This window comes from Pseudomonas sp. PSPC2-3 (genome assembly GCF_049898265.1).
GTDB classification, from domain to species: domain Bacteria; phylum Pseudomonadota; class Gammaproteobacteria; order Pseudomonadales; family Pseudomonadaceae; genus Aquipseudomonas; species Aquipseudomonas veronii.
Genome location: NZ_JAFCXJ010000007.1, coordinates 55,875 through 171,217, shown reverse-complemented (window position 1 = coordinate 171,217; position 115,343 = coordinate 55,875). Strand labels below are relative to the sequence as shown.

Genomic DNA, 115,343 nt, shown 5'->3' with positions numbered 1-115,343 from the left:
CGAGGATCATCTGGGCGATAGCGAGGGCGGGTGTGCGCTGCGACATGCGGGAAACCTCGGACGGGTATCTGGAAGCCCAGAGCTTAGCCAGTGAATGCAGGCAGGAGAAGCAGTCATTTAGCATGTTGGTTTGTGGACTTTCGTTCATTTCGCCGATTGATGAGCGTTGTTGGAAACACTCAGCGCTGCCCCCCGCGCAAATTGGCCAGCAGAGGCCGGTGACGCGGTTTTTCCGGTAATCAGCGATTGTGTCGAGCCGGAGGCTGGGCAACACTCGCCGTCCGATTGATGTAGGAGTTTTCCGTGAGACCTGTCGACACCCTATACCTGCTGGGGCTGGCCGCGATCTGGGGCGCGAGTTTCCTGTTCATGCGTATTATCGCCCCGGAAATCGGCACGCTGCCGACCGCGTTCTTCCGCGTGTCGATTGCCGCCGCCGGGTTGCTGGTGATGCTCACGGTGATGCGCGTGAACTGGGACTTCCAAGGCAAGTTCAAGACCATCCTGCTGCTGGGCGTGATCAACTCCGGCATACCCGCGACCCTGTACTCCGTGGCGGCCCAGGTGTTGCCGGCGGGTTACTCGGCGATCTTCAATGCCACCACGCCGTTAATGGGCGTGCTGATTGGCGGATTGTTTTTCAGCGAACGCCTGACGCCATCGAAAGTCGCCGGGGTGTGCCTGGGCCTGTTTGGCGTGGGCGTGCTGACCCGCGCCGGGCCGGTGGCGTTTGACCTGGAATTGTTGATGGGCGCGTTGGCCTGCTTGTTGGCCACCACTTGCTACGGCTTTGCCGGGTTTCTCGCGCGCCGCTGGCTGGATCAGCGCGGCGGGCTCGACAGTCGGCTCGCGGCCCTGGGCAGCATGCTCGGCGCGACCTTGTTCCTGCTGCCGCTGTTTGCCTACAGCGCCATCGTTCATCCGCCGGCAAGCTGGGGCGGCTGGCACGTGTGGTTGTCGTTGCTCGGGTTGGGGCTGATGTGTACGGCGTTTGCCTACGTCCTGTACTTTCGCCTGCTGACAGCCATTGGCCCGGTGCGATCGATGACCACCACCTTCCTGATCCCGCCGTTCGGGGTGCTGTGGGGTGCGTTGCTGCTGGATGAGCCGCTGTCGATGGCGCATCTGTATGGCGGGGTGCTGATTGCGGGGGCACTGTGGTTGGTGTTGCGGGTGGGCAAGTCAACCAGGTGAGCGTCGTGGCCGACGCATCGATTCACCTACCCTGAGCCCCGCTGAAGAGGCATAGTGCACGCCATCGGGAAATGACGCGGAATGAACCATGAATCACGCTATACATGAACGGGCCGTAAACACACTCGTTCTTTTGGCCTTGTCGGCCTCTTTCGTCATCGGCAATTTTCTTTGGCAAGGCCATGATAGTTTTAACCTCTGGGATGAAGGGTTCCTGTGGTACGGCGCGAAGCAAATCATTGCCGGGCAAATTCCGATCCGTGACTTCATGGCTTATGACCCTGGCCGATATTTTTGGTCTGCAGGCTACTTTTCCCTTGTAGGCGATACGGGAATCATGGCACTGCGCGCCTCCGTGGCGATGTTTCAAGTATTGGGCGTATATGCAGGGCTTTGGACCATCGCCATTGCGTTACGAGGAAACTCTCTCAAAAAGCTCGCTTTTCTATGTATCACCGGCCTTGCGCTCATGGCCTGGATGTACCCACGGCACAAGATTTTTGATATTTCGATTTCAATGATCATCGTTGCAGGCCTGACTTACCTCCTGCTTAACCCGACAGTAAAACGCTACTTCCTGCTTGGCGTGATCATCGGTCTCGCGGCCGTATTTGGCCGTAATCATGGCGTATACGGCGCCGTGGCCAGCGTAACGGCCATGAGTTGGCTCGCCATTAGGGCATCCGATCAGGGGCAACGATTCAAGGGCGTCCCGGCCTGGGCAGCGGGAGTGGCCGTAGGCTACCTGCCGGTCATCGCCATGTGTTTGTTCATACCCGGTTACTTCTCAGCCTTCATAGACACGATTGTGTTCATGCTCGAACAAGGCAACACCAATCTGCCGCTACCCGTCCCCTGGCCTTGGACCGTTGGCTTCGGAACCGCCGGCGTAGTCATCGAGACCAGATGGTTCCTCATCGGCCTCTGCTTCATGGCATTGCTGGCATTCGGTATTGGCGCACTGGGCTGGGTGTTTAAAGAACGGCTGCGAGGTAGACCCGTGCGCCCTGAACTGGTGGCCGTGGCTTGCGCAACGCTTCCGTATGCCCACTTTGCCTTTGCAAGGGCAGACGTCGGCCACCTCGCGCAGGGCATTTATCCGATGCTCCTCGGTATCTTCATCCTTTTGGCCACACTCAGAACGTGGGCGTCAAAACTGATACTGAGTGTGCTTACCGCCGCTGTCAGCTTGTTCATACTTGCCGCCTGGCAGCCTGGAATACTCGCTCGCACCCAAGATGGCTGGAGGCAGATCAACGTCTCGGGTTCGACCATATCCATGGACCCCGGTACCGCCGATGCGGTACAGCTCCTTAGGGACCTGACTGGCCGTTATGCCCCAGAGGGCCGAACGGTGCTGGTCCTGCCGTTCTGGCCCGGCGCCTACCCCTTGCTGGAACGGGAAGCGCCCCTTTGGGAGATATACGCACTTTCACCGCGCACCGAGGACTTCCAGCGCGCGGAAATCGAACGGATAAAGAATGCCGACCCAGGGTTCGTGCTGGTCTTCAACATGGCGATGGACAGTCGGGAAGCGTTGAGATTTTCCAATTCCCATCGATTGATGGACGACTATATCCGCGCCCATTTTGAACCGGTTCAGCCCACGCCTGATCCGGCCTACCAGATTTATAAAGCGTTACCCAAGGCGAAAATAAACCCGACCAGTGAAAAGGTTGTAGATTGATCGACAAATAGCCAGTTGATTTGTAAACTCGCAGACCGCGAGTATTTACATCGTTACATAGCACCAATCCGAAAATTGGCGCTCGCTCTGGCAACTGAAATTAATATGGATGAGGATGGATCAGTCTTGGTCGGATTATCTGGCAGACATATAGCGATGGCCGTCGTTACTGTAACGTTGCTTACCTACTTATGGGTGGGCGTTATTCCACTCCACGAAGGTGTGGACGGAGACGAAAACTACTAAGTAGTCATATGTTAAGTTATTAGCGCCAAGCGTACCGATCATTAACGCCCCCTGTCGCCCCGCAAAAATATCAGTTCTTTCAATTGACACCTTCCACCTAGCATGGAGAAGTAAAAGAAACACTGGTTTTTATTCAGCTGTTATTCAACATCAGCTTTCTGGCCATCCGAACAGGCTGCTTGTTCAGTTGATCGCAGACGCTAGGCGTGACGCCGCTCAAGCTATCTTATCCATGATTTTTTATATTCAGCTGGGCGAGATTGGTAATACCCGTTTTTTATTCGACCCTGAGCGACCACCTAGCCATTCCCTTTTGCTGTATTGATTTGTGATGCTGGGTTAATCATAAAAAATTGCCCTGCATATTATATGCACCTGATTTGCCTAGTTATTTTCAGCTCTCTTTGTTGTCCCACCGGAGTTAACTTCCTTTCCTTACGGCACTGTCAACCACATCAGCATCAAGAATTCTAAACCCAAACAAAAATCATTATTTACATCGTTTCTAGTGATTGATCTCTTCGCTTACCATCACTTCATGAAAGATATCACCACGCTGAACACCTCCACTCACATTATCAGCGGAGGGCTAACAGCGCTCGTGGGCTTCATACCGCTCTTACCACTGATGCAATCTGTAATTATAGCGTTGCTCGCCTGGATTGCAGCGAGCATTGCGTGGTGCCCGCAACTCTATCGAGGACTTAAACTTCAACGCCTGGTGCCGGGAGTCTGTACGGTCGCCATCAGCTTTCTGGTCATGCGTTCCGTAATTGATTTTTCGACTGGTTTCCAAGGCCCGCCGTTAACCGCAAACCTTATGATGCAGAGCGCCGGAGCGCCTCTCAAGCCATGGATATCGTATTTCCTCTACTTTGGTTTCTACGTCCTGATTGTCGCCATGTACTGCCTCCGTTGGTCGTTCAACGGCGACAGTAAAGTACCGGTCGGCCTGCAGGTGATATTCATGCTGTTCTCCCCACTCCTGAGTTTTGGCTCCGAGAGCTGGCAGTGGAACGGGACCTTTCCGGTGATCATTGTGATCTACGCGCTGACGAAGATTAAATGACGGGAGCGGGTGTTTCTTGCAATAGTGGCCGTCCTTTCTCTTCACGCTGTACGGACTATGGGACGCGTCTCAAGCAACGCTCGAGTACACGATGGGGCTGCAAAGCTCCGAATCGAAGTACTACTTCGGCCGTCAAGGCCCGTAGATGTCTGTGGAGTCTTCCGAGGCTTGTGTGGTCGCATTGATTGTGGTGACCATCATTTATCTTTACCTGGGTGTAACAGGTAACAAAAAATCGGCTGCACCCGACACCTGAAACTCACGACACAGGCGTCAAAAATCCCGTCGTTGCGGGCTTTTTCATGGGCATTAAAGGTGTATCTGCACCCCGTGCGAGTCGACTTGCGAAACCCCCATCGACGGCTGGCTGCCTTGGTACCTCGAGCCGCACGCTACAGAAGCACGGGCTAACTTTCCGTGTCTGCACTTTACTTACAACCTTATACAGCGCGATCAATTAAATATTAATGGCATTCGAAAATCGAGAAAACATAACGTCATCATCAAGCCCGACCTGCTAACGAACTGAAAACCTGCACGCGGGTTGTTACAATGCCTTGTTTTAAAAGATGCAGGGCGCAGCGCGGAGTTGAAAACCAGCTCCCAACCCGCGTAGGTGATGTTCAACAGAAGCAGCCTCACTCAATACCTGCCCATCGACCGCCCAGTAAAAATGCATGACTACCGCCATCAAACCATTCCCACACTCTTGTACTGTGCTGCCAACCACTACATAATCCGACCGCTGAGGTTGATATTTTTAGCAGCAGGGGCGGAGACTGTGCCGCCGATGAATCGTCAGTTTTCGCGATACGCCGATAGCACTGCCAAGCATTTATAGAGTTAAGAAATCAACACTACATACACTGACACCCCTCAGGAAAAACCATGTATAAGATAATTGCGGCGATAAGTTTTCTCGCTATAACTGCAGCAACAATGACGGGATGCAATGACAAGGAAGGGAGCAAGGAAAATGCTGCAGCAGCCAAGACCACTTATTACCCATCAGACAAATGCGCCATTGACACAATCGGCGGAAAGACTGGCGCGCGCGTTTATGTACCGCGAAGCATTGTACAATTTAACGGCTGGGCTATCGATACCGTAAACCAAAGCTCCCCGAAGGAACTCAAACTTCGCCTGATCGGCTACAAGGGTGACCCCGCTACATTCAAGGAATATACGGCTATTGATCGACCGGACGTGGCAAAGGCATTCAACAATCAAAAACTCTTGAAAGCTGGTTTTTCCTTCAATGCCGATTTATCTTCGCTGGAACCAGGTGGCTACAGTGTATCCATTGTAATCCCTGGAGAGAACACCTCGCGTCTATGCCAATCCAAGGCGGTGCTCGTAATAGAATAACCCTGAAAGACGCTGCCATGTTCGAAGTCACCGTCAACGGTGCCTCGAGCATGAGCATCAAGGCGCGCGGCTCCGAAGCCTAAAAGGCTTCACACTGTTGAAATATGAAATTCAACACAACAAAAAAGCCCCTGGACACATCGCCACACTCGTAGCAGGATGTCCCGGAGCTTAAATCTGCGTGACGGTCAGGTAACGGCAGGCGCGTAGGCGCTGCCATGTCCGCCTTTCACCCATCAACCTCGTTTCGGGGCCGTGGAGAACACGTACCTGGAAAGAACAAACGTCATCGGTACCGTGATCGCGATCGCGATTAACGGAGCGACACGGCTATCAAGCCCAAGTTTCTCAACCCACACCCAGAGAATCAAAAGGCTGGTGAGGTATTGCGCCAGATAAACTAACGGAAATAAAGCGACCGATTTGATGCCCTGATGACTCTTGAAAACAAAGTACCGATTGAGGCTGTACGCAAGCACTATCCCGGCCACGTACGCGACCGTATAACTTGTTTTATAGGACAACACATTCAACAGCAGTAAATAGATTCCGTAGGTGACGAGAGTATTGAAACCGCCCGACACCAGGAACCGGGCAAAATCCACCTGCAGGATTTTAGCCGCTGCGCGCTTGATTCCAGGCATCATCGAGCGTTGGCAATCAGCGATTTGAATTCATCGTAGTTGCGGATGTAGTCGGCCGAATCGTAGTAATGCGACGCAAACACCATCAGCACTGCATCATGGGAATAACGATACTGGATGCCCCATGTCATCGGTGGCAGGTAAATACCCTTGTTGGGCTTATCCAGCACGAACTCTTCGCGGTTACTACCGTCGTCCGCGACCACATGCACCGAGCCTTTAACGGCAACCAGAAACTGGTGGCAGACCTTATGTGCATGTTCGCCGCGTGTTTCTGCGGTAGGCACGTCATACACTAGGAAATAACGTTCCGATTTGAACGGGATGGTACGCTCGAATTCACCCGCGGACAGGCTGCCGCGAATGTCAGCGACTTCAGTCATCGTGTGCAACGTCACGCCGCTGACCGTGGTCTGGACCACGCCCGGCTTGCTGGCAACCTTTTCAGCCCCCTCTTGGGAGGTGCTGACAGGCTTGGCATCAACGTAGCCAATAATTTTCGCAGGGTTGCCAACAACGATGGCATTGGGCGGGATAGAACGCGTGACCACCGCACCTGCGCCGATCATTGCGTTGGTGCCAATGGTCAGGCCCGGAAGGATCGTGCAGTTGGCGCCCAGCGAGGCGCCCTTGCGGATGATTGTGCGATCGAAGGCCTGCGGGTAGACCTTGCTGCGCGGAAACAGGTCATTCGTGAAGGTTGCATTCGGACCAATGAAGACGTCGCATCAATGGTGATGCCATCCCAGACCTGCACGCCGCATTTGAGCGTGACGCGGTCGCCGATGATCACATCGTTTTCAATGAACACGTTGTCGCATACGTTGCACTCACTGCCCAGGGAGGCCCCGGGCAGAATGTGCGCGAACGCCCAGACTCGCGTGTCTTTACCAATATTCTCGGATTCGCACAGTGCATGACTGTGAACGAAGTATTGCTTAGTGCTGCTCATTCTTATCTCCAAAATCTTCAACGCGCATTGGGATCGCCAAGGGTCGATTTTTTGTATTTTCGTAGGTACGCCATGCATAGGAGCCCACGATGCCCAGCCCCAGGAGATTCAAGCAGCCAAGGAAAGTGATTGTCAGCATGATCATCGCGTAGCCCGGCACTTCGATCATGCCGTGCAGCTTCGCCGCCAATGTGAAAACGCCGAACACCGCCGCCAGCACCGAGCCGAAAGCGCCGACACGGGTCAGCAACCTGATGGGCAGGTCCGTGAAGGAAAACACGCTGTCCATCAGGTAATTGACTTTCTTGCGCAGGGTCCAGGCCGAAGTACCGTGAACTCTTTCTTGACGGGTGTAGGTCACGACTTTGCGGCGATAACCCAACCAGAAAATCTGCGCGATCAGCGAGCTATGTCGCTCATCCAGCGTCAGCAGTGTGTCCCTGAATGCCCGATTGCAGGCAAACATATCGACGCCGCCCGGTGGAATCTCGGGGATGACATACCGGCGGTAAAGGCCCCAGAAGAGGTTGGACGCCATGCGACTGCCCCACGGGTCCTGCCGCCCTTCTCGAACACCGACGACAACATCGGTGTCCTGGCCCAACAGCACGCGGTTCATTTCAAGAACCAGTTCAGGCGGCTCCTGCAGGTCCGCAGCCATCACCGCAAATCGGTCGCCGCTGCCATTTTGCAGCCCTGTACGAATAGCCATGAACGAGCCAAAGTTCTTCGACAGCAAAATGAGCTTGGATCGGAAAGGCTGCGCAGGCAGCTTCTCTCGCAAAATCTCATAGCAACGGTCCGGACTGCCGTCCACAACGAACACAACCTCAAGGTCGTTATCAAGCTGCGTATTCAGGCCAGCTATGGCGACGAGCAGATCGGGAAGATTGCCCTCATTGCGATATACGGGGATGACCAACGTCAGCAAGGTTATTTCCCCTCAGAGAAGTAAGCAGTGACGGCCTCGATCACGCGATCGACTTCTTCGTCGGTCAGGCCAGGGTAGCAAGGCAGCGAGATAACCGTGTCACACGCTTGCTCGGTCACGCTCAAAGCGGCTGGCGTGGCAGCGTAAGCCGGTTGCTTGTGGTCAGCGATCGGGTAATGGATGTCGGTGCTGACGCTCTTTTCTTTCAACGCTGCAGCAAACTCCGCTCTCGCTTTCACACGCACGACGTAGAGGTGGCCTACATAATCTTCGCCGGTGGAGCACGGCAATTGCATATCCAGTGCCGCGAACGCCGCGTTGTAGCGCTTGGCGATCGAACGACGTTGCTCGTTCCAGGTATCCAGATGCGGGAGTTTCACACGAAGGATCGCGGCCTGCATTTCGTCAAGGCGGCTGTTTCGGCCGCCAGGGACGGACACTTGGTACTTTTGAGTCCAGCCGTATTGGCGCAACTGACGGATGCGAGTCGCGAGTTCGTCGTTATCGGTGACCACTGCGCCACCATCACCCAGGGCACCAAGATTTTTGGTGGGGTAAAAGCTGAAGCACCCAATCGTGCCAAAACTGCCGGCCTGTTTGCCATTGCGTCGCGCACCGTGGGATTGGGCGCAATCCTCCAACACCGGGACGCCGGCAGCCGAAGCGATACGGACGATTTCCTCGATGTTGGCAAGTTGACCGTAAAGGTGCGTCACGATCACTGCTGCGGGCTTGCTGTCAACGATTGCTGCAAGCGCCTTTGGGCAAATCGTCAGGCTGATAGCATCGAGATCGACGTAATGAGGTTCCGCACCTACTGCATGAATAGCAGTGCTGCCGTAGAAACCCGCGTTGGCAACCGCTACCACTCGATCACCACGCCCTACGCCTAACCCCTTTAGTGCCAACTCAAGCGCATCAGAGCCATTGGCAACGCTGATACAGTGGTTGACATCCACATATTTCGCGAACTCTTCTTCGAACAGTTTCACTTCGTTCCCAAGCACGTACCAGTGGCTGTCTAGCACCCTAGTGATCGCGGAAAGAAAGTCCAGTCGAGCGTTTACAACCGCTGCGGAAAAAAGTGGTATTTGATTAGAGGACATTTTATTCACCTTTCTCAATTGGCCTTGAAATACAAACGGCAACGGACTTCCAGATCTTTAATACTTATTTTTTGGTTAGCCGTGACGGGGTCAAACCTGAGTTCAGACTCGAATCCGTTAGTGCTACTAACAGTAATGCTAACGATCTGAGGCTCTTTGGACGGTGACACGGAGACTGTGGCCGACTGCCCCTCACTGTAGCCTATATGCCCAGGCGTCATATAAAACAGCTGAGCAACACTAGCCTCCTCTACTGTCATCGCCGCTACCAGATCAACCGTACGACAGCGTAACAAATCAGCACCTGGAGGAATTTTCATTATCAGGCTTGGGTCATTATCAGTCTTAAGGCTAAATGTACGACTTGCACTTACGTCACGCACCGCATTATTTATTTTTACCACGTCCAAACTATCTGAAAGTCTATAAAGCGGCGACGGGTTGTTGGTCCCGAGTGCTATAGGCAAAATCGGAAGTATTCTGGCAAAAGACGCATCAGCAGCCCGCCCATTCTTTATGCCTTCCGCTATATCGCCGAGATCTATATTTGGACATCTAACCTCTCCGGACTCTTGAATTCTGGAGAGCACACATGCTACACCCTCAGAGCGGTGCTTCATCGTAGTTTGAAAGAACGCTGCGTTACCCATAATCTCTGTAAAAACTAACGCTAAACTCCATAGTGCGACAGCCATAAGCGCCACAACCATAGCGAATGATTTCGATGGTTTGCGGCTCTGCAGACCTTTCAAGCAAAGCAATGCTAGCCAGGGCCAGAGCAAAGTGACCCAGAAAAAGTGGAACCTATAAAAGCCATATATAAAAACATCCGTTGCGCTACTTACGTTATCAGGCCGCAAATTTGTTCGCCCGGCCGATATAAGCAGTAGGTATACAAAAACAATCCCTGATAGCGACAAAAATACAATGATAGCTTTTTTGGTTGTATCACTAGCACTGGAACTAAGTTTAAAAATCCCAGCGACGACAATCGCCAGAATCATCAGCACTGCCACAGCCGTGACTATCAGGGAAAATTTAGGGTGCGACATCGGCAGCATCAATGAGCGACCAATTTTCCCCAACATGAAATACCAAAAATCAGATTCCCAAGGATATGCCATTGGCGCATCTGCGCGGTGCGTACCATGCTGAACTCCTACAATAACCCATAGTTGAGCCATCGTTGTAGCGAGTGCAGGCAGTGCGATCGCCAGTCCAGCACTCACCAAATTTTTACTGTACCTAGATTTATACATCAACCCAACAAAGACAAATATCAGGCAAAGCGCCAGTGCAGAAAACGCACCGCTTATATAAGTTAGACCAGAAATCAACGTGAGAAAAAACACAGATACGAGTACATAACCTGAATTAAGCTTTTCGCGCAGAGTGATTGCAATAATACCTAAAAGGCAAACCAAAGGCACCGCCTGATGATAAGCCAAGTTTTGCCAACCCCAATAGGTATCCGGCTGCAGCATGAGTAGCGTAAACGAGAAAGAAACCGCCAAATAGGTTTTGTTGTTTATGCAGCTACTCAGAAGTTTCCATTGAAACGCCAGCAATCCACCCAGCACAGCTAACATACTGATAAATTGATACGCAACAGTATTTCCATCGAGGAAACGAAACGCCAGCGAATCCAACAGCAATCCTATGGTGTATAACGTGTCATTGTGCGGTGTCATCAAATAACGGAGATCCAGTCGCCCCATGTCATTGGCGTTGTATTGGCGCCAATCGTCATATACAGGAACATCAACCCCGTACCTTAGCCAAGACCAAGCACTGATGATAAGGCTAATGACCGGCAGAGCAATCAAAACAAAACGAAGTAAGTTTTTGAGGTTATAGGAAGAGCGAGCGACGGGCAGCGCAACCATGCCATCACTCTTCCCAGCCAAGTTAGTGTCGACCATAGTAGTTGAATTCATCTTATAACTTAACTCTAGGTGGCCAAGCCAAACCGAAGTCTTCATGATCTAACGTCAGGTTCGGGTTATAGGTGTAGTCTTCTTGGATCTTCGGCCAGCGAGCCTGAACATACAGGACTTCATTGGAAAACCTTTCTTTTTTCTCAGGCGTATCTTCCAGGCCCCGTGTAGCCGACTCGTGGTGGTAGAGCTCGGCAAAAGGTGTCCACACGTTGATGTAACCCGCCTCCTGTACTCTCAGGCAGAAGTCAACATCATTGAACGCAATTTTGAGGTTCTCTTCGTCCAGCCCACCCACTTGCTCGAAAATAGACTTCTTGACGATCAGGCACGCCGCAGTGACTGCCGAAAACTCCTGAATCAGCGCGGCCCTGCAGAAGTAGCCGTAGTCGCCTTTTGGCAGGTACTTATGCGAGTGCCCTGCGACACCGCCAACGCCGACCACGACGCCGCCATGCTGCAGGCGATCATCCGGGTACCAAAGGCGTGCCCCGACGGCGCCGATGTTTGGCTGCAGTGCAATAGACACCATCTCATCCAGCCACTCTGGTGTGATGACCTCAATGTCGTTGTTGATCAGTCCGATCAACTCACCGCGAGCCATTCTGACGGCACCATTATTTAAAGCCGAGTAATTGAACGGCCCATCGTCACGCATCACTCGAATATTATCTTGCTGATCGAGTTGGGCGAAATATTCTAGAGAGATGGGATCATCCGATCCGTTATCGATCAAGATAATTTCATAGTTAGTGTAGGTCGTCAGTTGCTGAATACTGTCAATGCACTGTTTTACCAGCGCGCAGGCGTTACGCGTGGGAATAATCAGCGTGACTAACGGCTCCACTGCGGGGCGGGCATAGTGAACCCGGTACATGCCCATCGGCAGCAGTTCGGTACGACCGATATTACCTTTGCGCTGCAGGTGCTCATCCAAGGCCTTGACGCCAGCAAGCGCTGCGTAGGGCTTTTCGTCGCCTGCCATTGCAGTACTGCCCGCGTGAATCCGCCAGTGGTAGAGCACCCGTGGAATATGCACGATTTGACTGCGATTGAGTTTCTCGGAGCAGCGCAAGGCAAGATCGTAGTCTTGAGCGCCTTCAAAGCCCGTGCGAAAACCACCAACCTCTTTCACCAGATCGGAGCGATAAACACCCAAATGGCAAACCATGTTCTGGGAGCGAAACAGAAACTCGTTCCAATCCGACTTAAAGTAAGGCGAACTGCGCTTGCCAGCAGTATCAATCTTGTCCTCGTCAGAATAAATAACACCTACATCCGGGTTGTCATGAATAGCACGGGCAACCCAATACAGAGCGTTCTCCGGCAGAAGGTCATCATTGTCCATCAAGGCAATGTACTGGCCCGACGCTAATATCAGTGCAGAATTGCTGGCGTTGGAGATATGACCATTTTCCTCGCGGAATACTACCTTGATACGCTTGTCTTGAGCCTTGAGTGACTCGAGATAGGTAATCACCTGCGCATCGGTGGAAGCATCATCGGCTATGCACAACTCCCAGTTCTTGTAGAGCTGCGACTGAACGCTCTCGACCGCTTCACGCAACAGGTCCAAAGGCGGATTGTAAACAGGCATGATGATCGAAATCAGCGGATTGGTTTTCCACTTGCGGATCTCTTCACTGATTTTCCAACGGCCGTTATCATCCATGGTGTCGTAATACTCGACCCACCGCGAATAATCGTGGCGGTCGGGCACTTCACGGGTCTCCTGGCCAACAAAGGCAAAGTTACTTGCCCCGGCAACCCAAACTACCCGCGCCTTCAAGCCTGCAGCGCCTTGTTGGCGCCACACCGCGATCGCCTTGCGTGCTGTACTGCGTAGTCCACCACCTCGACGGATCACCGCTGGCAATAACCGCCATACCCTTTTAACTTGGCTAACGCGCCTTAAAAGATTGCGAAAGGGCGCGGTCGCCTTCCAGCTGGATGATGACTGCATGGCAATAATGTGCAAATTCAAGTTATGGATATGCGTGTCTTTCTGAATCTGCTGCAACCGCAATTGCTCTTCGAGGTTGCAGATGTGAGCATCCTTATCCTTCAAAGACCCTTGCCATTTGGCCAACGTATTTTGCAACTCTTCATCTTTAAGAGCTACCTGGTGATGCAGCGTCTCGATAATCTGTAGCCGCTCCACTTCTGAATGTGCATGTTCGAGCGCCGTAGAAGCGATGAATTCTTCGATCTGTGAGTCTTTTTCGCCCAGCGCAAGATTGTATTGCTCAGTCAGGAGCTGAAGGGCTACCTTATGCTCCTCACTGAGAAGCTGAATGGAGACTTTGGTCTCTTCACTCAATAGACGAAGTTGCTCAACGACCGCCTGAACCTCTCTGTCTTTTTCTCGAGTAGTTTGAGCGATTACCTCGGTATAATTTGAAGTAATAGATGTCTTCAACAGCCCAAGCACGTCATTGATTTGTCGATTAGAGTCGACAATCAGATCAAGCTTGCTATTTGAGTCAAGAATCTGGTCAAGTTTACTGCTTGAGTCCAGAATTAGATCGAGCTTGTTTTGCAGTTCGAAATTAGGATTTGTCAGTTCAGATTGATTCAGCACATTAATCTCTTGAGCAAGCTGCTCTTCCGTGAGTAAAGTAAGACTTACTTCCAGCTCAAGCAGGTCTATGCCACTGAGCGCTTCACCAGCTAAAGGAATCGCTAAACTCGGATCATCACTCAGCGCCAGATAAAGCGTATTGCGACCAACTTGGGGAATTCGCACGGCGGATGCAATGACAAGCGGATGACTAATGTCATCCTGCCACTCCATAACCGTTTCGCCGCTAGAGTACACCTTGATGGTATGAATGGAAAAGCTTTGACGTCGGTTGATCGGGTCAAACCGCAACTGCACACCAGGTGGCAAGCCAGGAGGGAGGGTAAACCGGATCAGTTGACGCCCATCATCGACCACTTGGAGCAACGAAGACTCTTCTGAAAAGTGACCAGCTGTATCACTCACATAGAGTTTTGCGTGCTTGGAGGGCGGGTACACAGCTCCCAGTTTGTGAATAATTGCTTCGGGTGACCAGTTGAGAAACTGATTTGCGTCGGCACCGGTAACCCGCTCTTGAAAGGCAGCTTCGGTAGCGATATAGCGTGTGATGTCCTCAGCGCTTATATCCATATCTGCGCTTGCTAACAGCTGCGTCACGAACTCCTGACGACTGATCGTAGAAGCACTGGGGTAGAAGGGATTCGCAGCGGCCATCAGCAAAAGTAGTGCCCGCATCATCAAATAGCCGAGTTCAACCCCCTCATCCATCTCCCACTCGATATCAATAAACTGCGGCTTATTGCGCTCATCGATTACGATGTTTTGCGGGACGGCATCAATATAACGGCCGGGAAGCAGAGACTTGGCTGAAGAAAGTTTTACGTCAGAGCCCTCTTCATCCAGTAGTATTTGCAGACAAGCCAGATACTTCTGTAAAAAGGGGGTAAACCCTTGCACGCTCCAGTCGCGGCGCGCAGCAACATCTAGGAACTCAAGGCTGAGCACGCTGCCTTTCGCGTAGGCGTCCACGCGGGGAAGCACATATTTGAAGCCGTCGTCGAGGTTCGCTTGCGCCTCATCGCCTATTAGATTACCCAGCTTTCTATAGTGGACCTGAATACCCTGCGGCGTTTTAACAAACAATGACTCCTTACAGTAGCGAGTCTTTCTACCCGTGCTGTAATGGTAGGCAAGCACGTCAGTGTCGAAAGGTTCGCTGTTTTCGGAAGACGCCACGACCAAGAAAGAGTTGGCTAGGTCCATGCCCAGACTATTGTCGATGACAACGGACCAAGCCTTCTCGAGGTTGAAAGTGGTCAGCTCTGGAAGCTGTGGGTCTTTCTTGACGTTCTGCCACGCCAAGGCAGAGGCATCGAAATCGTCGCATCCGAAGCCACTCTCAGTAATGATCGAGTTGGGTAGTTTATAATCCGGACTCGGCGCCAGAAAACTCGAAGCGGTAAACCCGGCTCGGGTGACAAGGTCCTTGAGCTCCTTCTTACCATAGGTTTTGGGCTGCCCATGTTCGTATCGGCCTTCGATGCCATACATTGTAATGCCGACATGGTCTTCAGGCGCACCCGCAAAATACTTGAGCCCCAACTGGTTTTCGATGGCGATGAAAAGATGCCCATCAGGCTTGAGCAATTGACGAACGCGCATCAGCATCGCCAAGGCGGGATCTTCCGCATTACTGAACATGCTTGCGTACTCGAGTACGCCAATAAGCGTGATGACATCGAATTGCTCATCGACCTTGAAATCGTCGAATCGCTCAGCCAGAACAGTTACGTTATCCAGTTCACGCGTGCGGCTCGCAGCTATTCCCGCCCGTCGAGGGCTGCCTTCCAGGCATAGAAGGTCTGCTCCGCATTCGCCGAGATAACGACTGATAGCGCCGCAGCCGGCACCGATTTCCAACACGCGAGACTTGAACAAGTGCTCAAACGGACGAAGGATATTAGCGCGTGTGGCGCTTAGGTGATAAAGCTTTGCCCAGTCGGTGCAGTACTGCGGAAGCTCATCTGACAAGACAGACACGTCTTTGGCGTTATGAATTATACCTGCGAGTTCAGCTTCGGAGCTATCACCATCACTGTAGGCAATACCCTGAAAATCAGAGCGCACCCACACATTTGTTTCACCATCCTTGGTATAACCATATTGATCGAGTTTAAACATTTGGGTCTACCGGATCGATTGTCATAGCAGCGGCAAGGTCAATCAGCCCCAACAACTTGGGAGTGGGTTCGACAACCAAATGAATGGAGTCATAACGCCTATCATGGGGAATGATGTCTTCGCCCTCTCTAGAGGCGATCCCTAAGGAAATAAAATAATCACCAGTAGCTAGTCTGTTTACGAACTTCACGCTGGCGATGGCCACGTTCCCAGACTCTCCCATGGATCGGGTTTCGGTACACTCCAACAAATAGGAGTTCGTGCCGTAGACCGTTACACCTTCCTTGGTTTTAATGGTGAATCCGAGAATTGGGTTAATCACTGGACGGTTAAACTTAAATGACACACCGAGTACAACTTCCTCACCCGACTCTATGCTCGCCGGAAACTCACGTCCGTTCGCACTCAAATGAAAATCCATTAACGTAGCAGCCCCATCCCCCCAACGATATTCATGTGGGTTATAGCCGATACGTGATGCATAAACATCGCTTTCCAGAGACAAGTGTAGAGTTTTCTCGATTAGCGCCACGGGCTCTGCGGTCACCGCCGCAGGGTTCGAAGGCTCATCAGCACTGGTATTACGACCAAACAAAATGTCGGTGTAGCGATTGATCACCGGGCGTGACTCTCCGATCATTTCAACCCGGCTTTGTTCCAATAGAATTGCGCGCGAGCAGTGCGTCACTACTTGCTCGCTGGAATGGGTCACTAGCAGGATACTAGTTCCGTTCTCTTTAAGCTGGCGCAGACGCTCGAAGCATTTGGCTTGAAATCGGGCATCACCTACCGAGAGCGCTTCATCCACAACAAGAATCTCAGGATCGACTTGTGCCTGGACTGCAAACGCAAGCCTGACCGCCATACCACTAGAATAGGCCTTCACCGGCTGATCGAGAAATTCTCCGATGTCCGCAAAACTGGCAATAGCATCAAAGCGATCGTTCACCTCATTACGCGTCAGGCCCAGAACCGCTGCGTTCAGGTAGACGTTTTCACGCCCAGTAAACTCAGGGTTGAAGCCTGAGCCCAACTCGAGCAATGCAGCGATACGCCCACGCGTTTCAATTTCGCCCATCGTCGGCGTCAACGTGCCACAAATGATCTGCAGCAGTGTGGACTTGCCTGATCCATTGCGACCTACGACACCTACCGTTTCGCCTTTTTTGACTTCAAAACTGATGTCACGCAGGGCCCAGAACTCTTTGCCATAGGTGGTGACTTGATCGCCCGCCCACCGCTGGAAACGCGGCACGATAGCTTGTTTCAGGCGATCACGAGGTTTGTCATAGGTGTAAAAACATTTGGAGACATTCCGAACGCTGATTACCGATTGATCAGATGACATCAGCGAACCCTTTACGTGTCTTTTGAAAGAACCAGAAGCCAATTGAAGCAATAAGTACCCCAATGACGATAGCCACACCTAGACTGCCCCAATGCGGGAGGTGGCCGAATAGCAGGACACTTCGACTTTCCTCAATTATGTAAGTCAGCGGATTGAGTTTTAGCCATGGCTTATAAACTTCAGGCAGCGCTGCTACCGGATAAAGCACAGGAGAAAGAAACAACAAGACGGTGGTAAGGACCGTAATCACGTGACCTACATCTCGCAGATAAACACCCAGCGAGGCCAACAACCAGCTTATTCCTAGGGTCGCTAGTATCAGTGGCACCAGGATCAAAGGAAACAGGAGTGCCGTCCAATAGAGTTGGCCGGTGATCAAGAACTGGGCGGCCAGTAATACGATCAGACTGATACAGCTATGGAACAGTGCAGAACCCAGGGTAATGACCGGCAAAATCTCCAACGGGAAGACTACTTTTTTTACATAGTTACTGTTGGTCATCACCAGAGAAGGTGCACGGTTAGCGCATTCAGCAAACAACCCATGAACGATCATGCCCACAAACAACAGGATCGCGAAACCACCTTTACCGGTATCAACACCGACCCAGCGAGATTTGAAAATCTCAGAGAACACGAAGGTATAAACCGCAAGCATCAGGATCGGGTTAAAAAATGACCATGTCAGCCCCATGACCGAACCGCGGTAGCGTCCGATCACTTCGCGCTTAGTCATTTGTGAGATCAACGAACGATTTTTCCAGAGGCTGGCCACCATGCTGACCGGCCCAGCTGAAGGTTTCAGGTGCGGGTCCACTATTCAAACACCTCAGCGTTAACAAAACGCGGGGCATTTGCATCTTTGGCGGACAGGGTGGGTGAATCGAAAAACGGCCAATCGATTGCGACGTCGGAATCGTTCCACGCCAGGCTCCGTTCGTGCTCAGGAGCCCAGTAGTCCGTGGTTTTGTAGAGAAATTCAGCACTCTCTGAAAGCACCACAAAGCCATGTGCGAACCCTTCTGGAATCCAGAGTTGAGACCTATTGCTGGCGCTAAGATGCGCCCCCACCCACTTGCCAAAGGTGGCAGAGCTTTTGCGCAGATCGACGGCTACGTCAAACACCTCGCCATGGGTGACCCGTACCAGCTTTCCCTGGGGCTGTTTGATCTGATAGTGCAAACCGCGAAGTACACCCTTTGCCGATTTGGAATGGTTGTCCTGGACGAAATTAACGGACTTTCCGACAGCCGCCTCGAACACCTTCTGATTGAAGCTTTCATAGAAAAAGCCCCGCTCATCCCCGAAAACTTTCGGCTCAAACAGAAAAACGTCCCGGATGACAAGTGGGGTAGCTCTCATCTTTAAAATATCTCCAAAGTGTAGCCAGCGCTGGTTTTTCGGCGCTGCTGGTCAAAAAGTGATTTCAAGGCAACTACAAAAAAAAGCTTGGCGAACGCCCTATAAAAAAATCTTTTCGTGCAGGAGGCGCTTCAGATATTGACCGTAACCATTCTTGGAGAGTGGCGCCGCGAGTTTTTCCAGCTCCTCAGCATCAATCCACTTCTGCCGGAACGCAATCTCTTCAGGGCAGGCCACTTTAAGCCCTTGGCGGTGCTCAAGTGTGGCAATGAAGTGACTGGCCTCAAGTAACGATTCATGGGTGCCGGTATCCAACCAGGCGTAACCGCGACCCATGATTTCCACAGAGAGCTTGCCTCGCTCCATATAAATACGGTTTAGGTCAGTAATTTCCAGCTCGCCACGAGGTGAAGGCTTGATGCCCTTGGCAATCTCGACCACATCTTGGTCATAGAAATAGAGCCCCGTTACCGCATAGTTGGACTTGGGCTGAAGCGGTTTCTCTTCCAGGCTGATTGCCTTACCCTGGTCGTCAAACTCGACGACACCGTAACGCTCCGGATCATTCACGTGATAAGCAAAAACACTGGCGCCATCTTGGCGATGCATGGCGCTGTTGAGCAGCTCATTGAAATGATGACCATGATAGATATTGTCGCCCAGCACCAGTGCTGACAGATCGTTGCCGATAAAATCCTCACCAATGATAAAAGCTTGGGCCAGACCATCCGGGGAGGCCTGCACTGCATAAGAAATACTCAACCCCCACTTGCTACCATCGCCTAACAATTGCTCAAAGCGAGGCGTGTCCTGCGGCGTCGAGATGATCAATATGTCGCGAATACCCGCCAGCATCAGCGTGGTCAGCGGGTAGTAGATCATCGGCTTGTCGTAAACCGGCAGCAATTGCTTGGAGATTGCCAAGGTTGCAGGGTGCAGGCGTGTGCCTGAACCACCGGCCAAAATGATTCCTTTACGTTTAAGCATGTTCATTTCTCTAGAATTTCTATAAGCATCCGTGCCACACCGTCCTGCCATTCAGGCAGGCGCAATGAGAAGGCATTCTGCAGTTTTTGAGTGTCGAGTCGGGAATTGCCAGGGCGTTTGGCCGGCGTCGGGTAAGCCGCGGTGGTGATCGCGCCCACGTTGGCCGGTTCGACCTTGAGCTGCACCCCCGCCGCTTGCGCCTGTTCGAGCACGAAGCGGGCATAGCGGTGCCAGGTGGTCTCGCCCGCTGCGGCGAGGTGATACACCCCGCTCAACTGCGGGTTTGAGCCCATGGTGCGGATCGCGTGAGCGGTGACGTCGGCCAGCAGGTCCGCCCCGGTGGGCGCGCCGAACTGGTCGTCAATCACGTTCAGGCTGTCTCGCTCGATGGCTAGGCGCAGCATGGTCTTGGCGAAGTTGTTACCGCGCGCTGCGTAGACCCAGCTGGTACGGAAGACCAGATGTGCACAACCACTGGCCTGAATGGCCTGCTCGCCTTGCAGCTTGGTCGTACCGTAGACGCTCAGCGGCCCTACCGGGTCGCTTTCCAGCCAAGGGGTGTCGCCGGTGCCGGCGAACACGTAGTCGGTGGAATAGTGCACCAGCAGGGCATTCAGCTTCAGCGCCTCGGCGGCCAGTACCGCCGGGGCTTCTGCGTTGACACGCAGGGCCTGGGCAGGCTCGCTTTCGGCTTTGTCGACGGCGGTGTAGGCGGCAGCGTTGACGATGACGTCAGGCGCAAACCGCTGCACGGTCGCGGCCAGCCCCTGCAGGTCGTTCAGGTCGCCGCAGTAGTCCTGGCTTTTCGAGTCGAGCGCAAGCACTTGGCCCAAAGGGGCCAAGCTGCGTTGAAGCTCCCATCCCACCTGGCCATTTTTGCCAAGTAGAAGGATCCTCATGCCGAACGCTCGGCGTAGTTTTTTTCTACCCATTCGCGGTACGAACCCGATTGGATATTGCTCACCCAATCTTGGTTGTCCAGGTACCACTCCACGGTTTTGCGAATACCGGTCTCGAAGGTCTCAGCCGGCTTCCAACCCAACTCACGCTCCAGTTTGCGCGCGTCGATGGCATAACGGCGGTCATGGCCAGGGCGGTCCGTCACGTAAGCAATCTGATCGCTGTAAGGCTTGCCATTCGCTTGAGGGCGCAACTCATCGAGCAAGGCGCAAACGGTGTGAACGATGTCCAGGTTTGGCTTTTCGTTCCAGCCGCCCACGTTATAGACCTCGCCCACAGTGCCCGCTTCCAGTACTCGGCGGATGGCGCTGCAGTGATCTTTTACGTACAGCCAGTCACGAATTTGCTGACCGTCGCCGTACACTGGTAGCGCTTTGCCTGCCAGTGCGTTGACGATCATCAACGGAATCAGTTTTTCCGGGAAATGGAACGGCCCATAGTTGTTCGAGCAATTGGTCGTCAGTACCGGCAAGCCATAGGTATGGTGATAGGCACGAACCAAGTGGTCGCTTGCAGCCTTGCTCGCCGAGTAAGGGCTGTTAGGCTCGTACTGGTGAGTTTCGGTGAACGCTGCATCATCTTTGGCCAGGGAGCCATAGACTTCGTCGGTCGAAACATGCAGGAAGCGGAAGGACTGCTGTGCATCGGCATCCAGGCCTTTCCAGTAGGCACGTACCGCCTCCAGCAAACGGAAGGTACCGACGACGTTAGTCTCGATGAAGTCTTCCGGGCCGTGAATGGAGCGGTCAACGTGCGACTCGGCAGCAAAGTTCAGGATAGCGCGCGGCTTGTGCTCAGCGAGCAAGCGCTGCACCAGCTGGCTATCGGCGATATCGCCCTGTACGAATACATGGCGCTTGTCACCCTCCAGCGAGCTGAGGTTCTCCAGGTTGCCGGCATACGTCAGCTTGTCCAGATTAATGACCGGCTCATCCGCCTGGGCTACCCAGTCCAATACAAAGTTTGCACCGATAAAGCCAGCACCGCCGGTTACTAAGATAGTCATTGAGTCAGATCTTTTTCAGTAGTGTTGCAAAAATTAGCCCGAGGTTCCCCATCAGTGTCTGCCGGTATAAACCGGCCGACCGAAACCCCAGCACTCGTCTAAATAACGTTTGACTCCGCGCACATTTAAAACGCGCAAGAGTCGTTCGATGCTCTTCGCAAAGACGATGCTGCATGGCTTCGAGTGCGCGAATATTCAGTTCGTTCCACTCGTAAAAACGTCCTTGAAAGATCATCCGTAGCCGAACCAGGCGAGCTGCCCAGCTGGAGTTGCTGCCAATCAGATTTTCATCATGCTGGCGGTACTGCATTCTAGGCTCGGGATCATAGTGAACGATGCCTCCCGCCCCCGTGACAAGCTGATACGCCCACCAATCGTGAGAAGGCACTACTACGTCCGCACCCGCCTCCACAATCAGCTTGCGAGCAGCCTGGTTAAAAACCATCGTATTGCCGCCCGCGATACTCTGAACCAACGCGTTAGAGAAATGCGGAGGCCGGGAGAAAAGCGGTGAAAAACCAAGCGCCCCCCCCGAGTCGCCTACCAACTGCGTGCGACCACAGTAGAGTGCAGGCACATCCGAAGGCTGGCTCTGCAACCAATCAACCGCCACCTGCAGCTTTTCATCATTCCAAATATCGTCTTGATCGCACCACGCAAAATAATCAGCCTGGATATCGGTCCGACAAGTCAGCGAGAGGAAATTGGCGACGAAGCCTTTTTGAGGGCCCGATACCACGCTTAGCCGGTGACTGCCCCAACGACTACAGTATTGCTGAAAAATCGCCAACGAGCTGTCTTTGGAACCATCGTCCGAAATGACTAACGTCCAGTCACGATGCATCTGCCGCTCAATAGAGTCGAGCTGTTCCGCAAGAAACGTCTCACCATTGTACGAACACATCAAAATCGCGACTTTTGCAACGCAAACGTCGTTAGGTAGAGCATTGGAAAGGCTGCGCGATACGAAAATAGACACAATATCCCTTGGGAGCGCACTACATATCCTGCTGGGAGGTAGGATATAGGCCGACAATAAGGTGGAAATTATTACAGTATTAGTTTGTAAGGGCAATCTTACTTGTGACCGGCGGTCAACCACCGGGAGCCCGTCACGCGCCCTACGATGAGGCATTGCACCTCTAGCCCGCAGCTCCTTGCCTGAGCCTCCAGATCGTATCAAGCCCCGCTTCCAAAACCGTGGCGCGCCGATGCTCCCGCGCTAGCAGCGCTTCGACCGAATGAATAGGAGCAATCTTACAAACAACCACCCGAAAAACCTCTTCCGCCCGCCCCCCCCAGAGGTCGGTAAACGCCGCGAAAGGCATGACTCATATTCAGTTATGATGCGTCGAAAACTCCAACCCCGAGTGCCGACTGATCTATATCAACGAACGCGGAATCGCCGAAGCTGCGCACTGGATGAGCAACTCGATCCACTTCATTATCAAGTTCACGACAAACCTTCGGCAAACTCTACAAAACATTTACCGACCCTCATTCAGAAAGCGCAACAAGACGACTTTGTCAAATGAAATATGAGCGGTGTTGAAACTGGAGCTGGAATGAATACCAAGACCATCGCGATTATCGGCGCAGGCTTCTGCGGCTCGACGCTGGCAGTGCAGTTGTTACGCCACCCGCCGGTCACCCCTCTAAAAATTCTGTTGATCAACCGGCCGGGCAGTATGGCCCGAGGTATCGCTTACAGCACCCAAGCGCCCGCGCATGTACTCAATGTCCCGGCAGGCAGAATGAATGCTCTGGCCGGCGAAGACGACAGCTTTTACGAGTATGTAAAACGCAACAACGCCACCGCTACCCCAGGCTCCTTTGTAGAGCGGCGCCTCTACGGTGACTATTTGGAAGCGTTGCTTCAACACGCGTCACGCAACGCAACACCGGGCTGCGAGTTGCACGAAGTGATTGGGGAAGTGGTCAAGATAATCCCCCAGCCAAATGCCGCTGGCGCACTTCTCTTGATGGATAACGGGGAACACTTTCGGGCCGACAGTATTGTTTTAAGCATTGGCAGTTGCGCACGCCAGGCGCCTTCGATTGCACCCGAATATCGGCAGTTCTACGAGAACCCGGGCTACGTGCATGACCCATGGCAACCGGGCGCACTCGACAGTATTGGCGCAAACGACCCGGTCTTCCTGATAGGCAGCGGGCTGACAATGCTCGACGTCGTACTTGATTTGCGTGACCGGGGACACACCGGCACTATCCAGGCCGTTTCGCGCCGGGGCCTGCTCCCGCAGCCTCACCGCGAATTGAACGCGCACCCCGCCTACGATGAAGGGCTGGCACAGCACATGTTGACCGATTGCACGGTGCGCCACTATGTACGTGCCGTCCGTGACGCGGTTCGCCAGCACGTGCAAACCGGCGGAGACTGGCGCGACATCATTGGTGGCCTGAGGTCCGCTACCCAGCAGCTGTGGCATGCATTGCCGCTTGATGAACGCCGGCGATTCCTGCGACATGTACGCCCTTACTGGGATGCCCATCGCCATCGTTGCGCTCCACAACCAGGCGCGCGCATGCACACCGAGCTTGCCCGCGGCACACTGAAGCTGGCGGCCGGACGCATCGTCGGCTACACGTCCAACCCTCACAATGTGAGCGTTGCTGTACGCCGACGTGGCGCCAGCACCGTGGAACAGTTGGAGGTCAAAGCGGTGATAAATTGCACGACGCCAGCACTGGACCTGCGCCAATTGGACGACCCGTTGCTCAAGTCCCTGCGCGCAGATGGCCTGTTGGTACCTGATGCACTTGGGACAGGCATGGACATCGCACCGTCGGGCGCACTGCTCAATTGCAATGCAGTGCCCTCAGACTGGTTGTATTACGTCGGCCCTTTCCTCCAGGCCCGGGACTGGGAAGCCACCGCAGTACCTGAACTGCGTGAATACGTGCAACGCTTGGCGCTCGAGCTGAACACTGCACTTACCCAGCACTGAATCACACATCGACGGACGCCCGCTTTAGAGGGCGCCCGTCAGCGCTGACTCAGTGATCATTCAACCTTTACGAAACACAAACCCCAACCCAACAACGATCAACCCCATCCCCAGCAGGCTCAACCACGCGAGCCGATTGCCGAAGATCAGGTAATCCATCACCGCCGTCACCGCCGGCACCAGGTAGAACAGGCTGGTGACATTGACCAGGTTGCCGCGGGCGATCAGGCGGTACAGCAACAGCGTCGCCAGCAGCGACACCACCAGGCCCATCCACAGCACCGGCAGGTAAAAACTGGCGGTGTGTTCGAAGTGGAACGGCTGGAACGGCACGAACACCGAGCACAACACCAACCCGGCCAGGTATTGCACGGGCAGCGTGCCCAACGGGTTATCGGTGATGCGCTTCTGCATGATCGAGCCGAAGGTCATGCTTGCCAGGGCCAGCAAACCGAACAACATCCCGGCCAGGGACATCCGCGACAACCCGATGCCCTGGTACACCACCATGATCAAGCCGGCCAACCCCAGGCCCAGGCCGAACATCCGGCGCCAGGAACGCTGGCGCTCCATCAGCACCACGGTCAGGATCGGCTGCACGCCCATGATGGTCGCCATCATCCCCGGCGTGACGTTGAGGTCCAGGGCCAGCAGATAGAAAATCTGGTACGCCCCCAACAACACCAGCCCCGTCGCCGCCGCATACCACAGCGGCTTGCCGGGTTGTGGCAGTTTCAGTTTGAGGATCGGTACCAGCATCACCAGCCCCGCCAGGGCGATGGCAAAACGGATCAGCAAAAAGGCAAAGGGCGACGCATGGGCCAGGCCCAACTTGGAGAAAATCGCCCCGCTGCTCCACAGTAATACGAACAGGCTCGTCGAGGCCGCCGCGACCACAGATTGTTTTGACATAACAGACATGGTTACCACCTGTAATCAGGCAAAAAAGCCGATTCAGCCAAGCAAGGCTGAAACTCAGTAGGTTTTTTTCAGGCGGGCATAGGGCAACAGCAATCAGCTGATCAGCCCGAAATGCCAACACCCGGCGGTGATACGACTGCGTACACCGGCGTGCTACTGACAGGTGGGGGGTAGTGGCTGATCTGCGCAGGCTGCAGGTTCCCGCACGGCACGACCACAGCGCTGGACGCTGAATCGACTACCGCTATGCACAGGAATGCAGGCATGGGCTGATCTTTTGAGGAGGTGAAGACGCGGCGACTATAACCAACCGCCGACATATTTTGCAATCGCTCCGACAGCGCCCTTTTCGCGTGACGGCATTTTCATTTTGGCGCCGGAACCCACTCGCTATACTACCGAGCAGTTTTTTCCAAGGATGTCACATGAGCGCATTGCCCTGGGTGTATCTCGTCCTCCTGTCCATCGGCTATGCACTGGCGTTGCTCTACGGCCAACTGGGTGTGCTCGCGGCCATCTCCGTGGCGCTGTTGTTGATCGCCGGGTATGCGGTACGCCAACAACGTACCCCGTGGGCGCGCTACGTCGGCCACGGGTTGTTCATCGTCTTGGCCTTGGGCCTGGCGATGCACTGGCTACCGGGGTTCTACAACGGGCGCGGTATCGCCCCCCAGCGTTTCAGCGCCGATGCCGTGCCCTTCTCGATGTACCTCAACCAAGACAAACCACTGATCGGTTTCTGGCTGCTGCTGGCCTGCCCGTGGATTGTGGCGCGGCGTTCATTGCGCCTGTCGATCTGCGTCACCGCCCTGGCGCTGGCGCTGACGGCCATCGCAGCCCTGGGCGGCGCGGCGTTGCTGGGGATCATCAGTTGGGCGCCGAAGTGGCCGGAGCAGGCGTGGCTGTGGGTGCTGAATAACCTGTTGCTGGTGACGCTGGTGGAAGAAGCGCTGTTTCGCGGCTACATTCAGGGCGGCCTGAGCCAGCGCCTCAAACACTTGCCCTACGGCGAAAACCTCGCATTGCTGCTGGCCTCGCTGCTGTTCGGCCTGGCGCACCTGAGCGCGGGCTGGCAGTGGGTGCTGCTGGCCAGCATCGCCGGGGCCGGTTATGGCCTTGCTTATCGTTTTGGCGGCCTGGGTGCGGCGATTGCCACGCATTTCGGCCTGAATTTGCTGCATTTCGGACTGTTTTCCTACCCAATGCTCGCCGGCTGATTATTACGAAAATAAGTTAAATAAATGATCGCCACCGCCGATACCCCTTGAAAGCCTTGCGGATTGAATAACCATGCGTAATAACCAGCCCGTTACCCAGCGCGAACGTACCTTCCCCGCTCAGCAACGGTTGATCTCCACCACAGATGCCAAGGGTGTCATCACTTATTGCAACGACGCTTTCGTCGAAATCAGTGGTTTCTCCCGCGACGAATTGGTGCGTGCCCCGCATAACCTGGTACGCCACCCGGACGTTCCGGCGGCTGTGTTCGCACACATGTGGTCCACGCTCAAGCAAGGCTTGCCATGGATGGGCATCGTCAAGAACCGCTGCAAGAGCGGCGATCACTACTGGGTCAACGCCTATGTGACGCCGGTGTTCGATGGCAACCAGGTGGTCGGCTATGAATCGGTGCGTATCAAGCCCACCGCCGAGCAGGTCCGCCGGGCCGAAGCGCTCTACCACCGCATCAATCAGGGCAAGTCCGCCATTCCTCGGCGGGACAAGTGGCTGCCGGTGCTGCAGGACTGGCTGCCGTTTATTCTGGTCAGCCAATTGAGCTTCATGATTGGCGCATCGCTCAATTCCCACTGGGGCTTTGCCCTCGCGGCAGGGTTGTCGGTGCCGCTGGGCCTGCTGGGCCTGAGCTGGCAACAGCGCGGCCTCAAGCGTTTGCTGCGCCTGGCCGAACAGACCACCTCCGACCCGCTGATCGCGCAGATGTATACCGACAGCCGTGGCGCCCAGGCGCGACTGGAAATGTCGATCCTCAGCCAAGAGGCACGTCTGAAGACCTGTCTCACGCGCTTGCAGGACACCGCCGAACACCTCAACGAGCAGGCCGCGCAGTCCAACACCCTGGCGCACAACAGCTCCAGCGGCCTGGAACGCCAGCGTGTGGAAACCGAACAAGTGGCTACCGCGGTCAACCAGATGGCGGCGACCACCCAGGAAGTCGCCAGCCATGTGCAGCGCACGGCCGATGCCACCCAGGAAGCCAATCGCCTGACCGGGCGCGGCCGCGATATCGCCGGGGAAACCCGCGAGGCGATTCAGCGGCTGTCGGCCGCGGTTGGCGAGACCGGCGTGACGGTCACCCAACTGGCCAAGGACAGCGATGAAATCGGCGGCGTGGTCGACGTGATCAAAGGCATCGCCGACCAGACCAACCTGCTGGCCTTGAACGCCGCGATCGAAGCGGCACGTGCCGGTGAGATGGGCCGTGGTTTTGCGGTGGTCGCCGATGAAGTCCGCCAATTGGCGCAGCGTACCGCTGAATCGACCGGGCAGATCCATACCCTGATCGCCAAGCTGCAGCAGACCGCCGCCGCTGCCGTACAAACCATGGACGCCGGGCATCGCCAGGCCGAAGAAGGCGTGGCGCGGGTGATGGAAGCGGACCAGGCACTGGTGGGCATCAGCGAAGCGGTGGCCAACATCACTGACATGACCACCCAGATCGCCGCCGCCACGGAAGAGCAAAGCTCGGTGGCCGAAGAGATCAGCCGCAATATCAGCACCATCGCGCTGTTGGCGGACCAGACCTCGGAACAGGCATTGAACTCGGCGCAGTTGAGTGAAGAGCTTACTGTTACCGCCAATACTCAGTATTCGCTGGTAGAGCGTTTTAACCGTTAAACCGCTATCGGGGGCAAGCCCCCTCCCACATTTAACCGCGTACATACCTTGGAATGCAGTCGAATGTGGGAGAGGGCTTGTTTCCTCCCACATTTAACCGCGTACACCTCATGTGGGAGGGGGCTTGCCCCCGATAGCGCTCTAACAGGCGCCGATAAACTGAGCCACTCGCACCGCCGCCGCCTCCAAATGCTGCTCATGGCTGAACCCTGAAGCCTTCAACGGTTTCAAATCATGATCCCCCGCCGCCAGCCACAGCACCTCAATGCTCGGTGACAAGTCATATCCCTGCACCGCGGCTCGATTACCCAAGGCATCGCGTTCGCCCTGCACAATCAATGTCGGCGTGTTCAACCCGGCCAAATGCGCGACTCGCGGCTTTTCCGGCTTGCCCACCGCATAGAACGGATAGCCCAGGCACACCAAGGCATCGGCCTCCAATTCATCGGCGAGCAAACTGGCCATGCGCCCGCCCATGGACTTGCCACCAATGGCCAGTTTCCCAGCGGCATGGCGTCGCACCTCGGCATACACCTCGCGCCAGCTTTCCAGCAGTTTCGGCGCCGGGTTGGGCGGGCGTTTGCCCCCGTCCAACCGGCGCTGGGCCATGTAGGGAAACTCAAAGCGCACCACATTGACGCCATGCCTGGCAAGGCGCGCAGCCATGTCGTTCATGAAAGATGAGTCCATCGGTGCGCCGGCGCCGTGGGCCAGGATCAGCGTCACAGGCGTATGCGCTGACGCACCCGAGGCGATATCCCACAGCCAGCCATGCTCCTGCACACACCGTGCCCATTGATCCCCGTCAATACTGGCCTTGTGCTCTTTGCCCATGCTTACCTCGCTTTTTAGTCTGCCTATAACTCCAGCCCAAGTGTCGCATTTGCTTGGGTTGAACCGTGGATGGGGAACCATGAACACTACTTTAAGTACCGCCTATAACTACAAGGTGGTCCGCCAATTCGCGATTATGACGGTGGTGTGGGGCATCGTCGGCATGGGGCTCGGGGTTTTTCTCGCGGCTCAATTGGTGTGGCCTGCACTCAACTTTGACTTGCCTTGGACCAGCTTCGGCCGCTTGCGCCCGCTGCACACCAACGCGGTGATCTTCGCCTTCGGGGGTTGTGCGCTGTTTGCCAGCTCCTTCTACTCGGTGCAGCGCACCTGCCAAACCCAGCTGTTCGCGCCGAAAGTCGCGCAGTTCTGCTTTTGGGGCTGGCAACTGGTCATTGTCCTGGCAGCGATCACCTTGCCACTGGGTTACACCAGTTCCAAGGAATACGCCGAGCTGGAATGGCCGATCGACATCCTGATCACTATCGTCTGGGTGGCTTATGCCATTGTGTTCTTCGGCACTGTGGCCAAGCGCAATACCAAGCACATCTATGTCGGTAACTGGTTCTTCGGTGCGTTCATCATCACCGTGGCAATCTTGCATATCGTCAACAACCTGGAAATCCCGGTCAGCCTGACCAAGTCCTACTCGCTGTACGGCGGTGCGACGGATGCCATGGTGCAGTGGTGGTATGGGCATAACGCAGTAGGTTTCTTCCTGACTGCCGGTTTCCTCGGGATGATGTACTACTTCGTACCCAAGCAAGCCGAACGTCCGGTGTATTCCTATCGCCTGTCCATCGTCCACTTCTGGGCGCTGATCACCCTGTACATCTGGGCCGGTCCGCACCACCTGCACTACACCGCGTTGCCGGACTGGGCACAGTCGTTGGGCATGGTGATGTCCCTGGTGCTGCTGGCACCAAGCTGGGGCGGCATGATCAACGGCATGATGACCCTCTCGGGCGCCTGGCATAAGCTGCGCAGCGACCCGATCCTGCGCTTCCTGGTCGTCTCGCTGGCGTTCTACGGCATGTCGACGTTCGAAGGGCCGATGATGGCCATCAAGACCGTCAACTCGCTGTCGCACTACACCGACTGGACCATCGGCCACGTACACGCCGGCGCGCTCGGCTGGGTGGCGATGATCTCCATCGGCGCGCTGTATCACATGATCCCGAAAGTCTTCGGCCGCGAGCAGATGTACAGCGTCGGCCTGATCAACGCGCACTTCTGGCTGGCCACCATCGGCACCGTGCTCTACATCGCCTCGATGTGGGTCAACGGCATCGCCCAGGGCCTGATGTGGCGTGCGATCAACGAAGACGGCACCTTGACCTACTCCTTCGTCGAAACCCTGGTGGCCAGCCACCCTGGCTTCGTCGTGCGACTGGTGGGCGGTGCGGTGTTCCTCAGCGGCATGTTGCTGATGGCTTACAACACATGGCGCACCGTGCGCTCGGCACAACCTGTCGAAGCCACCCCTGCCGCGCAGACGGCCTGAGGAGTCAGTGATGAAACACGAAACGATTGAAAAGAACGTCGGCCTGCTGATGCTGCTGATGGTGCTTGCCGTGAGCATCGGCGGCCTGACCCAGATCGTCCCGCTGTTCTTCCAGGACGTGACCAACAAACCGGTGGAAGGCATGAAGCCCTACACCGCGCTGCAACTGGAAGGCCGCGACATCTACATCCGCGAAGGTTGCGTACAGTGCCACTCGCAGATGATCCGTCCGTTCCGTGCCGAGACCGAGCGCTACGGGCACTACTCGGTTGCGGGCGAAAGCGTCTGGGATCACCCGTTCCTGTGGGGCTCCAAGCGTACCGGGCCAGACCTGGCGCGCGTCGGCGCACGCTACTCGGACGACTGGCACCGCGCGCACTTGTACAACCCGCGCAACGTAGTGCCTGAGTCGAAAATGCCGGCCTACCCATGGCTGGTGACGGCACCGCTCGACAGCAGCCACACCGAAGCCAAGCTCAAAGTGATGCGTACCCTCGGCGTGCCCTACACCGACGACGACATCAACGGCGCAGTGGCCAGCCTCAAGGGCAAGACCGAGATCGACGCGCTGGTTTCGTACCTGCAAGTCCTCGGCACCGCCATCAAGAGCAAGAGGTGAGCCATGGGATTTGAATTCGATGCGGGCACCATCCGCGGCCTCGGCACGCTAGTCGTCGCCATCGCCTTTATCGGCCTCTCGCTGTGGGTATTCAACAACCGACGCAATGCGGAATTCGAGCAGGCACGCCTGCTGCCGTTTGCCGACGAACCCACCGCCACCCCATCCGACGCTCAAGAAGCGCCTGCAACAAGGAGCAATCGGCCATGACTACCTTCTGGAGTACATGGATCTGCGTACTGACCATCGGCAGCCTGATCGGCCTGACCTGGCTGCTGTTCGGCACCCGCAAGGGCGAGACCAAGGGCAGTGTCGACCAGACCATGGGCCACGCCTTCGACGGCATTGAGGAATACGACAACCCGCTGCCTCAGTGGTGGTTCATGCTGTTCGCCGGCACCCTGCTGTTCGCCGTCGGCTACTTGATCCTCTACCCGGGCCTGGGCAACTGGAAAGGCGTCCTGCCGGGCTATGAAGGCGGCTGGACCTCGACCAAGGAATGGGACAAGGAAATGGCCAAGGCCGACGCCAAGTTCGGGCCGATCTTCGCCAAATTCTCGGCCATGCCAGTGGAAGAAGTCGCTAAAGACCCACAAGCGCTGAAAATGGGCGGGCGCCTGTTCGCCTCCAACTGCGCGGTGTGCCACGGCTCGGATGCCAAGGGCGCGTATGGCTTCCCGAACCTGGCGGACAATAACTGGCGCTGGGGCGGTTCCGCCGAGGCGATCAAGACCACCATCATGGGCGGTCGCCACGCGGCGATGCCGGCCTGGGGCGAAGTGCTGGGCGAAGACGGTGTGAAAAACGTCGCAGCCTATGTGCGTCACGACCTGGCCAAGTTGCCATTGCCCGCCGACAGCGGTGCCGACCTGGTCGCCGGCCAAGCCACGTTCAACACCACCTGCGTGGCCTGCCACGGTCCGCAAGGCCACGGCACCGAAGCCATGGGCGCGCCGAACCTGACCGAGCCAAGCGGCTTTATCTACGGCACCAGCCTGGCGCAGTTGCAGCAAACCATTCGCCACGGCCGTCAAGGCCAGATGCCGGCGCAGGAAGTGCTGCAAGGCAATGACAAGGTTCACCTGCTGGCCGCTTATGTTTACAGCCTCTCCCACAACGCTGACGGCGCAACGCCGCAACGCCAGGCAGAGTAACGCTCCACCCCTGAACTGCCGCCCCTGATCCGGGGGCGGTAGCTCAACCCTCCTACGCGACCAAGTGTCGCACCCTTCCAAAGCACTGCTTTCCCCTCCTGCCATTCGGGTCTACGCTTGTCTGCACAGCGGATCGGTACAGACCGGTCGACGGTCGACTTGCACGCGCTGGGTTGCATACTTCTGCAGGGATGACAGGCGCAAAGGCTGGCAGCGACCGGCTGTCGTGCCACTGACCGTTCATCGCTTCAGCAGCGTGTCGACACACAGCGAGTCACCCGCCGACGCGTCACGCAAAAATTCCTGTCCGATCGATCAGTTTTTGATTTCGGATTTTGTCCTTACATCAAACATGGAAAGGGCGCAGAATCTGGCGTGGCACGCATTGACACAGGTCACCCTTGCGTTGCAATGGCACCTCGGTTTCTACATACTTGCGACCGATTTTTACCTATAAAAAAACCTAAACCGTGGAACCTTAGAATGAGCACAGCAATCAGTCCGACTGCTTATAACTATAAGGTAGTCCGCCAGTTCGCCATCATGACGGTGGTCTGGGGGATCCTTGGCATGGGGCTCGGGGTCTTCATCGCCTCGCAACTGGTCTGGCCGGAATTGAATTTCGGCCTGCCATGGACGACCTTCGGCCGCCTACGCCCGCTGCACACTAACCTGGTGATTTTCGCCTTCGGCGGATGTGCATTATTTGCCACCTCCTACTATGTCGTGCAGCGAACCTGCCAGACGCGACTGATTTCCGACGGCCTCGCCGCCTTCACCTTCTGGGGATGGCAAGCCGTGATCGTCGGGGCCGGCATCTCGTTGCCGCTGGGCTACACCACCACCAAGGAATACGCCGAGCTGGAATGGCCCATCGCCATTTTGCTCGCGATTGTCTGGGTGATCTACGCGGTGGTGTTCTTCGGCACCATCGCCAAGCGCAAGACCAAGCACATCTATGTGGGTAACTGGTTCTACGGTGCCTTCATCCTGGTGACGGCGATGCTGCACATCGTCAACCATGCGTCGTTGCCGGTCACCCTGTTCAAGTCCTATTCGGCCTACGCCGGAGCGACGGATGCGATGATCCAGTGGTGGTACGGCCACAACGCCGTGGGGTTCTTCCTCACCACCGGTTTCCTGGGGATGATGTACTACTTCGTGCCGAAACAGGCCGAACGTCCCATCTACTCTTACCGTCTGTCCATCGTCCACTTCTGGGCGCTGATCACCCTGTACATCTGGGCCGGTCCGCACCACCTGCACTACACCGCGCTGCCGGATTGGGCACAGTCGTTGGGCATGGCGATGTCGATCATCCTGCTGGCGCCAAGTTGGGGCGGCATGATCAACGGCATGATGACCCTCTCGGGCGCCTGGCATAAGCTGCGCACCGACCCGATCCTGCGCTTCCTGGTGGTTTCGCTGGCGTTCTACGGCATGTCGACCTTCGAAGGGCCGATGATGGCGATCAAGACCGTCAACTCGCTGTCGCACTACACCGACTGGACCATCGGCCACGTACACGCCGGTGCGCTCGGCTGGGTAGCGATGATCTCCATCGGCGCGCTGTACCACATGATCCCGAAAATCTTCGGCCGTGCGCAGATGCACAGCGTCGGGTTGATCAACACGCACTTCTGGCTGGCCACCATCGGCACCGTGCTCTACATCGCCTCGATGTGGGTCAACGGCATTACCCAAGGCCTGATGTGGCGTGCGATCAACGATGACGGCACCCTCACCTACTCCTTCGTCGAAGCGCTGCAAGCCAGCCACCCGGGCTACATCGTCCGTGCCCTGGGCGGCGCGTTCTTTGCCTCCGGCATGCTGTTCATGGCCTACAACGTCTGGCGCACCGTGCGTGCCTCCGACCCTGCTGAAGCCGAAGCCGCCGCCAAGATCGCCGTTGTGGGAGCCCACTGATGAAGCACGAAGTAGTCGAGAAGAATATCGGCCTGCTGGCCTTCTTCATGGTCATCGCCGTGAGTATCGGCGGCCTGACCCAGATCGTTCCGCTGTTCTTCCAGGACGTGACCAACAAGCCGGTCGAAGGCATGAAACCGCGTACCGCCCTTGAACTGGAAGGCCGCGACATCTACATCGCCAACGGCTGTGTCGGCTGCCACTCGCAGATGATCCGTCCGTTCCGCGCCGAAACCGAACGTTATGGCCACTACTCCGTGGCCGGTGAAAGCGTGTGGGACCACCCGTTCCTGTGGGGTTCCAAGCGTACCGGGCCGGACCTGGCCCGTGTCGGCGGACGCTACTCCGATGACTGGCAACGCGCGCACTTGTACAACCCGCGCAACGTTGTGCCTGAGTCGAAAATGCCGGCGTACCCGTTCCTCGTGGAAAACAAGCTCGACGGCAAGGACACCGCGAAGAAGATGGAAGTCTTGCGCACCCTGGGCGTGCCCTACACCGACGAAGACATCGCCGGTGCAGCCGCAGCCGTGAAGGGCAAGACCGAAATGGACGCATTGGTGGCCTACCTGCAAGGCCTTGGCACCATCATCAAAAGCAAACGGTGATTCTTCATGGATATCGGGATGATTCGTGGCCTGGGCACCGTTGTCGTGATGGTGGCCTTTATCGGCCTGGCGCTGTGGGTGTTCAGCCCCAAGCGCAAGTCGGAGTTTGACGACGCAACCATGCTGCCCTTTGCGGATGACCCCGAAGCCATCAAGCACGTCGAGCAAGCTTCTAGGAGTAACAAAGAATGACTACGTTCTGGAGTCTGTACGTCACAGTCCTCAGTCTGGGTACCATTTTCGCCCTGACCTGGCTGCTGCTGTCGACCCGCAAGGGCCAGCGCGCCGAGCAAACGGACGAGACTGTCGGCCACTCGTTCGACGGTATCGAGGAGTACGACAACCCACTGCCGAAATGGTGGTTCATGCTGTTCGTCGGCACCATCGTCTTCGCCCTCGGCTACCTGGTGCTATACCCCGGCCTGGGCAATTGGAAAGGCCTGCTGCCGGGCTACAACTACCTCGACAACGACAAGCAGACCGCCTTCGCCAACGGCCAGACCGGCTGGACCGGCGTGCATGAGTGGGAAAAGGAAATGGCCAGGTCGGACGCCAAGTTCGGGCCGATCTTCGCCAAATTCGCCGCGATGCCGATTGAGGAGGTTGCCAAAGACCCGCAGGCCCTGAAGATGGGCGGCCGTCTGTTCGCGTCCAACTGCTCGGTATGCCACGGTTCGGACGCCAAGGGTGCCTACGGCTTCCCTAACCTGACCGACGCCGACTGGCGCTGGGGCGGCGAGCCCGCGACCATCAAGGAAACCATCATGAAAGGCCGCCACGCGGTGATGCCGGCCTGGGCCGAAGTCATCGGCGAACAGGGCGTGGCCGACGTGGCGGGCTTCGTGGTGACCAACCTCGACGGCCGCAAACTGCCGGAAGGCGCCAAGGCCGATGTGGCCAACGGCGGGAAACTCTTCGCCGCCAACTGCGTGGCCTGCCACGGCCCGGCCGGTAAAGGCACACCCGCCATGGGCGCACCCGACCTGACTCACCCGGGCGCGTTCATCTACGGTTCAAGCTTCGCCCAACTGCAGCAGACCATCCGTTACGGCCGCCAGGGCCAGATGCCTGCACAGGAATTACTGCAAGGGAACGACAAGGTGCATTTGCTGGCCGCATATGTTTACAGCTTGTCCCATGGGGATAAGAAGGCTCAAGAGCAGTAAGCTTCATCAGAAACACAAAAGCCCCGTACAGTACAAACTGGCGGGGCTTTTTTCTGGCAGCTATATGGGCCAATGAAATCGATGCGTTGATCGCCGCTACTGCTCTGGTTCATGGGTTAACCCATGGGACGAATAACCGCTCCACGCGCAAAAACCGTCCATACTTCACAAGTCAATTGATCCACGTCACCTACACCATCAATTGATTTCCCCCAACGCGACCAAAGGTCGCACCCTTTGCGCGTCATCGGGGGCGTATCATTACGCCACTGCAAGACCCTTCATTTGACCCCGACCGGCACGTACTGGCCGAGGCAAATCTCCACCGCCGTGGGATGCAATGATGAGCAACCAAATACCGGTACAAGACGTTACTCCACCTGCCAAAAACTCCAACAACGGTGTCGACCTCTACGCGTCGCGAGAGAAAATCTACACCCGCGCCTTCACGGGCCTGTTCCGCAACCTGCGCATGCTTGGCGGCGCCGGTCTGTTCCTGCTCTACTTCGGCACGGTGTGGCTGAACTGGGGTGGTCACCAGGCCGTGTGGTGGGACCTGCCGGAACGTAAGTTCTTCATTTTCGGTGCGACCTTCTGGCCCCAGGACTTCATCCTCCTCTCGGGCATCCTGATCGTCGCGGCCTTTGGCCTGTTCTTCATCACGGTGTACGCCGGGCGCATCTGGTGCGGGTATACCTGCCCGCAAAGCGTGTGGACGTGGATCTTCATGTGGTGCGAAAAAGTCACCGAAGGCGACCGTAACCAGCGCATCAAGCTGGACAAGGCGCCGATGGGCGCCAACAAGTTCCTGCGCAAGTTCAGCAAACACACGCTGTGGCTGCTGATCGGTTTTGTCACCGGCATGACCTTCGTCGGTTATTTCTCGCCGATCCGCGAACTGGTGTTCGACTTCTTCACCGGCCAGGCCGATGGCTGGTCGTATTTCTGGGTCGGTTTCTTCACCCTCGCCACCTACGGCAACGCCGGCTGGCTGCGCGAGCAGGTGTGCATCTACATGTGCCCCTATGCGCGCTTCCAAAGCGTGATGTTCGACAAAGACACCCTGATCGTCTCCTACGACCCACGTCGTGGCGAAGTGCGTGGCCCGCGTAAAAAAGGCGCCGACTACAAGGCCCAGGGCCTCGGCGATTGCATCGATTGCACAATGTGCGTGCAAGTGTGCCCGACCGGCATCGACATCCGCGATGGCCTGCAGATCGAATGCATCGGCTGCGCCGCGTGTATCGACGCCTGCGACAACATCATGGACAAGATGGATTACCCGCGCGGCCTGATCAGCTACACCACCGAGCACAACCTGTCGGGGCAGAAAACCCACAAGCTGCGTCCGCGCCTGATCGGCTATGCGCTGGTATTGCTGGCGATGATGAGCCTGTTGGCCACGGCATTTTTCATGCGTCCGCTGGTGGGTTTCGACGTCAGCAAAGACCGTGTGCTGTACCGCGAAAACGCTGAAGGACGGATCGAGAACGTCTACAGCCTGAAAATCATGAACAAAGACCAGCGCGACCACACGTATGTGCTTGATGCTGCCGGGCTGCCGGACCTCAAGCTGCAAGGCCGCCGCGAAATCAAGGTGGCTGCCGGCGACATCGTCAGCATGCCGGTCGAACTGTCGAGTGCGCCGGAGCAATTGCCGTCGAGCACCAACGAGGTGAAATTCATCCTCAAGGATGCCGATGACGCCAGCGTCCACATTGAAGCCAAGAGCCGATTCATCGGCCCACAAGTTCGTTAACGAGAGAGCTGAACAATGCCCGTAGCCACTGCCGCAAGCCCCTGGTACAAGCACCTCTGGCCCTGGATCATCATTGGTATCCTGGCCTGCTCGGTGACCTTGACCTTGTCCATGGTGACCATTGCAGTGAACAACCCGGACAATCTGGTCAACGACAACTACTACGAGGCCGGCAAAGGCATCAACCGCTCCCTGGACCGCGAACGCCTGGCCCAGACCCTGCAACTGCGCGCCAAGGTGCATCTGGATGAGCTGACCGGTGAAGTCGAACTGCACCTCACCGGCTACAGCAACCCGAGCACCCTGGAACTGAACCTGATTTCGCCGACTCAGCCCGAGAAGGACCGCAAGATCAACCTGGCCCGCAGCGACAGCGAACCCGGTCGCTACATCGGCCAGGTCACCGACAAGGTCGAAGGTCGGCGCTTCGTCGAACTGCTCGGCGTGGAAGGCGACAGGACCTGGCGCTTGTTCGAAGAAGAACAGGTCAACCACGACAAGGACTTGCTGCTCGGGGATGAACCGCTGCAGGGTGCTGAAGATCTGAAGAAGTAAACAGGCTGCGCTTCACGCATCGCGGGCAAGCCCGCTCCCACATGGACACCGCGATCCACTGTGGGAGCGGGCTTGCCCGCGATGAGGCCCTACCCGCCACCAAAGATCTAACGCCATGACCACCCCAACCCCCTGCTACCACTGCGCCCTGCCCGTTCCACCCGGTAGCCGCTTCACCGCCGTGATCCTCGGCGAGCGCCGCGAACTCTGCTGCCCGGGCTGCCAGGCCGTGGCCGAAGCGATCGTGGCGGGCGGGTTGGAAAGCTATTACCAGCACCGCAGCGAAGCCTCGGCCAACCCCGAGGCACTGCCGGTGCAATTGGTCGACGAACTGGCGCTGTACGACCGCGCCGATGTGCAAAAACCCTTCGTGCGCCACGATGGCGAACTGGCCGAAGCCACGCTGTTGATGGAAGGCATCAGTTGCGCGGCCTGTGGCTGGCTGATCGAAAAACACCTGCGCAGCCTGCCCGCCGTGGCTGAGGCGCGCCTGAACCTGTCCAACCATCGCCTGCAGGTACGCTGGGCCGACGGGCAACTGCCGCTGAGCCAACTGCTCAGTGAGCTGCGCCATATCGGTTACGCCGCCCACCCCTATCAGGCAGATCGCGCCGCCGAGCAATTGGCCGGCGAAAACCGTCTGGCCTTGCGCCAACTCGGCGTTGCCGGGTTGCTGTGGTTCCAGGCGATGATGGCGACCATGGCCACCTGGCCGGAATTCAATATCGACCTGAGCGCCGAACTGCACGTCATCCTGCGCTGGGTCGCGATGTTTCTGACCACGCCCATCGTGTTCTACAGCTGTGCGCCGTTTTTCAAGGGCGCCATGCGCGACCTGCGCACCCGCCACCTGACCATGGACGTGTCGGTATCCCTGGCCATTGGCGGGGCTTACCTGGCCGGCATCTGGACCGCGATCACCGGCGTCGGTGAACTGTATTTCGATGCGGTGGGCATGTTCGCGCTGTTCCTGCTGGCCGGCCGCTACCTGGAGCGGCGGGCCCGCGAACGCACGGCGGCCGCTACCGCGCAGTTGGTCAACCTGCTGCCTGCCTCATGCCTGCGTTTGAACGCTGAAGGCCAGAGCGAACGCATCCTGCTCCCCGAGCTGGCCCTGGGCGACCGCGTGCTGGTTCATCCCGGTGCCGTGCTGCCGGCGGACGGGGTGATTCTCGACGGCCAGTCGAGCATCGACGAATCCCTGCTCACCGGCGAATACCTGCCGCAACCGCGTCAAGTCGGCGATGCGGTAACGGCCGGCACCCTCAACGTCGAGGGCGCGCTGACCGTCGAAGTGCGCGCCCTGGGCCACGACACGCGCCTGTCCGCCATCGTGCGCCTGCTGGAGCGGGCCCAGGCCGAGAAACCGCACCTGGCGCAAATCGCCGATCGCGCCGCACAGTGGTTCCTGCTCGGCTCGCTGGTCGCCGCCGTGCTGATCGGCCTGTTGTGGTGGCAGTTGGACGCGTCGCGGGCGTTCTGGATCGTCCTGGCAATGCTGGTGGCGACCTGCCCGTGCGCGCTGTCGCTGGCCACGCCGACCGCCCTGACCGCCGCCACCGGCACCCTGCACAAACTCGGCCTGCTGCTGACCCGCGGCCATGTGCTGGAAGGCCTGAACCAGATCGACACGGTGATTTTCGACAAGACCGGCACCCTCACCGAAGGGCGCCTGGCGCTGCGTGCGATCCGCCCCCTGGGAGCGTTGAACAGCGACCAGTGCCTGGGCCTCGCCGCCGCCCTGGAAAATCGCTCAGAACACCCGATCGCCCGTGCCTTCGGGCGCGCGCCCCTGGCCGCCGACGAAGTGCTCAGTTCCCCCGGCCTCGGCCTGGAAGGCTGGGTGGGCGAACGTCAACTGCGCATCGGCCAACCGGGCTATGTGTGTGAACTCAGCGGCTGCCCGATCCCCGCCGCGCCGGATGAAGCCGGGCAATGGCTGCTGTTGGGCGACCGCGACGGCGCCCTCGCCTGGTTCGTCCTGGATGACCGCCTGCGCAGCGACGCCCCGGCCCTGCTGGCGGCCTGCAAGGCACGCGGTTGGCGCACGCTGCTGCTGTCGGGCGACAGTTCGCCGATGGTCGCCAGCGTCGCCGCTGAACTGGGCATCGACGAAGCCCACGGCGGTCTGCGCCCCGATGACAAGCTGCAAGTGCTGCAACAACTGCACAAGGAAGGGCGCAAAGTGCTGATGCTCGGCGATGGGGTGAACGATGTGCCGGTGCTGGCCGCCGCCGATATCAGCGTGGCCATGGGCTCGGCCACCGACCTGGCAAAAACCAGCGCCGACGCGGTGCTGCTGTCCAACCGCCTCGACGCCCTGGTGCAAGCGTTTACCTTGGCGCGGCGCACCCGTCGGGTGATCATGGAGAATCTGCTGTGGGCCGGGCTGTACAATGGCCTTATGCTGCCGTTTGCCGCGCTCGGCTGGATCACGCCGATCTGGGCCGCGGTCGGCATGTCCCTCAGTTCGTTGACCGTGGTGCTCAACGCCCTGCGCCTGACTCGCCTGCCGAGCGCGCCGACCGCCAGCACCCCCTCAGTAACCCGCCCGTTGCCGGCTTGAGCCGCGCGGGCATGGAGTGCAGATGCCAGCTTTATACGTGATGATTCCGGCGGCGCTGCTGATTGTGGCCATCGCCATCTACATCTTCTTCTGGGCGGTGGACAGCGGCCAGTACGACGACCTCGACGGCCCGGCCCACAGCGTGCTGTTCGACGATCAGGACCCAAACCACCTGGCCGCCGTCGACGAGGCCAACAGCCCCGAGCCCCCGACCGACCCGAAAGATCCGCCCCATGCTTGATCTGGCGCCGCTGCTGGTCTCCGCGCTGATCCTTGGCCTGCTGGGGGGCGGCCATTGCCTGGGCATGTGCGGCGGCCTGATGGGTGCGCTGACCCTGGCGATCCCCAAGGAGCAACGCAGCCGCAGGTTCCGCCTGCTGCTCGCGTACAACCTGGGGCGCATCCTCAGCTACGCCACCGCCGGCCTGCTGATCGGCCTGGCCGGCTGGGCCGTGGCCAACAGCCCGGCGGCGATGTTCATGCGCGGGCTGGCCGGCCTGCTGCTGATCAGCATGGGCCTGTACCTGGCCGGCTGGTGGAGCGGCCTCACCCGCATCGAAAGCCTCGGTCGCGGCCTGTGGCGGCACATCCAGCCGGTTGCCAACCGTTTGCTGCCGGTGTCCAGCCTGCCCCGCGCCCTGCTGTTGGGCGCGCTGTGGGGCTGGTTGCCGTGCGGGTTGGTCTACAGCACCCTGCTGTGGGCCGCCAGCCAAGGCAATGCGCTGGACAGTGCGGTGCTGATGCTGGCGTTCGGCCTGGGTACCTGGCCAGTGCTGCTGGCGACCGGGCTGGCCGCCGAACGCGTCACGGCATTATTGCGCAAACGCAGTGTGCGTACCGCCGGCGGCGTGCTGGTGATTCTGTTCGGTATCTGGACCTTGCCCGGCCCCCATCAGCACTGGCTAATGGGCCACTAAAAGGCCATGTGGCATAGCGCCGCTCCCCGTTGACGCAAATCAAGATGCCATATCCGCCACGCCCCTAGACTCGGCCGACTAGTCTATCCGGGGGAACGCCCGCATGCTCGACGCCATTCGTTGGGACAGCAACCTGATTCATCGCTACGATTTGGCGGGGCCACGCTACACGTCCTACCCCACCGCAGTGCAATTCGACAGCCAGGTCGGCTCCTTCGACCTGCTCCACGCCCTGCGCGACAGCCGCAAGGCTGCACGCCCGTTGTCGCTGTATGTGCACGTGCCGTTCTGCGCCAACATCTGCTACTACTGCGCCTGCAACAAAGTCATCACCAAGGACCGCGGCCGCGCCCAGCCCTACCTGCAGCGCCTGGAACAAGAGATCCAACTGATCGCCTGCCACCTCGATCCGAAACAGACCGTGGAGCAGCTGCATTTCGGCGGTGGCACCCCGACTTTTCTCAGCCATGACGAACTGCGCCAGGTGATGGCCTGCCTGCGCAAGCATTTCAACCTGCTCGATGACGATTCCGGCGACTACAGCATCGAGATCGACCCGCGCGAAGCCGACTGGGCAACCATGGGCCTGCTGCGCGAGCTGGGCTTCAACCGCGTCAGTATCGGTCTGCAAGACCTCGACCCGGAAGTGCAACGGGCGGTCAATCGCCTGCAAAGCCTGGAAGAAACCCGCGCCGTGATCGATGCCGCGCGCACCTTGCAGTACCGCTCGATCAATATCGACCTGATCTACGGCCTGCCCAAACAAACCCCGATCAACTTCGCGCGCACCGTGGAAGAAGTGATCAAGTTGCAACCGGATCGCCTGTCGGTGTTCAACTACGCGCACTTGCCGGAACGCTTCATGCCTCAGCGGCGGATCAACGCCGATGACCTGCCGTCCCCGGCGGCAAAACTGCAGATGCTGCAAACCACCATCGAACAGTTGACCGACGCCGGCTACCGCTACATCGGCATGGACCACTTCGCGCTACCGGACGACGAATTGGCCATTGCCCAGGAAGAAGGCACCCTGCAACGCAACTTCCAGGGCTACACCACCCACGGCCATTGCGACCTGATCGGGCTCGGGGTGTCGGCCATCAGCCAGATCGGCGATCTGTATTGCCAGAACACCAGCGACCTCAATAGCTACCAGAACGCCATGGCCGACGCGCAACTGGCGACCAACCGCGGCCTGGTCTGCACCACGGACGATCGGTTGCGGCGGGAAGTGATTCAGCAATTGATCTGTAATTTCAGCCTGACATTCGAGCAGATCGAACAGGCGTTCAATATCGATTTTCGCGGCTACTTCGACGAGATCTGGCCGCAACTCGAAACGATGGCCGACGACGGCCTGATCGAACTGGACGCACAAGGCATTCGCGTTCTACCGGCCGGGCGGCTGCTGGTGCGCTCGGTGTGCATGGTGTTCGATGCCTACCTGGAACATCAGAACCGGCAGCGCTTTTCGCGGGTGATCTGAAGGTTCTATGCCATCGCCAGGGAGGCCGCCTTCATGGCGTCTTCGCCGCTCAGGCCTTTCATGGCTTTGGCCAGCGAGGCTTGCGCGGTCACCAGGCTCGCCTGCAGTGCGCTGAGTGAGGCTTGCAGGTTGCTGGCCTTGACCCGCGCCTGGTCAGGCGTCAGGCTCGTGTCCGCCATCACTGCGGCCAGCTCGGCCTGTTTCTTGGCGATCTGCTCCTTGATCTGACGGATCATTTTCAGCGTCTGCTGAATGTTATCCGGCAGGCCACTCTCTTCGATATCGCTGTTGGCTTTCTTCGCGGTACCCGCCGCCTTCAACGCCGCTCCGGAAATAGTCACGGTCACGCCCTCGACCGCCTTGGCCGGACGCAGCGGCGCCGACGTGGCGTCCTCAAGTGCTTTGGCGGCCTTGGCTTCTTTAGCCTCCGCCACCAGGTCCTTGGGCTCGCGAACCGCCGGAACCGGCAGCTTGGCAGCAGAGTTTTCACCGATGGAAAGCATGATGTGAGCCTCCAGGCTCTAAGGGACACTGACTTGTATCGGCATCGATACAATAATCTTTATCCCGGCATCGGTTTTTCGTCCATGCTGGCCTCTTCTACCCACAGTGCGTTACCCTTATGTCTTATGTGTGTTTTCCCACAAGGATTTAAGAAATGTCCGAGCCCGTTAAGCTGCGCGCTAACAGCCAGGCCCATTGCAAGGATTGCAGCCTGGCCCCCCTCTGCTTACCACTTTCATTGAATCTGGAAGACATGGATGCGCTGGACGAAATCGTTAAACGTGGACGCCCACTGAAAAAAGGCGAGTTTCTATATCGCCAGGGCGACAAGTTCGATTCTGTCTATGCAGTACGTTCGGGTGCATTGAAGACCTTCAGCCTGAGCGACAGTGGCGAAGAGCAGATCACCGGCTTCCACCTGCCGAGCGAGCTGGTCGGGTTGTCGGGGATGGACACCGAGATTCATCCGGTGTCGGCTCAGGCACTGGAGACCACATCGGTGTGCGAAATTCCTTTCGAACGCCTGGACGAACTGGCCCTGCAACTGCCGCAGCTGCGCCGCCAACTGATGCGTGTCATGAGCCGCGAGATCCGGGACGACCAGCAAATGATGCTGCTGTTGTCGAAGAAAACCGCCGACGAGCGCATCGCCACCTTCCTGGTCAACCTGTCGGCGCGGTTCCGTGCCCGTGGTTTCTCGGCCAACCAGTTCCGCCTGAGCATGTCGCGCAATGAAATCGGCAATTACCTGGGCCTGGCGGTGGAAACCGTGTCCCGGGTATTTACCCGTTTCCAGCAGAACGAACTGCTTGCCGCCGAAGGCAAGGAAGTACACATCCTCGACCCGATCCAGCTGTGTGCGTTGGCCGGCGGCTCCCTGGAGGGCTGATCCAGACACTTGCGGCCGCGCCAATCGGCCAGGCCGCAAGGTATACTTCGAGTCCGTTTTCCGCCCCTGGACTCTGCGACGATGACCTTCGATTCGTTCGACATCAAATCCCTGATCCGCCCTGTCATCGACTTCCCCAAGCCTGGGGTGATCTTTCGTGACATCACGCCGCTGTTCCAGTCGCCCAAGGCCCTGCGCCTGGTGGCCGACACCTTCGTCCACCGCTACGTCGAAGCCGATTTCAGCCATATCGGTGCGATGGATGCCCGGGGTTTCCTGATCGGCTCGATCATCGCCTACCAATTGAACAAACCGCTGATCCTGTTCCGCAAACAGGGCAAGCTGCCGGCCGACGTGTTGGCCGAGGGTTACCAGACCGAATACGGCGAAGCCTTCCTCGAAGTGCATGCCGACAGCCTGTGTGAAGGCGACTCGGTGCTGATCTTCGATGACCTGATCGCCACCGGCGGCACGCTGATCGCCGCAGCAAACCTGGTGCGGCGCATGGGCGCGAAGGTGTTCGAAGCGGCGGCGATTATCGACCTGCCGGAACTGGGTGGCACGCAACGCCTGGAAGATATGGAGATTCCGACGTTTTGCCTGACGCAATTTGCGCTGAGCGAGCGTTGAGGATTATCACCGACACCACACAACCCATGTGGGAGCAAGCCCCCTCCCACACCTTGACCTGCCGCGTGGCTTAAAGCGCGATGGGTTTGCGACCGGCAAACGAATGCGCCAGGGTGCCGCCGTCCACCAACTCCAGTTCGCCACCCAGCGGCACACCGTGGGCGATACGCGACGTGACCAGGCCTTTGTTGCTCAGCAGTTGGGCGATGTAATGCGCGGTCGCTTCACCCTCCACGGTCGGGTTGGTGGCCAGGATCACTTCAGTAAACGTGCCCTGCGCTTCGATCCGCGCCACCAATTGCGGAATGCCGATGGCTTCCGGGCCCAGGCCGTCCAACGGCGACAGATGGCCTTTGAGCACGAAATAGCGCCCGCGATAACCGGTCTGTTCCACCGCGTACACGTCCATCGGCCCTTCCACCACGCATAACAGCGTGTCATCGCGACGCGGGTCGGCGCATTGCGGGCAGAGTTCTTCCTCGGTGAGGGTGCGGCACTGGCGACAGTGACCAACGCCCTCCATGGCCTGGCTCAAGGCCTGGGCCAACCGGGTGCCGCCGCTGCGATCACGCTCCAGCAGTTGCAGCGCCATGCGCTGGGCGGTTTTCTGGCCGACACCGGGCAAAGTGCGCAGGGCGTCGATCAGTTGGCGAATCAGGGGGCTGAAGCTCATGGGCGAAGGGTCCGACAAAACAACGAGACGCGGTTTATACCCGCGCCCCGGATTAGCGTCAAATGCTCAATCCTGCGCGACGCGCACCACCAACTTGCCGAAGTTGCGTCCTTCGAGCAAACCGATAAAGGCTTGAGGTGCATGTTCCAGGCCGTCGACCATGTCTTCGCGGAACTTGATCTTGCCGTCGCGTACCCACGGCGCCATGGCGCTGAGGAATTCCGGCTGGCGATCGCCGTAGTCATCGAACACGATAAAGCCCTGGATACGCACGCGCTTGGTCAGCAAGGTGCGTTGCAGCGCCGGCAGTCGATCAGGGCCGCTGGGCGCTTCATGGGCGTTATAGCCGGCGATCAGCCCGCATAGCGGGATCCGCGCCTTGGGGTTGAGCAGCGGCAGCACGGCATCGAACACCTTGCCGCCGACGTTTTCAAAGTAGATATCCACGCCCTTGAAACAGGCGAGGGCCAATTCATTGGCGAAGTTCTCGCTTTTGTGATCGATGCAGGCATCAAAGCCCAGCTCATCCACCACGTAACGGCACTTGTCGGCCCCGCCCGCGACACCCACCACGCGCAGGCCCTTGAGCTTGGCCACCTGGCCCACCACCGAGCCCACCGCACCGGACGCGGCCGCCACCACCAGGGTTTCGCCGGCCTTGGGCTGGCCGATGTCCATCAGGCCCATGTAGGCGGTCATGCCCGGCATGCCCAGCACGCCCAACGCCATCGACGGGCTGGCCAGACCGTTGGGCACCGGCATCAGGTTGCGACCGTCGCTAATGCTGTGGCTTTGCCAGCCGGTGGAGCCGACCACCAGGTCGCCCGCTTCGAATTTCGGGTTGCGCGACTGCTCGATACGGCTGACAGCGCCACCCGTCATCACTTCGTCGATTTCCACCGGAGCGGCGTAGGACGGTGCATCACTCATGCGCCCGCGCATGTAGGGGTCGAGGGACAGGTACAGCGTCTTCAACAGAACTTGGCCGTCTGCCAGTTCCGGCAGGGTCACACGTTCGAGGCGGAAGTTTTCCGCAGTTGGCGCGCCGTGAGGGCGCGAGACCAGGACAATGCGCTGGTTAAGCATCGGTTCTTGAGGCATCGGGGGGCTCCGTTATCGAGGGTCGAATTCAATGGCATCAAGTGCAGACACTGGCCAAGGCACCGAGGTTCGACAAAGTTACCCTTGCGTAGCCGCTACGCAGGGGAAAACAGCCAAAAAAAATGCCAGGCGCGATGCCTGGCATTCCAGTCTAGCTAAGGCTGGCCGATCAGAACGGCAGTTTCATGCCCGGTGGCAGTTGCATGCCAGCGGTCACGCCGGACATTTTGTCCTGGCTGTTGGCTTCGATCTTGCGCACAGCGTCATTGACGGCCGCAGCGAACAGATCTTCCAGCACTTCACGGTCGTCATCGCTGACGCCTTCGAGCAGGCTCGGGTCGATGCTCACGCGCTTGATGTCGTGACGACCGGTCATCACCACGCTGACCATATCGCCACCGGCTTTACCGGTGACTTCGGCGTTGGCCAGCTCTTCCTGCATCTTGGCCATCTTTTCCTGCATCTGCTGTGCCTGCTTCATCAGGCCGGCCATGCCACCTTTCATCATGGGAATCACCTCAAAAGTACGTGGATCAATAAGTAGCCCGGTGTCATGACGCCTGGGGCACCGGGGCTTCGACAGGTTCAATAGTATCGTGACGGACGACCGCGCCGAACTGTTGCATCAATTGTTGGATGAGCGGGTCACCGTGGATCGACTCCTCGGCCTCGCGCTGGCGATTGAGGCGTCGGCGGGTCGCGGCCTGGGCCGGGGTTTCCTGCTCGGGCTTGATCAACTCGATGGTGATGCTCAGCGTGCGCTCATGATACTGGTTGAGGGCATCGTTGAGCCGGCGCTGCTGGGTCGCGTTGAACAGGGCGCTGTGGGCCGGGTCCAGGTGCAGCAACCAGTGGTCGCCCTCGATGGCGATCAGGGTGCAGTTGGCGGCGATGCTGCCGGTCATGCCGGAAATCGGCAGTTTCGGGAACAGCTCCAGCCATTGCAGGGCCAGGCCGGTGGCCGGCGCGGCAGCGGGTTCCGCTTCGGGCTCGGGGGCCGGCTCGGCGGTGTGTTCGCTGGCCAGTTCGTCGAGGTAGCTGTAGGCCGAATCGATGTCCGGCTCGATGTAGTCTTCGTCCAGCGGCGGTTCGTCGTCCAGGTCGATGCCGGGCGTTGCGGCGTCCACCTGGGCGACGGTCGGCTCGGGGACGGGCGCACTGACCCATTCCGGCGCATCCGGTACCACGCTGTCCGGCATTGGCGTAGGCATCGGCGTCAGCTCGGGCTGCTCGCCGGCGGTTTCCAGCACGGGCTCCACGGCGGGCTGCAGCTCAACCTCGGGTTCAGCCTCTGCCGGGGCATTCCAGGGCAGGTCGACCACCGGGGCCGGTTCGGGCTCGACGACCAGCACCGGCGCGATCACCGGCGCGACAACCACCGGCTCAGGCACCGGCGCAACCGGCGCAGGCGCAGCAACCGCTGGCGCGACCACCGCCGCGCCAGCCACTGATTTGGCGGAATCAACTGTGGCCTGGCTGATCCCCACTGGCTTTAGCGGCTGTCTCGGCGCGTCCGTCGCGTCGGCGGGGCGGAAGGCCAGCATGCGCAGCAGGACCATTTCGAAGCCGCCACGCGGGTCTGGTGCGAGGGGCAAGTCGCGGCGACCGATCAGGCCCATCTGGTAGTAGAACTGCACGTCTTCGGCTGGCAACGCCTGGGCGAGGGCCAACACGCGGTCGCGGTCGCCGTGGCCGTTGTCGACGCCTTCGGGCAGGGCCTGGGCGATGGCGACGCGGTGCAGCACGTTGAGGATTTCCGAGAGCACACCGTTCCAGTCCGGGCCCTGTTCCGACAAGTGGCGCACGGCTTCGAGCAACGCCTTGGCGTCGCCTTCGATCAGCGCGTGCAGCACATCGAACACCTGGCCGTGGTCGAGGGTGCCGAGCATGGCACGCACATCGGCGGCCATGACCTTGCCTTCACCAAAGGCAATGGCCTGGTCGGTTAGGCTCATGGCGTCACGCATCGAACCATCGGCGGCACGGCCGAGCAGCCACAGCGCGTCGTCTTCGAACGGTACGTTTTCGACACCCAGCACGTGGGTCAAGTGCTCGACCACGCGCTCCGGGGTCATGTTTTTCAGGGAGAACTGCAAGCACCGCGACAAAATCGTCGCAGGGAGTTTCTGCGGGTCGGTGGTCGCCAGGATGAATTTGACGTAGGGCGGCGGCTCTTCCAGGGTTTTCAACAATGCGTTGAACGAATGACTGGAAAGCATGTGGACTTCGTCGATCAGGTAGACCTTGAAGCGGCCACGGCTCGGCGCGTACTGCACGTTATCGAGCAGCTCGCGGGTGTCTTCGACCTTGGTGCGGCTCGCGGCGTCGATCTCGATCAGGTCGACGAAACGCCCTTCGTCGATCTCGCGGCATACCGAGCAGGTGCCGCAGGGCGTCGAGGTGATGCCCGTCTCACAGTTCAGGCACTTGGCAATGATTCGGGCAATGGTAGTCTTGCCGACACCGCGAGTACCGGTAAACAGGTAGGCGTGGTGCAGCCGTTGGCTGTCCAAGGCATTGATCAGAGCCTTGAGCACATGGGTCTGGCCGACCATTTCGCGGAACGAGCGCGGGCGCCATTTACGTGCAAGAACCTGATAACTCATCGAAAACCGTCGCAACTGAGAAGCGGAAGCCGGTAATGCTAGCGGAGCAAGGGGGAAATTGCATCCGGCACGCTTGCCTTATCTGCCTAAGATTGCCTGAGCGGCCCCGAAAAGGCCTGAACCCGGAGAGTGTATGCGCGTAGTCCTGGGCGCCTTATGGATGCTCACCACCGCCAGCCTTGCGGCGCCCGCACCGTTGCGTTTCTCGGTTTCCGACAGTTGGGCGATGCCTATGGTGCAAGTGGAGGACGGCCAGCCCACCCAGGGTATTTTGTATGACCTGATGTCGAGCCTGGCCACCCAGGTCGGCCGCCCGGCCGAGTTCCACGTACTGGCGCGGGCACGCATTGCCGCGGCCATGGCCCATGGCGACATCGATGTGCGCTGTTATGTCGCCCAGGCCTGGCTCGACAACCTGTCTGGCGACTACCTCTGGAGCCTGCCGTTGCTGGTCCAGCGCAACGTATTGGTCAGCGTCCGCAACCAGCCGGTGCAATTGGCCCGGCTGGCGCCGCAGTCGATCGGAACGGTGCTCAATTACCGCTACCCCACGCTCGACCCATTGTTCGCCAAAGGCCAACTGAGGCGCGACGACGCCCGCAGCGAAGAACAAGTGCTGCACAAACTGGTGGCCGGGCGCTTCAAGTATGCGGTGAGCAATGAATGGATCGTCGACCGCTTCAACCAGCACCTGCCGATGGAACAGCGACTGCACAAAGTCGCCATCATCGAGGAGCAAAGCCTGGGCTGCGCCGTGCGCAACGACCCGGACCTGCCGGTGCAACAAATCCTGCGCACCCTGCTGCGGATGAAGATGTCAGGCGAAATCGACGACATCATCCAACTGTACACCGACGAAAACGCCGTGCCCCTGCACGCTCCTGACAAGAACTGACAGCGCCGCCTTTTAGACTGGGCTCAACCACCCCGTCCTCAAGGAGCCTCCATGAACGCCGTCGCCCAATACTTCCTGCTGTATGTCGACAGCCCCGCCACCAGCGCCAACTTCTACAGCCGCCTGCTGGACAAGCCACCGATTGAATTGAACCCGACCTTCGCCCTGTTCATTCTCGATAATGGCGTCAAGCTCGGCCTGTGGTCGCGCCACAGCGTAGAGCCGGCCACCCAGGTCACGGGCGGTGGCGGCGAATTGGGTTTCCCCCTGCCCGACAACGCCGCCGTGGATGCCCTGCATGCCCAATGGCTGGCGCGGGGCGCCACGATCATCCAGTCACCGACCGCCCTGGACTTTGGCTACACCTTTGTCGCCCAGGACCTCGACGGTCATCGGTTGCGCGCGTTCTGCATGAGCAACTGAGCCGCGCCGCCAACGGCCTTCGAGGCTGATGGCCGCCACACTGGCGAGCACGATCATCGCGCCGAGCATCACCTGCCCGGCGACGTGCTCGCCCAGCAATATCGCCGCCATCGCCATGGCCACCGGCGGAATCAAGTACATCGCCACCGATGCACGGCTGACCTCGACATGCTTCAACACATAAGCCCAGGCCAGGTACGCCAAGGCACTCGGGAAAATGCCCAGCACCAGCACCGCCAGGTTTTCCGGCCAGGGCGTCTGCGCCACGGCGGCGGGCAGGCCTGGCAGGTTCACGCAGAGCATCAAGGTGCCCGACCACACCATGTAGCACGCCAGGGTCAGCGGGCTGTAGCGGTGGGCACAGTGTTTCTGGATGGCGAAATACACGCTCCATGACACCGCCGCCAGCAGGATCAACAGGCCACGCGGGTCGATGTCGCCCACGCCCTGCTCACCCCAGATCACCACCAGCACGCCAAGCAACCCCAGTAACACACAGCTCCAGCGCCAGACACTGACCCGCTCCCTCAAGCCAAAAAACGCGATCAGCACACTGAACAGCGGCGCCGACTGCGCCAATACACTGGACGCCGCCGCCGTGACCCATTGCTGCCCATAGTTGAGGCAAGTGTGATGCAGGAACACCCCGAAAAAACCCAGCACCAGCAACCACGGCACATCTCGCAGGCGCGGCCGACCGATATCCAGCACCAACGCGACGCCGCCCATAAACACCGAGGCAATCAAAAACCGCAGCAACGCCAGTTGACCCGGACTGTAGCTGCGCAGCCCCATGTGTACGCCAATCGGCGAATAGGCCCAGCAGAGGATCACGCTGGCGATGACTAGCGTAAGCTTTAGGCGTGACGGGGAATTCATCAACGGCATCCAGAAACAGAGAAGGAATGCCGCCAGTCTTGGCCGGGTCACGCCGTAGGACAATTAAGCGTTTCTGACTTCTGAAATCAGTGGAACTGAGCAATGGAAATGGCCCAACTGAAGATGGTGCGAGCCGTGGCGCAAACCGGCAGCGTGGCTCAGGCCGCGGCGCAATTGCATTGCGTGCCGTCGAACATCACCACGCGCATCAAACAGCTGGAAAACGAATTGGGCACGCCACTGTTCATCCGTGCCGGACGCGGGCTGGCGATCAGCGCCGCCGGTGAAATCTTCCTCGATTACTGCGAGCGCATCCTGGCCCTGGTGGACGAATCCAAACGCGCGGTGGACGCCAACGCTATCCCGCGGGGCACCTTGCGGATCGGCGCAGTGGAGTCCAGCGCCAGCGGCCGCCTGCCACCGCTGCTGGCGGAATACCATCGACGCTACCCCGACGTCAGCCTCGAACTGGTGACCGGCGCCTGGGGCCAACTGCTCGACGACCTGCAACACCACCGCCTGGACGTGGCGCTGGTGGCCGCCGGCAACAAACGCTCCAAGCTCGAACACAGCGTGGTCTACAGCGAACGCCTGGTGCTGATCGCCAGCGCCTGCAGCGCACCGATCAAGCGTGCCGAGGACCTGGCAGGGCGTACCCTGCTCGTCTGGCCGCCTGGCTGCCCTTATCGCGCCGCCTTGGAAAACTGGGTCAAGCCCCATGACTTCAAGCCGACCATCGCCAGCTATGCCAGTTGGGGCACGATCATCGGCTGCGTCAGCGCGGGGATCGGCGTGGCGCTGGCGCCGGAGGGCATTCTGGCGCGCTATGAGCAGGCCAATCAGCTGGCGTCATACCGGTTCGAAGAACTGGCGGCCGTGGATAACCTGCTGTTCTGGCACAAGGACACCCAGCGACATCTGGCCCGGGATGCATTCGCCGGGCTGCTGCGCGAAACCTTCGGCCAACCCTGAGCGAACATCAGCTTTTCGGGGCAGCCAATCGCGCGTACTGATCCTGGCTGATCCAGCCGATGAACGACCGATCCTGAGCATTGACGAACTCGACCTGGGCCCAGCCGTCCTTGAACGCCAGCACGCCGACCACATCCCCTTTGACGATATACGCACGCTTGGCCGCCTTGGCGCCCGGGGTCGTCAGCAAGTAGGCCTTGTCGGCGGACACGGTCACCAGGCCGATCCATGGCTTGTTGGCAGTCTGGCTCAGGTCCAGGCCGGTGGCGATTTCCGGCATCAACACACTGACGCAACCGGGATGCTGACGACCCTGTTCGACGGTCAGGGTCACGCCGTCGGACGAAGGCGCCACGCTGCCGGGGTAGGCATCGTCAAGCCAGGTGGTCAACGCGTCGGGCTGGCCTTGCAGGTAGAACGCGCAACCACGGGTCACGCCCTCGCCCAGTTCTTCGGCGTAGAAACCTTCGACCTGATGCTCGGGCGTCACCGCCAGCATCAACCCTTCGTACTTGCCCGAATGCAACACAGCGGAACCGGCGAATACCGGCGCCACGGCACACCACGACAACACACCCATCGCGAGATAACGGATCATCTTATTTTTTCCTCTCAAGTGCGTCGTAGGCTTTTTTCATGAGGTCATCATAGTTGCCGTAGTCCTCGCCGTTATAGTTACGGGCCATGGCGGTAAAGTCTTTGGCTTTCATGGCTTTCATCAATGCCGGGCTGTGGCTGCACAAGGCGAGGAAAGCCTTTAGTTGATTACCGGCATTAACTTTTAATGCGGCAACGAACTCAAATACGCTTGTGTAACCGCATGCCGCGAAATTGAACCCCATGATCTGAAACATGCCCCATGACGCCGACATCAAGGCAGCTTCCTGATTCAGCGCAAATGCGGTGGCCATGGTTTCCCAGGCCTTGATCTGATCCTTGTTATTGACCTGCCACTGCGGCCCGGCCTTTCTGACGTAGGGGTACGACAGCAACGGGTGCGCCTGGTCGTAGATACGCTTGGTGTACTTGCGAAACTGGTGCCCCTCAAAGGCGATCACCGGCAACTTGGCCGGGCCGAACCCGGAACGCCCACCCGATTCCACGGTGGCAAAGGCCCTGATGATATTGACGGAAATACCATTGCCCAACTGCGTAGCGGCGTTCTGGAAGTCGCTATCGCTCAGGGTCATGCCCCCGTCGCACGTGGCCTGAAGTATCAACTGCCGATTGCGCCGCTCGGCCTCGACCATCGCGCGCATGCGGTCCAGGTACACATTGACCGTGGCCTGCACCGCATCGCCGCTGTTGCTGCCGAACACATTGAGAAAGCTCGGGATACGCATCGTCGGGAAGGCCTTTACCGGCACCTTCACCGCTTCCTCGATCAGGCTGTTGAACGTGCGGCCGGTGGGGTCGATCACGCCATCGGGATGGGCGTACTTGAGATGGCGGAACTGATACTGGCTGATGCACTGCACCAATTGGCCGTCGCACTTGCCGTTTTCAGCCAACGGAAACCCCATCTTGGGGATGATCAAATTGAATAAATACTGAATGCACTGAACATCGGCGGGCAAGTTACGGGCTTTACCGGGCGCGCCAACTGAAGCACTGATAAGACGGGGTAACCCTTGCAGGCTTTTCATCACAGACATCCTTGTTAGTTAAAGAAGTGATAGCACTTCAATATCAAATCAGCACCATTGTCATACTCTGAAACAAGTGGCCGGCGGAAACTAACAAGGTGCTTTGAGGTTGTCCAGCAGGGCTTTTTAACGGTGTGGAATAGCCGTCATACGCTGCGCAGTAAAACAACGGCAGATGACTGAAAAGAAGCTGGAAGGATGTGAAACAGAAGAGGTACGGCAAGGAGGAGCGTTATGGAGGCAACCCCACCAGCCACACCCCGGCACACAATGTTCCCGCTGTGGCTGCTGCCTTCCGGCTCTGACCAGGTTCACGGGTAATCGTTGCGGGGGGACCGATGGGGTCACCATCCTAGAGCTTCCAAGCAATGCTCTGTACGATTCTTCACCATCACGCGGATGCGAATTTGGCGTCATTGTAAGGCGTGTGAAGGGATGACGCGCAAGCCATTTGTATCACCCATTTGCCTCCCTTTTGTACCACCTGAAGGCGCCTACCAGGCCCAACTAAACGGCGTGCAGCCCGTTTCGACCAATGAGGAACAAGCTATGAATACCCCAATGCTTGAGGAGCGTGACCGAGAAGCAGAGCAGCGGGAGAACAAGGAGGCGCGTGCAAGAGCTGAGCATTTCGCGGAGTTGCTGGCGCCCTACCTGGCCGCCCAGTTCGGTTATAAGCGCAACTATGTGACGTTGGGTCTGGGGACTACGGTAAACGCAAGGACGCTCAAATATGACCTCTACCTTCGAGTTACCCCGCAGAGGGGGCAATGGACAGGACACAACTGCTTAGTCATAGCCCGGATAGGCTTCACACCTACTCGTAAAGGCCACGGACGGCGCTTCATGGCGTTCCTGGTGGAGTGCGCAGAGCGCGTCGGGTACAGCAACATCGGTATCGAGTCGACCAATGAAGATTCGGAGGCGTTTGGGGCAAAGTTTGGGTTACAAAGGCATCGTGAAGGCAACGACTTAATCGGCACCGTGGAGGAAATCAAAAGGCGCATTGCCGAATGAATCCGCTACTCCTGGGCGGTTGAATCCTTCTTGCGGTGGCTTGCTAAAAGCGATTGGTTTCCGCAGTCTTGCCCAAGGTCACAGACGGTGGCAAAACGACAGGGATAGTTAGTCATGGCGATGCGATTCAGGAAATCAATCAAGCTGGCTCCAGGTATACGAATGAATTTGAGTGGGGCTGGCGTTGGTTGGACGCTCGGCCCACGAGGCGCGTCTGTAGGGATTGGCAAACGAGGAGCCCGCTTAAACACCAGCTTCATGGGCATTTCCAGTAGCCAAAAACTCTCTGGCCCTTCGCGTAGCACCAAACCAGCCGCAACCAAGCCTGCATCCACGTTTGTTTCTGTGACATGCAGTCTACATGACGACGGGAGTCTTACTTTCCAGGACGCGGCGGGAAATGACCTACCGGAACATGTAATTGAGGCCGTCAAGAAGCAAAACAAAGACGCAATCCTTGCTGTGATTCAACGCAAATGCGACGAAATCAACGGCAACATTGACGCCCTAGGGACCATCCACCTGGACACCCCCAACTGTACTTCTCGGCCAGTGTTTGTTGAGGTACCTTTCGGAGAACCTGAGCCGGTCGCTCCCGCACCTCTCAAACCATCCCTGCTAGACAGGTTGTTCAAGAAACGGATGCTACGCCTTGAAGCGCGGAACGCTGAAATCCAGAAAAACTTCGCCGCTTACTACGACGACTGGTCAAACAACCGAGGAAATCATACCCAGCTAGAACGGGACAGAAAGCTCCTGATTAACGAGGGTATCTACACCAACACATCTGATATGGAGGCCTGGCTGGAGGACAACCTACAGGACATACAATGGCCCAGAGAGACCGCAATCTCTTTGGAACTGCTTGAGGATGGCCAGCTTGTGCTCCTGGATGTTGACCTGCCGGAAATAGAGGACATGCCATCATCTACAGCCAGCGTGCCCAGCAGAGGCTTGAAGTTGTCGGTGAAGGCGATGTCGACCACAGCCGTGCAGAAGCTTTATATGGCGCACGTCCATGCTGTTGCCTTCAGGATAATCGGCGAAACCTTTGCCGCCTTGCCCAAGGCAACCACAGTAGTCCTCTCCGGTTATTCGCAACGGCCAGGCAAGGCCACGGGGCGAATTACTGATGAATACCTTTTCTCTGTAAGAGTGAACAGAACGACTTGGGGCGACATTGATTTTGGGCGCCTGGCTGATATCGACGTCGTTGAAGCCTTGGCACGGTTCGACCTACGCCGGCAAATGTCAAAGACGGGGATATTCAAGGCCATAGATCCGTTCCATCAGTAGTAGGACTCCTTGCACTCCTGGGGCACTCAGGCGTGCAACCCGCAACGGCCCCCCCAACACTGTACGTCCGATCAATACCGAGGGGCGCGGTATGTGGAATCGGTCTTGCCCGTCGAACGCGTTGATTGCGCCCATAACCGCCTCCATTGCGTTCCAGCAATCCAGTGTAGCCAGTGATTCGCGCCGCAATGTAACCACGCACAGGCTGACGCAAAGATCGAGCAGGCCGAAGCCCTGGACGACCAAGCAACGGCCCTCCGCGACGAAGCAAAGGCGGCAACGCAAGCGGCCCTGAACATCCGTGTACTGGTCGGAGACGTCCAATGAGCCAGATGCAAACTTTCGGTTTCGGCCCGCTAGACGTCCGCGTCATCGAGCAGGAAGGCCAGCCGTGGTTTGTTGCCGGTGACGTATGCGAATGCTTGGGATTGAAGGCAGACGGCCAAAACCGCTCCTATCAGAACCACTACCGCCGCCTGGCCCTGGACGAACTGTCTTTAGGCTCGGTACGGCCTGCTAGTGGTCGGGGCACTGGCACGGTGAAGTTAACCAGCGAGTCCGGCCTTTACAAGCTGGTCATGCGGAGCAACAAGCCCGAGGCGAAAGCCTTCCAGGATTGGGTAACACGGGTAGTCCTCCCGACCATCCGCAAGGACGGCGCCTACGTCCTGGGCGAAGAAAAGGTTGCGACCGGAGAGCTGTCCGAAGACGAACTGGTCATGCGGGCAATGAACATCATGTCCAGGAAGGTCGACCGACTGACCCAGGAACGTGACCATGTCGCCGGAACAAGAGAACGGGGCAGTTGCCCACCCCGCCACTGATTAGAAATCGAACATCAACTGCGTCCAGGGTGGACTGCGGTAATGCTCACACACGCTTTCCCGCTGCCCATAACGAGTACGGCAGTAAGAGCTGACATGGACGGTCCGAAGATGCTGCGGTGTGCGACGTCGAATACGTCGGCGTTTCATATCTTTCATACTTCTCTCCATGGTGAAACGCCATGGCAAGAGAGCAGGAAATGTGCGCCAGCTATCCGCTAGAAATTATACGGTATTGTATTAGCATACCGTATAGCCCACACTTCCCCCACAGCCCTTGCCTATGGCACTGGTTGAGTCGCTGAAGGGCTAATTCTGCCAAGTCCTACCCCTTCAGCAACGCTGATACCCTGTCCCCTCAAGGGACGGGGTTTTTTGTGCCTGGCAATAAGCCAAACAGCAAAATCCTTCTGTTTTTAGATCGTAACTTGTCACTCTAGTGTTGGAGACCGGCGCCGCGAATAAGGCTGTCAGTGCATGTTGCGCATGGTAACAGCAAAGGTCAGCCAAAGTGCAGCCAGCCGGGCGCATCTTGAAAACACAACCGACAAACCGCCATGAAACAACACCCGAGTGACCTACTTCGACGGCGCCGCAATGAATTCGCGTCTGTTATGGCGAGTCAACGCCGGGAATAAACGCTCGTCCCCCTTTGCTTTTACCTTGGTCACATCATCTTCTGGCCCCGTTTCAGCTCAAACAGGGGGTGCAAGGTAATGCCGAAGTGTAAGGACATAGTGCGTTGGACCTGACGCCTGTGTAGAGCCTCGGGATGGGAATCCAAAGGTGTCGTTCTCAAAGCTGGTCACCGCCTTCCCTGCTACCATCGAACAACACGCACTGACCGGGGTTACACATCACTACATCGACTACGCGGAGCTGGAGGCCAATTTCGAGCAGTACGTCGAGCGGGCAAATAACGGAGAGGAAGTAGTCATCACCCGTGACGGAAAGTCGCTGGTGAAACTTGTCGCGTTCCAACCGGTGTTGCCACGCATTGGCGCCTTGAAAGGTCAATACACATTCGACACCAGTGCATCCAACGCGATGGATAAAGAAATCGAAGAGCTGTTTTATGCTAGTGATATATTTACTGAGGTCAGATCCGCCGCAGAATCAGGACCGGCCAAGTCAGGTGGTAGCGAAAACGACGGATAGTAGGCCGGCTTCGTGGGCAATGCTCGGCAGACTTTCCAACTATTGGCGAAGCAAGGCTGCCTCTCCGAAGTTGCGGCTGCATTGTTGAAGCAATTCGTCCAGGCAAGCCAGGAGCCGCTATCACGGTCATTTCCGACGATCAGTAAGTCGTGAAGGGGACTATAGGATGACTACCAGACTGGAGGTCTAGCGCTTGGAGTTTCCGGGTTTTCATTACGCGAACCCTCGAAGGCATCCTGAAGCGATTCACCAACGGCCATCCAGCAGATTGCGAATTCGTCATCAGCAGACCGAGGAGGCGGTAGGATGAATTCAATCAATAGCCATGTGACTCGCGGAATCCCTGATAATTGTGATACTCAATCCATTCCACCACATCGTAAGGAACGTAAAGCTGCTGCTTTGCGCGAGAGATTGCGATGTACACGGCACAAATCCTCTGATCGAACTCATAGGCATCCTTGAACTTCACGTTGGTAAGCAACTCAGGCGTCAGCAGGACCCGATTAAACTCCATACCCCCCGCCTCTTCTGCCATCATCAACATGCAGCGTTTACCAGAGCGGCCGACCATCCTGTTCAATCGGGTCAAATCAGCAACCTTAAAGCCTTTTTCCAGCTCGGCCTCCACCCATAGAAACGACTCATCGAACAGGTTGGCGTCCCGCACATGCTGCCAATCGGGCATGTCGCTGAAGTACGAGTGCGGCCCCATTTCACTGTGTTCAGGATTGTAGAAATCCGGCTTGAACAATGCGATAGCAGTGCTCATGAAATGCCTGAGATCGTCCTGTGCCTTTTTGTCCGACAAACTGAACGCGCAGTTGGAGTCGTGCAGGTGAATGGCCCACTTTGCCGTGTCCCAGGGGGACGCAGTCAGCACTACACAACCTTCAGGCGGCACGAAGCCCTCCGGATACATTTCGATACCAACATCAGCATTACGAGCACCTTCGAAGGGGACCTTACTCTTCTGAGAATGCAGGAATATCAAGGGATTGAGCAGTCGCTCGACATTGCGCCCTGAGCGCACGGAGTAGCTGACATTACTTTGCCGAACCTCACGCTTTCTTTGGACTTGCACACCGCCTGCTTGCTGATATTCGTCCCCCAGGGTTATCAACACCTGACGCCCCCGTTCGATAATCTGCAAAAGCGACTCGGGAACATCCTGACTTTCGTCAATGAGTACATGTGTATAGCGAGCAGGCACCATGCAGCCCGCGAGGCTCGCCCGCTTTATCATTAGTAATGCCTCGAACCCGGTCTGGCTGCCCCAACCTGGGTTTGCCTCAAGGTAACACCACAACCGGCTCGAATACTCAAGAAGCACCTTGGCATCTAGGCTGGACAAGGGTTGCTTAAAATGAGGCAGATGCTTGGCCGACAGACTATGTCCCCTGGAGCGACAAAAGCCTTCTATCACCTTGAGGCAAACATCAACGGTCCCCTGCGCATCGTGGCTATGAAAACCGAGGATATTCAGTTCCTCCGCCAGCGTCTGCTTGCCTGGGATCCTGCCGCGAGTAGTTGCGGGTTGAGTCCTAGGGAAATGCAGTAGCCTCTGCGCAAAGTTCCCGAACGTCCAACCTGCTTTCCTATCACGCGCTCCCCCCATGCGCTCATGAAGGGCCTCTAGTTTTCCAGGCGTATGCGCCAGTAATAACGTTTTTTCTGGCCGCAAATACTCCATCAAGGCACCGAGCATGTGGCTCTTGCCTATCCCCGCGTAACCCTGAACATGCAGGTCTTCGTCCAAATTTGCGCGAAAAATCCTGACCAACTTGTCTTGCGCAGCGCTCAGCCAACGCTCGCGGTGTATGGGTGTAACCACCTGCTCGCTGAATGGGTCGTTACTTCTACGATGGCGGACCTTGTACGCTACATCCCACTTACCATCTGGCAGCAGATAATCCTTCGCCGACACTTCATCAGCTAGAAGAAAGCGCAGATTCAAGCGTTTGACAGCGTTCAGACCGAAGTACAACTTCCGTGGATCGAACAACCGCTGCGCTTCTGATAACAACCCTGAAGCCGCTGACTGTCGTGATTCGACCGCCCACGCAATGAGTTTGGACAAAACGGTCTCAGCCGCACCAGAGCTGAGGTCTTTCTCTGCTGCCTGAGCTAGATTCTGGATGACCAACACCGCCGCCAGTTCTGGATCAGTCAAGGCGTTAAGTGCGCTTACACCCTCAATAGCCAACAAGCCAACACAGGTTTCCTCTGTGACGGGCAAGAACACAGGGCCAGATAAATCAAAATGTTCCGGGAGCATAAAACCTCATAGACAAGAAAGAACAGGACGCATCACAAGGTCAATCCCGGTCATACTCTTCGCTCATATCGGGGTCATCCTCTTCATCCTCCTCATCGGAATCAAAAGCCCACGGTGCAAGTCTTTCAACTACTCGCCTGACATCATTCTGAATGGGCAAAGCGCTACGGACGTCGTTAAGCCAGCCCAACTCAACCAACCTGGAGCGCACTAAAGAGATAGGCGCACCGAGATTGACACTTAAATCCACGAGTAACTGGTGCGCGGTGGAGATGTTGCAATGCTGATGGTCGATATAGATGATCCCGTGCCCGCGCCATTTGACATCGTGATGCTTAAGCAGCGGAACCAAATGGTCCGCCAAGGTTTCGGCCGCCATCCAATGCAATTGCGCAACTTTTTCTTCGCTCGCGTCACTCATTACTGGGCCCTCCCCTGAGGCAGGACTGGAAGCAATAGCCACCCAATGCGCCCGACACACCTACAAAGTCGATCCAATGTTCGCCCATCAACACAGCCCCCGTCACATCAACCAGTCTTTGAGACCCGATGCCTGTCATTTCAAACAGCCCATGCTTACCCCCCTCAACACTATACGCCAAGTTCAAGATCATCCTGTTCGACCGGGGGGGGTCAACAGAAAGGTGTACTCCAACGTCGTCGCTCAGGAAGCTAGTCGATGACAGCGAGGGCATCTGACAGAACACAAAAGCACATTTGAGCAGTATCCAACCAAAAGTGTTCTAGGACGGCTCAAGGGTCACCAACTCGATTACAGGCGCTAATACGTCAGGCCTGAAGTCCTTCCCATAGCGACCAAATGTGATCCCCCCGGCCTGATGCCCCAACACGCCACCCACAAGTGATTCAGCAATCCCTTTTTGTTTGAGGTGGTCAGCCAAGGTATGGCGAAAGCTGTGAAAGTCCTTCTTGGCAGCGTCATCGCGGAAGCCCAACTGTTCACGCACCCGAGTAAACCACTTCGACGGCGCGGCACTGTAACCATGCTTCTTATGGCAAGTAAGCTCTGGGAATACACGCTCGCTCCCCGCCTCTTTCACCCTTGTCACGTACTCTAAGAAGCCCAATGCCAAAAGCTTGGAATGTAACGGCACAAGTCTTTCGGATGACGCCGTTTTGAGCTTCTGGTCGGGCCTTGTAGCTCGTATGTGGATGCAGGCGATACCGTCTATGGTCACCACGTCGTCAGTGTAAAGCTGGCACAGTTCGTTGAGCCTAGCCCCCGTGTAGAGCCCTAGGAGCGGAAGCCAGTATTGATTTGGCTTAGGGCCATGGGCTGGCGCATAGGTGGACTTGTTAAACAACGCCTCCAAGTCATCAGCACTGAAAGCGCTTCGTTCCTCGCTGACCTTGCGCCGAATACGCACACGCAGACCATCGAACGGATTGCGACTGCAATAGCCCTCCCTGACCGCATACGAAAAGAAGGTCGTCAGGTTCTTCACGTAGTTGTTGAAGGTCGTAACGCTGATGGTCGTGGTCGCCTCCGCAACTGATTGCTCAAGGGGCTGGTCAGGCAGCTGATGAAGTCGCGGCGGAAGCTTAAGCGCCGTCTCCCGGAACAGGTGTGCGTCCTTCCGGGTTATCTGGTCGATGGGCATGTCGCCAATGATTCGGGTCAGCAGCACGGCGACCGCACGCTTGTCGTCCAGCGACTTCACCGCAACTCCCTCCCGGCGTTGCTGGACCAGTTGTTCATCCACCACAGCAAGGAAGCCAGGTGATTGCTGCACAGGCCCCTTTGCTATCACGGAAGGCGCGGCTGTGGGTGCATGTACGGCGACTGAGGGTGTTTCCCGTGAGACCTCAGGCGAAGGCATGGCGACGCCAAGCAACTGCTGCTGACGCAGCCACGACGCCCAACAAGCAAGGCGCTTCCCCCCAGCCTCCCAGGCACCGCGCAGAAGCTCAACACAGGGTCTATTCCCCTGGAACGCTTGCGTGAACAGACCTTGGACCTGGGCCAGAATGTCACGCCCACGAATCAGCGCCTCCCGCTTGCAACGAGTTTGCAGGGAGCGACGAATTTCTCTTTGGGGGAACAACGGGCGAATGACATCCGGCACCACGATTCGGAAGTAGTAGACCGAGTGGCGGGACAGCAAAAGGTAGGACGGGATGGTCGACACGGATGTATCACTCCTTGTACCACCGCGTGGCAAAGGGTGAAAAACCGTTAATAATCAATTACTTGAGCGTTATGGAGGCAACCCCACCAGCCACACCCCGGCACACAATGTTCCCGCTGTGGCTGCTGCCTTCCGGCTCTGACCAGGTTCACGGGTAATCGTTGCGGGGGGACCGATGGGGTCACCATAACGACGCTGGCCTCTCGGCAAGCCGCGCCATTGTACCGATCTGATCGGAAGTTACAACCGTTAGTGCGGGATTAAAAAATGAAGAGGTTCAAGCACTTGCCCTAACCGCCCGGATCTCTCCTTCATGCCTGTGCCTGCAGGGCCTCATCCGCCCTGCCGCCCTCTTCCTGGATGACCAGGTGAATGAAGTGCAGCTTGGCGATCACTGCCGGTGGCAGTACGAAGGGGTAGAAATCCGGCTGGCCCATGGCGCGGGACAGTTCGTTGAGCATGCCGGCCAGTTCGATCCAGGCGTTGACGAATGACAGGAACGCCGCGCCGCCGGGGTGTTCGGGGTCGTAGAGGGTGGTGCGGGGGAACGGCTGGTAATCCAGGTCCATTTCGCGGGCGCTCATGCCGAAGCCCAGGGCGGTGTCGACGGCGTCCATCATGTGCAGATAATGCGCCCAGGTTTCGGCCCAGTCTTCCCAGGGGTGCATGGTGGCGTAGGCGCTGACGCAGGTGTGGTGCCAATCCGCGCGCGGGCCGTTCTGGTAGTGCTGGTCGAGGGCGTCGGCGTAACTGGCGCGTTCGTCGCCGAACAGGTGGCGAAACGCTGGAAGCCAGTGGCTGTTGGCGATCAGCCGATCCCAATAGTAATGGCCGACTTCATGGCGAAAGTGGCCGAGCAAGGTGCGGTACGGCTCGCGCATCTGCACGCGGATTTTTTCGCGGTGGGCGTCGTCGGCTTCCTTGATGTCGAGGGTGATCAGGCCGTTGGCATGGCCGGTGGTCGGCGCATTGCCTTCCAGGTCGATGCCGACGAAGTCGAAGGCCAGGCCGTTGTCTTCGTCGACGCTTTTGGGCACGACCTGCAGGCCCAGGCTGATCAGTTGCGCCACCAGCCGGCGCTTGGCGGTCTCGACCTTGCCCCAGCGCTCGGGGTTTTCTGCGATCGACAGGTCGGGAATGGTGCGATTCAGGCTGCACGCCACGCACAGCGCGGCGGTGCTGTGGGCGGGAATCAGCCAGTTGCAGGCGGCCGGGCTGTCGAGGTTGGCGCAGCGGCGGAAAGCGCCGGCGTCGGGGTTGTCGTCCAGCAGCCAAGTGTCGGCGACCGGGCCCGCGTGCAATGAAGACAGGCGGCTTTGTTGCGGTGGGTAGCCGAGCAGCGCCGAGCAGGCCAGGCATTGGCTGTTGCGAAAGAACAGCGACTGGCCACACCGGCACTGCCAGACCTTGCTGTTGCGCGAGGATTCGGCCGTGAACGGTGCGGCGATGCGCGAACTGAGTTGCTCGAAGAAGCGGTACATGGCGATCTCTCCCGGGGTGACGAAGACTAGATCATTTCGCGCCCGGGATCGTTCCACTTTCTTCGAAGGGCCGCTTCGCAGCCCAGCGGGAGCAAGCGCCCGCACCACAAGAAGTTGTCAGACGGTGATGTTGTGCCGAGCCAGAAAGTCCACGAAGGCGTCTTCGTCCAGAACCTTCAGGCCCAGTTCGCTGGCCTTGGCCAACTTCGAACCGGCACCCGGCCCGGCCACCACGCAATAGGTTTTCGCCGACACCGAACCGGCCACCTTGGCACCGAGGCTTTCGAGCTTGTCCTTGGCCACGTCGCGGCTCATCCGCTCCAGCGAGCCGGTCAGCACCCAGGTGTGCCCCGCCTCCGGCAAACCTTCGATCACTTTTTTCGCGCTCTGCCAGTGCATGCCGAATTCCTCGAGTTGCTGCTCGATGGCCAGGGCACGCTGGGCGTGGTCGGGGTTATCGAAGAACTCGCGCACGGCCTTGGCCTGCTTCTCGGGCAGCGCCTGGCGCATATCGAGCCAGTCGGCCTTGATCACGCCTTCGAGGGAGCCGAACTTGTCCGCCAGTTTCTGCGCGGCGCCGGGGCCGACGCTGGGCACGTTGAGTTTGTCGAGCAAACCGCCGAGGGTGGTGCTGGCGGCGAACTCCGCGCTCAGGTCGCCTTGGTCCTGCAGTTGCAGGCCGCACTTGTCCGGCGCCAACAGCGCGCCGATCACGTCCTGGTTGTGGCGGTCTTCAAAGAAGCTGTGGATCTCGTGCGCCACTTCCAGGCCCACGTCCGGCAGGTACGTCAGCACTTCCGGCAAAGCGCGCTGCACGCGCTCCAGGGACGCCAGGGAGCGCGCCAGCACCTTGGCGGTCTCCTCGCCCACGTCGGGAATGCCCAGGGCGTAGATGAAACGTGCCAGGGTCGGCGTCTTGCTGTGTTCGATGGCGCTGATCAGCTTCTTGCTGGAGACATCGGCGAAGCCTTCCAGGTCGATGATCTGTTCGTACTTGAGCATGTACAGATCCGCCGGCGAGGCGATGAGTTTTTCGTCGACCAATTGCTCGATGGTCTTGTCGCCCAGGCCGTCGATGTCCATCGCCCGGCGCGAGACGAAATGGATAATCGCCTGCTTGAGCTGCGCCCCGCAGGCCAGGCGACCGACGCAGCGGTACACCGCGCCTTCGCTGACGGTTTCCTTGCCCTTGCTGCGCTTGACCAGTTGCGTGCGCTCGACGTGGGAGCCGCACACCGGGCAGCTTTCCGGAATATGCACCGCGCGGGCGTGTGCCGGGCGGCGCTCGGTGACCACCGAGACGACCTGCGGGATCACGTCCCCGGCGCGGCGGATGATCACAGTGTCGCCGATCATCAGGCCCAGCCGCGCCACTTCATCCATGTTGTGCAGGGTGGCGTTGGACACGGTCACACCCGCGACCTTGACCGGTTTCAGACGCGCCACCGGGGTGACGGCGCCGGTGCGGCCGACCTGGAATTCCACGTCGAGCAGCTCGGTCAACTCTTCCATGGCCGGGAATTTGTGCGCGATCGCCCACCGCGGCTCGCGAGCGCGGAAACCCAGTTCGCGCTGGGAGGCAATGCTGTTGACCTTGAACACCACGCCGTCGATTTCATAGGGCAGGTTGCTACGCCGCTCGCCGATATCGCGGTAGTAGTCCAGGCATTCCTGGATGCCCTTGGCCAGTTTCAGCTCATGACTGATCGGCATGCCCCACTTCTGCAACTGCTGCAAATTGCCGATGTGGGTGTCGCTGATATCCGCCGTCACCTGGCCAATGCCATAGCAGCAGAACTCCAGCGGGCGGCTGGCGGTGATTTTCGAATCCAGCTGGCGCAGGCTGCCGGCGGCGGCGTTGCGCGGGTTGGCGAAGGTCTTGCCGCCGACTTCCAGTTGCGAGGCGTTCAGGCGCTCGAAACCGGCCTTGGACATGAACACCTCGCCGCGCACTTCCAGGGTCGCCGGCCAACCACTGCCGTGCAGCTTCAACGGGATATTGCGCACGGTACGCACATTCACGCTGATGTCTTCGCCGGTGGTGCCGTCGCCCCGGGTGGCGCCGCGCACCAGTTCGCCGTTCAGATACAGCAGGCTGACCGCCAGGCCATCCAACTTCGGCTCGCAGCTGTATTCCACCGCAGCACCGCCGCCAAACAGGTCGCCGGCCGGCAGGTCGAGGCCTTCGGTCACCCGGCGATCGAACTCGAGCATGGTGGTTTCATCGAAGGCGTTGCCCAGGCTGAGCATCGGAATCTCATGCTTGACCTGGGTGAACGCCGACAACGCCGCACCGCCGACCCGCTGCGTCGGCGAATCACGCGTGACCAGCTCCGGATGCTCGGCCTCCAGGGCCTTGAGTTCCTGGAACAAGCGATCGTACTCGGCGTCCGGGATGCTCGGCTCGTCGAGGACGTAATAACGGTAGTCGTGCTGATCCAGTTCAGCGCGCAATTCGAGGATGCGGGTGTGGGCGGCGGTCATGGGTGTTCTCTCATAAAGCAAAAGAGCAGCCGAAGCTGCTCAAATGTTGGTGCGCTTATTCTATCGACAACGCTTGAGGCCAAACCTCAGCGTTTCTGTGTCAGGGCGCGACGCTCGAACTCGACGATGCGCTGACGGTAGTGTTCGATGGTCTGGGCGGTCAGGACGCTGCGCTGATCGTCCTTCAGTTCGCCGTTGAGCTCCTGGGACAGCTTGCGCGCTGCGGCAACCATCACGTCGAAGGCCTGTTTCGGATGACGCGGACCCGGCAGGCCGAGGAAGAAGCTCACCGCCGGGGTGCTGAACAGGTCGATGTCGTCCAGGTCGAAGGTGCCCGGCTTGACCGCGTTGGCCATCGAGAACAGCACTTCGCCATTACCGGCCATGCTTTCGTGGCGGTGGAAGATATCCATCTCGCCAAAGCGCAGGCCGCTTTCCAGGATGTTCTGCAACAGTGCCGGGCCCTTGAAGCCAGCGGCGTCGCGGCAGATCACGCTGATCACCAGGACTTCTTCGGCGGCCGGCTGATCGTTCACCGACTGGCGCGGCGCACTCTTGGCCGGGCTCTCGTCAGGGAAATCGTCATCGCGGCTGCTGAAGCTCGGGCCGTCGTCCACGCCCAGGTTCAGGTCGCCCTGATGCGGCTCGGCGGCGGCGGCACTGCCACGTTTGCCACGCTTGGAGGACGGCTCGCGGGCTTCGCGCACAGGGGCGCTCATGGACGGCAAGTCATGTTCGTCCAGTTGCGGTTCCTTGTGGGTATCCAGCACACGGGGCGGCCCCAGCAGCTCGGCGCTGCCGTCGTCGTCGGGCAAGTTGGACAGGTTGCGGTCCAGACGGAACTTGAGCTTGCCCTTGCCGCCGCGCATACGGCGCCAGCCATCAAAAAGAATACCGGCAATGACAATAATGCCGATGACGATCAGCCACTCGCGCAGACCGATTTCCATGTAATCCCGTGCCTCTAATAAAAAATGCTGAAAAATAAGGGGTTTAGCACCGTGCAAACCGCTTTAAAACGTGGCGCCAACTCTATGTTCTGACTGACGTTTTGCCCACGCATACGAAAAATTGACATTAAACTAGCACGACCAAAGATAACTTTACACCGTCTGTCAAAATGCCTTGAACAAATATGCCAATTTGCCACTTTCGTCAGACCGGTAAACCGCCCTACATCGCGCTGATAATCTTCGTTGCCGGCATGGCTCAGGAATCCACCATCGCCATCGCCTCTTCGACATCCACCGCCACCAATCGCGAACAGCCCGGCTCGTGCATCGTCACCCCCATCAACTGATCCGCCATTTCCATGGCGATCTTGTTGTGGGTGATATAGATGAACTGCACGGTCTGGGACATCTCTTTGACCAGGCGTGCGTAACGTCCAACGTTAGCGTCATCCAGTGGCGCGTCAACTTCATCGAGCATGCAGAACGGCGCCGGGTTCAACTTGAAGATGGCAAACACCAGGGCCAATGCGGTCAGGGCTTTTTCGCCGCCGGACAACAAATGGATGGTGCTGTTCTTCTTGCCCGGAGGCCGCGCCATGATCGTTACCCCTGTATCGAGTAGATCTTCGCCCGTCAGTTCCAAGTAAGCGCTGCCGCCACCGAAAACTTTTGGGAATAACGCCTGTAAACCGCCGTTAATCTGATCAAAGGTATCTTTGAAGCGGTTGCGGGTTTCCTTGTCGATCTTGCGGATCACGTTTTCCAGGGTGTCCAGGGCTTCCACCAGATCGGCGTCCTGGGCGTCCAGATAACGTTTACGCTCGGACTGTTGCTGGTATTCGTCGATGGCGGCGAGGTTGATCGCACCGAGTCGCTGGATACGCGCGGCAATCCGCTCAAGTTCTTCTTCGGCGTCTTTCTCGTTGGCCTGGGCGGTCAGGGTGTTGAGCACGCCGTGCAGGTCGTAGCCGTCTTCGAGCAGTTGGTCCTGCAGGGTTTTGCGGCGCACGGTCAGGGCCTGCCATTCCATGCGCTGTTGCTCGAGCTGGCCGCGAATCAGTTGGGATTGCTGCTCGGCCTGGGTGCGGCGTTTTTCCGCGTCGCGCAGTTCGCGGTCGGCGTCTTCCAGGGCGATTTGCGCGGTCTTGAGTTCTTCGTCGACGGTCATGCGCTTGTCGAGCAGTTCTTCGAGCTTGAGCCGCAACTCTTCCAGGGGCGCTTCACCCTCCTCCAGGTTGAGGCTCAGTTGCTCACGCTTTTCGGTCAGGCGCTCGGACTGCATCTCCAGGCGCTCCAGGGCCTGGCGCGTGGAATCGTGCTGGGCGCGCAGGGAGCCGAGGCGCACCGCCAACTGGTGGGCGTGGTCCTTGTGCTGGCGCGCTTCCTGGCGGACCCGGTCGAGGCGTTCGCGCAGGCTGTCGCGCTGGGCCAGCAGCAATTCGCGCTGCTCGGTGTCGACGGCCATGCTGTCGAGGGCTTCCTGCAATTGCAGGCGCGCCTCGCCGATCTGTTCGTGTTCGAGGGCGCGCTGCTCGCCCATCTCGGCCACTTCTTCGTCGAGGCGAGTGCGGCGCAGGGTCAGTTGCTCGACCTTGGCCTTGCTCGCCGACAACTGGGCTTTCAATTCGCCCTGCTGGCGCGCTTCGTCCTGCAACAGGCGGCGCAGGTGTTCGCGGCCGGTCTCTTGCTGGCGCTGGGTGGCGCGCAGGGTCTGCAGTTCGGTTTCCAGGCTTTCCAGGGTGGCTTCGCGCTCTTCACGCTCGGCGATCAGCTTGACGATTTCCTGGCCACGGGCCAATACGCCACTTTCCGCCTCACTGGCGCGGCGCACCCGCAGGAAGTGGCGGCCGACCCAATAACCGTCGCGGCTGATCAGGCTTTCGCCGGCGCCCAGTTGACCGCGCTGGGCCAGCGCCTGCTCCAGGGATTCCACCGGCTTGACCTGGCCCAGCCACGGCGCCAGGTCAAGTGCGGCCTCGACTTTATCCAGCAGGCTGTCCGGCACGCGCGCGCCATCGGCGGCGGGGCTGAGCAAGCGCAGATCGCCCTGGGCAAAACCGGCCAGGTCGAAGCCGGCAAAATCATCCACCAGCACCGCTTGCAGGTCGGCGCCGAGCACGGTTTCCACCGCCAACTCCCAACCGGCCTCGACCTTCAAGCCCTCCGCCAGACGCGGGCGTTCGGCCAAGTGCTGGTCACGCAGCCATTCGGCGGTGCCGGTGCCAGGGTCCAACGCGGCCTGCTGCAAGGCTTCGAGGGACGCCAGGCGCCCGTTGAGCCGCTGCAGATCGCCTTGGGCCTGTTGCTGGGCCTGGGTCGCCTGTTGCAGTTGCTGACGCAATTGCTCCAGGCGCTCCACTTGCTGTTCTTCGCTGGCTTCCAGCTCTTCGAGGGTCATTTCGCTTTCGGCGAGTTGCTCGCTCAGCTCCAGGATCGCCGCGTCTTCCGGGTCGGCGGCGAGCAGCACGCGCTCTTCCTGCAAGCGACGCTGGCGCTCGGCCAGGCGCTCCATGCTGGTTTCCAGTTGCTGGATGCGCGACTGCTGCACCTCAGCCTGGCGGCGCGGTTCGGCGGAGCGCAGGTTAAAGGTGTCCCACTGCTCCTGCCAGCCGTGCATGGTGGTCTCGGATTCTTCCAGAGTGGCGGCGGCTTCTTCGGCAGCAGCGCTGGTGATTTCCTGTTCGGGGGTGAGCATGTCCAGCTCTTCGCCGAGGGTCAGCAGCAAGGTGCGGTCGTGGCCGAGGTGGGACTCGGTCTCCAGGCGCGCGCGCTCGGCTTCCTTCAGATCGTCCTGCAACTGGCGCAGACGTTGCTGGCCGTGCTGGATGCTCTGCTCGACCCGGGCGATGTCGCCGCCCACCGAATAGAAGCGGCCCTGCACCAGATTGAAGCGCTCGGACAGGTCATGATGCCCGTCGCGCAGGCGCTCGATGCTGGCGTCGGCGTTGCGTTGTTCGGCCACCAGGGCTTCGAAGCTGATTTCCTGGGTGCCTATGATCGCTTCGCGCTGGCCGACCTGATCGTTCAGCGCCTGCCAGCGCAGGGCCGACAGTTGTGCCTTGAGCTGACGCTCTTCGCCCTTGTATTCCTGATACTTCTCGGCGGCCTGGGCCTGGCGGTGCAGGCGCTCCAACTGGCGCTCCAGCTCTTCGCGCAGGTCGGTCAGGCGGGCGAGGTTTTCATGGGTGCGGCGGATACGGTTTTCGGTCTCACGACGGCGCTCCTTGTACTTGGAGATGCCGGCAGCTTCTTCGATAAAGTTACGCAGGTCTTCGGGCTTGGCTTCGATCAGCTTGGAGATCATGCCCTGTTCGATGATCGAGTAGCTGCGCGGGCCAAGGCCGGTGCCGAGGAAGATATCGGTGATGTCCCGACGGCGACACTTGGTGCCGTTGAGGAAGTAACTGTTCTGGCTGTCGCGCGTCACTTTGCGGCGGATGGAAATTTCCGCGTAGGCCGCGTATTCGCCGACCAGGGTGCCGTCAGAGTTGTCGAACACCAGTTCGATGCTGGCCTGGCTCACCGGCTTGCGACTGGTGGAGCCGTTGAAGATGACGTCGGTCATCGACTCGCCACGCAGGTTTTTTGCCGAGCTCTCGCCCATCACCCAGCGCACGGCATCGATGATGTTCGACTTGCCGCAGCCATTGGGCCCGACCACCGCCGCCATGTTACTGGGGAAGTTCACCGTGGTCGGGTCGACGAAGGATTTGAACCCCGCCAGTTTGATGCACTTGAGCCGCACGCTTAGGCGTCCGCCAACGCAGCGATCACCAGCGAGCAACTGCGCTGGCCGTAGGCCGACAGCACCAGGCGAATCTGCGGCAAGTCACGGGCGAGCACGGCGGCGAGCAATTGCTCGAACAGCGCGAGGTATTCGCTCATGGAAGCCTTGCGTTGATCCAGGGCCAGGTAATAGGCGCGGTTCATCGCCGGCTGCAGGTTCTCGACGGTTTCCTGCAAATACGGATTGTTGGCGAAGGGGTACGCGGCACGCATCACATTGAAGCTTTCTGCGACGAAGGCGCGGATGTCCTGGCGTTCGAAATTGCTCACCAGGCGCTGCTGGATCTGCACGAACGGCGCCATGTCGGCCTGGGTCTGCCAGCCCTGCGCCACCGCATTGCCGAGCAGGATGTACAGCTCGGCCATCAACGTACACAGGCTCTGCACCTTGTGCGCGGTGAGTTCGGTGACGTGGGCGCCACGGCGCGGCAGGATCGCGATCAGGTGGCGACGTTCGAGGATCAGCAAGGCTTCACGCACGGAACCGCGGCTGACATTGAGTGCCAGCGTAACCTTCTGTTCCTGGATCCGTTCCCCAGGCTTGAGATCGCCGCGAATGATACGTTCGGCGAGGTGGTGAGCGATTTGCTCGGCGAGACTGTCCGGCGCCTTGAACGTCATGTTTTCCCTTCAAAATCTTCTATCGATACAAGCGCGCCAGTGTAGCGCAAATGCCCGCTGATGGCGCTCGGCCCACCTTCAAGAATTTGGCATGAAATAAGCAGCGATGAACCGCCAGAAGCCCCCAAAAACGCCGGTTCCAGAAGACTGGACCATAATTGATAGGGTTGTGACCGCATTTTCTTGACCCTTAGGTCAGAAAATCATTGACCGAAAAGTCAGACATGACTAGATTCGGCGCAAAGCGGTTAACAACAATAATGAGTCTGTGAGGCCTTCCGTGATCCAGTTTTTACTTAACCAGGAACTCCGTAGCGAGCACGCCCTGGACCCCAACCTGACCGTGCTCAACTACCTGCGCGAGCATGTGGGCAAACCCGGCACCAAGGAAGGCTGTGCCAGCGGCGATTGCGGCGCCTGCACCGTGGTGGTCGGCGAACTGCACAGCGACGAGCAGGGCGAGCGGATTCGCTATCGCAGCCTGAATGCGTGCCTGACGTTCGTGTCGTCGTTGCACGGCAAACAGTTGATCAGCGTCGAAGACCTCAAGCACCAGGGCCAACTGCACAGCGTGCAACAGGCGATGGTGGAGTGTCACGGTTCGCAATGCGGCTTCTGCACCCCCGGTTTTGTGATGTCGTTGTTCGCCCTGCAAAAAAACAGCGACGCGCCCGACCGCGACAAAGCCCATGAAGCCCTGGCCGGCAACCTGTGCCGCTGCACCGGCTATCGCCCGATCCTCGCCGCCGCCGAACAGGCCTGCTGCAACAAACCCCAGGATCAGTTCGACAGCCGCGAGGCCCAGACCATCGCCCGCCTCAAGGCTATCGCGCCGACGCACACCGCTGAACTCAACAGCGGCGACAAACGCTGCCTGGTGCCGCTGACCGTCGCCGACCTGGCCGACCTCTACAACGCCTACCCCCAGGCCCGCCTGCTGGCCGGTGGCACCGACCTGGCGCTGGAAGTCACGCAGTTCCACCGCACGCTGCCGGTGATGATCTACGTCGGCAATATCGACGAGATGAAGCGCATCGAGACGTTCGACGATCGCCTGGAAATCGGTGCCGCCGCCGCCCTCTCCGATTGCTACACCGCGCTGCGCCACGAATACCCGGACTTCGGCGAACTGCTGCAGCGCTTCGCCTCCCTGCAAATCCGCAACCAGGGCACCCTGGGCGGCAACATCGGCAACGCCTCGCCGATCGGCGATTCGCCGCCGCTGCTGATCGCCCTCGGCGCGCAGATCGTGCTGTGCAAGGGCAACGTCCGTCGCACCCTGGCGCTGGAAGATTACTTCATCGACTACCGCGTCACCGCACGCCAAGACAGCGAGTTCATCGAGAAGATCATCGTGCCCAAGGGCCACACGGGGTTCCGGGCGTACAAGGTATCCAAGCGCCTGGACGACGATATTTCCGCGGTGTGCGCGGCGTTCAACCTGAAGATCGACGACGGTGTGATCAGCGACGCCCGCGTCGCCTTCGGTGGTATGGCCGCCACGCCCAAACGCGCACAACACTGCGAAACCGTGCTGATCGGCGCGCCCTGGAATGCCGCCACCGTGGAGCACGCCTGCGCCGCCCTGGCCGAGGATTTCACCCCGCTGTCGGACTTTCGCGCCAGCAAGGAATACCGCCTGCTCAGCGCGCAGAACCTGCTGCGCAAATACTTCATCGAGCTGCAAACGCCGCACATCGAAACTCGGGTGACCGCCTATGTCTAACCATCACGCCGTGGCAAAAACCCAGGCCGAACTGGCCGAGCTGTTTTCTCAGGACCTGACCTCCGGCGTCGGCCGCAGCGTCAAGCACGACAGCGCCGCCAAGCACGTATCCGGCGAAGCGCAGTACATCGACGACCGCCTGGAATTCCCCAACCAGTTGCACCTGTATGCGCGCCTGTCCGACCGCGCCCACGCCAAAATCCTCAACATCGATACCGCGCCCTGCTACGCCTTCGACGGCGTGCGTATCGTCATCACCCACGAAGACGTGCCGGGGCTCAAAGACATCGGCCCGCTGCTGCCGGGTGATCCGCTGCTGGCCATCAACACCGTGCAGTTCGTCGGCCAGGTGGTGCTGGCCGTGGCCGCCCGCGACCTGGAAACCGCGCGTAAAGCGGCGCTGGCCGCAGTGATCGAATACGAAGACCTGGAGCCGGTGCTGGACGTGGTCGAGGCCTACCGCAACCAGCATTTCGTGCTGGACAGTCACACCCATCAACGCGGCGATTCGGCAACGGCGCTGGCGGCCGCGAAGCATCGCATCCAGGGCACGCTGCATATCGGCGGCCAGGAACACTTCTACCTGGAAACCCAGATTTCCTCGGTGATGCCCACCGAAGACGGCGGCATGATCGTCTACTGCTCCACGCAAAACCCCACCGAGGTGCAGAAGCTGGTGGCCGAAGTGCTCGACGTGTCGATGAACAAGATCGTCGTCGACATGCGCCGCATGGGCGGTGGTTTCGGCGGCAAGGAGACTCAGGCCGCCAGCCCGGCGTGCCTGTGTGCGGTGGTCGCGCGCCTTACCGGGCAGCCGACCAAGATGCGTCTGCCGCGCGTCGAAGACATGCTGATGACCGGCAAGCGCCACCCCTTCTATATCGAATACGACGTCGGCTTCGACGACAGCGGGCGCTTGCACGGCATCCAGTTGGAGCTGGCGGGTAACTGCGGCTGCTCGCCGGACCTGTCGAACTCGATTGTCGACCGCGCCATGTTCCACGCCGACAACGCGTATTACCTGGGCGACGCCACGGTCAACGGCCATCGCTGCAAGACCAACACCGCGTCCAACACCGCGTACCGCGGCTTCGGCGGCCCGCAAGGGATGGTCGCCATCGAAGAAGTGATGGACGCCATCGCCCGTCATCTGGCCCTCGACCCGTTGGCGGTGCGCAAGGCCAACTATTACGGCAAGACCGAGCGCAACGTCACCCACTACTATCAGACCGTCGAGCACAACCTGCTCGAAGAGATGACCGCCGAGCTTGAGGCCAGCAGCCAATACGCCGAGCGCCGCGAGGCGATCCGCCGCTACAACGCCCACAGCCCGATCCTGAAAAAAGGCCTGGCGCTGACCCCGGTGAAATTCGGCATTTCCTTCACCGCCAGCTTCCTCAACCAGGCCGGCGCGCTGATCCATATCTACACCGATGGCAGCATTCACCTGAACCACGGCGGCACCGAGATGGGCCAGGGCTTGAACACCAAGGTCGCGCAAGTGGTGGCCGAGGTGTTCCAGGTGGACATCGACCGTGTGCAGATCACCGCCACCAACACCGACAAGGTGCCCAACACCTCGCCGACCGCCGCCTCCAGCGGTGCCGACCTGAACGGCAAGGCCGCGCAGAACGCCGCCGAAACCATCAAGCAACGCCTGGTGGAATTTGCCGCGCGCCACTACGCGGTGAGCGAAGCGGACGTGGCATTCCACAATGGCCATGTGCGCGTGCGCGAGCAGATCCTGAGCTTTGAAAGCCTGATCCAGCAGGCGTATTTCGCCCAGGTGTCGTTGTCGAGCACCGGCTTCTACAAGACCCCGAAAATCTTCTACGACCGCAGCCAGGCGCGCGGTCGGCCGTTCTACTACTTCGCGTTCGGCGCGGCCTGCTGCGAAGTGATCGTCGACACCCTGACCGGCGAATACAAGATGCTGCGCACCGACATCCTCCACGACGTCGGCGCTTCGCTGAACCCGGCCATCGACACCGGCCAGGTCGAAGGCGGCTTTATCCAGGGCATGGGCTGGCTGACCATGGAAGAGCTGGTGTGGAACGACAAGGGCAAGCTGATGACGAACGGTCCGGCCAGCTACAAGATTCCGGCCGTGGCCGACATGCCCTTGGATTTGCGCGTGAAGCTGGTGGAAAACCGTAAGAACCCGGAAGACACGGTGTTCCATTCCAAGGCCGTGGGCGAACCACCGTTCATGCTCGGGATTGCCTCGTGGTGCGCGATCAAGGATGCGGTGGCGAGCCTAGGTGACTATCGCCACCAGCCGAACATCGATGCGCCGGCGACGCCTGAGCGGGTGTTGTGGGGGTGTGAGCAGATGCGGAAGTTGGGGGCTGCGAAGGCGGTTGAGGCTGAAACCGAGATGGCTTCGCTGTAAATCGAGGTGCTGCCATCGGGGGCAAGTCGAATCGTCGCACCGCCCCTCCCACATTTTTCACCTGTGAATACATTCAAGTATGGGAAGGGGCTTGCCCCTCCCACATTTTTGATCTGTGAATACATTCAAGTGTGAGAAGGGGCTTGCCCCTCCCACATTTTTGATCTGTGAATACATTCAAGTGTGGGAGGGGGCTTGCCCCCGATGACGGTAGAACTGACAACAGAAATGTTGAGGTAGACATGAACAACTGGATCAGCGCCCTCGCCAACCTGCAAAACCAGGGCGAGCCCTGCGTACTGGTCACCATCATCGAAGAGCTCGGCTCCACGCCGCGCAATGCCGGTTCGAAGATGGTCATCAGTGCCGCACACACGTTCGACACCATCGGCGGCGGGCACCTGGAATACAAAGCGATGCAGATCGCCCGCGACATGCTCGCCCGCGGCCAGCAACACACCCATCTGGAGCGCTTCAGCCTCGGCGCGAGCCTGGGCCAGTGCTGCGGCGGCGCGACCGTGCTGCTGTTCGAACCCATGGGCCAGGTGCAGGCACAGATCGCCGTATTTGGCGCCGGCCACGTCGGCCGCGCCCTGGTGCCGTTGCTGGCGAGCCTGCCGTGCCGGGTGCGCTGGATCGATTCGCGCGAGCAAGAGTTCCCGGAATACATCCCACAAGGCGTGCGCAAAATCGTCAGCGAAGAACCGGTCGACGAAATTGCCGACCTGCCCGTAGGCAGTTACTGCATCGTGATGACCCACAATCACGCGCTGGACCTGGAACTCAGCGCCGCCCTGCTCAAGCGCAATGACTTTGCCTACTTCGGCCTGATCGGTTCAAAGACCAAGCGCGTCAAGTTCGAACACCGCCTGCGGGATCGCGGCGTCGACGCCGCACAACTGCAACGCATGCGCTGTCCCATGGGCCTTAGCGAAGTGAAGGGCAAATTGCCGGTGGAAATCGCCATCTCCATCGCCGGCGAAATCATCGCCACCTATAACGCCCATTTCGGCCAGCACACCGCGAGCGCCGAACCCATTGCCCAACTGCTGCCGGCTTCGCGTCGCAGCCAAGCTATCTAAATTGAGATCACCATGCCTTCGACTCGCAAAGCCTACCGCGCCGCCATCCTGCACAGCCTCGCCGACCCCGCCGAAGTGGGGATCGAGGCGTCCTATGAGTATTTCGAAGACGGCCTGCTGGTCATCGACAACGGCCGGATCAGCGCCCTGGGCCACGCCCACGACCTGCTGCCGCACCTGCCCGCCGAGGTCGAAATCACCCACTACCAGGACGCGCTGATCACCCCCGGGCTGATCGATACGCATATCCACCTGCCGCAAACCGGCATGGTCGGCGCTTATGGCGAACAGTTGCTGGACTGGCTCAACACCTACACCTTTCCCTGCGAACGCCAGTTCGCCGACAAGGCCCATGCCGAGGACGTCGCGGAGATTTTCATCAAGGAACTGCTGCGCAACGGCACCACCACCGCGCTGGTGTTCGGCAGCGTGCATCCGCAATCGGTGCAGGCATTCTTCGAGGCCGCCGAAAAACTCGACCTGCGCATGATCGCCGGCAAGGTGATGATGGACCGCAACGCCCCCGACTACCTGACCGACACCGCCGAATCCGGCTACCAGGAGAGCAAGGCGCTGATCGAACGCTGGCACGGCAAGGGCCGCCTGCACTATGCGGTGACGCCGCGCTTCGCACCTACCAGCACGCCGCAGCAATTGGCGCTGGCCGGGCAACTGCTGGGCGAATACCCCGACCTGTACATGCAGACGCACATCAGTGAGAACAAGCAGGAAGTCGAGTGGGTCAACGAGCTGTTCCCCGAGCGCAGCGGCTACCTGGATGTGTACGACCACTACCAGCTATTGGGCGAACGCTCGGTGTTTGCCCACGGCGTGCATCTGTGCGATGACGAATGCGCGCGATTGGCGCAGACCGGCTCGGCAGTCGCATTCTGCCCGACCTCGAACCTGTTCCTCGGCAGCGGGCTGTTCAACCTGCCGATGGCCGAGAAGCACAAACTCAACGTGGGCCTGGGCACTGACGTCGGCGGCGGCACCAGCTTCTCGTTGCTGCAGACGTTGAACGAAGCCTACAAGGTCATGCAACTGCAAGGCGCGCGACTGAGCCCGTTCAAGTCGCTGTACCTGGCCACCCTGGGCGGTGCGCGGGCGCTGCGGTTGGAGGACAAGATCGGCACGTTGCAGCCGGGTACCGATGCGGACTTCCTGGTGCTGGACTACAACGCCACGCCACTGCTCAGCTATCGCATGAAGCAGGCCAAGGACATTGCCGAGAGGTTGTTTGTATTGATGACGTTGGGGGATGACCGGGCGGTGTTGCAGACCTATGCGGCCGGTAATCTGGTCCACCAACGCTAATTTCAGATATGCCACAAACCCAAATGTGGGAGGGGGCAAGCCCCCTCCCACATTTTTTGATCGGGCTTAGAGTTTGACCGACGAACGCCCCGGCTTCTTGCTCTGCAACAAATGCGAGAACACCGCATGCAAATCATCCGACGCGCTTTCCTCGTCGAGGTTGAGCTTGCTGTCGATATGATCCATGTGATGCATCATCAAATTCACTGCCAGCGCCGCGTCTCGGGCTTCGATCGCATCGATCAACTGACTGTGTTCATCGTAGGAACAGTGCGAACGGTTGCCGCTTTCGTACTGCGCGATGATCAATGAGGTCTGGGACACCAGGCTGCGCTGGAAGCTGATCAGCGGCGCGTTCTTCGCCGCTTCGGCCAGCTTCAGATGGAATTCGCCGGAAAGGCGGATACCGGCACCGCGATCGCCGCGGGAGAAGCTGTCGCGTTCGTCGTTGACCATCTGCCGCAACTCGGCCAACTGCTCCGCCGTGGCGTGCTGCACCGCCAGCTCCGTGATCGCCCGCTCGACCAGGCGCCGGGCCAGGAACACCTGGCGCGCTTCTTCGACACTCGGGCTGGCCACCACCGCGCCGCGATTGGGCCGCAGCAGTACCACGCCTTCATGGGCCAGGCGCGACAGCGCGCGGCGAATGATGGTGCGGCTCACGCCAAAGATTTCGCCGAGTGCCTCTTCGCTCAATTTGGTACCGGGTGCCAGGCGTTGTTCGAGAATCGCCTCGAAGATATGCGCGTAGACGATATCGTCCTGGGTTCCGCTGCGGCCGGTCTTGCTGGCTCGCGGTTGTTTCTTGAGAGGTTGCAACTGTTCGTTCATGGGCACTCGGATCGGGAGAACGGCGGCGAATTAACGGTAATACGGCAACAAAGAGGCGCTGGCAAGTATCAGCTAAAATCAGCGCACATTGTACACAACCCCATGCGCCAACACACTGTACGGCTGTTTGCGAGCCCGGCTGTATTGCAATGAGTCGTTACGTTTGAGTTTAGGCTTGAATCTGCGCCTTCACTGGCAAACTCCCAGGTAAAAGGAACACCTCGCCATGACCGACGCCACCCAAGCGCCCTTGCGCCCACTGGCCGACACTTCTCCCTCGGCCATCGTCGCCGGTTTCATCGCCATGATGACCGGCTATACCAGCTCCCTGGTGCTCATGTTCCAGGCCGGCCAAGCCGCCGGTTTGACCAGCGCGCAGATTTCCTCGTGGATCTGGGCGATTTCCATCGGCATGGCGGTGTGCAGCATCGGCCTGTCCCTGCGCTACCGCACACCGATCACCATTGCCTGGTCGACACCCGGCGCAGCGCTGTTGATCACCAGCCTCGGCGGCGTCAGTTACGGCGAAGCCATCGGCGCCTACATCACCTGCGCGGTGCTGGTGACGCTCTGCGGGCTGACCGGCAGCTTCGAAAAACTGGTCAGACGCATCCCTGCGTCGCTGGCGGCGGCCTTGCTGGCGGGGATTCTGTTCAAGATCGGCAGCGAGATTTTCGTCGCCGCGCAGCATCGCACCGGCCTGGTGCTGGGGATGTTTTTCACCTACCTGCTCATCAAACGCCTGTCGCCGCGGTATGCGGTACTCGCCGCGCTGGTGATCGGCAGCGTGCTGTCCGGGCTGATGGGGCTCCTGGATTTCAGCGGCTTTCACCTGGAAGTGGCAACGCCGGTCTGGACCACGCCGCACTTCTCGCTGGCGGCGACCATCAGCATCGGCATCCCGCTGTTCGTGGTGGCGATGACCTCGCAAAACATGCCGGGCGTCGCAGTGTTGCGCGCCGACGGCTATAACGTGCCAGCGTCGCCGCTGATCACCGTCACCGGCCTGGCCTCGCTGGTGCTGGCGCCGTTCGGCTCCCACGGCATCAACCTGGCGGCGATCAGTGCGGCGATCTGCACCGGACCCCACGCCCATGAAGACCGTAACAAGCGCTACACGGCGGCAGTCTGGTGTGGCGTGTTCTACGGCATTGCCGGGGTGTTCGGCGCCACATTGGCGGCCTTGTTCGCAGCATTGCCCAAGGAACTGGTGCTGTCGATTGCGGCATTGGCGTTGTTTGGCTCGATCATCAATGGCTTGAGCATCGCCATGAATGAGCCGAAGGAACGGGAAGCGGCGCTGATCACCTTTATGGTCACCGCGTCAGGCTTGACGTTGTTTTCCATCGGGTCGGCGTTCTGGGGGATCGTGGCGGGGGTGTTGACGCTGCTGATTCTGAACTGGCGCAAGGCATAAAAAAACGGCGACCCTCAGGTCGCCGTTTTGTTTAGTATCACTTAGCCGCGTTGATCGGCTTTTCCGGATACCACACGTCCATCAACGGGCTGACTTCAGCCTTGGTCAGCTCGGAACGGGTTTTCAGCCAGGCGTCAACGGCAGCACGCTGCGCTTCGGAGACCGAGCCACGCTTCTGCAGGCAAACCAGACCGTAGTCATCGCCGCCGACATAGCCCAGACCGTTGGCTTCCATGGCTTCTTTGATGAATGCTTCGAGGAAAGCGTCGATAGCTTCTTCACTCAGGCCTTCGTTGAAGTCCAGGTTCAGTTCGAAACCCAGCTCTTGAAATTCATCAACGCACAGTTTTTTGCGCAGACGCTGGGAACGGTTAGTCGCCATTGGAACAATCCTCATAAGTAATAACGGGCGGCACTTTAGCAGCTTAAGGCAGCGATTGCCCGACTCTCTGGGACAGGCGGCGAAATGCCTGGAAAAAAAACCCCGATTAGCAGCTATCGTTCAGCTACAAGTGGTTCCAGCTTGGGGCATAATGCCGACACTTTCATGACTACTGAGGGATTTTCTTACATACCCCTCGCCTTTTTCACCCTCCTCAGCAGTAGGGTTTTATTCCTTATGATCAAATCTTTGCGTCCATTGCTCCTTGCCGGCGTTCTCCTGCCGCTGGCTTTTTCCGCCACCGCCGCCCCGATCAATAACACCCTGCCACCCAACGTTGCACAGGCCCTGCAGAAGGCCAAGTTGCAGAACACCGCATTGTCCCTGGTGATGCTGCCGTTGAACGGCCCCGGCACCCCCACCGTCTTCAATGCCGACGTCTCGGTGAACCCGGCCTCCACCATGAAGCTGGTCACCACCTACGCAGCCCTGGAAATGCTCGGCCCCAACCACCAGTGGAAGACCGAGTTCTACACCGACGGCACCCTCAGCGGTGGTGTATTGCGCGGCAACCTGTACCTCAAGGGCGGCGGCGATCCCAAGCTGAACATGGAAAAACTCTGGCTGCTGATGCGCGACCTGCGGGCCAATGGCGTGCAGCAAGTCACCGGCGATCTGGTGCTGGACCGTAGCTTCTTTATCCCGCCGCAACTGCCGGAATTCAATGACGACGGCAATGACGAGAACAAACCGTTCCTGGTCAAGCCCGATGCCTTGCTGGTCAACCTCAAGGCCCTGCGCTTCGTGACCCGCAACGATTCGGGACGCGTGATCGTGTCGGTCGAGCCGCCGATCGCCAGCATTCGCATCGACAATCAGGTCAAGGCGTCCAACGCCAAGCAATGTACCGGCGACGTGCGCTACAACCCGGTGACGGCGGCGGATGGCAGCATCACCGTGACCGTCAGCGGCCAGTTGGGCGATGGCTGCAGCTCGCAGACCTACTTGTCGTTGCTCGACCACGCCACGTACACCGCCGGCGCCGTGCGGGCGATCTGGCAGGAGTTGGGCGGCACCATCCAGGGCCGTGACATCCAGGCACCGGTGCCCAAGGACGCCAAGGTACTGGCGCGGGCCTTCTCGCCGGACCTGGCGGAAATCATCCGCGACATCAACAAATACAGTAACAACACCATGGCCCAGCAGTTGTTCCTGAGCCTGGGCGCGCAGTTCCGCAACGACGCCGACGGCGACGATGCCAAGGCCGCGCAACGCGTGGTACGCCAGTGGCTGGCGAAAAAAGGCATCACCTCACCGCACCTGGTGATGGAGAACGGTTCGGGCCTGTCCCGTGCCGAACGCGTCAGCGCGCGTGAGATGGCGGCCATGTTGCAAGCCGCGTGGAGAAGCCCCTACGCCGCGGAATACATCAGCTCGATGCCAATCGCCGGCACCGACGGCACCATGCGTAAACGCCTGAAGACCACCGCCATGCGCGGTGAAGCCCACGTCAAGACCGGTACCTTGAACACCGTGCGCGCCATCGCCGGGTTCAGCCGCGACAACAACGGCAATACCTGGGTGGTGGTGGCGATCCTCAACGATCCGAAGCCGTGGGGTGCGTCGTCGGTGCTCGACCAGGTGCTGCTGGACCTGTACCGCCAGCCAAAGCTGGCGGCAGCGGCGCCAGTCCTCTAGACACCGCCACAACCTGTGGGCAAACCCGCGCCCACAGGTTGTGTACGACGTCGACATTCACACCGGCAAGCGTTCCGCTTCGACTCGATCCCTGCCCGCCTGCTTGGCCACGTACACCGCCGAATCCGCGCGCAGCAGTAACCCGTCGATCCCCTCATCGACCCGCCAACTGGCCACCCCGAAGCTGGCGGTGACGACTCCCACCGTCCCCATCGGCGCATCGCGCAGCGCCCGCCAAAGCTCCATCGCCAAACCGTAGGCCTGGGCGCCGTCGGTGTTGGGGCACAACACCATGAACTCCTCGCCACCCAGGCGACAGAACACATCGGTGCGGCGCAGACGCTGGCTGATGCGCTTGCACAGTTCCTGCAACACCCCGTCGCCGACCGCATGGCCGTACTGGTCGTTGATACGCTTGAAGTGATCGATATCCAGCATGATCACCGACAACGCCCCCGAGGTGCGATTGAGGCGGACCATCTCAGCCTTGAGACGATCCTGGAAATACCGACGGTTATGGATCCCGGTGAGGGCATCGGTGATGGACAGCGCGCGCAGTTCTTCTTCCACGCGCTTGAGATCGGAAATGTCCGACACATAGCCATGCCACAGCGTACCGCCGCCCGGCAGTTCTTCCGGCGTGGCCTCACCGCGAATCCAGCGCAGGCCCCGTTGCGGCAGTTGCACGCGGTACTCTTCGCGCCAGTGGCTCAATTGCAACGCGGATAAGCGGATCGACGCACGCACCCGCTCGACGTCCAGCGGGTGGATGCGCTCCAAGACCTGCGTTGCATCCCGTTGCAGCACCCCTGTGTCGATCTCATAGATATCGCGCATGCCATCACTGGCGTAGACAAACCGCCACTTGTCCTGGGGTTCCAGAGTGAATTGGAAGATCCCGCCCGGGACATGGGCGCTGAGCTTTTTCAGCAGACGGTCGCGCACGGCCAGGGCCTCATAGGCGCGTTTTTGCTCGGTGACATCCAGGTACATCGCCAGGTGCCCAACCCATAAGCCATGGTCATCCAACAACACGGTGCCCAACATATTCACCGTCAAACGGCTGCCATCCTCGCGCACCAAGGTCCACTCGCGCGCCTCGTGCGGGCTGCCCGGGCTCTCCACCAGCATCGCCTGGCTCGGCGGGATTCGCCGGCCCAACGCAATGCTCAGACTCGCCGCACGCACATCCAGCTCCGCCGCCACATGCAGGCTCTCCAGGGTCGAGCGGCCGAGTATGTGCTCGGCCTTGAACCCCAGCATCTGCTCGGCACCGGCGTTGAAGGTGTTGATCACGCCGTGCAAGTCGGTGGCAATGATCGCAACCTGCGTCGCGGCGTTCAGCACACTGCGTAACTGGCCATGGGCGCTGCGCAGTTCCTGCTCGCGCAGGCGTAGCTGCACGGTACGCTGCTCCACCAGTTTCAAGGCGCGCTGACGCTGGCTGACCAACATATAGAGCAAGACACTGAGCAACAGGCTGAAGAGCCCGCCCACGGCCAGGATCGGGACCAACGACGAGCCGTTGCCCTGTTCGAACACCTGGCTGGGGCGCAGGTTCAGGGCGTAGACATGATCGCCGAGGGTGAGGCGACGCGCGGCGACCAGATCGCTGTCGGCCAGGGCATTGCTGGATTCGTACAACAGGCGCCCTTGCTGGTCGGAAGTGTCGACGATCTGCGTCACCAGATTATCGCGATCCGACTTGGGCAAGCCGTCGGCCATCAACTGGCGCATGCTGATCACGGCCATCACAAAGCCGTAGGGTTCTGTTCCGCCCGGGGAGACGACCGGCGCGACCAATAACACCCCGGTGGCATAGGCCGGTTCCACCCCCACCAACTGCATGGGCTGGGACACGGCCAGCTTGCCGCTCGCTTGTGCGCGCTCCAGGGTCGAGCGCCGCAGCGGCTGGGCCAGCAGGTCAAAGCCCAGCGGCGAACCGAGCAGGCTTCGGGTCTGGCTGTACAGGACCGGCACGTATTCATCGCGCTCCACCGCCGGGGCCAACTCACCGTGTGAATTCAGTTCCCGTATGCTGAACGGCAGACCGCGCAGGCGCGATACGTCCTGTTCAAACTGAGCGCGCTGATCACGCATAACCCGCGGCGCCCAGGCATAGGCCCGGGAACGCAGCAGCAAAGGCTGGGCGAAACCGTCGAACTCGTCGCGGGACACATCATTGGAATTGACGAAGAAGCGTTGCAGGCTGGTCAGGCGTTGCTCCTGGTCCTCGAAACGCTCCTGCAGACGGGTGAATCGCTCATTGACCAACAGCTGGAAACGCTGGCGCCCCTGCTGTTGATAGAGGTCGGATGTCGCCCAGGCGACGATGATCGTCAAGGCGCTACCGCCCAGAAACACCACCAATGCCATCAACCAAGCCGATACCTGCTCATTGATAAAACCTAGGATCTTCGGGCGAACGGCTTGCAACGGCATAGGCAACACTCACAACGCCAGCGTGTGGGGGGATCACTTTGGCCGGACATTTAGTTATAGCGAGCGGCCCTCCGTTTGACCAGCGTAAAAAAGCCGCAAGACCGGATAATTCCAGGCTTGCGGCTGATGAGTGGAGCAATCAGCGAGCAGTGATTTTCCAGGCCCGATGGATCTTCGCGTTACGCGCAAAATCCGGATCGAGGGTCTTGTCGCTGATTTCCTCGACCGCGTAGCGTTCGCTGAGGTTGTCCTCAAGCACGAACTTGCGGAAGTTGTTCGAGAAGTACAGCACGCCGCCCGGTGCCAGGCGCGCCATGGCGAGGTCGAGCAGTTGCACGTGGTCGCGCTGCACGTCGAAGATCCCTTCCATGCGCTTGGAGTTGGAGAAGGTCGGCGGGTCGATGAAGATCAGGTCGAACTCATCGCGACTGGCTTCCAGCCACGCCATCACATCACCCTGCTCCAGGCGGTTCTTGTCGGAGAAACCGTTGAGGGAGAAGTTGCGGCGCGCCCAGTCCAGGTAGGTCTTGGACAGGTCGACGCTGGTCGTGGTGCGCGCGCCGCCCTTGGCCGCATGCACGCTGGCGGTGGCGGTGTAGCAATACAGGTTGAGGAAACGCTTGCCGGCCGCCTCTTTCTGGATACGCATACGCATCGGCCGGTGGTCGAGGAACAGGCCGGTGTCGAGGTAGTCGGTGAGGTTGACCAGCAGCTTCACGCCGCCTTCGCTGACCTCGGTGAACTTGCCCTGGGCGCTCTGGCGTTCGTACTGCTTGGTGCCGCTCTGACGCTCGCGGCGCTTGACCACCACGCGGCTCTTGTCGATGTTCAGCGCCTGGGGAATGGCCGCCAATGCGTCGAACATGCGCGCGGAGGCTTTTTCCGGGTCGATGGATTTCGGCGCGGCGTATTCCTGCACATGGACCCAATCGTGATACAGGTCGATGGCCATGGAATATTCCGGCATGTCGGCATCGTAGACGCGGTAGCAATCCACGCCCTCACGCTTGGCCCACTTGCCCAGTTGCTTGAGGTTCTTTTGCAGGCGGTTGGCAAACATCTGCCCGCCTTCGCTCAGGCGCGCCTGTTCGACCACAGGGGCCGGCGCCGGTGCAGGTTTGATCGGGTTGCCGTTCTTGTTGTACTGACGCTCTTGCGGCTCGGTCGGGGTCTGGTCGTAGGCGGCTTGTTCACGTTCGGCCTGGCGCTGCTCCGGGGTGCGGCGCTCGCCGGTGACGAACTGGTCCGGGTTGACCTTGATCAGCAGCAATTTGCACGGCAAAGCGCCGTTCCAGAACGAATACTGCTTGTGACTGCGGATGCCCATGCGCTTGCCCAGGTCCGGCGCGCCGGTGAACACCGCCGCCTCCCAGCCCATGCACGCCTGGCGCAGACGCTCGCCGAGGTTCTGGTAGAGGTACAACAGGCTCGCTTCGTCGCCCAGGCGCTCGCCGTAGGGCGGGTTGCAGATCACCAGGCCTTTCTGGTTCTGGTCCGGGCGCGGCTCGAACGTGCCGACTTCGCCCTGGTACACCTTGATCCAATGGCTGAGACCGGCACGCTCGATGTTGTTGCGAGCAGGCTGGATCAAGCGCGGATCGGCTTCGTAGCCACGAATCCACAACGGCGGCTTGTTCATACCGATGGCAGCGCGCTCGCTGGCCTCGGTGTGCAGTTTCTTCCACAACGCCGGGACGTGACCGAGCCAGGTGGTGAAACCCCACAGTTCGCGATTGAGGTTGGGCGCCATATCGGCGGCGATCATCGCGCCTTCCACCAGGAAGGTGCCGACGCCGCACATCGGGTCGGTCAACGCGCCGCCTTCCGCAGCGATGCGCGGCCAGCCGGCACGGATCAGGATGGCTGCAGCGAGGTTTTCCTTCAACGGTGCCGCGCCCTGCTGCAGGCGGTAACCGCGCTGGTGCAGGCTGTGGCCGGACAGGTCGAGGGAGAGAATCGCTTCGCCACGGTCCAGGCGCAGGTGGATGCGCAGGTCCGGGTTGATCTTGTCGATGGACGGACGCTCGCCGGTCGGGGTGCGCAGCTTGTCGACAATCGCATCCTTGACCTTCAGCGCGCCGAAGTGGGTGTTGTCGATGCCCGAGCCGTGACCGCTGAACTCCACCGCCAGGCTGCCGTCCGGGACCATGTGATCGGCCCAGTCGATATCCAGCACGCCATGGTAGAGGTCTTCGGCGTCCTTCATCGGGAAGCGCTTGAGGACCAGCAACACGCGGTTGGCCAGGCGCGACCAGAGGCACAGGCGGTAGGCGGTTTCCATGTCGGCCATGCCGCGCACGGCCGAGGTGTGCTCGCGGGCTTCCTCAAGGCCAAGCCCGGCGGCTTCCTCGATCAGCAGGCCTTCGAGGCCCTTGGGGCAGGTGAGGAAGAGTTCAAAACGGTCCGACATGGGCAATCCAGGCTTTTCAGCAATAAATGAACGGGCGACGCATCGCCGGCTCGGTTTTCAATCAAGCACTTTTCTTGAAGAGTGCCCGCGTGGCACGAATGTGCCGTCCCACCCCGTCTGGCGGGCCTGTGGGCCTTGATTGACGGGGCAGAGAGATAAGTTATGCAACAAAAAGAAATATTCAGACCCTTCGTCGAATAATAACCGACTGCAACGGGCGGGCTTTTTCAGCAAGGGATTAAGCCATTCTCTTCGTAAGGCACATCATAGCCGGCTTTGCCCAATAAAAGGGGCGAAAAGCCATCCCAGCTTATGGCTATAACATCGTTATTGTTACGTGCTTATGACAAAACGATCATTGAATCCATGTGACCTATTGGTTAGAACTCAACACAGGTCAGCGCCACAACGGCACTGGCACATTGGCTCGCCACGCCGGCAGCGGGCCGCACCAACGGCAGAAAAACTCTGCCCGGCCTCAGACGAGGCCGAAGGATATCAAGACAGTCAACAAGTGAGGGAAACACCCTATGAGAAGACTTAAGCGTGATCCGTTGGAAAGAGCATTTTTACGCGGATATCAATACGGCGTTCATGGCAAATCCCGTGAGCTTTGCCCATTTACTCTACCGTCGGTACGCCAAGCCTGGATCAACGGCTGGCGAGAAGGACGCGGCGACAACTGGGACGGTATGACAGGCACTGCGGGCATCCACAGACTCAACGAACTTCACGCGGTCGGCTAATCAAGGGCATTCAATTCCGACACCAGCACGAATATAGCTAACGACTTAACCACGCACGCCCTATCCAGGCGGCGGGCTTCGGCCCAGGGGCTCCTCTTGAGGAGCCCTTTTTATTGGGCGTGTGTCAGGCCTTTTTGGGCAATGCCGCGATCGCGTCCACCGCTTCGCGAATCAGCGCCGGGCCTTTGTAGATAAAGCCGGAATACAGCTGCACCAGGCTCGCACCAGCGGCGATCTTCTCGGCCGCGTGCTTGCCTTCGGTGATACCGCCGACCGCGATGATCGGCAAGCGCCCGGCCAGCTCGGCGGCCAGCACCTTGACGATGTGCGTGCTCTTGTCTCGCACTGGAGCGCCCGACAAGCCGCCCGCCTCGTCGCCATGGGCCAGGCCTTCAACACCGACACGGCTGAGGGTGGTGTTGGTGGCAATCACCGCATCCATGCCTGACTCCACCAGGGCCTGGGCGACCAGCACGGTTTCTTCATCCGTCATGTCCGGGGCGATCTTGATCGCCAACGGCACACGCTTGCCATGGCGCACGGCGAGGTCTTCCTGGCGCAGGCGCAAGGCTTCGAGCAATTGCTTGAGGGAGTCACCGAACTGCAGGCTACGCAGGCCCGGGGTATTGGGCGAGCTGACGTTCACCGTGACATAGCTGGCGTGGGCGTAGACCTTGTCCAGGCAGATCAGGTAGTCATCCACCGCGCGCTCCACCGGCGTATCGAAATTCTTGCCGATATTGATCCCGAGGACGCCCTTGTACTTCGCCGCCTGGACCCGCGACAGCAGGTGATCGACACCGAGGTTGTTGAAGCCCATGCGGTTGATGATCGCCTCAGCCTCCGGCAGGCGAAAGATGCGCGGCTTGGGGTTGCCCGGTTGAGGGCGCGGGGTCACGGTGCCGATTTCGACGAAACCGAAACCCAACTGCGCAAAGCCATCGATGGCCGTACCGTTCTTGTCCAGGCCGGCAGCCAGCCCGACCGGGTTGGGAAAGTCGAGCCCCATCACCGAAACCGGCATTTTCGCCGGTGCCTTGCATACCAGGCCATTGAGCCCCAGGCGGCCACCGGCACCGATCAGGTCCAGGGACAGATCATGGGAAGTCTCCGGGGAGAGTTTGAACAACAGCTGGCGGGCCAGGGTATACATGGGCGGGCTAGACTCGGATGGCGGCGATAAGTGGCGGCGATTATAGCCGGGCTGGCGGCCTGCGTGCGAGGCGTGCCGCCCAATCGTCAGTAGCGATGCGCGACCAACGCTTCGTAACGGGCCCAGACCTTCTGTGCGTACTGCAAGCGCAACGCCTCACGCTGTGGACCAGGCCCCGGGCCTGCGTTGTAGGCGCCGATGGCCGTCCAGTTATAGCCGAAGCGCTGAACGAACTCGGCAAGAATCGAGGCCCCGACCTCTATTGACAGGCACGGCTCACTCAACAGCCGGTCTTCGGTGATGCCTAGTTTGAGCAAGCGGGGCAAGTGAATGCTGTTGATCTGCATCAGGCCGATATCGCGGGTGCCGTTGCGATTGTTGTAATTCATCGCGCCCGCACGGTAACCCGACTCTACGGCGGCAATGGCCTGCAGCAATTCCGGCTCAAGATCGTAGCGACTGGCCACCTCGTCCCAACAATACGCCAGCGCCTTATTGCTGCCCATCAGCACCACCAGCAACAGGCCCTTGCGCCACGCATTGCGCATCCCGGGGCTACCTGCCACAGGCCGAACAAACATCGATAGGCTGCAACGAGGCGCGCTCGGCTGGCCGCACCGGGCATGTAAAGCGATAGCCCCTGCCATAGATCGTCTTGATAAACCCTTTGTCGGCGCGCAGATGTTTACGCAACGAATAAATGCAGCGTGTCAGCGATTCCTCCGACACCTCCCCCTGGCGCCAAGCCATTTCAAGCAAACAGTCTTTGGTCATCAGCGCACCACCGGACACCAACAACAAGCGCAGCACTTGCCATTCCTTGGGCGGCAACTGGATATCCGCGTCCTCGCCGGTCAAGCGTCCATCGCCATGCAGGGTCCAGCGGCCAAAGACCAGGGAAATCGTCATCCCTCCATCATTCACCACGGCCATACACACCTCTGCATCCAACCACTGACATTGAAATCCTGATTTCCAGAAATGGCGCATACGCCGACTGCACGACTATAAAAAAAGCCTCCCCGAGCCACCCTAGGAGAAAGCCCATATCAGCAGGGCTTTCCGGAATCGCCTTGTAAGAAATCTCACTGGAACTGATAACTAAGGCGATACCCACTCCTGGTAGACCTCAAGCAGCTCAACCCCCAGGCGGTCTTCCAACTGCACCAGCTCGCCCAGAGCCAGTAACTGACCGTTGACGCGCACTTCCACGCAATGGATGACCTCCGGTGCCAGCGGCAGCACTTTCCCCGGTGCAAACAACGCCAGCCGCTTGCGCGTGATCAGTTGTTCCTGCAAAAGAATTTCCAGATGCATGACGAGCGCCTACCTCATTGATCGACATCGCGAATCGACCGCGCAAACGCACGGTGCACCCGTTCGTATTGCGGCTGAGTCAGCGGTGGCGGCCCGACGGTGCCATCCAGGGTCTTGAGCTCGTTGCCCACGGCCCGGGCCTGAATCACAAACAGCCGTACTTCGGCACGCTGGCCAGGCGCAGTGGCACGCCCCTGCGCATCAACATCCCGGCGAAACCCGCCCAACCACAGGCGTTTCCCCTGCGGCATCCGAACGACACTGCTGACGCTGACCCGCCCGACCGCGGTCATTTTCTGACGTCGCCCCGCCTCGCCCATCTGGCGGTCATCCTCAAGGCTCAGCAGCATCTCGATCTCGTTCGCCTCGGCAAACCGCGGCAACGCGCTGACCTGGGTGCCATAGCGTATGGGTTTCCAGTCGGTGCGAGCGACGGCGGGCCCCGGCACGTAGAGTGTGTGGTTATCCTGGAACACCGCAGGAACGTTCTCCTGGGTGAGAATCACCGGCAGTGTCACCACCCGCGCGCGCCGTCGTCGCTCCAGCACGGCGATCTGCGCCATCAGGCGATTGTCCTCCAACGGCTCCAGCACCCGGGTCGCCGAAGTTGATGTGTGGGTTTCCTCGGCCCAGGCCTGGTCGATTTTCTTCAGTTCGTCACGGTCCACATCCACCAGCCACAGCGAAACCTCGATCGCGCGCTTGGGCACATCCAGCTCCGCCACCAATTGCTCGATAAAACGCACCTGGGCAGGCTTGCCCTTGATCAGCAGGCTGTTGGTATCCGGGTAAGGAATCACGGCCAGGCTCTTGTCGGCCAGCAAGCCGGGCGGCCGTTGCGCGGGCGCCTGTTGTTCGCGGGAAAGCACGGTCTCGATCAGCGACGCCATGCCCGGCACATTGACCTTTTCCTCGCCCATGACGTACTCGCGGTCCGCCACATGGGTATTGAGCACCTGCACCACGCCAAACGCCTGCTGGCCCACACGGAGCGCGGCCCGCTGGCGGTCCATCAATTGCGTAAGGTGCAGCACCTGGTCGACATAGTTCGCCGGCCCGGACACATAGAACATCCGGCCCCCGCTCTCCCGCAGCGGGTAGCGGGACTCATCGAGCCCCGAGCGACGCATGAACTCGCGCAGCCTTGAGACGGAAATATGCCGCAGCGTCACCGCCGAGCTCTTCGCTTCATCTGCTGCGTAGAGGTAGAGCACCTGCCCGTCGCTGTACCAGATCAGGTGATGCTGCTCGGCTACCGCCTCCAGCACCTGCTGCGCCCGGCTGAAATCGTAGGTTCCGTCAACGCGTTGCCGAGCCGCCGCCCGGCTGACAACGACCGGCAGGCCGAGAGGCAGCGACAACGCGCTGAAAAACGTGTGCAGGCTTTCGTCCCGCGCCTGGTAAGTCTCACCCCGGGCAGACGCACAGCCCAGCATCAACACCGCGTAAAACAGCCAGCGGCACAGCCGATGGGCGGCCATCGTTGTCGGAGAATCAGCGTACACCGTGGGGTTTCCTGGGCAGTCTGGCATAGGGAAGCGGCCATACTGAAAGCCTGTGGCGTTTCAATCTTGATGGAAAGTTGACGGCGTAACACGCCGTTCCGCCCGTGGCATGTGCCTTGCTATGCACTCTGTATCAGAGCGCGCGCCAACGTCGGAGCGGGCTTACGGACAAAGGCGTCGTTACCCGCAATGGCTCGCGCCGCCATCTGAGGGAGCGACGCTTTTTTTTGAACGAAAAGGTAGGTGTTGATGAACGATTCGGACGGCAACAGCCCGATAAACGACCCGCTGGCCTGGGTCAACGGCAGTGACGCCCCGGAAAAGAGCAGCCTCGACCTGGGCTTCATGGCCTTGAGCGATTGCGCCTCGCTGGTGGTCGCGGCCACCCAGGGCTTCGCGCAACCCTATGGCTTGACACTGAACCTCAAGCGTCAGTCGTCGTGGGCCAACCTGCGCGACAAACTGGTCAGCGGCGAACTGGATGCCGCCCACAGCCTGTATGGGCTGATCTACGCCGTACACCTGGGCATCGGCGGCGTGGCCGCCACCGACATGGCGGTACTGATGGGGCTGAACCAGAACGGGCAGAGCATCAACCTGTCCCACGACCTGCAACAGCAAGGGGTGGTCACTCCTGAGGCACTGGATCGCCACGTGCACCAAAGCCGAACAAAACTGACCTTCGCCCAGACGTTTCCCACAGGCACCCACGCCATGTGGCTGTATTACTGGCTGGCGAGCCAAGGTATCCATCCATTGCAGGATGTGAACAGTGTGGTGGTACCGCCGCCGCAAATGGTGGCGCACCTATTGGCCGGGCGCATCGACGGTTTTTGTGTCGGCGAACCCTGGAGCGCCAGTGCGGTGAAGCAGAACCAGGGCTTCACCCTGGCGACCAGCCAGGCGATCTGGCCGGACCACCCGGAAAAAGTGCTCGGCTGCACCCAAGCGTTCGTCGACCAATACCCCAACACCGCCCGCGTACTGGTGATGGCGATTCTGGAGGCCAGCCGCTTTATCGAGGCGAGCCACGAAAACCGCCGTTCCACCGCGCAGCTGCTCAGCGCCCGCGAGTACCTCGACGCGCCACTCGACTGCATCGAGCCGCGTCTGCTCGGGACTTACGACGATGGGCTTGGCAACCAGTGGCAAGATCCCCACGCACTGCGCTTTTTCGCCGATGGCGAGGTGAACGTGCCCTACCTCTCCGACGGCATGTGGTTCATGACCCAGTTTCGCCGCTGGGGCCTGTTGCGCGAAGACCCGGACTACCTCGGCATTGCCCGCCAAGTGCAGCAACTGGAGCTGTATCGCCAGGCAGCCGATGCCGTCGGCGTCACCGCGAACGCCCAGGACATGCGCAGCAGCCAACTGATCGACGGCAAGATCTGGGATGGCTCCGCCCCCGCCGCCTACGCCCGCAGCTTCCGCCTGCATGCCCTGGCTGACCACACCAGCCGCCACGCCTTGCGCTGACAGGAGGACCAATATGTTGCGAATCCTGTTGATCAACGACACACCGCGCAAGGTCGGGCGCCTCAAGGCGGCACTGACCGAGGCCGGGTTTGAGGTGATCGATGAGTCGGGCCTGACCATCGATCTGCCTGCGCGCGTCGAAACGGTGCGGCCGGACGTAATCCTGATCGATACCGAGTCACCCGGCCGCGATGTGATGGAGCAAGTGGTGCTGGTCAGCCGCGACCGACCGCGTCCGATCGTGATGTTTACCGACGAACACGACCCGGACGTCATGCGCCAGGCCATCAAATCCGGCGTCAGCGCCTACATTGTCGAAGGTATCCAGGCCCAACGCCTGCAGCCGATCCTCGACGTGGCCATGGCCCGCTTCGAAAGCGACCAGGCCCTGCGCGCCCAGCTGCAGGCCCGCGATCAACAGCTGGCCGAGCGCAAGCGCATCGAACTGGCCAAAGGCATGCTGATGAAAATGAAGAACTGCAACGAGGAAGAGGCCTACACCCTGATGCGCCGCCAGGCCATGAGCCGCCAGCAGAAACTGATCCAGGTGGCGGAGCAGATCATCGCCATGAGCGAGTTACTGGGCTAACCCTCCTCGACAGCGGCTACGGCAGATTGGCCCAGGACTTGCTAAGTATTCAACACAGGTAACCAACGGCGGTTGCCCCTTCACGACAAAGACGTCGCACACCCGGTTTGCCCTCGCGAACCCGGTGGCGGCGTTTTTTTGTTTTGGCCCTTTGACACGGGGCCGGTGGGGCGGCCGTAGCCGGCTGTTCCATCACCAGGCCTTCTTACAAGACTCCCAACCGTTGAGGTGCGTGATGAAATCAAGCTTCTGGAAATCCGGGCACACCCCGACCCTGTTTGCCGCGTTCCTGTATTTCGACCTGAGCTTCATGGTCTGGTACCTACTGGGCCCGCTGGCGGTGCAGATTGCCGCCGACCTGCACCTGACCACGCAACAACGCGGCCTGGTGGTGGCGACCCCCATCCTGGCAGGCGCGGTGCTGCGTTTTCTGATGGGCATGCTGGCGGACAGACTCTCGCCCAAGACCGCCGGGCTGATCGGCCAGGTGATTGTGATCGCCGCACTCTTCGGCGCCTGGAAACTCGGCATCCACAGCTATGAACAAGCCCTGTTGCTGGGGCTGTGCCTGGGGATGGCCGGAGCGTCCTTCGCGGTCGCCCTACCGTTGGCGTCCCAGTGGTATCCCGCGGAGCACCAGGGCAAAGCCATGGGCATCGCCGGCGCCGGCAACTCGGGCACTGTGTTCGCAGCCATATTGGCACCGGTGCTTGCAGCGGCGTTCGGCTGGAGCAATGTGTTCGGTTTCGCCCTGATTCCGTTGATCCTGACCCTGATCATCTTCGCCTGGCTTGCGCGCAATGCCCCCGAACGCCCGAAGGCCAAATCCATGGCCGATTACTTCAAGGCCCTCGGCGACCGTGACAGCTGGTGGTTCATGTTTTTCTACAGCGTGACCTTCGGCGGCTTTATCGGCCTGGCCAGCGCCCTGCCCGGCTACTTCAACGACCAATACGGCCTGAGCCCGGTGACCGCCGGCTACTACACCGCCGCCTGCGTGTTCGGCGGTAGCCTGATGCGCCCACTCGGCGGCGCCCTGGCCGACCGTTTCGGCGGGATTCGCACGTTGCTGGGCATGTACAGCGTGGCAGCGATCTGCATCGCTGCGGTGGGTTTCAACTTGCCCAGCTCCTACGCGGCCCTGGCACTGTTCGTCTGCACCATGCTCGGCCTTGGCGCCGGTAATGGCGCGGTGTTCCAGTTGGTGCCCCAGCGTTTCCGCCGCGAGATCGGCGTAATGACCGGCCTGATCGGCATGGCCGGCGGTATCGGCGGTTTCGCCCTGGCAGCAGGCATGGGTGCGATCAAACAAAGCACCGGCAGCTATCAACTGGCCCTGTGGTTGTTCGCCAGCCTTGGCGTACTGGCCTGGTTCGGCCTGCACGGCGTCAAGCGCCGCTGGAGAACCACCTGGGGCTCGGCTGCCGTGACCGCCGCGCGCGTCTGATGAGCCTGCACCTGAGCGTCGCCCAGGCCAGCGCCATCGGCCCGCGCGCCGAGAACCAGGACGCCCTGCGCGTGGTCACGCCCCTGGCGGAGCTGGCTGCGAGCAAGGGTTACCTGTGCGCCATCGCCGACGGTGTCAGCCAATGCGCCGACGGCGGTCTGGCCGCACGCTCGACCTTGCAGGCGTTGGCCCTGGACTATTACGCCACGCCGCAAACCTGGGGTGTGGCCCAGGCGCTCGAACGTCTGTTGCTGGCGCAGAATCGCTGGCTGCGGGCCAATGGCGGTGGCCAGCCGTTGCTGACCACCCTCAGTGCCCTGGTGTTTCGCGGGCAACGCTTCACCTTGGCCCACGTCGGCGATTGCCGGGCGTATCGCTGGCTGGACGGCGAATTGCAGCGCATCAGCGAAGATCATGTATGGGAACAGCCGGGCATGCAGCATGTGCTCAAGCGCGCGCTCGGCCTGGATCAACACCTGGTGCTGGATTTTCTCGACGGCCAATTGCGCGAGGGCGAATGCTTCCTGCTGCTCAGCGACGGTGTGTGGGCGACTTTGGGTGATCACAGCATCAGTGCGATCCTGCGCGAGCAGACCGACCTCGATCTGGCGGTACACACCCTGGTCACCGCCGCACACTTGGCCGGCAGCCAGGACAACGCCAGTGCCCTGCTGGTACGCATCGATAAACTCGGCGCCGCGACCCTGGGCGACGCGCTGGTGCAATTGCAGCAATGGCCGCTGCCACCCGCGCTGAAAGCCGGGCAACAGTTCGAAGGCTGGCAGGTGGAAAGCGTATTGGCGCAGAGCCGCCAGTCGTTGCTGTACCGGGTCCGCGATGCCCAGCAGCAACCCTGGTTGCTGAAAACCCTGCCCCTCAGCCGTGACGATGACAACGACGCCGGTCAAGCCTTGCTGTCGGAGGAATGGTTTCTGCGGCGGGTGGCCGGGCGCGCGTTTCCTGAAGTCCACGCGGCCAGCGGGCGTCAGCACTTGTACTACGTGATGCGTGAATATCCGGGGCAAACCCTGGCGCAATTATTCCTGCAACAGGGCCCATTGCCCCTGGCGCAATGGCAATTCGTGGCCGAACGTTTACTGCGGGCGGTGGGTCTGTTGCATCGTCGGCAAATACTGCACCGTGACATCAAACCGGAGAACCTGCTGCTGGGTGACGATGGTGAGTTGCGCGTACTGGATTTCGGCCTGGCCTACTGCCCGGGTCTCTCCGAGGATCGCGCGCATGTACTGCCCGGCACACCAAGCTTTATCGCGCCCGAAGCGTTCCAGGGCGACCGTCCCACAGCCCAACAAGACTTATACAGCGTAGGTGTCAGCCTGTATTACTTGCTGACTGGGCATTACCCCTACGGTGAAATTGAGGCTTTCCAACGGCCCAGATTCACCCAACCGGTCAGCGCCAGCCGCTACCGCCCCGACCTGCCGGACTGGTTACCGCTCAGCCTCGAGCGCGCGGTGGCGGCTCAACCTGCACAACGCTATGAAACCGCCGAAGAATGGCTGCTGGTGCTGGAGCAGGCAGACCGACGGGAACTGAGTGTCCGCCCCCGGCCGTTGTTGGAGCGGGAACCCTTGAAGGTCTGGCGCACCCTGGGGTTGCTCTCGATGCTGATCAATCTGACGCTTCTTTACTTACTCTTTCACCGCTGACGTCATCTCTAGACGAGGGAAAACACATGAACGCAAAAGTCTGGCTGGTGGGCGCGGGCCCTGGCGACCCGGAGCTGTTGACCCTCAAGGCGGTTCGGGCGATGAACTGCGCCGATGTGGTGCTGATCGATGATCTGGTCAACCCGCAGGTACTGGAACACTGCGCGGCAGCGCGGGTGATCACCGTCGGTAAACGTGGGGGCTGCCGCTCAACGCCGCAGGACTTCATCCACCGCCTGATGTTGCGCTACGCCCGCCAGGGCAAGTGCGTGGTGCGGCTCAAGGGCGGCGACCCGTGCATTTTCGGGCGCGGTGGCGAAGAGGCGATGTGGCTGCGCGAACGCGGCGTCGAAGTCGAGTTGGTCAACGGGATCACAGCCGGGCTGGCGGGCGCGACGAACTGCGCGATTCCACTGACCTTGCGTGGTGTCAGCCGCGGCGTGACGCTGGTCACAGCGCACACCCAGGACGACAGCAGCCTTAATTGGCGCGCGCTGGCGGAAGGCGGGACGACACTGGTGATCTATATGGGGGTGGCGAAGCTGGAAGAGCTTCGTCAGCAGTTGCTGGAAGGCGGGATGGCCGCGGATATGCCCGTGGCAATGATCGAAAATGCCTCATTGCCGCAGCAGCGGGAGTGCCGTAGCCATTTGTCGCAGATGCACGAGGATGCACAGGCGTTCGCCCTGAAGAGCCCGGCGATCCTGGTGATCGGCAGTGTCGCCGCCACCTCGCAAGCAGCGAACGTCGCAGCGGCAGCCAGCGCCTGAGGCAAACCCCAGGCGAAAAAAAACCCGGCCGAAGCCGGGTTTTTTTCTACTACTCAGTAATTACTGAGCAGCTTGAGCTTCAACAGCAGCTTCTACGCGACGGTTGATAGCGCGGCCAGCTTCAGTTGCGTTGTCAGCAACTGGGCGGGATTCGCCGTAACCTACCGAGCTAATGCGGCTAGGAGCTACGCCGTCTTTAACCAGGACTTGCTTAACAGCGTCAGCACGACGCTGGGACAGCTTCTGGTTGTAGGCGTCTGGGCCCACGGAGTCAGTGTGACCAGCCACTTCTACGTGGGTAGCTGGGTACTGCTTCATGAAGTCAGCCAGGTTTTTCACGTCGGCGTAGCTGTTAGGCTTAACCACGGACTTGTTGAAGTCGAACTTAACGTCCAGCTCAACACGAACAACGTTGGCAACCGGTGCTTCTGGCTCTGCAACTGGCTCTGGAGCTGGTGCTGGGGTAGGAGCTGGAGCAACTGCGCCAGCGTTACCGCCGAAGTTCACACCCAGGCCGACCAGTGCGGAGTAATCCCACTTGCCGTTGTCCAGTGCGTAGTCAGCTTCAACACCGGCACGAGCGTACAGGTTGTTGGTGAAGTAGTACTTCACGCCAGTACCAGCGATGAGCTGGGTAGTTTGGTCGCGACCGCTGTGGCCGTCAGCACGAACGTTGCCACGGCTCTGGTGACCGACACCGCCTTCTACGTATGGACGCAGGGAGTCGACGCCAGCTTGACCGAAGTGATACTGGGCCACGAGGCTGGTGGTATCGCCTTTGATCTTCTGGCTACCGGTACCGTCGTTCGAACGGGTGTGGTTGGTCTTGTCGTAGGACAAGTCCAACGACAGGTCGTCGGTCAGGAAATAACCAATGCGAGCGCCTGGGTTGAAGCCGTCTTCGATATGATTGACGCTATCGTTGTACTGCTTCTTGTAGAACAGCTCGCCTTCAACTGCGCCTTGGCCTTGTGCCAGAACGCCGAAAGAAGTAGCGGCAATAAGAGAACCAATGGCCAAGCCCAAGGTGTTTTTCAGTTTCATCCGTTAAATCCCCATCTGGTGATTGTAAAGCAGTCCCACAAACCGGGGGACAACTCGGCGACAAGTCTAACAGAACTTGCCTACACGTAAGAGATATTTGCCACGCACTAAGTTTCAGTCTCGCCCGCAAATTTCTCACGTAATTTATCAAGAGCACGTTTGTAACGCATTTTTGTAGCACTCAAACCCATATGCATGATGTCAGCGATTTCCTGAAATTCCAGCTCTGCGACAAAACGTAGCACCAGAATTTCGCGGTCAATCGGGTTCACATGCACCAACCAGCGATCAAGTCCGCCCTTCTCCTCGGGTGCCGGCGTCTTTTCTTCAGACGCCTCCTCAAGGGGGTCCAGACTCAAGGCGTCCATCAAGCGACGCTTTCGCCGTTCCTTACGATACTGCGTGATGCACTCGTTGTACGTGATGCTGTAGAGCCAGGTCTTGAACTTCGATTTGCCCTCGAAGTTCTTCAGGCCATACAACACCTTGAGCATCACTTCCTGACAGACATCATCCGCATCTCTATCGTTCCCTAAATACCTTGAACAAACGTTGAACAGAGTGCGTTGATATCTGCGCATCAATTCTTCATACGCGCGTGTTACGTGAAACAGCTCCGTGTGCGAGCGCGCGACCAACTCCTCATCAGAGAGCTCACGGGGGTCATAGCGCGTGGACAGCGTTTGGGCTTTATTCAAAACAAGTCGTGCCGACAGTCAGGTCAATGTCCGCCACAGCCCGGTCACCCGGGTTCGCGGCGGCGTACATTAGCAGGGTTTGCCGGGTTAGCGGCTACTGACCTGCTGCTCCAGGAGAATCCGATTGGACAGCGACACCAGGTCGCCGTCATCGGTCAGCACAGTTGTCTTGACCGTACCGATCTCCTCGATTTGCCCCTCGACCTCGCCCACACGCACGTGCTGCCCTACCTGATACAACTCACGCACATAGATTCCCGCCAGAATCTGACCGGCAATTTCCCGACTTCCCAGACCCATGGCCAGCGCAACGGCCAGACCAACGGTAATCAAAACAATCACAATCACGTGGTTGAGCAGGTCAGTCTTGACCTCCAACTGGCTGATCGCGACGGAAATACTGATGATGATCACGAGCCCCTGGGCGATTCGCCCCAGGCCTGCCGCGTAGTCCAGCCCGACCCCTTCAGCGGCCCCGCGTACCAACCCGTTGGCTAATTGTGCGAGCAAAACGCCGACGAGAAGCACCAGCGCGCCGCCGAATACCTTCGGCAAATACAGTGCCAGCATGTCCAGCGTAGCTGAAACTCGCTCAAGGCCAAGGGATTGAGCCGCAGAAACCAGAAAAATCAACAAAACGAACCAGTAAACGATCTTGCCGATCAAGGTCGAGATCGGCACTTGCAGCCCGGCGCGGCCGAGCAGCTTGGTCAGGCCGGTGCCTGCCATCAAACGGTCCAGACCGAGTTTGGCGAGCAGCTTGGACAGCAGGGTGTCGAGCAGCTTGGCCACGACAAAACCCAGCAATACCAGGACCAGCGCCCCAAACAGGTTGGGAATGAAATTCGCCACCTTGGTCCACAATGCGGTCATCGCGGTGACCAGGCTCTGGGTCCAGAGATCAAGTTCCATATTCAATCAGCCTTATCAGCAGTGCGAGCAAGAGGTTTACGACGGGAAACCGGCGAGACGTGGGCCGAACCATTGTTCAGGGCCATCATCAACGCCGGCAGCCAACGACCGAGCAGACCGAACAGATCCCCCGCCCCGACCTGACGGTTGGCGGTTTTCAACACGCGGCCCAGGCAGGCATCGTCATCCCGGTTGGATGGCGAAGCATTGAGCATGTCACGCAAAGACTGTTCGAACGGATCGTGCATAAAGACCTCTCGCAAGTGTTTTAAAAGACGAGGGTTAAATTCCTGAGGTCACATCGGCCCCTTCCTACGTTCAGGTCATATTCAGCTCAAACCCAGCGCAATCGTCGAAATAGCCACCATTGTCCGAGCGCCACCGAGACCATCAACAGGCAGGCAATCACAAATCCATAAGGGCTGGCGGAGAACGGTATGCCCCCCACATTGATACCTAACAAGCCGGTCAGAAAACTCATCGGCAGGAAGATCCCGGTGATGATCCCGAAGCGGTACATTGTACGGTTCATGCGTACGCTCAAGCGCCGATCTTCGGCCTCCAGCACAAGCCCCACGCGCTCCCGGGTCAATTCGAGTTCTTCCAGGTAGCGGGTCAGGCTGTTGTTCAATTCGTTCCAATAGTCGGCATCGTCATCACAGAACCACGACAATTTAATCCGCGTCAGTTGGGCAAAGATATCCCGCTGCGGCGCCAGGAATCGCTTGAGCCCGGCCGCTCGCCGACGGATCTGCAAAATGCTGCCATGCTCCGGGGTATACCGTTCGTCGGTATCGAGTTTTTCTTCCTCTACGTCGACGATTTCAGACAGGTCGGACACCAGGTCCTGGACTTTGTGCGTCAGGTACTGCGCCATATACAGGATGAGTTCAGACGCGGTTTTTGGCCCCTTGCCATCCGCCAACTGCACCAGCAACTCATCGGTGGCGCGCAACGGGCGCAAGCGCAGGGAAATCACCCGGCTGGCAGCGGCGAAGATACGCACCGAAACCATGTCTTCCGGCTCGGCGCCAGGGTTGAGGTTGACCCCGCGCAGGAACAGCAGGAGTTCCGCGTCCGGCAACGGCAACAGGCGCGGGCGGGTGTTCTCCTCCAGCAGCAGGTCACAGGCGAACTCACTCAAGCCACTGGCCTTGCGCAGCCAAGTCTGGGTTTGCGGGTGGCTGCGATCCCAATGCAGCCACAGGCTTTCCTGGGGCTGCAGTTGCAATTGGTCAAGCTCAGTTCGGGCAATCGAACGCGCACCGCCTTTACCATCCAGCACCAGGGCATGCACCAGGCCCCACTGCGCGTTTTCTTCCTCGAACATCCTCACCCCTGTCGGTTATTGCGGTTTATTCAGGCATTTTCAGCGGGCTGGGCGACACGATCACGCCATTATTGTCGGCGTAGATGTATTCACCCGGACGGAATGTCACACCGGCAAAGGTCACTGCCACGTTCAAGTCGCCAATGCCGCGCTTGTCAGTCTTCATCGGGTGGCTAGCCAACGCCTGCACGCCGAGGTCGGTCTGGGCGACGACGTCGACATCCCGGATGCAACCGTAGATCACCAGCCCTTCCCAACCGTTTTTCGCGGCTTTCTCGGCGATCATGTCGCCCAGCAGCGCGCGACGCAGGGAGCCACCACCGTCGACCACCAGCACCTTGCCGGCGCCTGGCTGGTCGGCCTGCTCCTTGACCAGGGAGTTATCTTCGAAGCATTTGATGGTGACGATCTCGCCGCCAAAGGAATCGCGGCCGCCGAAGTTGCTGAACATCGGCTCGGCCACCTGCACCAGTTCCGGGTAGGCGTCGCAAAGATCGGGAGTGACGTAGTGGTTCATTGAAAATTTCCTTTCTGTCAAAGACGTGTCTTTCGAAAGAGGCGCCGGCCGAAGCAGCAGCAAAACATCCCATCCGTTTCGCCGTTACGCAATAGCCACTGCGCGACTGAATATGACCAGAAGCATTTAACGCGTCATATCTTAGCCGCAACCAAAGACGAGCGAAACGCCCTTGGCAGAGCGCTGCGTCAAACTACGACCAATGCATCAGCCTGAGCACCCAACAATGGTGTCAGCGGATCTTTCAGCCATTGCGCCACCAACGGCCAGACCTCGGCCTGGGCCGCTTTGCTGACCAACATCTCCACATGCCCGAAATCCCCGGTAAAACCTTGTTGGCGCCCCAGGCGCAGGTATTGCCGCGGCGCCGAGCCGACTTGTTCGTACAGCTTGCGGCAGGCCCAGTCCGGGTCCTGCTGGTCGCCGGCGGCACTGACGACCAGCAGCGGCACGTCGACTTCCGCCAGGCCTTTCCACCAATCACGGCCGGCCTCGCCAAACCGGCCGAAGAGGCCATGCCAGCGCATGCTCTCGATCATTACGCCCACCGGCTCGTCCTCGGGGCCGCGCTTGAGCCGCGGGCCGGACAACTGGCCAAAGCGCTTCAGGAGCAAGCGAGCGCCCCACTCCAGCGGTGGAATTTTCAACGGCCAGTAGGTGCGACTGACCTGGCTGCCGAACAGCGCCACTGAAGCCACCGCCGGCGCACCGAGGTACTGGCCACCCAAGGCCGCCGCCAGGGTGGTGCCGCCCAGGGAATGCCCGATCCAGTGGGGAATCTGCGCGCTCTGTTCGCGCACGAACGCACCGATGGCCGGCAAATCGTAGCGGGCGTAGTCCGCGACCCGATTGCGGGTGTAGTCCTGATTGCGCTTGGACAGGCCGTGGCCGCGCATTTCCGGTATCCACACATCGAACCCCTGGCGTGCCAGGTAGGCGCCCAGGCCGACACCTTTGGGCGAGTACCAGAAGCGCCGGTTGGAAAAGCTGCCATGTAACAAAATCACAGGGATGCCGCGGTTTTGCGCGACATCGGCCAGGCCCAGACGCGTCACGGCTAGCTCGACGGTGCCGTCGGGGCTGTTGCCGGGTTTGAGCCGGTACACATCTTCACTCAGGTCGCCACGACGTTCAGCGCTGATCAGGGCGACGGGAAACAGGTTGCTGCTGCTTTGCATAATGCTCTTGCACAAAAAAGGGCGGCGTCCGGAAGGAGTTCCGCCCTGTACAGATAAGAATGCCGGCCAACCTGACGATTGACCGGCACTTTTGACGCGTCGACCTTAGGCGGACGCTTGGCCTTCCGCCAGGAAGAACCAGGTTTCCAGCACCGAATCGGGGTTCAGCGAGACGCTTTCGATGCCCTGCTCCATCAGCCATTTGGCCAGGTCAGGGTGATCGGAAGGGCCTTGGCCGCAAATGCCGATGTACTTGCCGGCCTTGTTACAGGCCTGAATGGCGTTGGCCAGCAGCTTCTTGACCGCAGGGTTACGCTCGTCGAACAGGTGCGCGATGATCCCCGAGTCGCGGTCCAGGCCCAGGGTCAGCTGGGTCAGGTCGTTGGAGCCGATGGAGAAACCGTCGAAGAACTCCAGGAACTCTTCGGCCAGAATGGCGTTGGATGGCAGCTCGCACATCATGATCACGCGCAGGCCGTTTTCACCACGGGACAAGCCGTTTTCGGCCAGCAGGTCCACCACCTGGCTCGCTTCGCCCAGAGTACGGACGAACGGCACCATGATCTCGACGTTGGTCAGGCCCATCTCGTTGCGCACGCGCTTGAGGGCGCGGCACTCGAGCTCGAAGCAATCACGGAACGCTTCGCTGATGTAACGCGAGGCGCCACGGAAACCCAGCATCGGGTTTTCTTCTTCCGGCTCGTAGAGCTTGCCGCCGATCAGGTTGGCGTATTCGTTGGACTTGAAGTCCGACAGACGCACGATGACCTTTTTCGGGTAGAACGCCGCGGCCAGGGTGCTGATGCCTTCCACCAGCTTCTCGACATAGAAGCCCACCGGGTCGTTGTAGCCAGCGATGCGCTTGTCGACGCTGTCCTTGATTTCCGGCGGCAGGCCGTCGTAGTTCAACAGGGCCTTGGGGTGGACGCCGATCATGCGGTTGATGATGAATTCCAGGCGAGCCAGGCCCACACCGGCGTTCGGCAGTTGCGCGAAGTCGAAGGCACGGTCCGGGTTGCCGACGTTCATCATGATCTTGAACGGCAGGTCAGGCATCGCATCGATGGAGTTTTGCTTGATGTCGAAGCCCAGCTCGCCTTCGAAGATAAAGCCGGTATCGCCTTCGGCGCAGGATACGGTCACACCCTGGCCATCCTTGAGCAGTTGGGTGGCGTTGCCGCAACCGACTACCGCAGGAATCCCCAGTTCACGGGCGATGATCGCCGCGTGGCAGGTACGCCCGCCACGGTTGGTGACGATGGCGCTGGCGCGCTTCATCACGGGTTCCCAGTCCGGGTCGGTCATGTCGGAGACCAGCACGTCACCGGGCTGGACCTTGTCCATCTCGGACACGTCCTTGATGATCCGCACCTTGCCGGCGCCGATGCGCTGACCGATGGCGCGGCCTTCCACCAGCACAGTGCCGGTTTCCTTGAGCAGGTAGCGTTCCATGACGTTGGCCGAAGTGCGGCTCTTCACGGTTTCCGGACGCGCCTGCACGATGTACAGCTTGCCGTCGTCGCCGTCTTTGGCCCACTCGATGTCCATCGGGCACTGGTAGTGCTTCTCGATGATCATCGCCTGTTTCGCCAGCTCGCTGACTTCAGCGTCGGTCAGGCAGAAGCGCGCGCGCTCGGCCTTATCCACGTCGACGGTTTTCACCGAGCGACCGGCCTTGGCCTCGTCGCCGTAGATCATCTTGATGGCCTTGCTGCCCAGGTTACGGCGCAGGATGGCCGGGCGACCCGCTGCGAGGGTGCCCTTGTGTACGTAGAATTCGTCCGGGTTTACCGCGCCTTGTACGACGGTTTCGCCGAGGCCGTAGGCGCCGGTGATGAACACTACGTCACGAAAGCCCGATTCGGTATCCAGGGTGAACATCACACCGGCGGTGCCGGTTTCCGAACGCACCATGCGCTGCACGCCGGCAGACAGGGCCACCAGCTTGTGGTCGAAACCTTGGTGTACACGGTAGGAAATGGCGCGATCGTTGAACAGCGAAGCGAACACTTCCTTGGCTGCGCGGATCACGTTTTCCACGCCGCGGATGTTGAGGAAGGTCTCCTGCTGGCCCGCGAAAGAGGCGTCGGGCAAGTCTTCGGCGGTGGCCGAGGAGCGCACGGCGACAGCCATGTCCGGGTTGCCGGCCGACAGCGTGGCGAACGCCGTGCGGATTTCTTCGTTGAGTTTCTCGGGGAACTCGGCTTCCATGATCCACTGACGGATCTGGGCGCCGGTCTTGGCCAGGGCGTTGACGTCATCGACGTCCAGAGCGTCCAGCGCGGCGTGGATCTGGGCGTTGAGGCCGCTCAGTTCGAGAAAATCACGGTAAGCCTGGGCGGTGGTGGCAAAACCACCTGGCACCGAGACGCCAGCGCCTGCAAGATTACTGATCATCTCGCCGAGGGATGCGTTCTTGCCCCCTACGTGCTCCACATCATGGACGCCGAGCTTATCGAGGGAAACTACGTACTCTACCAAGGTGATCTCTCCACTTTCTGTATTGGAAAAGCTCAGGACGCCGGCTGCTCAGTAGGAGCATTCGCCAGCGCTTGTGGCCTGGACCTGGAAAATAAGTGAGAATGCGGCCCACAGAGGGACGGCAAAATCGCGCCTATCATATCCAAGATTCGCCATCAGCTTAAGGCCCAGGGCTCAAATGAAACGATCTGCTTTCTTTATTTCCGACGGCACCGGCATCACAGCCGAAACACTGGGCCAAAGCCTGCTCGCGCAGTTCGAAAACGTTACTTTCGCCAAATTCACGCGGCCGTATATCGACAACGCGGATAAAGCGCGGGCCATGGTACAACAAATCAATCTGGCGGCAGAAAAAGACGGCTTTCGTCCGATCATTTTCGACACCATCGTCAATCAAGACATTCGTGAGATCCTTGCTACGTCCAATGGTTTCATGATCGACATTTTCTCGAGCTTCCTGGCGCCGCTGGAACAGGAGTTGAGTGAACATTCCTCCTATTCCGTCGGAAAGTCCCATTCCATTGGGCATAACTCCAACTACATGGAGCGTATCGAGGCGGTGAACTTCGCCCTCGACAACGACGACGGAGCCCGCACCCACTACTACGACAAGGCCGACATCATCCTGGTGGGCGTGTCGCGCTGCGGCAAGACCCCGACTTGTCTGTACATGGCCATGCAATTCGGCATCCGCGCGGCCAACTACCCGCTGACCGAAGACGACATGGAACACCTGACGCTGCCGACTGCCCTGCGCGCGCATTCGCACAAGCTGTTCGGGCTGACCATCGACCCGGACCGCCTGACGGCCATCCGCAACGAGCGCAAGCCCAACAGCCGCTACTCCAGCTATGCCCAGTGCGAATTCGAAGTGCGCGAAGTGGAAAATCTGTTCCGTCGAGAGAACATTGCGCACATCAATTCCACGCATTTCTCGGTGGAAGAGATCTCGGCGAAAATTCTGGTGGAGAAAGGCGTCGAACGCCGCTTTAAATAATCTGTTTGTCTGAACCGACACCATCGCGAGCAAGCCCGCGCCCACAGGAAAATGCATTCCAAAGGTGGGAGCGGGCGGGCTCACGATGAACGATAACTCGGCGAACCCGCCTAAAGGTGGAAGCGCCCACCGCCCTGCCCCAACGCAGTGGCCAGCGCATCAAACCCCGCCCGCAACAACTGATCATCTCCCGACGTATTGCAGATACTCGCCCGGATAAACTGCGGCACTGCGGTCTGCCCCACGGCAAACGCCTCGGCGGTGGCGATCAGGTAATTATTCTGCTTGAGTTCGGCCTCGATTTCCGACGCTCGCCAAGGCTCGGGGACTTCAATCCAGAAGTGCGGGCTATTGAGGTGCGTGCGGTATTCCAGGCCGGCCAACAGGCCCTGCACCAACGCCTTGCGTCGGCTGATCTCGTTGATCTGCTGGCGCAGCAGGTATTCCGCCGTGCCGTTCTCGATCCACTGGGTCGCCAGCTCCAGGGTCACCGGCGTGGCCATCCAGCAGGTCGAACGCAGCGCCGCTGAAATACGGCTGACCAATGCCGGCGGCGCATGCACATAGCCGACACGCAGCCCCGCCGACACGGCCTTGCTCAAGCTGCTGATCAAAATCGTACGCTCGGGCGCGAAATAACTCAGGGGCGGCGGTCGGTCTTCCACCAGCACACCGTGGGCTTCATCCTCAAGAATCAGCAGGTTGTGCTCACGACAGACTTTGACCAGCGCCTCGCGGCGTGCGACCGATAACACGGCAGTGGTCGGGTTCTGGATGGTGGGCGTGCAGTACAACGCCGAAACCCGGTGATTGCGACAGACTTCATCGAGTGCCCCGGGCAGCACACCTTCGTCATCCATCTCCAGGCCGATCAGGCGCACACCGAGCATGCGTGCGGCGGTGATCAGCCCTGGATACGTCAGTTGCTCGGTGACCACCGTGTCGCCGGCGCGCAGCAGCGCCATCATCGCGCAGAGCAACCCGTGCTGGCCGCCGTTGACGCAAATGACCTGCTCGGGGATGGGATGAAAATCGCGCTGCACCAGCCACTGCGCACCCGCTTCGCGGTAACGCGGCAGGCCGGCGTCCGGCGTGTAGGCACTGATGTCCTGGAGAAACTTGGCGTTGGTCGACAGGGTCTGGAAACTCTGCGCCAGGAACACCGTCTCCTGCCCCGGGATATGCATGTTGCGGCTCATGTCGAAGTATTGGCGCGGCTCCTCGCTGAAGTTGCGGAAACCTTCATCCCGTTGGCGCTCCATCCCACGCTTGCGCACGAACGTGCCGTCACCTACCCGTGCCACCACCAACCCCAGGCGTTCCAGCTCGCCGTAGGCCCGGCTGATGGTGCCGATGGTCACCCCCAGATTGTCGGAAAGTACCCGATGGGGCGGCAGTTTCCGTCCCGGTTCAATCAAGCCCTCGAGGATGCCCCGTTCCATGACATCGGACAGGCGCTTGTACTTGACGCCCTGCCCATTGGACAACCCCTCACGCATAATTGACACCATGTCAATATTTGTTTTGACAGCCATCTTTAGCCCTAATAGTGTGCTTTTACGGGTTCAATCGCCGAAAAAAATAACTCATTACAAGTTCAATATAGAGTTCAATTCCGGCTCAGGGAAGCAATAAACGATGCCAATGTCCGCCGTTCTCGAAAACGCTGCAAAAACCAAAACTCAAAAACAGTGGTTGGCCGGCCTGGTGACCAGTGTGATGTTTCTCATCGTTTGCCTGAGTTGGGGTACCACTTGGCTCGGCATCAAAATCGCCGTGGAGAGCGTGCCGCCGCTGACCTCCGCCGGCTTGCGCTTCCTGATCGCGTTCCCGCTGTTCCTGTGTTTTGCCATGGTGCGCCGCGAGCCAATCCTGTTCCCTCGGGAAAGCCGTTGGTTCTTCGTGTTCGTGACCCTGTCCTACTTCAGCGTGCCCTATTACCTGCTCAACTACGGCGAAATGCATGTTTCGTCCGGCCTCACCGCGCTGCTGTTCAGTTGCATGCCGGTGTTCATCCTGATTTTCTCCGCGCTGTTCCTGCGCGAGCGCATCTACTTTTCCCAGGTGGTCGGCATCGGTATCGGCTTCGGCAGCCTTTACATGATCATCAGGAGCCAGGGCCTGCACCTGGACCACGCCGAGTTCTTCGGGGTACTGGCGATTCTGAGCGCCGCGATCATGCATGCCTTGTGCTACGTCATTACCAAGCAAAAAGGCAGCGCCATCAGCGTGATCACTTACAACACACTGCCCATCGGGATCGCCGGGCTGATGCTGTTCGTCGCCGGCCTGTGGTTTGAAACACCGACTTTCGAAGCCATCACCCTGCGTTCGTGGGGCGCCCTGTTCTACCTGGGCCTGGTCGCATCGGTGGGCGGGTTCATCGTGTATTTCATGCTGCTCAAGCGCCTGAGCCCGATCATCCTCTCGTTCGTGTTCATCATCTTCCCGGTGTTCGCGGTGATCATCGGCGCCTGGTACGAAGGCGTGGCGATTTCCCGCGACCTCATGCTGTATTCGGCCATTCTGCTGGCCGGTTTTGCGATCACCAAGTTGCCCATCGAAAAACTCATGGCCAAGAAAAATTGAGCCTCTTTGAACGCGAGAGAAACATGGACGTCCTCCGCCCAGAAGCCCTGGAACAGATCTATGCCCACGCCAGCCGCAGCTACCCCGAGGAATGCTGTGGTTTCGTCTTCGCCGACGGCAGCGTGTACCTGGGCCGCAATATCCAGAACGAGCTGCACCGCAAGAACCCCGAGATGTACCCGCGCAGCGCGGCCAACGGCTACACCTTTTCCGTGGCCGACACGCTGCTGCTGAACAAGGCACTTCGCAGCGACAACCCGGTGGTGGTGATCTACCACTCCCACCCTGACGTCGGTGCCTATTTCAGCGACGAAGACCAGGACAAGGCGCTGTTCATGGGCGAGCCGATCTACCCCGTCAGCTACCTGGTGGTGGATGTTCGCCAGGGCCAGGCCCTGGGCTCGAAGCTGTTTGCCTGGGATGGCAAGCATTTCGCCCTTCAACCCTTCAACGACCTGCACACGGAGTTGTCCATGAACGCTGTCTCTTTCCCCGACATTCTGGTTCGCGTGGCCAAGCTGCCGGAATCGACCCTTGAGGGCACCGGATCGACATTGCGCGAAGTCATTGAAAACCTCTGCGACAGCCACCCGCAGTTGCGTATGCACCTGTTCCACGAGAACAACAACCAGCTCAAGGAACACTTCCTGTTTACCGCCGAGGAAGCATTGATCGAAGCGGACGACCGGCTACCGGAAAAGGCCAGGATTGAAGTGTTGCTCGCCACCTCCGGCGGCATCGACGTCGACAGCCTGAGCAATGAAGAAGTGCAGCGTTACGTGCGCCATATCACCCTGCCCGGCGTCGGTCGCGAAGGCCAGTTGAACCTGAAAAAAGCCAAGGTGCTGATCATCGGCACCGGCGGCCTGGGCTCGCCCATCAGCCTGTACCTGGCGGCAGCCGGCATCGGCACCCTGGGACTGGTGGATTTCGATGTGGTCGAGAGCAGCAACCTGCAACGCCAGATCGTCCACGGCAACAGCACCCTGGGCATGTCCAAGGTCGCGTCCGCCAAGCAACGCTTGCAAGACCTCAACAGCCACATCCAGATCAATGCCCACGACACCGCGCTGACCGCCGACAACGCCCTGGAACTGGTCGGCGCCTACGACCTGGTGATCGACGGCACCGACAATTTCGACACGCGCTACCTGGTCAACGACGCCTGCGTGCAGTTGGGCAAACCCCTGGTGTTCGGCGCCATCTACCGTTTCGACGGGCAGATCAGCGTGCTCAATTACAAAGGCGGGCCCTGCTACCGCTGCCTGTTCCCCAAGGCACCACCAGCGGAACTGGCGCCCAATTGCAGCGCTGGCGGAGTGATCGGCGTGCTGCCGGGGGTAGTCGGGATGATCCAGGCGACCGAGGCGATCAAGTTGCTGATCGGCATCGGCGAACCCTTGTCCGGCCGCTTGATGCGCTTCGATGCGCTGGCGATGAAATTCAGCGAGATCCGCTTCAAGCGCCGCGCCGACTGCCCGTGCTGTTCGGAACTGCGCCACAGCGCACCCCTCGCGCCGACAGTCTGCGCCGACGCCGTACCGAGCAAGCCCAGCCTGGCCGAAGAGCGCTACATCAAGCCGCGGGTACTCAAACAACTGCTCGAACGCCACAGCAGCGCCGACGTACTGCTGGACGTGCGCGACGCCAGCGAACTGGAGGTCTGCAAGTTGCCGGGCGTGGTGCATATCCCCCTCGCTGAACTGGACGGTCAGCTCGACAGCCTCAGCCGAGACAACACTCACTACCTGATCTGCTACGCCGGAACCCGCGCCGAGCAAGCGGCCAGCACCCTGCTGGCGGCCGGCTTCGCCAACACCAAAGTTCTGCAAGGCGGCATGAAACATTGGGTTCGCGACGTCGAACCCGATATGCCTTTGTACTGATCACGGCCCTGGGTAACGACCTGATGTTGCATAACTCAATTCTCGACGCCATCGGCCACACACCGATCGTGCGCCTGGCGCAGTTTTCCGAAGACCTCGGCATCGAGGTCTACGCCAAACTGGAATCGCTCAACCCCGGCGGCAGCCACAAGGCGCGCATCGCCTTGGGCATGATCCTCGACGCCGAGCGTCGCGGCGTGCTGATGCGCGACTCCGGGCAAACCATTATCGAACCCAGCGGCGGCAACACCGGCATTGGCCTGGTGATGGCTGGCAACGTGCTCGGCTACAAAGTGGTGCTGGTGATCCCGGATAACTACAGCCCCGAAAAGCAGAAACTGCTGCGCCTGTATGGCGCCAAGGTGGTGCTGTCGGACAGCCGCCTCGGCAACAATTCCCATGGCGAGAAATGCATGGAGTTGCAACTGGAAAACCCCAGCTACGTGATGCTCAACCAGCAACGCAACGGCGCCAACCCGCAGACCCACCGCGACACCACCGCGCCGGAGATCCTCAGCGCCTTCGGTGAGCAGCGCGTGGATTACTTCGTCAGCGGCATCGGCACCGGCGGCCATATCACCGGCATCGGCGAAACCCTCAAGGCCGCCTGGCCGGCCCTGCGCGTGATGGGCGTGGAACCGGAGGAATGCGACCTGCTGAAAAACCAGCACGCACCCCACCATATCCAGGGCCTGTCGATCGGCTTGATCCCGAGCATCCTCAACCTGGACGTGCTGGACGGCATGCTCAAGGTGTCGCGCATGGAATGCCTCGACATGATGAAACGCATCATGCGTACCGATGCCATCAGCCTGGGCCTGTCCTCGGCCGCCAATATGGTGGCCATCGCCAAGCTCGCCCCGGAGTTACCGCCCGAAACGGTGGTGTTGACCATGGTCTACGACAATGCCGACAGCTACCTGCCCAGTTTCGAATAACCGGTTATCCAACCATCCAGAATGCGGGGGTGCCTCCATGGGCGGCTTTATCGACATGCAACATCTGCACGATGAATTGCTTACCCACCTCATCAAGACCCTGACGCCCACGCAGATGAAGCAGCTGGAGCCGCACTTGGCGCCGTTGGTCCAGAGCGCCGCCCAGGCGGTGGCCGAGGACCTGATTGCCTACGCCTACCGCGACCCGGCGTCGCGCGGACGCGGCGAGTTGATCCTGGAATCCTATGCCTCGTTCAAGGCGGTGCTGTTCTACCGGCTGGCGCACCGGGTGTGGCATTTTCCCGACCAGACCAACGGGATGTTTTCGCGCATTGCCCTCAAGCTCAGCAACCAGGGCAAGATCCTCTCCGGCGCGGAGATTCACCCGGCAGCGCGCATCGGTCGGCGCTTTGTGCTCGACCATGGCTACGGCACGGTGATCGGTGAAACCTGCGAGATCGGCAACGACTGCTACATCCTCTGCGGCGTGACCCTCGGCGCTCGCGGCATCGCCAACAACCCCGACGGCAAGCGCCACCCGCGCCTGGGCAACAACGTCGAGATCGGCTCCGGCGCCCGCGTGCTGGGCTACGTGCAGATCGGCGACAACGTGTTCATCAGCCCAGCGTGCGTGATCACCCAGGACGTACCGGCGGGGACCAAGGTCAAGGTGGTCAACCAGATCCAATTGCAAAAGAACGACGAATCGGAGCACAGCAGCTACCTCGGCGCCTTCGCTCTCGATGAGCGCCTGCACGTGGTCGGCGAGATCAACGCCAACCACAAGGTCACGGTGCTGGACGCCGACTTTCACCCGTTGCAGGGGCTGATGCTCGAACCCACGGTGAAAGAACGCCATCACCTGCAATTTCGCCTGCGCCACATCGAAATGGGCGACCGCCTGCCACGCCTGCCGCTGAACCTGAAAGTCTGCGGGCCGGAATTTGAAATCACCCTGCTTTCCCCCCCTGGCTTGAGCGCAATGGTGCGTCACCTGCTGCAAGCCAGCCCATTGATTGTCGGAGGTTGAACATGTCTGTGCACACCATGGAAACCCTGGCGCTGTTTGACAGCGCGCCCTACCAGAACGCCTTCAGCGCCCGGGTGATTGCCGTCAGCGAACACGGCATCGCCCTGGAGCACACGCTGTTCTACCCTACCGGCGGCGGGCAACCCGGCGACAGCGGCCACTTCACCCTGGACGACGGCACGCGCGTGGACATCCTCGGCACGGTGCGCGACCCGGTGCAGCGCTCGATCATCTGGCACCAGGTGGAACACTGTCCCGAGCAGTTGAGCGCCGGGGTCCAGGTGGATGCCAGCCTCGATTGGGAGCGGCGCTACCAGCACATGAAAATGCACACCTGCCTGCACCTGCTGTGTTCGCTCATCGACGCCCCGGTCACCGGCTGCAGCATCAGCGCCGACAAAGGGCGACTGGATTTCGACCTGCCGGAAATGACCCTGGACAAAGACAGCATCACCCGCGATATCAACGCGCTGATCGAACAGGCTCATCAGGTGAAAACCCTGTCGATGCCCGCGTCGGAGTACGCAACCCTGCTGCAGATCACCCGCACCCAAGCGGTAGCTCCGCCCGTGATCCAGGGCTCGGTGCGCGTAATTGAAATTGCCGGAATCGATATCCAGCCATGCGGCGGCACCCATGTGATCAACACCGAAGAAATCGGCCGGGTGTTTTGCGAGAAGATCGAGAAGAAGAGCAAGCATAACCGTCGGGTTATTTTGCGCTTTGAATGAATGTTCAGCAGAACGGGGTCGATGCAGGTGCGGGCTT

At 59.4% G+C, this 115,343-nt stretch carries 99 protein-coding genes, 2 other RNA genes and 1 pseudogene (1 of these 102 only partly in view); 48 read left to right on the top strand and 54 right to left on the bottom strand.

The window, feature by feature from the left end; translation table 11 throughout:
• On the bottom strand, positions 1-46 hold the 5' end (the start) of the coding sequence (aceK, locus tag ACP7E3_RS17270) for a bifunctional isocitrate dehydrogenase kinase/phosphatase (RefSeq protein WP_046489433.1). The gene continues 1,676 nt to the left of window position 1, outside the view; 46 of the gene's 1,722 nt are visible here — the first part of the coding sequence; it begins with the start codon at positions 44-46; its stop codon lies beyond the left edge, outside the window.
• Positions 47-303: 257 nt separating this feature from the next.
• Between aceK and ACP7E3_RS17265 the strand changes: the two genes are divergently transcribed.
• The 4 genes from ACP7E3_RS17265 (at position 304) to ACP7E3_RS17250 (ending at position 5,564) form a co-directional block, all read left to right on the top strand.
• Positions 304-1,194, top strand: a complete 891-nt coding sequence (locus ACP7E3_RS17265; protein WP_426123823.1) for a DMT family transporter — start codon at positions 304-306, stop codon at positions 1,192-1,194.
• A gap of 88 nt (positions 1,195-1,282) precedes the next feature.
• Positions 1,283-2,881 (top strand): hypothetical protein, encoded by a 1,599-nt coding sequence (locus ACP7E3_RS17260; protein WP_104902675.1) that lies wholly within the window; start codon positions 1,283-1,285, stop codon positions 2,879-2,881.
• Between the two features lie 784 nt (positions 2,882-3,665).
• The gene (locus ACP7E3_RS17255) at positions 3,666-4,196 is read left to right on the top strand and encodes a hypothetical protein (RefSeq protein ID WP_426123821.1); all 531 of its coding nucleotides are present in this window, start codon (positions 3,666-3,668) and stop codon (positions 4,194-4,196) included.
• Positions 4,197-5,084: 888 nt separating this feature from the next.
• Positions 5,085-5,564, top strand: coding sequence for a hypothetical protein (locus ACP7E3_RS17250; protein ID WP_426123819.1), 480 nt, complete (start codon positions 5,085-5,087; stop codon positions 5,562-5,564).
• A 236-nt stretch (positions 5,565-5,800) separates the two neighbouring features.
• On the opposite strand, the gene ACP7E3_RS17245 is transcribed toward ACP7E3_RS17250, so the two are convergent.
• The 14 genes from ACP7E3_RS17245 to ACP7E3_RS17180 all read right to left on the bottom strand — a co-directional run bounded on the left by ACP7E3_RS17245 (position 5,801) and on the right by ACP7E3_RS17180 (position 22,478).
• Positions 5,801-6,208, bottom strand: coding sequence for a GtrA family protein (locus ACP7E3_RS17245; RefSeq protein WP_104904522.1), 408 nt, complete (start codon positions 6,206-6,208; stop codon positions 5,801-5,803).
• Complete coding sequence (locus ACP7E3_RS17240) at positions 6,208-6,810, bottom strand: WxcM-like domain-containing protein (protein ID WP_426124003.1); 603 nt, start codon at positions 6,808-6,810, stop codon at positions 6,208-6,210. Before ACP7E3_RS17240 ends, ACP7E3_RS17245 begins: the two co-directional genes overlap by 1 nt.
• Positions 6,795-7,160 carry a hypothetical protein gene (locus tag ACP7E3_RS17235; protein ID WP_426123816.1) on the bottom strand — a complete coding sequence of 122 codons (366 nt, stop codon included), beginning with the start codon at positions 7,158-7,160 and terminating at the stop codon, positions 6,795-6,797. The genes ACP7E3_RS17240 and ACP7E3_RS17235 overlap by 16 nt, the downstream gene beginning before the upstream one ends.
• Positions 7,147-8,097 (bottom strand): glycosyltransferase family 2 protein, encoded by a 951-nt coding sequence (locus ACP7E3_RS17230; protein WP_426124001.1) that lies wholly within the window; start codon positions 8,095-8,097, stop codon positions 7,147-7,149. Before ACP7E3_RS17230 ends, ACP7E3_RS17235 begins: the two co-directional genes overlap by 14 nt.
• Entirely contained in the window at positions 8,094-9,197 is a 1,104-nt protein-coding gene (locus ACP7E3_RS17225) for a DegT/DnrJ/EryC1/StrS family aminotransferase (protein WP_426123814.1), read from the bottom strand. The genes ACP7E3_RS17230 and ACP7E3_RS17225 overlap by 4 nt, the downstream gene beginning before the upstream one ends.
• 14 nt (positions 9,198-9,211) lie before the next feature.
• Entirely contained in the window at positions 9,212-11,083 is a 1,872-nt protein-coding gene (locus ACP7E3_RS17220) for a hypothetical protein (RefSeq protein WP_426123812.1), read from the bottom strand.
• A gap of 52 nt (positions 11,084-11,135) precedes the next feature.
• Entirely contained in the window at positions 11,136-15,836 is a 4,701-nt protein-coding gene (locus ACP7E3_RS17215) for a glycosyltransferase (RefSeq protein ID WP_426123810.1), read from the bottom strand.
• Positions 15,829-17,184, bottom strand: coding sequence for an ABC transporter ATP-binding protein (locus ACP7E3_RS17210; RefSeq protein WP_104902666.1), 1,356 nt, complete (start codon positions 17,182-17,184; stop codon positions 15,829-15,831). The genes ACP7E3_RS17215 and ACP7E3_RS17210 overlap by 8 nt, the downstream gene beginning before the upstream one ends.
• Entirely contained in the window at positions 17,174-18,001 is an 828-nt protein-coding gene (locus ACP7E3_RS17205) for an ABC transporter permease (protein WP_104902665.1), read from the bottom strand. The genes ACP7E3_RS17210 and ACP7E3_RS17205 overlap by 11 nt, the downstream gene beginning before the upstream one ends.
• A complete protein-coding gene (gene rfbC, locus ACP7E3_RS17200) occupies positions 18,001-18,546 on the bottom strand; it encodes a dTDP-4-dehydrorhamnose 3,5-epimerase (protein ID WP_426123807.1) in 546 nt (181 codons plus the stop codon). The genes ACP7E3_RS17205 and rfbC overlap by 1 nt, the downstream gene beginning before the upstream one ends.
• A gap of 99 nt (positions 18,547-18,645) precedes the next feature.
• Positions 18,646-19,533 carry a glucose-1-phosphate thymidylyltransferase RfbA gene (gene rfbA, locus ACP7E3_RS17195; protein WP_426123805.1) on the bottom strand — a complete coding sequence of 296 codons (888 nt, stop codon included), beginning with the start codon at positions 19,531-19,533 and terminating at the stop codon, positions 18,646-18,648.
• Between the two features lie 2 nt (positions 19,534-19,535).
• Positions 19,536-20,432 (bottom strand): dTDP-4-dehydrorhamnose reductase, encoded by an 897-nt coding sequence (gene rfbD, locus ACP7E3_RS17190; protein ID WP_198717719.1) that lies wholly within the window; start codon positions 20,430-20,432, stop codon positions 19,536-19,538.
• Positions 20,429-21,499 (bottom strand): dTDP-glucose 4,6-dehydratase, encoded by a 1,071-nt coding sequence (rfbB, locus tag ACP7E3_RS17185; RefSeq protein WP_104902661.1) that lies wholly within the window; start codon positions 21,497-21,499, stop codon positions 20,429-20,431. Before rfbB ends, rfbD begins: the two co-directional genes overlap by 4 nt.
• Before the next feature lie 4 nt (positions 21,500-21,503).
• Positions 21,504-22,478, bottom strand: coding sequence for a glycosyltransferase family 2 protein (locus ACP7E3_RS17180; protein WP_426123802.1), 975 nt, complete (start codon positions 22,476-22,478; stop codon positions 21,504-21,506).
• A 586-nt stretch (positions 22,479-23,064) separates the two neighbouring features.
• On the opposite strand from ACP7E3_RS17180, the gene ACP7E3_RS17175 reads away from it, so the two are divergent.
• Positions 23,065-24,468 (top strand): FAD/NAD(P)-binding protein, encoded by a 1,404-nt coding sequence (locus tag ACP7E3_RS17175; protein WP_426123800.1) that lies wholly within the window; start codon positions 23,065-23,067, stop codon positions 24,466-24,468.
• A gap of 60 nt (positions 24,469-24,528) precedes the next feature.
• Here the strand turns inward: ACP7E3_RS17175 and ACP7E3_RS17170 are convergent, their stop codons facing one another.
• Positions 24,529-25,389 (bottom strand): DMT family transporter, encoded by an 861-nt coding sequence (locus tag ACP7E3_RS17170; RefSeq protein ID WP_426123798.1) that lies wholly within the window; start codon positions 25,387-25,389, stop codon positions 24,529-24,531.
• Positions 25,390-25,814: 425 nt separating this feature from the next.
• Here ACP7E3_RS17170 and ACP7E3_RS17165 point away from each other — a divergent pair, with 425 nt between their 5' ends.
• Together ACP7E3_RS17165 and ACP7E3_RS17160 are read left to right on the top strand one after the other, a co-directional pair.
• Positions 25,815-26,606, top strand: a complete 792-nt coding sequence (locus ACP7E3_RS17165) for a CPBP family intramembrane glutamic endopeptidase (RefSeq protein ID WP_046382459.1) — start codon at positions 25,815-25,817, stop codon at positions 26,604-26,606.
• 73 nt (positions 26,607-26,679) lie between these two features.
• Positions 26,680-28,245, top strand: coding sequence for a methyl-accepting chemotaxis protein (locus ACP7E3_RS17160; protein WP_057003829.1), 1,566 nt, complete (start codon positions 26,680-26,682; stop codon positions 28,243-28,245).
• Positions 28,246-28,386: 141 nt separating this feature from the next.
• On the opposite strand, the gene ACP7E3_RS17155 is transcribed toward ACP7E3_RS17160, so the two are convergent.
• Positions 28,387-29,079 (bottom strand): alpha/beta family hydrolase, encoded by a 693-nt coding sequence (locus ACP7E3_RS17155; protein ID WP_017845264.1) that lies wholly within the window; start codon positions 29,077-29,079, stop codon positions 28,387-28,389.
• 79 nt (positions 29,080-29,158) lie between these two features.
• On the opposite strand from ACP7E3_RS17155, the gene ccoN (ACP7E3_RS17150) reads away from it, so the two are divergent.
• The 14 genes from ccoN (ACP7E3_RS17150) (at position 29,159) to hemN (ending at position 43,339) form a co-directional block, all read left to right on the top strand.
• Positions 29,159-30,583, top strand: coding sequence for a cytochrome-c oxidase, cbb3-type subunit I (gene ccoN, locus ACP7E3_RS17150; RefSeq protein WP_017845263.1), 1,425 nt, complete (start codon positions 29,159-29,161; stop codon positions 30,581-30,583).
• A 10-nt stretch (positions 30,584-30,593) separates the two neighbouring features.
• On the top strand, positions 30,594-31,202 hold the full coding sequence (gene ccoO / locus ACP7E3_RS17145; RefSeq protein ID WP_017845262.1) for a cytochrome-c oxidase, cbb3-type subunit II: 609 nt from the start codon (positions 30,594-30,596) through the stop codon (positions 31,200-31,202).
• 3 nt (positions 31,203-31,205) lie between these two features.
• Entirely contained in the window at positions 31,206-31,412 is a 207-nt protein-coding gene (locus ACP7E3_RS17140) for a cbb3-type cytochrome oxidase subunit 3 (protein WP_017845261.1), read from the top strand.
• Positions 31,409-32,356: a cytochrome-c oxidase, cbb3-type subunit III gene (gene ccoP / locus ACP7E3_RS17135; protein ID WP_057003828.1), complete on the top strand. Its 948-nt coding sequence runs from the start codon at positions 31,409-31,411 to the stop codon at positions 32,354-32,356. The genes ACP7E3_RS17140 and ccoP (ACP7E3_RS17135) overlap by 4 nt, the downstream gene beginning before the upstream one ends.
• A gap of 483 nt (positions 32,357-32,839) precedes the next feature.
• A complete protein-coding gene (gene ccoN / locus ACP7E3_RS17130; RefSeq protein WP_017845259.1) occupies positions 32,840-34,282 on the top strand; it encodes a cytochrome-c oxidase, cbb3-type subunit I in 1,443 nt (480 codons plus the stop codon).
• A complete protein-coding gene (ccoO, locus tag ACP7E3_RS17125; protein WP_017845258.1) occupies positions 34,282-34,890 on the top strand; it encodes a cytochrome-c oxidase, cbb3-type subunit II in 609 nt (202 codons plus the stop codon). The genes ccoN (ACP7E3_RS17130) and ccoO (ACP7E3_RS17125) overlap by 1 nt, the downstream gene beginning before the upstream one ends.
• A 6-nt stretch (positions 34,891-34,896) precedes the next feature.
• Positions 34,897-35,082: a CcoQ/FixQ family Cbb3-type cytochrome c oxidase assembly chaperone gene (locus ACP7E3_RS17120; RefSeq protein WP_016775513.1), complete on the top strand. Its 186-nt coding sequence runs from the start codon at positions 34,897-34,899 to the stop codon at positions 35,080-35,082.
• On the top strand, positions 35,079-36,056 hold the full coding sequence (gene ccoP / locus ACP7E3_RS17115) for a cytochrome-c oxidase, cbb3-type subunit III (protein WP_017845257.1): 978 nt from the start codon (positions 35,079-35,081) through the stop codon (positions 36,054-36,056). Before ACP7E3_RS17120 ends, ccoP (ACP7E3_RS17115) begins: the two co-directional genes overlap by 4 nt.
• 343 nt (positions 36,057-36,399) lie before the next feature.
• Positions 36,400-37,815, top strand: a complete 1,416-nt coding sequence (ccoG, locus tag ACP7E3_RS17110) for a cytochrome c oxidase accessory protein CcoG (protein ID WP_057003825.1) — start codon at positions 36,400-36,402, stop codon at positions 37,813-37,815.
• Positions 37,816-37,830: 15 nt separating this feature from the next.
• Positions 37,831-38,370 (top strand): FixH family protein, encoded by a 540-nt coding sequence (locus ACP7E3_RS17105; RefSeq protein WP_017845255.1) that lies wholly within the window; start codon positions 37,831-37,833, stop codon positions 38,368-38,370.
• A 115-nt stretch (positions 38,371-38,485) separates the two neighbouring features.
• On the top strand, positions 38,486-40,936 hold the full coding sequence (locus ACP7E3_RS17100) for a heavy metal translocating P-type ATPase (RefSeq protein ID WP_017845254.1): 2,451 nt from the start codon (positions 38,486-38,488) through the stop codon (positions 40,934-40,936).
• A 22-nt stretch (positions 40,937-40,958) separates the two neighbouring features.
• The gene (ccoS, locus tag ACP7E3_RS17095; protein WP_046382456.1) at positions 40,959-41,177 is read left to right on the top strand and encodes a cbb3-type cytochrome oxidase assembly protein CcoS; all 219 of its coding nucleotides are present in this window, start codon (positions 40,959-40,961) and stop codon (positions 41,175-41,177) included.
• The gene (locus tag ACP7E3_RS17090; protein ID WP_108524731.1) at positions 41,170-41,853 is read left to right on the top strand and encodes a sulfite exporter TauE/SafE family protein; all 684 of its coding nucleotides are present in this window, start codon (positions 41,170-41,172) and stop codon (positions 41,851-41,853) included. Before ccoS ends, ACP7E3_RS17090 begins: the two co-directional genes overlap by 8 nt.
• Before the next feature lie 103 nt (positions 41,854-41,956).
• Positions 41,957-43,339, top strand: coding sequence for an oxygen-independent coproporphyrinogen III oxidase (hemN, locus tag ACP7E3_RS17085; RefSeq protein WP_426123792.1), 1,383 nt, complete (start codon positions 41,957-41,959; stop codon positions 43,337-43,339).
• 5 nt (positions 43,340-43,344) lie between these two features.
• Here the strand turns inward: hemN and ACP7E3_RS17080 are convergent, their stop codons facing one another.
• Positions 43,345-43,842 (bottom strand): hypothetical protein, encoded by a 498-nt coding sequence (locus ACP7E3_RS17080; RefSeq protein WP_079444494.1) that lies wholly within the window; start codon positions 43,840-43,842, stop codon positions 43,345-43,347.
• 155 nt (positions 43,843-43,997) lie between these two features.
• Between ACP7E3_RS17080 and fnr the strand changes: the two genes are divergently transcribed.
• Together fnr and ACP7E3_RS17070 are read left to right on the top strand one after the other, a co-directional pair.
• Complete coding sequence (gene fnr / locus ACP7E3_RS17075) at positions 43,998-44,732, top strand: fumarate/nitrate reduction transcriptional regulator Fnr (RefSeq protein ID WP_017845249.1); 735 nt, start codon at positions 43,998-44,000, stop codon at positions 44,730-44,732.
• A gap of 81 nt (positions 44,733-44,813) precedes the next feature.
• The gene (locus ACP7E3_RS17070; protein ID WP_017845248.1) at positions 44,814-45,362 is read left to right on the top strand and encodes an adenine phosphoribosyltransferase; all 549 of its coding nucleotides are present in this window, start codon (positions 44,814-44,816) and stop codon (positions 45,360-45,362) included.
• A 70-nt stretch (positions 45,363-45,432) separates the two neighbouring features.
• Here ACP7E3_RS17070 and recR read toward each other — a convergent pair whose 3' ends face one another.
• The 4 genes from recR to dnaX all read right to left on the bottom strand — a co-directional run bounded on the left by recR (position 45,433) and on the right by dnaX (position 49,742).
• A complete protein-coding gene (gene recR, locus ACP7E3_RS17065; protein WP_017845247.1) occupies positions 45,433-46,035 on the bottom strand; it encodes a recombination mediator RecR in 603 nt (200 codons plus the stop codon).
• 66 nt (positions 46,036-46,101) lie between these two features.
• A complete protein-coding gene (locus ACP7E3_RS17060; protein ID WP_046489424.1) occupies positions 46,102-47,136 on the bottom strand; it encodes an NADP-dependent oxidoreductase in 1,035 nt (344 codons plus the stop codon).
• 169 nt (positions 47,137-47,305) lie between these two features.
• Positions 47,306-47,644: a YbaB/EbfC family nucleoid-associated protein gene (locus tag ACP7E3_RS17055; protein ID WP_017527493.1), complete on the bottom strand. Its 339-nt coding sequence runs from the start codon at positions 47,642-47,644 to the stop codon at positions 47,306-47,308.
• A gap of 43 nt (positions 47,645-47,687) precedes the next feature.
• Positions 47,688-49,742 carry a DNA polymerase III subunit gamma/tau gene (gene dnaX / locus ACP7E3_RS17050; RefSeq protein ID WP_169865472.1) on the bottom strand — a complete coding sequence of 685 codons (2,055 nt, stop codon included), beginning with the start codon at positions 49,740-49,742 and terminating at the stop codon, positions 47,688-47,690.
• Between the two features lie 133 nt (positions 49,743-49,875).
• Between dnaX and ACP7E3_RS17045 the strand changes: the two genes are divergently transcribed.
• The gene (locus ACP7E3_RS17045) at positions 49,876-50,637 is read left to right on the top strand and encodes a substrate-binding periplasmic protein (RefSeq protein ID WP_426123789.1); all 762 of its coding nucleotides are present in this window, start codon (positions 49,876-49,878) and stop codon (positions 50,635-50,637) included.
• A 51-nt stretch (positions 50,638-50,688) separates the two neighbouring features.
• On the top strand, positions 50,689-51,060 hold the full coding sequence (locus tag ACP7E3_RS17040) for a VOC family protein (RefSeq protein ID WP_426123787.1): 372 nt from the start codon (positions 50,689-50,691) through the stop codon (positions 51,058-51,060).
• Here the strand turns inward: ACP7E3_RS17040 and ACP7E3_RS17035 are convergent.
• Positions 50,974-51,939, bottom strand: a complete 966-nt coding sequence (locus ACP7E3_RS17035; RefSeq protein ID WP_108524733.1) for a DMT family transporter — start codon at positions 51,937-51,939, stop codon at positions 50,974-50,976. The genes ACP7E3_RS17040 and ACP7E3_RS17035 overlap by 87 nt on opposite strands.
• A gap of 102 nt (positions 51,940-52,041) precedes the next feature.
• Here ACP7E3_RS17035 and ACP7E3_RS17030 point away from each other — a divergent pair, with 102 nt between their 5' ends.
• Complete coding sequence (locus ACP7E3_RS17030; RefSeq protein WP_201021434.1) at positions 52,042-52,911, top strand: LysR family transcriptional regulator; 870 nt, start codon at positions 52,042-52,044, stop codon at positions 52,909-52,911.
• Positions 52,912-52,918: 7 nt separating this feature from the next.
• Here ACP7E3_RS17030 and ACP7E3_RS17025 read toward each other — a convergent pair whose 3' ends face one another.
• From ACP7E3_RS17025 to ffs (ACP7E3_RS17015), 3 genes are all read right to left on the bottom strand, one after another.
• Complete coding sequence (locus ACP7E3_RS17025) at positions 52,919-53,509, bottom strand: hypothetical protein (protein ID WP_426123784.1); 591 nt, start codon at positions 53,507-53,509, stop codon at positions 52,919-52,921.
• A 1-nt stretch (position 53,510) separates the two neighbouring features.
• The gene (locus ACP7E3_RS17020) at positions 53,511-54,557 is read right to left on the bottom strand and encodes an N-acetylmuramidase family protein (protein WP_108524739.1); all 1,047 of its coding nucleotides are present in this window, start codon (positions 54,555-54,557) and stop codon (positions 53,511-53,513) included.
• Positions 54,558-54,801: 244 nt separating this feature from the next.
• Positions 54,802-54,898, bottom strand: an RNA gene (gene ffs, locus ACP7E3_RS17015) — signal recognition particle sRNA small type.
• A gap of 208 nt (positions 54,899-55,106) precedes the next feature.
• Here ffs (ACP7E3_RS17015) and ACP7E3_RS17010 point away from each other — a divergent pair.
• The 3 genes from ACP7E3_RS17010 (at position 55,107) to ACP7E3_RS17000 (ending at position 57,694) form a co-directional block, all read left to right on the top strand.
• On the top strand, positions 55,107-55,574 hold the full coding sequence (locus ACP7E3_RS17010; RefSeq protein WP_169865467.1) for a hypothetical protein: 468 nt from the start codon (positions 55,107-55,109) through the stop codon (positions 55,572-55,574).
• A 114-nt stretch (positions 55,575-55,688) separates the two neighbouring features.
• Positions 55,689-56,870: a DUF4236 domain-containing protein gene (locus ACP7E3_RS17005; protein WP_222935745.1), complete on the top strand. Its 1,182-nt coding sequence runs from the start codon at positions 55,689-55,691 to the stop codon at positions 56,868-56,870.
• 323 nt (positions 56,871-57,193) lie between these two features.
• Positions 57,194-57,694 carry a BRO-N domain-containing protein gene (locus ACP7E3_RS17000; protein WP_169865465.1) on the top strand — a complete coding sequence of 167 codons (501 nt, stop codon included), beginning with the start codon at positions 57,194-57,196 and terminating at the stop codon, positions 57,692-57,694.
• Positions 57,695-58,176: 482 nt separating this feature from the next.
• On the opposite strand, the pseudogene ACP7E3_RS16995 reads toward ACP7E3_RS17000, so the two are convergent.
• Positions 58,177-58,254: pseudogene (locus ACP7E3_RS16995) on the bottom strand (hypothetical protein); the annotation flags it as partial.
• Between the two features lie 226 nt (positions 58,255-58,480).
• Between ACP7E3_RS16995 and ACP7E3_RS16990 the strand changes: the two are divergent.
• Positions 58,481-58,852, top strand: coding sequence for a type II toxin-antitoxin system Phd/YefM family antitoxin (locus ACP7E3_RS16990; protein ID WP_169865463.1), 372 nt, complete (start codon positions 58,481-58,483; stop codon positions 58,850-58,852).
• A gap of 316 nt (positions 58,853-59,168) precedes the next feature.
• Here the strand turns inward: ACP7E3_RS16990 and ACP7E3_RS16985 are convergent, their stop codons facing one another.
• The 9 genes from ACP7E3_RS16985 to ACP7E3_RS16945 all read right to left on the bottom strand — a co-directional run bounded on the left by ACP7E3_RS16985 (position 59,169) and on the right by ACP7E3_RS16945 (position 72,605).
• Positions 59,169-61,130 carry a hypothetical protein gene (locus tag ACP7E3_RS16985; protein WP_169865461.1) on the bottom strand — a complete coding sequence of 654 codons (1,962 nt, stop codon included), beginning with the start codon at positions 61,128-61,130 and terminating at the stop codon, positions 59,169-59,171.
• 40 nt (positions 61,131-61,170) lie between these two features.
• A complete protein-coding gene (locus tag ACP7E3_RS16980; RefSeq protein WP_169865459.1) occupies positions 61,171-61,551 on the bottom strand; it encodes a hypothetical protein in 381 nt (126 codons plus the stop codon).
• Between the two features lie 322 nt (positions 61,552-61,873).
• Positions 61,874-63,280 carry a tyrosine-type recombinase/integrase gene (locus tag ACP7E3_RS16975; RefSeq protein WP_426123781.1) on the bottom strand — a complete coding sequence of 469 codons (1,407 nt, stop codon included), beginning with the start codon at positions 63,278-63,280 and terminating at the stop codon, positions 61,874-61,876.
• Positions 63,281-63,361: 81 nt separating this feature from the next.
• An RNA gene (gene ffs, locus ACP7E3_RS16970) (signal recognition particle sRNA small type) lies at positions 63,362-63,458 on the bottom strand.
• Between the two features lie 133 nt (positions 63,459-63,591).
• Complete coding sequence (locus ACP7E3_RS16965) at positions 63,592-64,761, bottom strand: zinc-binding metallopeptidase family protein (RefSeq protein WP_057003816.1); 1,170 nt, start codon at positions 64,759-64,761, stop codon at positions 63,592-63,594.
• Positions 64,762-64,878: 117 nt separating this feature from the next.
• Positions 64,879-67,245, bottom strand: a complete 2,367-nt coding sequence (ligA, locus tag ACP7E3_RS16960) for an NAD-dependent DNA ligase LigA (protein ID WP_128192308.1) — start codon at positions 67,243-67,245, stop codon at positions 64,879-64,881.
• 86 nt (positions 67,246-67,331) lie between these two features.
• Positions 67,332-68,195: a cell division protein ZipA gene (zipA, locus tag ACP7E3_RS16955; RefSeq protein WP_017845234.1), complete on the bottom strand. Its 864-nt coding sequence runs from the start codon at positions 68,193-68,195 to the stop codon at positions 67,332-67,334.
• 259 nt (positions 68,196-68,454) lie between these two features.
• The gene (smc, locus tag ACP7E3_RS16950) at positions 68,455-71,943 is read right to left on the bottom strand and encodes a chromosome segregation protein SMC (RefSeq protein ID WP_426123778.1); all 3,489 of its coding nucleotides are present in this window, start codon (positions 71,941-71,943) and stop codon (positions 68,455-68,457) included.
• Positions 71,944-71,945: 2 nt separating this feature from the next.
• The gene (locus tag ACP7E3_RS16945) at positions 71,946-72,605 is read right to left on the bottom strand and encodes a GntR family transcriptional regulator (RefSeq protein WP_017845232.1); all 660 of its coding nucleotides are present in this window, start codon (positions 72,603-72,605) and stop codon (positions 71,946-71,948) included.
• A gap of 280 nt (positions 72,606-72,885) precedes the next feature.
• Here ACP7E3_RS16945 and xdhA point away from each other — a divergent pair, with 280 nt between their 5' ends.
• From xdhA to guaD, 4 genes are all read left to right on the top strand, one after another.
• The gene (gene xdhA / locus ACP7E3_RS16940; protein WP_288073882.1) at positions 72,886-74,331 is read left to right on the top strand and encodes a xanthine dehydrogenase small subunit; all 1,446 of its coding nucleotides are present in this window, start codon (positions 72,886-72,888) and stop codon (positions 74,329-74,331) included.
• Entirely contained in the window at positions 74,324-76,723 is a 2,400-nt protein-coding gene (xdhB, locus tag ACP7E3_RS16935) for a xanthine dehydrogenase molybdopterin binding subunit (RefSeq protein WP_128192310.1), read from the top strand. Before xdhA ends, xdhB begins: the two co-directional genes overlap by 8 nt.
• Positions 76,724-76,965: 242 nt before the next feature.
• Positions 76,966-77,805, top strand: coding sequence for a xanthine dehydrogenase accessory protein XdhC (gene xdhC, locus ACP7E3_RS16930; RefSeq protein ID WP_108524751.1), 840 nt, complete (start codon positions 76,966-76,968; stop codon positions 77,803-77,805).
• Positions 77,806-77,817: 12 nt separating this feature from the next.
• Complete coding sequence (gene guaD, locus ACP7E3_RS16925) at positions 77,818-79,122, top strand: guanine deaminase (RefSeq protein WP_057003812.1); 1,305 nt, start codon at positions 77,818-77,820, stop codon at positions 79,120-79,122.
• A 66-nt stretch (positions 79,123-79,188) separates the two neighbouring features.
• Here the strand turns inward: guaD and ACP7E3_RS16920 are convergent, their stop codons facing one another.
• Positions 79,189-79,953 (bottom strand): GntR family transcriptional regulator, encoded by a 765-nt coding sequence (locus ACP7E3_RS16920; protein WP_046382440.1) that lies wholly within the window; start codon positions 79,951-79,953, stop codon positions 79,189-79,191.
• Positions 79,954-80,179: 226 nt separating this feature from the next.
• Here ACP7E3_RS16920 and ACP7E3_RS16915 point away from each other — a divergent pair, with 226 nt between their 5' ends.
• The gene (locus ACP7E3_RS16915; protein WP_046382439.1) at positions 80,180-81,370 is read left to right on the top strand and encodes a benzoate/H(+) symporter BenE family transporter; all 1,191 of its coding nucleotides are present in this window, start codon (positions 80,180-80,182) and stop codon (positions 81,368-81,370) included.
• Between the two features lie 37 nt (positions 81,371-81,407).
• Here ACP7E3_RS16915 and ACP7E3_RS16910 read toward each other — a convergent pair whose 3' ends face one another.
• Complete coding sequence (locus ACP7E3_RS16910; protein WP_046382438.1) at positions 81,408-81,752, bottom strand: YggL family protein; 345 nt, start codon at positions 81,750-81,752, stop codon at positions 81,408-81,410.
• 237 nt (positions 81,753-81,989) lie between these two features.
• Here ACP7E3_RS16910 and dacB point away from each other — a divergent pair, with 237 nt between their 5' ends.
• Entirely contained in the window at positions 81,990-83,450 is a 1,461-nt protein-coding gene (dacB, locus tag ACP7E3_RS16905) for a D-alanyl-D-alanine carboxypeptidase/D-alanyl-D-alanine endopeptidase (RefSeq protein WP_046382437.1), read from the top strand.
• A 57-nt stretch (positions 83,451-83,507) separates the two neighbouring features.
• On the opposite strand, the gene ACP7E3_RS16900 is transcribed toward dacB, so the two are convergent.
• Positions 83,508-85,892 carry a sensor domain-containing diguanylate cyclase gene (locus tag ACP7E3_RS16900; protein WP_126588839.1) on the bottom strand — a complete coding sequence of 795 codons (2,385 nt, stop codon included), beginning with the start codon at positions 85,890-85,892 and terminating at the stop codon, positions 83,508-83,510.
• 139 nt (positions 85,893-86,031) lie between these two features.
• Positions 86,032-88,302, bottom strand: coding sequence for a bifunctional 23S rRNA (guanine(2069)-N(7))-methyltransferase RlmK/23S rRNA (guanine(2445)-N(2))-methyltransferase RlmL (gene rlmKL, locus ACP7E3_RS16895; protein ID WP_426123774.1), 2,271 nt, complete (start codon positions 88,300-88,302; stop codon positions 86,032-86,034).
• 530 nt (positions 88,303-88,832) lie between these two features.
• Between rlmKL and rmf the strand changes: the two genes are divergently transcribed.
• On the top strand, positions 88,833-89,048 hold the full coding sequence (gene rmf / locus ACP7E3_RS16890) for a ribosome modulation factor (protein ID WP_002553055.1): 216 nt from the start codon (positions 88,833-88,835) through the stop codon (positions 89,046-89,048).
• A 124-nt stretch (positions 89,049-89,172) separates the two neighbouring features.
• Here the strand turns inward: rmf and ACP7E3_RS16885 are convergent, their stop codons facing one another.
• The 5 genes from ACP7E3_RS16885 to sctC all read right to left on the bottom strand — a co-directional run bounded on the left by ACP7E3_RS16885 (position 89,173) and on the right by sctC (position 92,999).
• Positions 89,173-90,201, bottom strand: a complete 1,029-nt coding sequence (locus tag ACP7E3_RS16885; protein WP_046382434.1) for a quinone-dependent dihydroorotate dehydrogenase — start codon at positions 90,199-90,201, stop codon at positions 89,173-89,175.
• Between the two features lie 86 nt (positions 90,202-90,287).
• The gene (locus tag ACP7E3_RS16880) at positions 90,288-90,749 is read right to left on the bottom strand and encodes a transglycosylase SLT domain-containing protein (protein ID WP_108524759.1); all 462 of its coding nucleotides are present in this window, start codon (positions 90,747-90,749) and stop codon (positions 90,288-90,290) included.
• 7 nt (positions 90,750-90,756) lie between these two features.
• On the bottom strand, positions 90,757-91,134 hold the full coding sequence (locus ACP7E3_RS16875; protein ID WP_057003808.1) for a winged helix-turn-helix domain-containing protein: 378 nt from the start codon (positions 91,132-91,134) through the stop codon (positions 90,757-90,759).
• A gap of 168 nt (positions 91,135-91,302) precedes the next feature.
• Positions 91,303-91,518, bottom strand: coding sequence for a FliM/FliN family flagellar motor switch protein (locus ACP7E3_RS16870; protein ID WP_017845218.1), 216 nt, complete (start codon positions 91,516-91,518; stop codon positions 91,303-91,305).
• 14 nt (positions 91,519-91,532) lie between these two features.
• On the bottom strand, positions 91,533-92,999 hold the full coding sequence (gene sctC / locus ACP7E3_RS16865) for a type III secretion system outer membrane ring subunit SctC (protein WP_426123999.1): 1,467 nt from the start codon (positions 92,997-92,999) through the stop codon (positions 91,533-91,535).
• Positions 93,000-93,272: 273 nt separating this feature from the next.
• Here sctC and ACP7E3_RS16860 point away from each other — a divergent pair, with 273 nt between their 5' ends.
• From ACP7E3_RS16860 to cobA, 5 genes are all read left to right on the top strand, one after another.
• On the top strand, positions 93,273-94,499 hold the full coding sequence (locus tag ACP7E3_RS16860; protein ID WP_079444505.1) for a CmpA/NrtA family ABC transporter substrate-binding protein: 1,227 nt from the start codon (positions 93,273-93,275) through the stop codon (positions 94,497-94,499).
• 13 nt (positions 94,500-94,512) lie between these two features.
• Positions 94,513-95,088, top strand: coding sequence for an ANTAR domain-containing response regulator (locus tag ACP7E3_RS16855; RefSeq protein WP_017845215.1), 576 nt, complete (start codon positions 94,513-94,515; stop codon positions 95,086-95,088).
• 235 nt (positions 95,089-95,323) lie between these two features.
• Complete coding sequence (locus ACP7E3_RS16850) at positions 95,324-96,535, top strand: nitrate/nitrite transporter (RefSeq protein ID WP_017845214.1); 1,212 nt, start codon at positions 95,324-95,326, stop codon at positions 96,533-96,535.
• Complete coding sequence (locus ACP7E3_RS16845) at positions 96,535-98,205, top strand: bifunctional protein-serine/threonine kinase/phosphatase (RefSeq protein ID WP_046382428.1); 1,671 nt, start codon at positions 96,535-96,537, stop codon at positions 98,203-98,205. Before ACP7E3_RS16850 ends, ACP7E3_RS16845 begins: the two co-directional genes overlap by 1 nt.
• Positions 98,206-98,231: 26 nt before the next feature.
• On the top strand, positions 98,232-98,975 hold the full coding sequence (gene cobA / locus ACP7E3_RS16840; protein ID WP_108524767.1) for a uroporphyrinogen-III C-methyltransferase: 744 nt from the start codon (positions 98,232-98,234) through the stop codon (positions 98,973-98,975).
• 60 nt (positions 98,976-99,035) lie between these two features.
• On the opposite strand, the gene ACP7E3_RS16835 is transcribed toward cobA, so the two are convergent.
• The 8 genes from ACP7E3_RS16835 to ppsA all read right to left on the bottom strand — a co-directional run bounded on the left by ACP7E3_RS16835 (position 99,036) and on the right by ppsA (position 107,135).
• Complete coding sequence (locus tag ACP7E3_RS16835) at positions 99,036-100,019, bottom strand: OmpA family protein (protein ID WP_046382426.1); 984 nt, start codon at positions 100,017-100,019, stop codon at positions 99,036-99,038.
• A 107-nt stretch (positions 100,020-100,126) separates the two neighbouring features.
• Entirely contained in the window at positions 100,127-100,717 is a 591-nt protein-coding gene (gene sigX / locus ACP7E3_RS16830) for an RNA polymerase sigma factor SigX (protein WP_046382425.1), read from the bottom strand.
• Between the two features lie 87 nt (positions 100,718-100,804).
• Positions 100,805-101,629 carry a mechanosensitive ion channel family protein gene (locus tag ACP7E3_RS16825; RefSeq protein WP_017845209.1) on the bottom strand — a complete coding sequence of 275 codons (825 nt, stop codon included), beginning with the start codon at positions 101,627-101,629 and terminating at the stop codon, positions 100,805-100,807.
• A gap of 2 nt (positions 101,630-101,631) precedes the next feature.
• Positions 101,632-101,877, bottom strand: a complete 246-nt coding sequence (locus ACP7E3_RS16820) for a hypothetical protein (RefSeq protein WP_005790375.1) — start codon at positions 101,875-101,877, stop codon at positions 101,632-101,634.
• A gap of 86 nt (positions 101,878-101,963) precedes the next feature.
• Positions 101,964-102,959 carry a zinc transporter ZntB gene (locus tag ACP7E3_RS16815; protein ID WP_017845208.1) on the bottom strand — a complete coding sequence of 332 codons (996 nt, stop codon included), beginning with the start codon at positions 102,957-102,959 and terminating at the stop codon, positions 101,964-101,966.
• A gap of 25 nt (positions 102,960-102,984) precedes the next feature.
• The gene (gene rraA, locus ACP7E3_RS16810) at positions 102,985-103,476 is read right to left on the bottom strand and encodes a ribonuclease E activity regulator RraA (RefSeq protein WP_017845207.1); all 492 of its coding nucleotides are present in this window, start codon (positions 103,474-103,476) and stop codon (positions 102,985-102,987) included.
• Positions 103,477-103,664: 188 nt separating this feature from the next.
• Positions 103,665-104,654 (bottom strand): alpha/beta fold hydrolase, encoded by a 990-nt coding sequence (locus tag ACP7E3_RS16805; protein ID WP_046382424.1) that lies wholly within the window; start codon positions 104,652-104,654, stop codon positions 103,665-103,667.
• A gap of 105 nt (positions 104,655-104,759) precedes the next feature.
• Positions 104,760-107,135 carry a phosphoenolpyruvate synthase gene (ppsA, locus tag ACP7E3_RS16800; RefSeq protein ID WP_026139809.1) on the bottom strand — a complete coding sequence of 792 codons (2,376 nt, stop codon included), beginning with the start codon at positions 107,133-107,135 and terminating at the stop codon, positions 104,760-104,762.
• A 178-nt stretch (positions 107,136-107,313) separates the two neighbouring features.
• On the opposite strand from ppsA, the gene ppsR reads away from it, so the two are divergent.
• Complete coding sequence (gene ppsR / locus ACP7E3_RS16795; protein WP_046382423.1) at positions 107,314-108,132, top strand: posphoenolpyruvate synthetase regulatory kinase/phosphorylase PpsR; 819 nt, start codon at positions 107,314-107,316, stop codon at positions 108,130-108,132.
• 110 nt (positions 108,133-108,242) lie between these two features.
• Here ppsR and ACP7E3_RS16790 read toward each other — a convergent pair whose 3' ends face one another.
• Positions 108,243-109,667 (bottom strand): PLP-dependent aminotransferase family protein, encoded by a 1,425-nt coding sequence (locus ACP7E3_RS16790; protein WP_026139808.1) that lies wholly within the window; start codon positions 109,665-109,667, stop codon positions 108,243-108,245.
• Between the two features lie 160 nt (positions 109,668-109,827).
• Between ACP7E3_RS16790 and ACP7E3_RS16785 the strand changes: the two genes are divergently transcribed.
• Genes ACP7E3_RS16785 through ACP7E3_RS16765 form a run of 5 tightly spaced genes read left to right on the top strand, consistent with a single transcriptional unit; the run spans position 109,828 to position 115,306 of the window.
• Positions 109,828-110,721, top strand: a complete 894-nt coding sequence (locus tag ACP7E3_RS16785; protein ID WP_162231523.1) for a DMT family transporter — start codon at positions 109,828-109,830, stop codon at positions 110,719-110,721.
• 23 nt (positions 110,722-110,744) lie between these two features.
• Positions 110,745-112,607: a molybdopterin-synthase adenylyltransferase MoeB gene (gene moeB / locus ACP7E3_RS16780; RefSeq protein WP_079444510.1), complete on the top strand. Its 1,863-nt coding sequence runs from the start codon at positions 110,745-110,747 to the stop codon at positions 112,605-112,607.
• Positions 112,608-112,630: 23 nt separating this feature from the next.
• On the top strand, positions 112,631-113,545 hold the full coding sequence (locus ACP7E3_RS16775) for a PLP-dependent cysteine synthase family protein (protein ID WP_046385199.1): 915 nt from the start codon (positions 112,631-112,633) through the stop codon (positions 113,543-113,545).
• Between the two features lie 37 nt (positions 113,546-113,582).
• The gene (locus ACP7E3_RS16770) at positions 113,583-114,575 is read left to right on the top strand and encodes a serine O-acetyltransferase (protein WP_046382420.1); all 993 of its coding nucleotides are present in this window, start codon (positions 113,583-113,585) and stop codon (positions 114,573-114,575) included.
• A 2-nt stretch (positions 114,576-114,577) separates the two neighbouring features.
• The gene (locus tag ACP7E3_RS16765; RefSeq protein ID WP_104902640.1) at positions 114,578-115,306 is read left to right on the top strand and encodes an alanyl-tRNA editing protein; all 729 of its coding nucleotides are present in this window, start codon (positions 114,578-114,580) and stop codon (positions 115,304-115,306) included.
• Positions 115,307-115,343 lie beyond the last annotated feature (37 nt).

Excerpts from the sequence above, each read along its gene's own strand:
- ACP7E3_RS17055 (WP_017527493.1), bottom strand. The coding sequence starts at position 47,644 with ATGATGAAAGGTGGCATGGCCGGCCTGATGAAGCAGGCACAGCAGATG.
- ACP7E3_RS17165 (WP_046382459.1), top strand. The coding sequence starts at position 25,815 with ATGAGCGCATTGCCCTGGGTGTATCTCGTCCTCCTGTCCATCGGCTAT.
- ACP7E3_RS16805 (WP_046382424.1), bottom strand. The coding sequence starts at position 104,654 with ATGCAAAGCAGCAGCAACCTGTTTCCCGTCGCCCTGATCAGCGCTGAA.
- ACP7E3_RS16980 (WP_169865459.1), bottom strand. The coding sequence starts at position 61,551 with ATGAGTGACGCGAGCGAAGAAAAAGTTGCGCAATTGCATTGGATGGCG.
- ACP7E3_RS17080 (WP_079444494.1), bottom strand. The coding sequence starts at position 43,842 with ATGCTTTCCATCGGTGAAAACTCTGCTGCCAAGCTGCCGGTTCCGGCG.
- zipA (WP_017845234.1), bottom strand. The coding sequence starts at position 68,195 with ATGGAAATCGGTCTGCGCGAGTGGCTGATCGTCATCGGCATTATTGTC.
- ACP7E3_RS17025 (WP_426123784.1), bottom strand. The coding sequence starts at position 53,509 with ATGATCCGTTATCTCGCGATGGGTGTGTTGTCGTGGTGTGCCGTGGCG.
- ACP7E3_RS17070 (WP_017845248.1), top strand. The coding sequence starts at position 44,814 with ATGACCTTCGATTCGTTCGACATCAAATCCCTGATCCGCCCTGTCATC.
- ACP7E3_RS17215 (WP_426123810.1), bottom strand. The coding sequence starts at position 15,836 with ATGTTTAAACTCGATCAATATGGTTATACCAAGGATGGTGAAACAAAT.
- ACP7E3_RS17260 (WP_104902675.1), top strand. The coding sequence starts at position 1,283 with ATGAATCACGCTATACATGAACGGGCCGTAAACACACTCGTTCTTTTG.
- ACP7E3_RS16820 (WP_005790375.1), bottom strand. The coding sequence starts at position 101,877 with ATGCACGATCCGTTCGAACAGTCTTTGCGTGACATGCTCAATGCTTCG.
- ACP7E3_RS16860 (WP_079444505.1), top strand. The coding sequence starts at position 93,273 with ATGAACGATTCGGACGGCAACAGCCCGATAAACGACCCGCTGGCCTGG.
- ACP7E3_RS17030 (WP_201021434.1), top strand. The coding sequence starts at position 52,042 with ATGGAAATGGCCCAACTGAAGATGGTGCGAGCCGTGGCGCAAACCGGC.
- ACP7E3_RS16855 (WP_017845215.1), top strand. The coding sequence starts at position 94,513 with ATGTTGCGAATCCTGTTGATCAACGACACACCGCGCAAGGTCGGGCGC.
- ACP7E3_RS16885 (WP_046382434.1), bottom strand. The coding sequence starts at position 90,201 with ATGTATACCCTGGCCCGCCAGCTGTTGTTCAAACTCTCCCCGGAGACT.
- ACP7E3_RS16945 (WP_017845232.1), bottom strand. The coding sequence starts at position 72,605 with ATGACGTTCAAGGCGCCGGACAGTCTCGCCGAGCAAATCGCTCACCAC.
- ACP7E3_RS16985 (WP_169865461.1), bottom strand. The coding sequence starts at position 61,130 with ATGCTCCCGGAACATTTTGATTTATCTGGCCCTGTGTTCTTGCCCGTC.
- ACP7E3_RS17255 (WP_426123821.1), top strand. The coding sequence starts at position 3,666 with ATGAAAGATATCACCACGCTGAACACCTCCACTCACATTATCAGCGGA.
- ACP7E3_RS16910 (WP_046382438.1), bottom strand. The coding sequence starts at position 81,752 with ATGGCGACTAACCGTTCCCAGCGTCTGCGCAAAAAACTGTGCGTTGAT.
- fnr (WP_017845249.1), top strand. The coding sequence starts at position 43,998 with ATGTCCGAGCCCGTTAAGCTGCGCGCTAACAGCCAGGCCCATTGCAAG.
- ACP7E3_RS17120 (WP_016775513.1), top strand. The coding sequence starts at position 34,897 with ATGGATATCGGGATGATTCGTGGCCTGGGCACCGTTGTCGTGATGGTG.
- ACP7E3_RS17035 (WP_108524733.1), bottom strand. The coding sequence starts at position 51,939 with ATGAATTCCCCGTCACGCCTAAAGCTTACGCTAGTCATCGCCAGCGTG.
- ACP7E3_RS17010 (WP_169865467.1), top strand. The coding sequence starts at position 55,107 with ATGAATACCCCAATGCTTGAGGAGCGTGACCGAGAAGCAGAGCAGCGG.
- rlmKL (WP_426123774.1), bottom strand. The coding sequence starts at position 88,302 with ATGTCGGACCGTTTTGAACTCTTCCTCACCTGCCCCAAGGGCCTCGAA.
- ACP7E3_RS16850 (WP_017845214.1), top strand. The coding sequence starts at position 95,324 with ATGAAATCAAGCTTCTGGAAATCCGGGCACACCCCGACCCTGTTTGCC.
- ccoN (WP_017845263.1), top strand. The coding sequence starts at position 29,159 with ATGAACACTACTTTAAGTACCGCCTATAACTACAAGGTGGTCCGCCAA.
- rmf (WP_002553055.1), top strand. The coding sequence starts at position 88,833 with ATGAGAAGACTTAAGCGTGATCCGTTGGAAAGAGCATTTTTACGCGGA.
- xdhC (WP_108524751.1), top strand. The coding sequence starts at position 76,966 with ATGAACAACTGGATCAGCGCCCTCGCCAACCTGCAAAACCAGGGCGAG.
- ACP7E3_RS16815 (WP_017845208.1), bottom strand. The coding sequence starts at position 102,959 with ATGTTCGAGGAAGAAAACGCGCAGTGGGGCCTGGTGCATGCCCTGGTG.
- ACP7E3_RS16825 (WP_017845209.1), bottom strand. The coding sequence starts at position 101,629 with ATGGAACTTGATCTCTGGACCCAGAGCCTGGTCACCGCGATGACCGCA.
- ACP7E3_RS17060 (WP_046489424.1), bottom strand. The coding sequence starts at position 47,136 with ATGCCTCAAGAACCGATGCTTAACCAGCGCATTGTCCTGGTCTCGCGC.
- ACP7E3_RS16845 (WP_046382428.1), top strand. The coding sequence starts at position 96,535 with ATGAGCCTGCACCTGAGCGTCGCCCAGGCCAGCGCCATCGGCCCGCGC.
- ccoO (WP_017845258.1), top strand. The coding sequence starts at position 34,282 with ATGAAGCACGAAGTAGTCGAGAAGAATATCGGCCTGCTGGCCTTCTTC.
- ACP7E3_RS16790 (WP_026139808.1), bottom strand. The coding sequence starts at position 109,667 with ATGGCTGTCAAAACAAATATTGACATGGTGTCAATTATGCGTGAGGGG.
- ACP7E3_RS17210 (WP_104902666.1), bottom strand. The coding sequence starts at position 17,184 with ATGTCATCTGATCAATCGGTAATCAGCGTTCGGAATGTCTCCAAATGT.
- xdhB (WP_128192310.1), top strand. The coding sequence starts at position 74,324 with ATGTCTAACCATCACGCCGTGGCAAAAACCCAGGCCGAACTGGCCGAG.
- ACP7E3_RS17245 (WP_104904522.1), bottom strand. The coding sequence starts at position 6,208 with ATGCCTGGAATCAAGCGCGCAGCGGCTAAAATCCTGCAGGTGGATTTT.
- ACP7E3_RS16765 (WP_104902640.1), top strand. The coding sequence starts at position 114,578 with ATGTCTGTGCACACCATGGAAACCCTGGCGCTGTTTGACAGCGCGCCC.
- dnaX (WP_169865472.1), bottom strand. The coding sequence starts at position 49,742 with ATGAGTTATCAGGTTCTTGCACGTAAATGGCGCCCGCGCTCGTTCCGC.
- ppsR (WP_046382423.1), top strand. The coding sequence starts at position 107,314 with ATGAAACGATCTGCTTTCTTTATTTCCGACGGCACCGGCATCACAGCC.
- recR (WP_017845247.1), bottom strand. The coding sequence starts at position 46,035 with ATGAGCTTCAGCCCCCTGATTCGCCAACTGATCGACGCCCTGCGCACT.
- ACP7E3_RS17020 (WP_108524739.1), bottom strand. The coding sequence starts at position 54,557 with ATGAAAAGCCTGCAAGGGTTACCCCGTCTTATCAGTGCTTCAGTTGGC.
- ACP7E3_RS17100 (WP_017845254.1), top strand. The coding sequence starts at position 38,486 with ATGACCACCCCAACCCCCTGCTACCACTGCGCCCTGCCCGTTCCACCC.
- dacB (WP_046382437.1), top strand. The coding sequence starts at position 81,990 with ATGATCAAATCTTTGCGTCCATTGCTCCTTGCCGGCGTTCTCCTGCCG.
- guaD (WP_057003812.1), top strand. The coding sequence starts at position 77,818 with ATGCCTTCGACTCGCAAAGCCTACCGCGCCGCCATCCTGCACAGCCTC.
- ACP7E3_RS17170 (WP_426123798.1), bottom strand. The coding sequence starts at position 25,389 with ATGTCTGTTATGTCAAAACAATCTGTGGTCGCGGCGGCCTCGACGAGC.
- ACP7E3_RS16775 (WP_046385199.1), top strand. The coding sequence starts at position 112,631 with ATGTTGCATAACTCAATTCTCGACGCCATCGGCCACACACCGATCGTG.
- ACP7E3_RS16835 (WP_046382426.1), bottom strand. The coding sequence starts at position 100,019 with ATGAAACTGAAAAACACCTTGGGCTTGGCCATTGGTTCTCTTATTGCC.
- ACP7E3_RS16870 (WP_017845218.1), bottom strand. The coding sequence starts at position 91,518 with ATGCATCTGGAAATTCTTTTGCAGGAACAACTGATCACGCGCAAGCGG.
- ACP7E3_RS17225 (WP_426123814.1), bottom strand. The coding sequence starts at position 9,197 with ATGTCCTCTAATCAAATACCACTTTTTTCCGCAGCGGTTGTAAACGCT.
- ligA (WP_128192308.1), bottom strand. The coding sequence starts at position 67,245 with ATGACCGCCGCCCACACCCGCATCCTCGAATTGCGCGCTGAACTGGAT.
- cobA (WP_108524767.1), top strand. The coding sequence starts at position 98,232 with ATGAACGCAAAAGTCTGGCTGGTGGGCGCGGGCCCTGGCGACCCGGAG.
- ACP7E3_RS17105 (WP_017845255.1), top strand. The coding sequence starts at position 37,831 with ATGCCCGTAGCCACTGCCGCAAGCCCCTGGTACAAGCACCTCTGGCCC.
- rfbB (WP_104902661.1), bottom strand. The coding sequence starts at position 21,499 with ATGACTATCTTAGTAACCGGCGGTGCTGGCTTTATCGGTGCAAACTTT.
- ccoN (WP_017845259.1), top strand. The coding sequence starts at position 32,840 with ATGAGCACAGCAATCAGTCCGACTGCTTATAACTATAAGGTAGTCCGC.
- ACP7E3_RS17040 (WP_426123787.1), top strand. The coding sequence starts at position 50,689 with ATGAACGCCGTCGCCCAATACTTCCTGCTGTATGTCGACAGCCCCGCC.
- ACP7E3_RS16880 (WP_108524759.1), bottom strand. The coding sequence starts at position 90,749 with ATGCGCAATGCGTGGCGCAAGGGCCTGTTGCTGGTGGTGCTGATGGGC.
- ACP7E3_RS17220 (WP_426123812.1), bottom strand. The coding sequence starts at position 11,083 with ATGGTTGCGCTGCCCGTCGCTCGCTCTTCCTATAACCTCAAAAACTTA.
- rraA (WP_017845207.1), bottom strand. The coding sequence starts at position 103,476 with ATGAACCACTACGTCACTCCCGATCTTTGCGACGCCTACCCGGAACTG.
- ccoS (WP_046382456.1), top strand. The coding sequence starts at position 40,959 with ATGCCAGCTTTATACGTGATGATTCCGGCGGCGCTGCTGATTGTGGCC.
- ACP7E3_RS17250 (WP_426123819.1), top strand. The coding sequence starts at position 5,085 with ATGTATAAGATAATTGCGGCGATAAGTTTTCTCGCTATAACTGCAGCA.
- ACP7E3_RS17090 (WP_108524731.1), top strand. The coding sequence starts at position 41,170 with ATGCTTGATCTGGCGCCGCTGCTGGTCTCCGCGCTGATCCTTGGCCTG.
- ACP7E3_RS17235 (WP_426123816.1), bottom strand. The coding sequence starts at position 7,160 with ATGAGCAGCACTAAGCAATACTTCGTTCACAGTCATGCACTGTGCGAA.
- ccoP (WP_057003828.1), top strand. The coding sequence starts at position 31,409 with ATGACTACCTTCTGGAGTACATGGATCTGCGTACTGACCATCGGCAGC.
- ACP7E3_RS16920 (WP_046382440.1), bottom strand. The coding sequence starts at position 79,953 with ATGAACGAACAGTTGCAACCTCTCAAGAAACAACCGCGAGCCAGCAAG.
- ACP7E3_RS17045 (WP_426123789.1), top strand. The coding sequence starts at position 49,876 with ATGCGCGTAGTCCTGGGCGCCTTATGGATGCTCACCACCGCCAGCCTT.
- ACP7E3_RS17160 (WP_057003829.1), top strand. The coding sequence starts at position 26,680 with ATGCGTAATAACCAGCCCGTTACCCAGCGCGAACGTACCTTCCCCGCT.
- rfbD (WP_198717719.1), bottom strand. The coding sequence starts at position 20,432 with ATGAGGATCCTTCTACTTGGCAAAAATGGCCAGGTGGGATGGGAGCTT.
- ACP7E3_RS16915 (WP_046382439.1), top strand. The coding sequence starts at position 80,180 with ATGACCGACGCCACCCAAGCGCCCTTGCGCCCACTGGCCGACACTTCT.
- ACP7E3_RS17005 (WP_222935745.1), top strand. The coding sequence starts at position 55,689 with ATGGCGATGCGATTCAGGAAATCAATCAAGCTGGCTCCAGGTATACGA.
- ccoG (WP_057003825.1), top strand. The coding sequence starts at position 36,400 with ATGAGCAACCAAATACCGGTACAAGACGTTACTCCACCTGCCAAAAAC.
- ACP7E3_RS17000 (WP_169865465.1), top strand. The coding sequence starts at position 57,194 with ATGAGCCAGATGCAAACTTTCGGTTTCGGCCCGCTAGACGTCCGCGTC.
- hemN (WP_426123792.1), top strand. The coding sequence starts at position 41,957 with ATGCTCGACGCCATTCGTTGGGACAGCAACCTGATTCATCGCTACGAT.
- sctC (WP_426123999.1), bottom strand. The coding sequence starts at position 92,999 with ATGGCCGCCCATCGGCTGTGCCGCTGGCTGTTTTACGCGGTGTTGATG.
- ACP7E3_RS16965 (WP_057003816.1), bottom strand. The coding sequence starts at position 64,761 with ATGTACCGCTTCTTCGAGCAACTCAGTTCGCGCATCGCCGCACCGTTC.
- ACP7E3_RS16900 (WP_126588839.1), bottom strand. The coding sequence starts at position 85,892 with ATGCCGTTGCAAGCCGTTCGCCCGAAGATCCTAGGTTTTATCAATGAG.
- moeB (WP_079444510.1), top strand. The coding sequence starts at position 110,745 with ATGGACGTCCTCCGCCCAGAAGCCCTGGAACAGATCTATGCCCACGCC.
- ACP7E3_RS16770 (WP_046382420.1), top strand. The coding sequence starts at position 113,583 with ATGGGCGGCTTTATCGACATGCAACATCTGCACGATGAATTGCTTACC.
- ACP7E3_RS16875 (WP_057003808.1), bottom strand. The coding sequence starts at position 91,134 with ATGGCCGTGGTGAATGATGGAGGGATGACGATTTCCCTGGTCTTTGGC.
- ACP7E3_RS17155 (WP_017845264.1), bottom strand. The coding sequence starts at position 29,079 with ATGGGCAAAGAGCACAAGGCCAGTATTGACGGGGATCAATGGGCACGG.
- rfbC (WP_426123807.1), bottom strand. The coding sequence starts at position 18,546 with ATGAGAGCTACCCCACTTGTCATCCGGGACGTTTTTCTGTTTGAGCCG.
- ACP7E3_RS17175 (WP_426123800.1), top strand. The coding sequence starts at position 23,065 with ATGAATACCAAGACCATCGCGATTATCGGCGCAGGCTTCTGCGGCTCG.
- rfbA (WP_426123805.1), bottom strand. The coding sequence starts at position 19,533 with ATGCTTAAACGTAAAGGAATCATTTTGGCCGGTGGTTCAGGCACACGC.
- ACP7E3_RS17140 (WP_017845261.1), top strand. The coding sequence starts at position 31,206 with ATGGGATTTGAATTCGATGCGGGCACCATCCGCGGCCTCGGCACGCTA.
- ccoP (WP_017845257.1), top strand. The coding sequence starts at position 35,079 with ATGACTACGTTCTGGAGTCTGTACGTCACAGTCCTCAGTCTGGGTACC.
- ccoO (WP_017845262.1), top strand. The coding sequence starts at position 30,594 with ATGAAACACGAAACGATTGAAAAGAACGTCGGCCTGCTGATGCTGCTG.